Below are 115,343 nucleotides of genomic sequence, written 5' to 3'. Positions count from 1 at the left end.
AGCTAAGCGTTACTTTCGTACTTGACGCAGATGCAGAAGACATCACTCTTGCTCCATACTACCGTCAAGGTGAGAGCCGCGTAAACGTTATGTCTGACCAGTACAAGAAGTAATTTTACTTTTAATTTAGGAGTCAGCGTATTGCTGAAACCAAATTATCTGTGAAGTACATCTTAAAAAAAACGAGCCTTAGGGCTCGTTTTTTATTTTCAGCCCTAAACCACCTACTTCAGTAGATGGTTATCATCCATAGGGGCTTTGCCCGAATCTCTACCCATGCTAAATGCACTCTTGATTTTTAGCGAAGTCAAAGAGGGCAAATAACATGAGTAGATATAACTAAGCTTTCCTCGTATGTTGGAGATGTCAATATCACATCGTATGGACACCAAAGTATCGCTTTCGAATACTAAAAAATAATGTGGGTAAAGAAGTCTATCGGTGCATATAGGTTTACTGTAATCAACTTGGGTGTGCAGTAATTGAATTGAATGTACAAGTTGACCATGTACATCTGGTGGTTAAGGTGTAGCCAAAATTATCAATATCAAATTTGATGGGAGCTTTGAAAGGTAAGATAGCCTTGAAACTATTTAGCAAATTCCCATATTTAAGGAAGAACAAGCTATGGGGAAATCATTTTTGGCAAAGGGGTTATTTTGTTGATAGCGTTGGTATCAATGAAGAAATAATTCGCCGATACGTAAGGCTGCAAGAGAAACAAGAGCGTCAAGAACAGAGAGAATTGGCGTTGAACTAAACAAAGGCCCTTTGAGGGTTAACACAAAGCCTCCTTCTTCAGAAGGTGGATTTTTTACTTGGGCATATTTTAAACTGATGCTTAGTGAATGATATGTTTTGTACTCAAGGTTCTATCTGTTGTAAAATTGCAACCTGCTCACTCGGTTAGGTCGGTTATTTAGCTGAGTTTTGTTTAGTTTTTTGGTTCGAGTTGTTGCAATGCTCATCTATGTAGCAAAACCTCGATTAGTACCATTTCCTTTGCTTTAAATTTGTGTTGAAAGCCGTTATCATGCGTCTTTGCTGCCATTTGATGTTCTGTTGATCTTTAATACTTGTGTGTTATTGGTTGTTTAGCACATTAGGTTGGTCTGACTTACTTCTTCGATTGATTAGTGTGTAAATTAATGAACAATATTTCACCTCAGGTACCTCAAGATCCCATAGCGTTCACTACTGGTTATGCTATCGCTCCAACTTCTAACGAGATCGATTTAAGAGAACTTTTCTCGGCCGTCTGGGCGGGGAAGTGGCTGATAATGGCGGTGACCTTTGTTTTTGCCATCGCTTCTGTAGTGATAGCCTTGATGCTGCCTAATATCTATAAGTCAGAAGCGTTATTGGCTCCTGCGAACGTCGAGCAGCAGGGGGGAATCGGCGCACTTGCCTCTCAGTTTGGTGGTTTAGCCAGCATGGCCGGCTTAAATTTGGGAGGCGGCAGCAGTATAGATAAGACCCAGTTGGCGATCTCAGTGCTTAAGTCGAGACAGTTCACCAGTAATTTTATAAAAGACCATGACATTTTACCTCAGCTCATGGCCGCTGAATCATGGAACCAGAGCGATGATTCATTAGCCTATGATAAAAGCCTTTATGATAGTAGCAAGCAGTTGTGGGTTCGCGAGGTTGAAGCGCCTAAGCAACCTAAGCCTTCGCCGCAGGAAGCCTATAAAACCTTTTCTGAAATTATAGAGGTTCAGGTTGATAAGGATACCGGCTTAGTTCGAATTTCTATTGAGCATCTGTCCCCCACGATTGCGCAACAGTGGGTTACCTGGTTGATTGAAGATATCAATGCAGAGATGAAGAAGAGAGAAGTCTCGGAGGCAATTAAGAGCACCGAGTTTCTTGAGAAACAGATTAGTGAAACTAATGTGGCCGATATTCGCACAGTACTGTACCAATTGATTGAAGAACAGACCAAAACCATTATGTTTGCCGAAGTTCGCGACGAGTATGTTTTTAAAACTATCGACCCAGCTATTGTTGCCGAAGAGAAGTTTAAACCGAAACGCGCATTAGTATGTATTGTGGGTACCCTGTTTGGTGGCTTCCTGGCCAGCTTGTTTGTTCTCATCCGGTTTTTTCTACGTAAAGCAGATTAATGACCCCATTTATTAAAAAGGCACTAGCGAATACCTCTTGGCTGGTGTCTGAAAAAGTGATCTCCATGTCTGCTAACTTGTTGGTTAGCCTGGCGTTGGCTCGAAGCCTAGGACCAGAGGGTTTTGGTTCATTAAGCTACCTGTTAGCACTAGTCGCTTTAGTCGCACCACTGGCGGCATTAGGGCTCAATGCGATTATTACCAGGGAGCTGGTCAACGATTCGGATAACCGCGATAAAATCATAGCTAGTGCCACCATTTTTCGATTAATTGGCGCTCTAACCGGAACACTGTTTTGTATCTTGCTTGCCGTTAATGGCTGGGGTGTGTCATCCGATGTAGCCAGCCATGGCTTAATATTGCTTGCGATTGCTAACATATTTTATGCCTTCAATGTGTTAGAGTTTTGGTTCCAGGCGCAGGTTGCGGCTCGTCAGGTCGTGCGCATGAGGCTGAGTGTTATCGTTGTCTTTGCCTCATTAAAGTTGATTGCGGTTGCTATGAGTGCTGGTTTATTCACTATCGTCACCATTTTCGCCGCCGAGACCATTGTGCTTGGTATCGGTTTCATCGTTATCTATTCCTTTTATGCTTCTCCTATCCGGGTATCACGTTTTGACTTTTCCTATGGACTCGGTCTGTTAAAGCAATCTTATTGGCTTATTCTGTCCGGTGTTGCGGCGGTTATCTACTTGAAAGTCGATCAGGTGATGCTTGAAAATATGGTCGGAACAGAAGCGGTCGGGATTTACGCTGTCGCTGCAAGACTCTCTGAAGTGTGGTACTTTTTTGCCGATGCCGTTGTTATCACGCTATTTCCGGCGCTATTAGCGCTAAAAAAGAAGCAGTTATTTGACGCTTACCAGTTAAAGTTGCAGCAGATCTCCGATCTGCTGTTTGTGTTTGCACTCGTTATCGCCATTGCGGTAACTCTGGTCGCTAAGCCCGCCATTTTTATCTTGTTTGGTCAGGAGTATCTGCAATCTGTGTTTATCTTGCAGCTACATATTTGGGCTGGCTTATTTATCTTTATGCGGGCATTGGTGAGCAAGTGGCTTCTGAGTGAACACTTACTGGCTTTTTCATTGGTGAGTCATGGCCTGGGCGCCGTGATTAATGTGATCGCAAATCTTGTGCTTATACCTCTGTACGGTGGTCAGGGCGCCGCTATTGCGACCGTTTTTTCCTATTTCATCGCGTCGTATATCGCGTTCTGGATAAGCCCTAAAACGAGGGATATCGCTCGCATTATGTCCCGCTCTCTGTTACTTCCATTTACACTTGGGCACCGTTATTGGCCTAAGCAAACCAACGAGATTTCTTGAATGAAACAAGCTCTTGTAAAATTACTGCCTAAAAATGCTATTTTGGCACTCAAAAGTAAGATAGACGGTGTGGATATGATGATGATTCGCCTGTTTTCAAAAAACGGTTTTTTAGCCTCTTTCTACTATACCTTTTTCAGTCGTCAGTTTTATCGTGAACACAAGGCGGTACTGGATGGCAGGCTTGCCTATGAGCGCTCTTTAGCCTTGATAGGTCACACCTGTATATTATTACGTAGAAATATTCACCGCCTTGAGAAGGGCTTGATCATGCAGCCCAGAAGAGATGTTTTCGCCGACGGATATATTTTTGAGACGGTTGAGTGTTATAACGCTGCGATCAACAGTACTGAGTTATGTAGCGATGAAAAAAAATGGGCAACTGATGTGTTAACCCGGTATTTTGAAGTTGTGGGACATAACAGTAAAATTGATAAGGCAAGGGCTATTTTTTCTCCACGGAGTCCCGTGGGTTCAGAGACACTGAGTGTGCCCTATGCCTATAAAGAGCTGCCAGATTGTCCGGTCGATTTTGATCAGCTTTTAACACTGTTTAAGCGTAGAAGGTCTGTGCGTTGGTATCAGAACAAGCCGGTAGACATTGCGGATATTCGCAAGGCCGTCAATGCAGCGAGTCTCGCTCCGTCTGCTTGTAACAGGCAGCCATTCGAGTTTCATGTGGTTAATGACAGTGATAAAGCCACCGATATTGCCAACTGCGCCATGGGCACCGTTGGTTTTTCAGATAATTTACCTTGTATCATTGCTATCGTAGGTAACCTCAACGCCTATCCTGCTGAGCGTGATCGTCATATTATCTACATTGATGCTTCATTAGCCAGTATGCAACTGATGTTAGCTCTTGAGACTCTCGGGCTATCAACCTGCTCTATTAACTGGCCAGATGTTGAGCAACGTGAAAAAATGTTGAATACAAAGTTGAAGCTCAAATATCACGAGCGAGTCGTTATGTTGCTCGCCGTCGGGTACGCAGATAAAGACGGTGGGATCCCATTCTCTCAGAAGAAAAGTGACAGTTTGTTAGTTAAGGAAGTTAAGTAGATGATGATCGAAATTAAGGGTTCTCAATTCGTCAATAAAGGCGCCGAATTAATGGTGCATGCAGTGATCGAGCAAATCAAAGCACATTGGCCTGATGCTGAGCTTGTAATGGCGGCAAACCCGAACTCGCCTTATGTTGAACGTGCCAAATTAGGCGCTTATCAGAAGCTTTCTATTCGTAAAAATATTATTGATTTAAATTTTATCAGCTATAAATTACCAGTAAAATTCAGAACTTGGCTGAAGCATAAATGGGGAATCGTCACAGAGGCTGATATCACTCATGTTTTCGATGCGTCTGGTTTTGCTTATGGTGATCAGTGGGGCAGTTTAACGATTAAAGCGTTAGCCGGTGAGATTATTCGCTCTAAGGCTCATGGGCAAAAGTATCTCTTTTTACCTCAGGCATTGGGCCCTTTTACCCGCAGCAAAGATTTGAGTTACCTTAAAAAAGCACTGCCACAAGCCGATCTGATCTGTGCCCGTGAAGAGACCAGTTACCAACATGTTAAAGGCATTGTCGGGGATAACAGTAACTTGCACCAGTTCCCGGATTTTACCAATCTGGTCACGGGGGTTTTACCTGACTATTTTGTTAATGGTGATCAGAAAGTACTGATCATTCCTAACAGTAATATGGTGGGTAGTCGTAATAATCAATCAGCATGGAAAAGTAATTATCTTAGAGTTTTACAAGATGCCGTTGCGATGATCCGTGAACTTGGCTTACAGCCTGTTTTGCTTAACCATGAAGGTGCGGGTGACGGTGCTATCTGTGAGCAAGTTAATCAAGCTTGCGGTGGCGACTTAGAGTTAATCCGTGAAACTGATCCATTAAAAGTGAAGGGGATTATCGGTGCCAGTCATGGCGTTATCTGTTCTCGTTTCCACGGCTGCGTGAGTGCGCTCTCTCAGGGGGTCCCATGTTTAGGAACAAGCTGGAGTCATAAGTATGAGCGCTTATATGAAGAATACCTTCAGTCTGAGTGTTTAATTACGCCTGAGATCACCGCTGAGCAACTACGAGAAGCTTTCAGTACCGCTAAACAGTTAGCGAACGGAGAGCAGCAGGTTCATGCTAGAAATAAATTTAAAACTTTATCTAAACAAATGTGGGAACAAGTTCAAGAAAAATGTTAATTTCTCGAATTAACCAATTCGCCGACAAAACCAGATGGTTAGCACTGGTTTTGTTGGCATTTTGTTTTGTGTTTGCTTTTCCCCTTCCAGTGGTGGGGAATTCAGCATATTTAGCAATAGTATTATCTTTTGCTTTTTTATTGGTTTCACAGACTGCCATGAACTGTTTTACAAGCTTGATAAAAAACAAGTTTGTTATTTCTTCACTCGTTATTTTTTTGTTTCTGCTACTTTTTTCGCTATTTGTGACGACACTTCATAATCAATATGATTTTACGATTGGCAGAACATTAACGAATAATTTTTTGTCTACCTTCGGTTGTGTTGCGTTGGTTAGTTTGATCTTTACTTACGCCGGAAAGAGAAACATCATTGATTTGATGGTTCATGTTTTGTTTATTCAAACTTTCTTAATATTGATAATGCTTTTGTCCCCGGAAGTGAGAGAGTTGATTCAGTCGTTTATCCGTACTGATAGTCAGCTAGAGCGAATGGCCACTTATAATAATGTTAGGGGGTTGGGTGTATCAGGATCTGTAGCTTTTGGCTTAGCGATTACTATGGGATTTCTGGGATTTCTATTGCATTATTGGTTTGCATTTTATAATAAAAATTCTAATTCACTGTATACTTTTATTATATTCGTTTTATGTTTGCTGGCTGCTCTTTCAGCTGGTAGAACGGCAGTTTTAGGATTTGCTGTTGGGTTTGTGTTCTACCTATTTTCCATGAACTTTTCGGGTTTGTTGAGAAGTAGTTTTAAACAAGTAGTGATATTTGGGTTTATTGTTTCCAGTGTTACTGTTTATGTGCTTAATAATGAGTTTTTAATGGAAGTGGCTTTTCTATATTCTCGTTATGTTTTTCGTTTTGTATGGAATTACCTCGAAACTGGTTCGTTTGCTGTTAATTCTTTAACTGCATTAGATAACATGTATTTCATTCCGCCTTTGCAGGAGGTGCTAATTGGTTCTGGTCAATATATAAATTTCGATGGGACCCATTATATGCATACCGATGCTGGTTACATGAGGTTTATGCTGTTTTTTGGCGGGACCCCAAGTCTTCTGATCTATGTTATCTATATATTCATGAATTTTTGGGCTTATGAAAATGTAAAGTCAGTGATGCCTAGGAGTGCCTTGTTCTATAGTATGTTTATTTTTATTTCATTTGTTTTTCACTACAAGGGCGAAGTCATCTTCTTCAGCGTTGCTTTTATGAAAATATTCTATTTGGTTACATTTTACTACTTGTTATGTAATAAACTTAATACTACAAATCAAGCTGTTGAATGGAAAGGTTTTACTTTTTAGAGCCGAAGATATCTGCTCCAAACTAATTTTTTCAACATCAACATCAACATCAATATGATTATGTATTGTTTTAATTTTATTATAAAGGTTATTAATGTTTCTTATTTCTGTTTATATTCCTACGCATAATCGTTCAGCCTTACTAAGGCGTGCTGTGGATTCTGTATTACGTCAGAGTTACAAAGACGTTGAGATTATTATTGTTGATGATGGTTCTTCTGATGATACCGCTGCCACTGTACAATCTTATCTTATCGAGCATGACAATATTGTTTTTCTTCGTCACGATAAGCCCAAAGGAGCTTGCGCTGCTCGAAACTATGCCATTTCAGTGGCCAAGGGTAAGTACATTACCGGCTTAGACGATGATGATGAATTTAAGCCGGATCACTTATTGGGTTTATATAATGCGTTCGATGAAAACTATGCTTTTGTTGCGGCTTGTTTGCTGGAGGACACTGGGAGTTCGCAGATTGAAAGGTCTCTCGATTGTGGTGTCATAGAATTATCAAGTCTATTGCATTACAACAAGGTGGGTAATCAAGTGTTCACGCTGACTTCCAGAATGAGAGAGATCGGTGGGTTCGATGAAGCATTTCCTGCGTTTCAGGATTACGATACTTGGGTTCGACTCGTTGCTAAGTTCGGCCCCGGTATAAAGGTCTCACAGGCGACCTATGTATGGCACACTTCTCATGAGCAAGATAGGATCAGTAATTTCCCCACCAAACGGCTGGCTGCGTTAGGGCTTTTTACTGAAAAGCACAAGAACATGATGTCGCAGGGTCATCAAAATTCATTAGAGATCATGCGTATTCGTATGGCTGGTGAAGGTTTTTCATTTTCTAGTTTCTTTAAGCTGGTTAATAAAGGTAATTGGAAAGCAGCTACTGCTTTATATTTGAATGTGAATTTGAAAGTTGTAAAGAGACTCATTGACCGATTCAGGTTTTAACTTGTTAGCTTGAACAGTTATCACTACATAATCCAACACATTGTAATAAGTGCCGTTTTCGGGGCGATAGGCTTTTAGATGAAGATAGTTTTACTCTCAGCTGCAAATAATGTTCACACCGTAAAATGGGCTAATGGACTGGCTCGAAGTGGTGTCCATGTTCATGTGATTTCTCTTCATGCCGTTACTCAAGATTTTGACCCCAGTGTGACAGTGCACCAACTGCCTTTTAAGGCGCCTTTGGGTTACCTTTTGAATGTTCTCGCGCTCAGAAAACTGTTGAAAGAGATAGGGCCTGATCTGTTAAATGCTCATTATGCTACGGGTTATGGATTATTGTCTGTTTTAGCATGTCAGTATTGTCCTAATGTGATCTCTTTATGGGGCAGTGATGTTTACCTGTTCCCTAAGAAGTCTGGTGTACATTCATGGGTGCTGAACCAGATTCTAAGCCGAGCAAATGCTATTTTTTCAACAAGCTACTGCATGCAAAATGAGTTAAATGAGCAAAGGTTAGCAAAAGATGTACCTGTATACATCACCCCGTTTGGAGTCAACACAGACCTGTTTAAACCCTTGCCAGACATTAGACGTGAAAACGGTCAGCGTTCTAAAGTTGTCATAGGCACTGTCAAGTCTCTTAAGCATATCTATGGGATCGACGTGTTACTTCATGCCTTTGAGCGTTTAGTGAAACAGACGCCTGAGTGTGATTTTGAGCTGCAAATATACGGTGAAGGGGTAGAAGCTGATTCATTGACTGAACTTGCTGCACAACTTGGTATTAATAATCAGGTCGTTTTCGGTGGTTTTGTGCCTAATACCGAAGTGCCGCAAATATTAAACCAACTTGATCTATACGTTGCTTTGAGCCGATCTGAAAGCTTTGGTGTCGCAGTGCTTGAGGCATCCTCCTGCGAGTTGCCGGTTTTGGTTTCAAATGCCGATGGATTATGTGAGGTCGTATCAAATCGTTCTACTGGGTTGATAGTTCCTATCGATGATGTCACTTCGACCACAGCAGCATTAAAAGAGTTAGCTATGGATCCCAGTAAGAGACGCTTATATGGTCTTAAGGGGCGAAAGAATGTTGTCGAAAAATATTCTGAAACAGCCTGTATCGAAACTATGATCGCGGCTTATAAGCAGGTCATTGAGCGCTAGTCATCACTATGTGGAAACATAGCAAAAGAGTTTTTATCATAACAAATGGATTTTAAAGGAATACAGTTGGGGCACCCACTTTGAGAATATTATATTTACACCAATACTTTGCGACTCCGAGCTCAAATGCAGGGACGCGCTCATACGAAATGGCTAAACGGCTTGTTGCCAAAGGGCATGATGTCACCTTTGTGACCTCTTCTGCTTACCTTTCTACTGAGAGTGCATTTGCAGAAGGTTGGAATTTTCTTGAGCTTGAGGGGATCAAGCTACATGTCTTACACCTGCCTTATTCTAACCGTGATTCCTTCATAAAACGCATATTTAAGTTTTTACAGTTTTCATTGTTATCTACATTTAAGTCTTTAACTGTTAAAGCTGATGTTGTTCTGGCTACCAGTACACCTTTGACCATTGCTATTCCAGGTCTGGTTTATTCGAAACTTAAGCGAAAGCCTATGGTGTTTGAAGTTAGGGACCTTTGGCCGGAACTGCCGATTGCAGTGGGCGCCATAAAAAATCGCTTTGTTATCAAGTTTGCTCAATGGTTTGAAAAGTATACCTACCACAACTCAAAAAGGCTTATCGGGCTTTCGCCAGGTATGTGCGATGGGATCACGCGGCACGGAGTAGCTAAAGAACATGTATTTCTTGCCACCAATAGCTGTGACACCACACTGTTTGATGTTGATAAGTCATTGGGTGAAAGATATAAACAGGAAAAACTCCCATTTTTGAAAGGGCGTAAATTGGTGGTTTATACCGGTACCTTTGGTCTAATTAATAAGGTCGGTTATCTGGTTGAGTTGGCCTCTAAGATGCGAGAAATTGATAATAACATCTGTTTTGTTGCTATTGGTGATGGCATGGAAAAACAAGCTATTATTGAAAAAGCTAAGTTGGCAGGTGTATTTGAGAAAAATCTTTTTTTTCTCGATCCTGTACCAAAAACTGAAATCGTCTCCCTGTTGTCGGCAGCAGATCTCTCTATGTCGCTGTTTGGCGATGTAGAGCAGATGTGGCATAATTCTGCCAATAAATTATTCGATGCATTGGCTTCTTCAACCCCTATTGCAATCAATTATGGTGGTTGGCAGAAAGACTTTATTGAAGAGTATAAATGTGGTTTGATTTTAGATGCCAAAAACCATGATAACTCTGCACTAAACTTGTCTAATTTCCTTTTGAATGACACATCGTATGAAACAGCCGTGACCAATTGCCATTATCTGGCATATAACAAGTTTTCCCGGGATATTATGGCAGACAGAGTTGAAACGGCTTTGATGGAGGCGGTAAATGATTAAACGTTCACTTGATATCATATTATCTTTATTTGCGTTAATTCTACTCGCACCCGTACTGCTTATTGTCAGTAGGAAAGTGAAAAATCATTTAGGCTCCCCTGTTATTTTCAGGCAAAAGAGACCTGGCCTGAATGGTGAAATTTTTGAGATGTTAAAGTTCAGGAGCATGAAAGATGGTGTTGATGAACAGGGGAATGTGTTACCAGACTCCGAAAGGCTTACACCTTTCGGCCAGAAACTGAGGTCGACAAGTTTAGATGAGCTACCCGGTCTTTGGAGTGTACTTAAAGGCGATATGAGTCTCGTTGGTCCTCGTCCTCTTTTGGTTGAGTATCTGCCTTTATACAATGAAGAGCAGGCAAGGAGACATGATGTACGTCCAGGAATTACCGGTTGGGCGCAGATTAATGGGCGTAATGCAATCACCTGGGAAGAAAAGTTCAGACTTGATGTGTGGTATGTTGATAATCAGTCACTCTTTTTAGATATGAAGATACTCTTATTGACGGTTAAGAAAGTATTCTTCAAAGAGGGTATTTCAGCCCAGGGCCATGTTACCGTCGAAGCTTTTAAGGGAAGTAAACAAGATTGAGTAAGCTTGCAATATTTGGCGCCAGTGGTCATGGAAAAGTTATTGCTGAGATCGCAGAGTTAAATGGTTGGTCTGAGATTGTATTTTTTGATGATGCATGGCCAAGTATAACTCAACTCGAGGGCTGGCGTGTTAACGGTGATTCCGATATGCTTATCAGCTCTTTGCATGAGTTTGGTGCCTTCTTTGTTGCTATCGGTAATAATGCGATCAGACTTGATAAACATATCACTTTTGAATTAGCTGGTGGGAAAGCCATAAGCCTTATTCATCCTTCTGCCGTTGTCAGTAAATATAGTAAACTTGCATCCGGGACAGCTGTAATGGCTAATGCCGTTGTAGGGGCTTATGCCTGTGTTGGCAAGGCTGGTATAATCAACACAAATTGTACCATTGATCATGATTGTAAGCTTGAAGAAGCCGTACATATTAGCCCTGGTGCTAATCTGGCTGGTGGAGTCAAAATAGGGCGCTGTTCCTGGATTGGTATTGGAGCAAGCATCATTCAGCAGATACAAATTGACAGTAATGTCATCGTCGGTGCCGGATCTGTTGTGATTAACGATGTCATGCAAGGTTTATCTGTGGTGGGCGTTCCTGCGAAAAGTATTCATATATAATAGAGGTTTTTGTGCTTAACACTCCTTTTTCCCCTTGGCCCTCATATTCTGTTGAGGAAGCTAATATTGTCCGTGATATTTTATTGTCTAACAAAGTTAATTATTGGACCGGTCCGGAGGGACGTGCTTTTGAAACTGAATTTGCGGTTTTTGCGGGCACCGATTATGCGGTCGCTCTGAGTAATGGTACTTTAGCATTAGATATTGCCTTAAAAGCGTTAAATATCGGTGTAGAAGATGAGGTGATAACAACACCTCGTACTTTCCTTGCATCAGCTTCTTCAATTGTCACTGCAGGTGCCACGCCCGTTTTTGCTGATGTTGATCTGAATAGCCAAAATATTACTGCGCAATCTATCGAAGCTGTACTGACTCCTAAGACCAAAGCTGTCATCGTGGTTCATCTAGCTGGAATGCCCGCTGATATGGACCCTATTATGCAGCTTTCAGAGAAACATGGTTTTTATGTTATTGAAGATTGCGCACAAGCTCATGGGGCTCGCTATAAAGGCCGTTCAGTTGGAAGTATTGGACACATAGGGGCTTGGTCATTCTGTCAAGACAAAATCATGACTACTGGCGGTGAAGGTGGAATGGTCACAACAAATGACAGAGTATTATGGTCAAAGATGTGGTCTTATAAAGATCACGGTAAAAGTTTTGATGCTATCTATAACAAACAGCATCCTCCCGGATTTCGCTGGTTACATGAAAGCTTTGGAACTAATTGGCGAATGACAGAGATGCAAGCTGCTCTGGGTCGATACCAACTCAAAAAAATGCCTGAATGGACACAGAAGCGTCAGGCTAATGCGTCGGCGATTGATGAAGCTGTAAAAGATATACCACTTGTACGGATTGTAAGGGTAGATGATGATTTAGTTCATGCTGAATATAAGCATTATGTTTTTATCAATGAAGTCTTTTTAGCGCAAGGTTGGAGCCGAGATCGTATTGTGGATGCGATTAATGGATCAGGTGTTCCAGTTTTTCAGGGGAGCTGTTCTGAAGTTTATTTAGAAAAGGCGTTTGACGACACTGGCTGGCGCCCTAAAGATAGACTTAAAAATGCGGTCGAGTTAGGTGATACTAGCTTAATGTTTCTTGTTCATCCGACATTAACTTCTGAAGAGATCGACACTACATGTGCTGTGATCCGGCAAGTCTTAACAGAGGCAAGTACATTGTAGCTACTTACTCGTACATTCAGGAAATCAGTTTTGACTGCGTCGTAAGAGTTAATAAAGGAGGATGTTGGGTAAGCATTCTCCTTTTTATGTATGCAAATCTTAGTTCATTGCTTTTAGTGAATAGTAGGATTAATCCGTGCATATTGGATGGTTTATGTTAGTGTGTTTGGTATTCTTATGTGGTAGGCTTACTTGTTTTTATTATGTCTCTATGTGCCTTGCGCTATAGTCGTGCGGGCTCGTGGGTTTACTAAAGTAGTGTTATATGCTAAATCATGCAAATCTTGAACGAAATTCAGATTTTTTGAAGTTCCTATTTTCTTTGAAGCGCTCCCATAAACGTGTTGTCAGTATGCTTCTTGACTCTCTATTTCTATTGACAGCGTTTTGGTGTGCATTATTTGTTCGATTGGATGTTGTTAATATTCTCTCTCTAGGGGATTTTTGGGCTTTAGGGTTTTCGTTAATTCCTATCAGTATTTTGGGGTTTTATCGATTAGGTCTATATCGAACTGTTCTTCGCTATCTTGGTTTTCAAGCATTAGATGCTATATTTTGGGGGGTGTTTTTTTCTACTGTTTCATTAGTACTTATATCTTATTTTTTTAAAATACCTATTCCACGTACAGTTCCCGTTATATATGCTGCTTTTGCATTGATATTTGTCGGTGGCTCTAGGGCATTTATTCGCTCACTTGTTGGCACAGGCTTGAAGCGTATCGGTGAACCAGTTGTCATTTATGGTGCTGGTGTCGCGGGCCGACAATTAATGACGGCATTAGTGCAGAGTCATGAATATTATCCTTTTGCCTTTGTTGATGATGATGCGAGTTTGCATGGTACTGTTATCCAAGGTGTACATGTTCATTCACCTTCCATTATCAAAAAACTGATTCGAGAGAAAAAAGCGACTAAAGTACTCTTGGCGTTGCCGAGCGCTTCACGATCGAGAAGACAAGACATTATATTGTCTTTGGAACCGCTGGCTGTACAAATCTTAACTCTACCTTCGATGGCTGATCTAGTGAGTGGAAATAAGCTATACAGTGATATTAAAGAGGTTGAGATTGACGATCTGCTAGGTAGAGACGCAGTCGCTCCGAGAAGGGAACTTATGACTGCAAATATCACAGGCAAAGTTGTTATGGTCACTGGTGCTGGTGGTTCAATTGGGTCTGAGTTGTGTCGCCAGATATTGATACTTCAACCTAAGAAGTTAGTGCTGTTTGAAATTTCTGAATTCGGTTTATACGCAATTGAAAAACAACTTATTTCTACAGCTAAGCAATTGGACATTGATGTTAAAATCGTTCCTATGCTCGGATCTGTTCAACGTGAAAATCGCGTTCAAGCTGTGATGGAAGTGTTTAGGGTTCAGACTGTTTATCATGCTGCAGCTTATAAGCATGTCCCACTTGTTGAGCAGAATGTTGTGGAGGGAGTACGCAATAATGTATTTGGTACTCTATATACTGCAAAGGCCGCTATTGCCGCAAATGTTGAGACGTTTGTACTCATATCGACCGATAAAGCGGTTAGGCCTACAAACATTATGGGAACAACAAAGCGAATGGCTGAGTTGGTACTACAAGCTCTAGCTGATGAGTCTCATAATACTCGGTTTTGTATGGTTCGCTTTGGTAATGTTTTGGGTTCATCCGGCTCCGTAGTTCCATTATTTAAAAAGCAAATTGCCCTAGGTGGACCGGTTACAGTCACGCACCCAGAGATTACTCGTTTCTTCATGACTATTCCGGAAGCTTCACAGCTTGTGATTCAAGCTGGTGCAATGGGTAAAGGAGGGGATGTGTTTGTTCTTGATATGGGTAAGTCAGTAAAAATTGTAGATCTTGCGTCTAAAATGATCCGGTTAAGTGGTTTTGAAGTAAAGGATTCGACCCATCCAGATGGGGATATTTCAATTGAATTTACAGGTTTACGCCCTGGTGAAAAGTTATATGAGGAGCTACTGATTGGGGATGATGTGACTGGGACTGAACATGAGCGAATTATGACCGCGAATGAGCTATGTTTATCATGGGCTGATTTAGAACCTATTTTAAGCCGACTTGATATGGCCTGTCACAATTTTGACCACGAGGGTATTCGTGATTTATTGATCAATACGCCTACAGGCTTTAGCCCTACTGACGGTATATGTGATTTAGTGTGGCAAGCTAAAGCAATTTCACAGGACAAGACAAGTAAGGTAGTTAACCTCGTCTCTTAACACTTTTGCTTGATGGAATTTCTACTTTTCACTAGTTCAAAATATATGGGTACCGCTATTATCACTGTTTGATTTGTCGCATTTCTAACTCTTACCCTTTGTTTTCTTTGCTGTTCACTTTTAATGAGTAAGTGGATGATATTGAATGTTGTTAAAATCACGGTTTATAACAAGGGTTCAAGACTTTTTAGGTTGCTAGTGTTACCTTTTGTAGATTATTTTTTGGGAAGCTTTAAACAATGAAAATTGCTATTGCAGGGACTGGTTATGTGGGCCTGTCTAACGCCGTATTATTGTCGCAGCATAATGAGGTTGTGGCTGTGGATATCATTGAAGAAAAGGTCGCGTTAATCAATGATGGAAAATCGCCAATTGCTGATAAAGAGATCGAACATTACTTGGCGACTAAATCATTAAACCTGATGGCTACTTGTGATAAGCAATTTGCCTATAAAGATGCTGATTATGTGATTGTTGCTACGCCAACGGATTATGACCCTGTAACGAACTATTTTAATACCAATTCTGTCGAAGCGGTTATTCAGGATGTGTTAGCAATAAGCCCGGCAACAGTTATCATTATTAAGTCTACTGTACCAGTTGGATTTACCGAATCGGTTCGTGAAAAATTTAAGTGCGATAATGTTATTTTTTCTCCTGAGTTTTTACGTGAAGGCAAGGCGTTATACGATAACCTTCATCCGTCCCGTATTATTGTTGGTGAGCGCTCTGAGCGTGCCACTGTGTTTGCTAAGCTGTTATCAGAGGCGGCCCTTAAGGAGGATATTCCTCTGTTATTTACGGATTCGACAGAAGCTGAAGCGGTTAAACTGTTTTCAAATACTTATCTTGCAATGCGTGTCGCCTATTTTAATGAGTTGGATTCCTACGCCGAAGCTCATGGTTTAAATGCACGGCAGATTATCGAAGGTGTTGGCCTGGATCCTCGCATAGGTAGTCACTACAATAACCCGTCATTTGGTTATGGTGGATATTGTTTGCCGAAAGATACTAAGCAATTAAGAGCCAATTATGCCGATGTACCTAATTGTTTGATAGGGGCTATTGTTGATGCTAATACTACCCGCAAAGACTTTATAGCAGAGTCAATATTAAAGCGAAACCCAACGACAGTGGGCATTTATCGTTTAATTATGAAGAGTGGTTCAGATAACTTTAGAGCGTCGTCGATTCAAGGAATTATGAAGCGTATAAAGGCTAAAGGTATCGAGGTCGTTGTTTATGAGCCAGTGCTTGACGATGAAGAATTTTTTCATTCTAGGGTTGTTAAAGACTTGGCTGAATTTAAACGTATGTCGGATGTAATTGTGTCAAATCGCATGGTTGAAGAGATACTCGATGTTGCTGATAAAGTTTATACTCGAGATCTGTTTGGAAATGATATGTAGCTGATTTGGTTGACTAAGATTTGCTGTTAGTTAATAAGAAAGCCCAATAAGATTGGGCTTTCTTATCTTAAGGATTAAGATGAAAGTTGTTATTCCTGTTGCAGGTCTCGGGACCCGTATGCTTCCCGCGACAAAAGCTATTCCTAAAGAGATGTTACCGCTTGTTGATAAGCCGCTTATTCAATATATCGTCAATGAATGTGTTGCGGCAGGTGTCAAAGAGATTGTGCTTGTTACTCATGCTAGTAAGAATGCCATTGAAAACCATTTTGATACGTCTTACGAGCTTGAATCTACGCTAGAGAAGCGTGTAAAGCGTCAGTTACTCGACGAAGTGCAATCTATTTGTCCGAAAGATGTGACCATCATGCATGTGCGTCAAGGGGAAGCAAAAGGTCTTGGTCATGCCGTGCTCTGTGCAAAACCTTGTATTGGTAATAATCCGTTCGCAGTGGTGTTACCCGATGTGATTTTAGATGAGTACACCGCTAACCAAAAGACTGAAAATTTGGCAGCGATGATCAAACATTATAAGGTGACTCAAACGAGCCAGATTATGGTAGCACCAGTGGCTCTAGATGAAGTAAACAAGTATGGGATTGCTGATTGTGGCGGAGTGGATATCGCACCTGGTGAATCAACAGTAATTAAGGCGATGGTCGAAAAGCCTATGATTGATGAAGCTCCATCTAACTTAGCGGTTGTAGGTCGTTACGTTTTGTCTGAAAAAATCTGGGATTTACTCGCTAGAACACCAGCTGGAGCAGGGGATGAAATTCAGCTTACCGATGCAATCGATATGTTGATTGAGTCTGATACGGTTGAAGCATTTAACATGACGGGTAAGTCCCATGACTGCGGTGACAAACTAGGCTATATGGCGGCATTTGTTGAATATGGCCTTCGTAATGAAAAGCTGGGTAATGAGTTTCGTAAACAGTTACAAGCGCTGTTAAGTTGAGATGTACCGCTTAAAGCTATAAATGTTCACTTTATTCGACAATGTGAGCATTTTTCGTTTTAGGTGCTGTTGAGGGGGGGGGTTAAACAAGGCGATGAATGTGAAAGGTATCGTATTAGCTGGAGGAACTGGAACACGCTTGTATCCAATCACTAAAGGTGTATCTAAACAGTTGCTGCCTGTGTATGACAAGCCGATGATCTATTACTCTATCTCGGTACTTATGCTTGCGGCGATTCGCGATATTCTTGTTATTACAACACCTGAAGAGCAACATCTATTTCAGCGTTTGTTAGGGGATGGTAGTGACTTTGGTGTCACGCTATCTTATGAAATACAGCCAAAACCTGAAGGGATAGCCCAAGCATTCATTATTGCTGAAGAGTTCATAGGCGATGGCTGTGTTTGTTTAGTGCTTGGTGACAATGTGTTTTATGGCCAAGGGTTCAGTGAGACATTAAAACGCACAGTGTCTGGGGTGAAGGATAAAGATGCAAAGGGGGCGACCCTCTTTGCCTATCAGGTGGATCAAGCCGAGCGTTTTGGTGTGGTGGAGTTTGACTCTGCGTTTAACGTACTGTCAATTGAAGAGAAGCCTATAATCCCGAAGTCTAGCTGGGCGGTTACCGGACTCTATTTTTATGATAGTCGAGTGATCGATATTGCTAAAAGTTTGACTCCTTCAAAGCGTGGCGAGCTAGAAATTACCGAAATTAATCAAGCCTATTTGGAGTGTGGTCAGTTACGCGTTGAAGTACTGGGTCGTGGTTTTGCCTGGCTAGATACAGGGACGTTCGACAGCCTGCAACAGGCATCCTCATTTGTGCAAACCATACAAACAGTGCAAGGTTTAAAAGTCGCGTGTTTAGAAGAGATCGCTTGGCGCAATGGCTGGTTAAGTGATGATGATATCAAACGTCTCGCTGCCCCGATGCTTAATAATAGCTATGGTCATTATTTGATGTCTTTGATAAGTAGTAAATGAGGGATTGGTTGTGAGTTACTTGTCATGTAGTAATTCTGCTAAACCCAAACCCAAACCCAAACCCAAACCCAAACCCAAACCCAAACCCAAACCCAAACCCAAACCCAAACCCAAACCCAAACCTTAATTTCGATTACTTCATATCTCTTTTTGGTATAAAAAAACGTGTATCTATAACTTCTAAATTTAGTTACTGCTGGTATTATCCATCTAACATCAATTGCGATTATTCGCTTTAGCATCAAGATTGAACTGAATGCTATTGCGGGTTAGCAATATTAGTTATTAGAAGCTTGATAACACTGGAATTATACGGAAGTCGATATGTCTACAGTTCACACTCACTTGAAACAACTCGAAGCTGAATCGATTCAAATCATGCGTGAGGTTGCCGCAGAGTTTGATAATCCTGTGATGCTTTATTCTGTCGGCAAAGACTCTTCTGTATTGCTGCATTTGGCTCGAAAAGCCTTCTATCCTGGCAAGATCCCGTTTCCATTAATGCATGTTGATACCAATTGGAAATTTAAAGAGATGATCGCGTTTCGCGATCAGATGGCCAAGAAATACGGCTTTGATCTCATTGTTCATAAAAACCCACGCGGTCTGGAGATGAACATCTCTCCCTTTACCCATGGTAGCGCTAAACACACAGATATTATGAAGACAGAAGGGCTCAAGCAAGCGCTTGATATGCATGGTTTTGATGCTGCTTTTGGTGGTGCGCGCCGTGATGAAGAGAAGTCTCGTGCTAAAGAGCGTGTTTACTCCTTCCGTGATAGTAAGCATCGCTGGGACCCGAAGAATCAGCGTCCTGAATTATGGAACATCTATAACGGTAAAGTGGATAAAGGGGAGAGCATTCGCGTGTTCCCGCTATCGAACTGGACTGAACTTGATATTTGGCAATATATCTACCTTGAAGGTATTGAGATCCCCTCACTGTACTTGGCCGAGCCTCGCCCTGTCGTTAAGCGCGACGGTACGTTAATCATGGTTGATGATGAGCGTATGGAGCTAGCGCCTGGAGAGGAGGTCGAGCACAAGATGGTGCGCTTTAGAACCTTAGGCTGTTACCCGTTAACGGGAGCGGTAGAGTCGCAAGCGACAACATTACCCGAGATTATTCAGGAGATGCTGTTGTGTACAACGTCTGAACGTCAGGGGCGAGTGATTGATAACGACTCCTCTGGCTCGATGGAAAAGAAAAAGATGGAAGGTTACTTTTAATCCGTCATTCCATTGAATACTAAGACGTAAGTACGCTGCTAAATATACAGAATAAGAGAAACACCATGACTACTGAAAACACGTTATTGCAAACTGATATCGAGTCTTATCTTAAACTCCATGAAAACAAAGATATGTTGCGTATCTTGACCTGTGGCAGTGTGGATGACGGTAAATCGACCCTCATTGGCCGTCTTCTGTTTGATAGTAAGATGATTTTTGAAGATCAGATGGCGGCGATAGAGAAAGACTCTAAGCGATTTAATACCACTGATGAAGCGTTTGATTTGGCGCTGCTGGTGGATGGTTTGCAGTCTGAGCGAGAGCAGGGGATCACCATTGATGTGGCTTATCGCTATTTTGCGACTGAGCAACGTAAATTTATTATTGCCGATACTCCTGGCCACGAACAATATACCCGTAACATGGCAACGGGGGCGTCGACGTCTGATTTAGCCATTATTCTTATCGATGCGCGCCACGGTGTGCAGGTACAAACGCGTCGTCATAGTTATATCTGCTCACAGCTGGGCATTAAGCATGTGATCATCGCTATCAATAAGATGGATGCGGTGGATTACGATCAAGGCGTGTACCAGAGCATTAAGAAAGATTATCGTGAGTTTGCCAAAGATTTAGCCTTTACCGACGTGCGCTTTGTGCCAATCTCTGCGCTTAAGGGCGATAACGTGGTAAATGAAAGTACCCACATGACTTGGTATCCGGGTTCAACCCTGCTTAAGCTACTAAATACTGTGTCAGTTGAGCACGATAAAAGCGAGTCATTCCGGTTTCAGGTGCAGTATGTCAATCGTCCTAATCTCGATTTTAGAGGCTTTTGCGGCACGGTTGCGTCGGGCGAAATTCGTGTAGGCGATACGATTGCCGCCTTGCCATCAGGCAAAGAGAGCCGCATCAAGGCTATCGTCACGTTCGATGGTGAGCTGGAAAAAGCAGTGGCAGGGCAAGCGGTAACCTTAACCTTAACCGATGAAATAGATATCAGCCGCGGTGACATGTTGGTACGCCCTCACGACAAGCCAAACTCTAGCGCACATTTTGAAGCTGATGTGGTGTGGATGACTGAAGAGCCGCTATGCGTGGATCGTGAATATGCCATTAAGCATGGCAGTAAAGCTGTGTATGGTTATGCCGATGCGATCAACTATAAAGTCGATATTAATCACTTAACCCAGCACTCAGCTCAGCAGTTAGCACTTAACGAGATGGGTAACTGTCACTTCTCGGTGACCGAGCCACTGCAGTTTGATCCTTATGACAACAACCGAGATACGGGTGCGTTTATTATCATCGATAGATTAACCAATGTGACCGTTGGTGCGGGAATGATCCGTAAAGCGATTGATGCTGGCAAAGGCAAGAAGCGTGAGATCTCCGAGTTTGAGCTGGAGATGAATGCCTTAGTCCGTAAGCATTTTCCTCATTGGGGCGTAAAAGATATTTCGAAAGCCTAACCGAGGTTATGTGACCGAATGCTAAGACCATTTTTTTATGGATGGCTTAGCATAGGTACAATAATTTTATTCCAGAGCGGCGTCGCTCCAATTTAGTATCAGGTGTCAGTATCAGGTTTTTATGTCATTAAATGCATATCTCACCATTGCTATATTTGTCGCGACTATCGTGGGCTTAGTCCGGTTTCAAAACCGGCCCTCGCTGGTGTTTGGCGTGACGCTACTGGTGCTGGTTGGTTTTAACTTGGTCACCAAAGAGCAGCTGCTGTCGAGCATGTCAAACCCAGGCTTAGTGACGTTGGTGCTGCTGATCTTGTGCTCTTTTGCCCTAGAGAAAACTCGCTTGCTGCGCGTAATTGCCTCAAAGGTGATAGTCAGTGGTTATCAGACCACTTGGCTTCGGCTTTTCGGAATGACCGCATTGAGTTCTGCACTACTTAATAATACCGCGGTGGTGGCGACTTTACTTTCGCCTATCCGTAATAATCCTCACCATGTTGCCAGTAAGCTGTTATTGCCGCTTTCCTATGCGGCAATATTGGGCGGCACGTTAACACTAGTAGGCACCTCGACCAACCTCATCGTCAACAGTATGTATATTGATGCTTCGGGTCACTCGTTATCGTTTTTCTCCTTTACTGCTATTGGTGCCATGTTGGTATTGGGTTGTGGCTTGGTACTCAGGCTAGTATCTGGTTTTTTGCCCAATATCGCCCATGAAGAAAGTTGCTCCAAAGGCTATTTTATTGATGCTAAGGTGGTTGAAGGCTCAGAGTTAATTGGTCGCTCGGTAGAGGACAATGGCCTTAGGCATCTGGAATCACTGTTTCTGGTGGAGGTGGTGCGTAACGGTCGATTGATCAGTCCGGTCACACCAACAGAGGTGTTGGAGCTGGGTGACAGGCTTATTTTTAGTGGTGATATCACCAAGGTGATGCAACTCAGTCAGTTTTCAGGGCTGGAGATGTTTGCGGAAAAAAATGGTCTGCTGGACTCAAACCTCACCGAAGTAGTGGTCAAGCAAGAAAGTGTGCTGGTGGGCAAGACCATGAAAAAGGCTGGATTTAGAGCCTTGTTTGATGCAGCAGCGGTGGCGATTCGCCGAGATGGTGAAGAGATTTCGGGCAAGCTGGGTGAGGTTCACATTAAAGCCGGTGACTTTTTAGTGTTAGCGGTAGGCAAGGACTTCCTTACTCGCCACAACATTAGCAAGAACTTTATTGTGATCAGTGGTGTTGAGCCTGAGACTCGCATCAATGGCAAAAAGGCATGGATCTCAATTGGTGGTTTTGTGCTGACATTAGCATTGGCTGCAGCAGGTGTGATTGAAATGCTGCAAGGGATGTTATTGCTGCTCGGTGTGTTAATTTTCAGCCAGTGCTTGAATGTGAATGAGGTGATTCGCCGTTTCCCTGTCGACATCTGGCTAATCGTCGCATCGGCTATTTTATTGTCTCATGCCTTGGTTAATAGCGGCGTGGCGCAGTTTGTGGCCATTTGGGTCGAAGGCGTGGCTGATAAAGAGCACCTTATGCTGGCGTTATTTTTGGTCTACGTTGCGACTTGGCTGATGACCGAATTGATCACCAATAATGCCGCAGCAGCGCTAATGTTTCCGATTGCCTATAGCATTGCCCTAGGTTTTGGGGTCGATTTTTTACCTTTTGTGATGACAGTTGCCTTCGCCGCCAGTGGTAGTTTTATTAGTCCCTATGGTTATCAGACCAACTTGATGGTTTACAATGCTGGTCGTTATCGACTCATTGATTTTGTAAAAGCCGGTGTGCCTGTGAGCCTAGCCTATGGTGCGATTGTACTCACTACTGTGCCACTGTTTTTCCCGTTTTAGTCATGGGTTTGCTAAGTCTTAACTCACTGCCTAGTAGTAAAAATTGATTTTTAAGGAAAGCCGATGTCCCCCTATAAGACAGTCGATGTAAATGTGAAATCCAGCGATGTCCAGTGGCATCAGGCCAGCGTGTCTCATGATGAGCGTACGCAGGCCAATGGTCATAAAGGTGCCGTGCTTTGGTTTACCGGTCTGAGTGGGTCGGGAAAGTCGACTATCGCCAATGCGGTTGATCGTCTGCTGCATGACAAAGGCTGTAAGACCTATGTGCTCGACGGTGACAATGTGCGTCACGGCCTTAATGGCGACTTAGGTTTTTCCGACGAGGACAGGGTTGAGAATATTCGCCGTATCGGTGAAGTGGCTAAGTTATTTGTCGATGCAGGCTTGTTGGTTTCAACCGCCTTTATCTCGCCTTTTAGTGCCGATCGTAAAATGGTGCGAGACCTGCTGGGCGCGGGGCAGTTTATCGAGATCTTCATCGATACGCCGCTTGATGTCTGTGAGCAGCGCGATCCGAAGGGACTCTACAAAAAGGCCCGAGCAGGGGAGATTAAACACTTTACCGGCATAGACTCAGTCTACGAGGCGCCCGGTTTGCCTGAGGTGCATGTCAACACCGCCGAGCAGTCGGTGCAGCAGTGTGCCAAGCAGGTAGTGGATTATCTAGCCGAGCAGGGGCTGCTGAGCGCGGTTTAACTGAGAAGGTTTAAAAAACTGAAAAAATACTGGCGCGTCTCCTAATTAATAGGTTGGCGCCAGTGTATGGAGGAGGTGGCTCACGGGGAAAGCCTCAATGCCTGTACGCTAATGAGGCTTAAAAACTTCTCTCCCACAGGGCATAGAGGGTCGCGTCCCAATCGTCATCGCCTGCTCGTACAAACTCACGATAACTCACTGTGCCGCCAAGTTTTAGCGTGCCCTTTAGCCAAGGCCTATGGTAGCTGGTATCAAGTTGGTATACCCGCTCATATTCACCTGGGGAGACGGGGTTGCCGCCAGCCTCATTGCCGGTATCGATACCATCGGTGTTGAGTCTAAGCCAGCGCAATTTATTGGTGATACTGTGACCGTCTCCCAACTGAGTGATCCCGCCAATCACTAAGGTTACAGAGTCATTGTCATAGGTGCTGCCGAGGCTTTTGCCATGGTAACGGTAGCCGCTTTTATAAAAACCATGTTCATATAGGCAGTTGTAGACATTGGAGTCAATGCCGCAGGCGACCTTGGTATCGGAATATTCAACAAAGAAGCGAGTGTTAATTTCGCTAATCATAAAATCTACCCCCCCCATGTTGGCGGAGTTGATCAACTTGTTTTTGCCGTGGTGGTAGTCTTCATGAATTCGCTCATAGTAGATACCATAGGGGATGCCAAAGGCGGTATCTGACCAGCGAAAATCATAGCCTGCGAGCATGTTTTCTTGGCCGTTTTCAATTTCGCCTTCCGATTGTCCGCCATTAAACAAGCCATCCCACCAGTCACCTAGACTATTGCCATATCCTTCGCCGCCCCATTGCATGGTCCAGGAGAAGCCTACCTCTAGTTGAGAGATGGGTCTGAGTGTGCCTCGGGCACCCCAATGTTTGGTATCGGGCACATAACGGTCACTCTCCATTTCACTGAAACTGGTGGTAAAGGTCCAAGGGCCTATCCAGTTGAGCCAGGGGGTCTCGAAGGCGGCGCTGTTATTGCGACTAAAAGTGATACCTGGCATCGGGCGAGCGTTAGTCGTTTGTATTAGGCCTGAATCCCAGCCTGGCCCCCAATACTTTTGTTGAGCTCCAGCGCTAACAATCCAGTTGCCTAGCATTACGGCAGCAAAGCTGTTGTCCAGTCGAGCGCTTTTTCCATCTATTGGATCTTCATGGTAACTGGCAGAGAGTCGGCCGCTAAACCATTCTTTAGTGACCTCTACATCAACCGTGGCTTGTGCCTTATCTCGGTAGTCATGACCAAAACCCAAAAAACGCGCGGTATCGGTTGCGGCGCTCAGGGTAAAGCTGGTATCCAAGCCTTGATGATCTTTGGCATAAGCGCTTATCACCCTGTCGTAGGCAGCCGTCTGAGCGGAAGTAAACTTAGGGCGTTCTGCACTATCGAGATCTTGTTTGATACCAGCCCACATCAAGGGATAGGTCGTCACAGGTTGCTTGATAATCCCTGTGTCGGCAAGCAGTTGAATGTCTGCTCGAAGTGGTAAGTCGGTTGGCTCGACCCACCAAGCTGCTTGAGCAGAGCTTGTGCAGAGTAGAATTATTCCTGCTAATAAATGTTTTTTCATGATATTCCCTTCAATGGTTTCTGGCGCATATTCTAGAGATTTTGACTGAGATAACAAGGCTGATACCGCTTTGGAATTAATAATCGGAACCTATTTATATGGGATTGATATATTGGTTATCAGTTTGTTTTTGTAGTGTTTTATTTTCTGGTGCGCAAGGGTTTGACATATGTTCTGGCTAGTTGGTTTTTGAGAAACGGCTCAGTTAAGTTTGGTCCTGTAGGGAAAAAATTAGATAGAAACGGTATTGGTAAGGCGCTTGAATACGAATGCAATGTTGGCACTAATGCTTTTCATGACAAACACCCTGACTTAGTATCTTTTATTGTTGTGACGCCTTAGTTTCTTTTACTAAAACTATGACCAAATAGTTATTAATAACTGATGTTCATCAATGGCATACTTTGCGGGAGATAGTCTTGTGCTAAAGATAAAAATCAGAAGAGAGATAGATGAGTTTGAATCATACATTTAAGCAAGAGTGGTTGGCTGAAATTGTCGAGATTGCCAAAGAGGCAGGCGATGTGATCATGCATGTATATGAGTCTGCAGATTTTGGTATTGAAGCTAAATCCGATGACAGCCCTGTCACTGCTGCGGACATTGCTAGTCACGAAGCCATTGTGGCTAAGTTAGCGCAATTAACCCCTGATATTCCGGTTATGTCTGAAGAAGCTGCTGATATCGCTTGGGATGAACGTCGACATTGGCAACAATATTGGTTGATTGATCCGCTTGATGGCACTAAAGAGTTTATCAAGCGTAACGGTGAGTTCACCGTCAATATCGCCTTTATCGATAATGGTAGAGCGGTCGCTGGAGTAGTTTACGCTCCTGTATTGGATAAGTGCTACTACGGTGCGTTAGATATAGGCGCATGGTTAGCCACCGCGCATCAGGTTTATGACTTAAATACGCAAGCGGTTAGTGTTCCGATTGAGCCTAGAGTCGTGGGAAGTCGTTCCCATGTGAGCCCAGGTTTAGAGAAATATTTAGTGGAGCTTGGCGCACATAGCATGACCAGTATTGGTAGCTCGCTGAAGTTTTGTTTATTGGCCGAAGGCGAGGCTGAGATCTACCCGCGTTTAGGCTTAACCAGTGAATGGGATACGGCAGCTGCCCAAGCTGTGTTAGAAAGTGCTGGCGGCTTAGTCATTAATTATGAAACGGGCCTGCCACTTGACTACAATCAGAAAGAAAATATTTTAAATCCTTATTTTATTGCTACGGCTAAACATTGGCCAAGTAAACAATAACATGATAACCGCGCTGGAGTTGAGTATGTTGAGAATGGGTGTTGACCTTGGTGGGACCAAGATTGAATTAGTGGCGCTTAATGAAGATGGTGAAGAGCTGTTTCGTAAACGCATTCCGACACCACGTGAATATCAGGCGACCCTCGACGCCATTACGGCTTTAGTCACCGAAGCAGAATCCACATTGGGACAAAAGGGCACTGTGGGCGTCGGTATCCCTGGCGTTATCTCGCCTTTTTCTGGTCTAGTGAAAAACGCCAATTCGACTTGGATAAACGGTCACCCATTGGACGTGGACTTAGGTCATCGACTCAATCGTGAGGTGCGAGTGGCTAACGATGCAAACTGTTTTGCGATCTCAGAAGCTGTGGACGGTGCGGCAGCGGGTAAGGGCATGGTGTTTGGCGTCATTATAGGTACTGGATGCGGTGCCGGTTTGGCGATAAACGGTAAGCTTCATGGTGGCAGTAACGGTATCGGAGGCGAATGGGGACACAACCCATTACCTTGGATGACCGCGGACGAATTTAACTCGACTCAGTGTTTTTGTGGTAACCAAGACTGTATTGAAACCTTCATTTCAGGTACCGGCTTTGTACGTGATTACAAAGCGGCTGGTGGCGATGCGCAAAGTGGTATCGAGATCGCTGAGCGGATGACGCAGGGCGAACCACTGGCAACGGCAGCTTTTAATCGCTATATCGACAGGTTAGCGCGATCTTTGGCCCATGTGATTAACGTATTAGATCCCGATGTAATTGTGTTAGGTGGTGGTGTGTCTAATATTGAGGCTATCTATCCGCTATTACCGAATGTCTTACCTAAGTATGTGTTGGGTGGCGAGTGTCATACCCCAGTGGTACAAAATAGGTATGGAGGATCATCTGGGGTTCGCGGCGCAGCTTGGCTTTGGTCATGAGGTCGTCATTGTTACGCTAGAATATCACATCCTCAGACCAACGATTAGTGCTTGGTATTGGCTTTGCGCCTAGGTTAAACTTGCTGCTCTTTTTAGTATTCAACTGAATTTTGGGGCAAGGATAGCCATGTTTTGGTTAAAAAAAATCGTTTCACAATTTCTTATGCCGATCCCGTTATCGGTGCTGCTGCTACTTATTGCCATTATTATCCTTAGACGTCGTAAGTTGGTTAAGTCGCTTATTTTTAGCTCGTTTATGATATTGCTGATATTGAGCAGTCAGTGGGGCAGTTATATGCTTACCTTTCCACTCGAATCTGAATACCCAACCAATAACACTCCTATACCTGAGCAATGTGTGGTGATGGTGTTAGGTAGTGGTCATGATTCTACCGTCTCTGGCTTGGCGACCCAGCAGCTTTCAGCTGTCGCATTGGCGCGGTTAACAGAAGGGATCCGTCAGATGAGTTTGGGGAATGACTGTCAATTAGTTGTAAGCGGTTGGGGCGGCGAAGATGTGACGTCTCAAGCTGAGGTCATGGCAAAGGCTGCGATTACGTTAGGTGTCGATGCCAGTCGTATTATTCAATTCCCGTTGGCTAAAGATACCATAGAAGAGGCTCAATATTTAAAGTGGGAAATAGGTGATAGACCATTTCGCTTAGTCACGTCTGCTACCCATATGCCGCGGGCGATGATGATATTTAAGCATATGGGGATGCATCCTCAGAGTGCACCAACCGATTTTATTGCTCGTAGTGGTTATTGGTGGCGGCTTGATGCAAGCAATATGTTAGCATCGCAACGTTCAATTCATGAGTATGTTGGCCAACTATGGTTCAAAGTAAAATATGGTTCAAAGTAAAATATGGCTTAAAGTGAGATTTGGTTTAAGTTGAATTTGCTTTTGTTGCAAAATGCCCCGCTGGCAAGTGCTTATAACGTGTTTAAATCATTTGGACTCGAGTTAAAATTTGGGACTTATCGCAGAGAGAGTTAACCTTGCAAGAATCGATCATTATCCGCGCTGTATCTAAACGCAATGGCTGGACCTTTACCCTTATCGGCGTGGTGGCCTTGCTTTGCGCGGTTACGCTGTTTATCTCATCTAAGGCCTTAATCGGTCCCGGTATGGTGAGCTTGATCTTTGGCATTATCTTTACCGTACTTGGGATCGCGAAACTTATTCAGCCTGAAGTTAGTGTCGAGCTGCGAGCGCAAGGGCTGGTTTATCATCACCATCGCGGCACTATCTATCTTGAATGGGATAATATTTTGCGTATGGATATGCCGCGAAGTATTCAAGGTTTTGATCATCATGAGTTGCCTTATATTGGCGTGAGGCTTAAACAGTTGTCATTACTCATCGATGATATTCCGCCCAGACTAGCGACGGGGTTATTGACAGAACAAAGGCCGCTACTGATGTCATCATTGACATTAGACGGTGAGCTTGCCGATTTGGAGCGTTATCTTAACTCTGAATTTTCGCCGGTGATCTTAGACGGTAAGGCATACAGTGGCGTGCAGGCGATGTTTTCCCGTCGCTGTGAGCAATTAAATGCACAATTGGGTTACCACGTTTATATTCCGGTGGATTGTTTGGATAGAGCGCCCAGAGAGTTTTTGACTTTAATTCGGGAATATAAGCAGCGCGCTTTAGTCGCAAAATAATCGTAACGAGTATCGCGCGTATAGGCTTACCATCCTTATTTCAGGTTAGCTAATTACAGCTCTATTATCATCTTTCAGTTCTAGCTGCTCATCTGAATAGTGGTGTTCATTAGATAGTAGGGCGATATCTTCTTTGACTCGCATGCCAATGAATTGTCCACCTTCGAATATTTCCATTGAGTTGCAGGCTATTTCACCTTCGACAGTCCCAGTACCAGTAATATTGAGCTTTTCGCATTTCAACTTCCCTTTAAAAACACCCGATACTTTTAATTCTTTACATTGAAGTTCGCCGTCGATATAACCATCAACTTCAATGGTCAGTTTGTCACTTGCACTGACTTTGCCGTAGAGTTCTCCGCCGATCAATGCTTCTCCCGCAAAGTGGGTTTCACCTGATAATTTAGTGCCTTGAGCAATGAAAGTAAGTCCTGCACTGTTGCGCTTTTTTCCAAACATAATCATCAACTGTTTTTGCGAATTTCAGCTGATCTTACCCTTAAAATTAGTGCAACAAAACCACTAATATTTGGCGCTATGCTGTCATATTTTTGGCATTGTTATCGCTTTGATTAAGGACCGATTTTTATCGATTGATTCGGACAAGGGGACACACAAGCACCGCAGCCAGTGCAGAGTTCGAGAGAGATATGGGGTTTAGGTGCTTCGCCTATGGCAGCGGTAAAATTGATTGCTCTAGGATCGCAATTATCTTTGCAGGTTTGGCACCAGATCCCACTGTTTGCCAGACATGTATCGTTAATGACAGCTTTTATCTGCCACGGCGTTTCATTGGTGTCGCCAAACAGCGGCTCAGGACAAACTTCAACACATTTTTTGCAAAAAGTGCACTCATCTTGGGCAAAATTAACTTCTGGAAATCCGCCGTCTCCTTTGACTAAAATATGAGTTTCGCAAATTTGAATACACTTATCACATCGAGTACAGATATCGGTAAATTCGATATCGGATTTACTCCAAGGTGGGCGTATTACATTACTTTTTCGGCGACTAAATAGATTACGGCGACTTTGGTTTATCGTGTTACTCATAGGCCCACTTGGTTTAATTATTGAGTGTAAATGATGATTGAATAGCTTTAACTATTGAGCTGATTTCTTTCTTCAAAAAGCGTATTAGTTGAGCGCAAATGCGCTCAACGTCAATCAGTGGTGTGACTAGTCTTTGTAGCCATTAGGATTGCTTGATTGCCAGTGCCAACTGCTATTGGCCATATCTTCAATGGTATGAGTAGCTTGCCAATTTAGCTCAGTTTGTGCTTTGTCTGGATTAGCATAGCAGGCGGCGATATCGCCAGGACGACGTGGTGCTACTTGGTATTTGATGCTGTGTCCACAAGCCTTTTCAAAGGCTTTTACCATATCTAGCACACTGCAACCTTGTCCCGTTCCAAGATTATAAGTGACTAGTCCTGAGCCAGTATTGAGCTTTTCTAAAGCCTTCAAATGGCCCTTGGCGAGATCGACCACATGGATATAATCGCGTACCCCTGTACCGTCATGGGTATCATAGTCGTTGCCAAATACGCTTAATGCATCACGTTTTCCGACAGCGACTTGGGCAATGAATGGCATCAGGTTGTTGGGGATATCGTTAGGATCTTCACCTATCAAGCCGCTTTCGTGGGCTCCCACTGGATTAAAATAACGCAGTCTAGCGATATTCCAAGTCGGATCTGAGTTATGCAGATCACTTAAAATATGTTCTACCATCAATTTAGATTGACCATAGGGATTGGTTGCACCTGTTGGAAAATCTTCAGTTATTGGCAATGTTGCAGGATCGCCATATACAGTTGCAGATGAACTAAACACGAGGTTTTTAACATCAAACTCCGCCATCACTTGGCATAAAATCAGGGTGCCAGTGACATTATTTTCATAGTAACGCAGAGGTTGTGCGACCGACTCGCCAACGGCTTTGAGTCCTGCAAAATGGATAACCGACTCAATAACATGATCGGTAAAGACTTTTTGTAAAAATGCCTTATTAAGTACATCCCCCTGATAGAAGGTGACTTTCTTTTGAGTAATCGCTTCAACTCGTGCAAGTGCTTTAACACTTGAGTTCGACAAATTATCAATAATGATAACCTCTTGGTTATCATTAAGTAACTCAACAACGGTGTGACTGCCGATATATCCTGCACCACCGGTAACTAAAATGGCCATTAACTGTTTTCCTGTTGTAAATCTCTCACCAGTTCTATTAGGTATTGCTTAAATTCAGTGCCAACCTCATTATGGCGCAACGCATGTTCGACACAAGCTTGCATATAGCCTTGTTTGTTGCCGCAATCATGGCTTTTACCCTTCATGTAGTATGCATTGACGGGTAATTTGTCCATAAGCATCGCAATGGCATCGGTTAACTGGATCTCATCACCAGCGCCAGCGGGCGTTTTCGATAGTAACGGCCAAATTTCCCGAGGAAGAATATAGCGACCCACAACCGCTAAGTTTGATGGTGCTTCATCTATCGCCGGTTTTTCTACCAGTGCACTGATAGCTTCAGATTGACCGGGTTTGAGCTTGTGACCATCAACATCGGCAATACCATATTGATTGACACTGTGATGAGGCACTCCTTCAACCATTATTTGGCCGATCTCGGTTTCGTCGAATAACCTAACCATGTCTGCGAGGTTATCACATTGCAAATTACAGCTCGCTTCATCGACGATAACATCGGGAAGCAGAACAGCAAATGGCTCATCTCCAACCACTTTTTGAGCGCATAAAATAGCATGACCCAATCCTTTAGCTTGAGATTGACGAACACTAATCACGGTTACATCGGCTGGGCAGATGGCTTGCACTTCAGCTAAAAGTTGCCTTTTCACGCGGCGCTCAAGTTGAGCCTCGAGCTCGAAGCTAGAGTCGAAATGGTTTTCGATGGAGTTTTTACTGGCGTGAGTGACGAGCACTATCTCTTTGATACCTGCTGCTATCGCCTCGTTGACCACATATTGGATAAGTGGTTTATCGACCACAGGTAACATCTCTTTTGGGATGGCTTTGGTCGCGGGGAGCATTCGGGTACCAAGGCCCGCAACTGGGATCACGGCTTTACGCACTTTATGCTGTTTCATCCTATTCCTAGTGTGGATGCGAAGTAGTCCTATTCTAATAAAAAACCTTTGAAAAGCCATTTTAAACTAAACAAAAGTGGTCATTTCGGGCAAGTTTTTCCTGAATGCATTTATTTAGTTACACGAGTTAGCCTTTTGAAACTACACAGTTTAATTTTTTGTCATGTAAGGGTGTAAATTTTGTGTTACATAATTGGTGTGGTTGGGGGGCAACTATAAAGTGTGATCCTGTTAACAAATTGCGCTGTTTAGTCAAATATGGAGAGAGAAGCAGTCAATGGTGTTGTAATGATCATGAGTAAACAAACGACGTACGAGGCAAGGTTACCTGATAGCAATGGTTATATTGCATATCCCGATAATGAACATGAAGTTTGGCAAGCCCTGTATGACAGACAGAAAGGCAATCTTCCTCAATATGCCTGTGATGCATATCTTAAAGGGTTAGATAATTTAGCCATGCCGAAGGATCGCATTCCTCAGCTTGGTGAGATCGATAAGGTGTTGCGTGAGACTACAGGTTGGAAAACCGCCGCAGTGCCAGCGTTAATCTCTTTTGAGAAATTTTTCCAATTGCTTGCTAATCAAGAGTTTCCCGTAGCGACCTTTATTCGTAGTAAGGAGGAGTTTGATTATCTGCAAGAGCCTGATATTTTTCATGAGATCTTTGGCCATTGCCCATTATTAACCAATGAATCCTTTGCCCGATTTTCTCACCAATACGGCAAATTAGGGTTAGCCGCGTCAAAAGAGGAGCGGGTGTTTTTGGCGAGACTCTATTGGTTTACGGTCGAGTTTGGTCTTATTCGCTGCAGTGAAAACCAACTCAAAATTTATGGTGGTGGGATCTTGAGCTCTCCGGGTGAAACGCTTTATGCCATGAGCGATAAACCACTGGTTAAACCGTTTGATTTGGTCGATATGTTACGCACACCTTATCGGATAGATATCATGCAGCCTGTTTATTATACAATAGATTCAATCGACTACCTCGATGAAGTGGTCAAGATGGACATAATGGCTGCAGTGAATAAGGCACGCCAGCTTGGTTTATATCCAGCTATGTTTGAGCCAAAAACGAAGGCTTGCTAAATTAATAGAATCAAAAAGGAAGGACTAAGTATGACTCAATTAGCTCAAATGAAATGTGAAGCTTGCCAGGCTGATGCGCCTAAAGTGACCGATGCCGAATTGGCTGAACTGATAAGAATGATCCCCGATTGGGGCGTCGAGGTTCGTGATGGCATTATGCAACTAGAGCGCGTTTATAAGTTTAAAAACTTTAAATTGGCAATGGCGTTTACCAATAAGTTGGCCGATCTTGCTGAGGAAGAGTTCCATCATCCAGGCATTTTGACTGAATGGGGCAAAGTGACGGTGACTTGGTGGTCTCATTCGATAAAGGGACTTCATCGTAACGATTTCATTATGGCGGCCAAGACCGACCAGTTACTCGATTGATATAGAATCTAATATAAATCAGCGCTATAAGATATTTGTAGCGCTGTATTTTCTGTTTAAACCTCGCTCAACTGTAAACAACTCTTGCCACAATTAAGATTAGGCTCTAACGTATAGGCGTTTTATCGGCGCCGTCTTATGGATTCAGTTTATTGAGTTCCATAGGGTCGCAATGGATATTCCCAATAATAACGCAGTTTAAAATAAAAAAGGGACGATAAGAGTATGCGCTTAGAAGTAAGTTGCATCGACCGTGTGGGTCTAGCAAAAGATATTTTGGTGATTCTCGAAGGTTACGGTATTAACCTGCTGGCTATCGATGCCAGTAATCAGGGTTTTCTCTATTTACAATTTGCTGAGGTGAATTTCGATTTGCTCAGCGAGTTATTGCCACTCATTCGTAAAGTTGAAGGCGTTAATGATGTTAGAACTGTGTCATTCATGCCGTCTGAACAAGAACATTATGCACTAAAGACCTTGCTTAAAACTTTACCCGATTCGGTGTTTTCTATTGATGTGAAGGGACGTATTCGCATCATTAACGAATCAGCCATTATGACGCTAGGCATGGGTGAACATGAGGTTGTCGATGAGCCGCTCAATCATTGGGTGCAAGGGTTTAATTTTTCCCGTTGGTTAAGTGAGTCTTTGGTGCTCGCTCAGGCAACGCGAGTCAGTATTGGTCAAAGCGAATATCTGGCTGAAATGCTGCCTATCTACCTTCCCGATGAAAATGATAAAAGTATTCTGGCGGGTGCCGTTGTTTCGCTAAAATCCCCAGCCAGAGTGGGTAAACAGTTCAATGCACTGCAAAATCAGACTACGGGTTTTGAGAGCGTGCTCGCCGTGAGCGATAAGATGAAAGAAGTGCTGGTTCAGGCTAGGCGAATGGCTCAGCTTGACGCGCCGTTATTGATAACGGGTGAAACGGGTACAGGCAAAGAGCTGATGGCACGAGCATGCCATGATGCCAGTATGCGCCGCGAACATCCTTTTATTGCCATTAACTGTGCGGCGATGCCTGACAGCGCCGCCGAAGAAGAGTTGTTTGGCTATGTCAGTGGTGGCGAAGTGGTTAAGCGTGGTTTCTTTGAAGAAGCCAAAGGTGGCACCGTCTTTTTAGATGAAATTGCCGAAATGTCGAAAGCGGCTCAGGTCAAATTATTGCGTTTATTGCAAGATGGCACCTTTAGGCGTATAGGCGGTGATGTCGAAGTGCGTTCGGATGTGCGTATTATTTGTTCGACGCAAAAGAACCTTGCTGAACTCTGTCAAACCGGTGAATTTCGCGAAGATCTTTATTATCGTATCCATGTGCTCAGCTTTCATATGCCCAGTCTGCGAGACCGAAAAGTCGATGTGCTCCCCTTGACCGAAATGTTTTTAGAACACTACAGTCAACAGCTTTCTATTCCGATCCGTCGGATCTCTGCGCCTTGTCGTGAACATCTGCTCGGCTATGCTTGGCCTGGAAACGTTCGCCAGTTAAAAAATGCGATTTTTAGAGCGGTTTCTATGTGGGATGGCTCGGCAGAATTGACCGTAGACCAACTAAAATTACCCTCTTATGCTGAAGGATTCGGTTATTTTGATCATCAGTTTGAAGGCAGTTTAGATCAAGCGATGAAACAGTTTGAGGCCAGCTTATTACGCCGTTTGTATCCTGCTTATCCGAGTACTCGTCAGTTAGCTAAAAAGTTGGGGGTTTCCCATACGGCAATCGCGAATAAGCTCAGAGACTATAAGATAAGTAAACAAAAAGGGATGTAAAACCTTATTGCCAGTTGGGTGTGGTTTTCCCTCTGGAAGCGGGCAGGTAAGGCGCTAACTTGAATGGGTTTTACTCGCTGTAATGATTTGTTTACGAAAAGAGATAACACCAGAGGTAGTGTGATTTAGGTCACGCTATTTCTATCTTTGTACGCATAGGGTATTTCTATGCCAAAGTAATATTTGGGCGTACGGCAGCGACATTGCCTAGCGCTAGAGAATAAGAATTCGATAGGAGTAGGTATGAAGTTAGCAAGTTATAATAATGGCCGTCGTGATGGCCAGCTAATGCTTGTGAGTAAAGATTTGACCAAAGCGGTTGCGATACCAGCAATTGCACACACTATGCAACAGTTGATTGATGCATGGGACCTGCTCCAGCCACAACTACAAGAGCTCTATGAGGCATTAAACGCAGGGCAGTTAGATAACTGTGTCGACTTCGATGAAGCTAAATGTTTGTCACCATTGCCACGTGCCTATCAGTGGGCTGATGGCAGCGCCTATGTGAATCACGTCGAACTCGTTCGTAAGGCACGCGGTGCCGAAATGCCGGAGACCTTCTGGACCGATCCGCTAGTATATCAAGGTGGATCAGATAGCTTTATTGCACCTAAAGCCGATATCGAACTGGCCAGTGAAGCATGGGGTATCGATTTTGAGTCAGAAGTCGCCGTGATCACCGATGACGTGCCGATGGGTGTCGATACGGCATCGGCGGCCAAGCATATTAAACTGTTGATGCTAGTCAATGATGTATCGCTAAGAAACTTAATTCCAGGAGAATTGGCAAAAGGGTTTGGCTTTTTCCAAGCTAAACCATCGAGCAGTTTCTCTCCTGTGGCGGTGACGCCCGATGAATTAGGTGATAAATGGCAAGATGCTAAGGTACATTTGCCTTTGATCACCCATTTAAATGGCAAACTATTTGGTCGCCCTAATTGTGGCGTTGATATGACGTTTAACTTTAGCCAGTTGATCTCACATTTTGCGATGACTCGTCCTCTTGGTGCGGGTGCAATTATTGGTTCTGGTACTATTTCTAACTACGACCGCAGCGCGGGTTCAAGCTGCTTAGCAGAGACCCGTATGCTAGAAACCATTGCTGATGGCAAGCCTTCTACGGAGTTTATGCGTTTTGGTGACCGTGTTCGCATCGAGATGCTTGACGAGAATGAACAATCAATTTTTGGTTCAATCGACCAACAGGTTGTTGAATATAAAGCGTAAGCATCAGGTTTTGTGATAATTCGGGGCACCTTTGGTTTGCCCCGTTTTTGTAAGGAGCGGAGATGAAGTTATTGGGTTATTGGCGTTCAAGCGCTGCATATCGTGTTCGTATTGCCCTTAATTTGAAAGGCTTGGACGCTGAGTTGCAATCAGTACATTTAGTTAAAGATGGTGGTGAGCAACATTCAGCTCAATACGCAGCACTGAATCCACAAGAGTTGGTACCCACCTTAATAGAAGGCGATGATGAGTTTGTATTATCTCAATCTTTAGCCATTATCGAATATTTAGATGAGATATATCCTCAGCATCAAATGTTACCAGCAGAGCCGAAAGATAGGGCGTTAGTGCGAGCGATGGCATTATCGGTGGCTTGCGAAATTCACCCTCTAAATAATCTACGAGTGCTGCAATATCTCAGTGGGCCTTTAGGGTTAGGTGAAGAGGCTAAAACCGCTTGGTATCAACATTGGATCCATCAAGGTTTCACCGCATTAGAAAAGCAGCTCGTTGAACATTCGGGCACCTACTGTTTTGGCGATAACGTCACTTTGGCCGATCTGTGTTTGATCCCACAAATCTACAATGCCAATCGCTTCAAGGTCGATTTAACGGTTTATCCTAATATTTGCCGTATTTGGGATAATTGCCATCAGCTAGATGCTTTTGTTAAGGCGGCTCCCGAGAATCAGGACGATGCAAGTTAATTGATGTGGTTAATGGTTCGTTAGCGATTGGCCATCAAAAAGTCGACAAACGCCCTGTCAGCTAATCCGACGGGGCGCTCTTTGTTCCAAGCGATATGAAGATCCAGATATACCGCAGGAGAGAAGGGAAGTGCGCGTATGCTATCACGCTTTTCTATCACCATTTCGAGTACGCTAGTGATTGCATAACCTTGGGAAACAACCTGTTTAATTAAATTAATTAAATTGGTTTCAAATGCAATGTTCACCTCAAGGCCTAAGGCTTTTGCTTGGGACAACATCCACTCTCGATGAAAATAACCAGTTTTAAACATCACTAACTCATGCTCAAAAAATTGTGCCAGTGTCACGCATGGCTGCTCTGCGAGGGGATGGTCTTCACCCACGGCCACCACCATCTGCTCGCGAAGTAGCAAGTGACTGTCAAAGTTTGCTTGTAAGTCTTGACTAGTAATAATCGCAATATCCACCTCTTCATTTTGCAACATCCGCAGACTATCGCGAGTCCCCCCTTCAAATAATGATAGTTTTAAGTCAGGGTAGTGGTGGCGAAAAGCCATAAGTCGTGATGGCAGATAGTAGGAACCTAGCATGCCTGGCACTGCGATACGTACTTCTCCCTTGGTTAAGTTGGCCATGGATTTTATATGGGCTTCGGCTTGTTTGAGCTGTTTGATGATGAGGGTCGCGTGTTGATGCAAAGCATCGCCTTCTGCGGTCAGTGTTAAGCGGCTACCATCTTGACCGCGATAATGTCGGTTGCGATTGATAAGGGTGACCCCTAAGTCGGTTTCTAAACGCTTAATGCTTTGACTTAATGCGGGTTGCGCGATATTGAGCTGCTTAGCCGCTAGGGTAAAGCTGCCTTTAGTGGCTAAGGCATCGAAATGTTTAAGCTGCTTTATATCCATAACACCGTCACTTATTTAACCCGCATTGATGCCACATCGCGTGGCCATACTGATTGATATGATTGTCCTGATTAACCCGTGAGTTAACGATAACCCCTAATCGCCGATTTATCCATAATAAAAAAGTATGGACGTGATAGTAATAATCTATTTTTGTTATGTTTAGGCCGATGCTAGCCTATGGTTATTGGTCGGGTATATAAGTGTGTGACAGATGAGTAACCAGCAACTACAGACGCGTTTAATATGGGGACTTTCGTTGGCCTCAATCGTTGTTTATATCAATCTCTATCTCGTGCAGGGGATGCTGCCACTTGTTGCCTCAAGTTTCGATGTGCTCCCTGCTCACGCCACCTTGCTGTTGTCAGTAACCAGTTTTTCGATGGCGTTTTCATTACTCTTCTATGCCACATTATCTGACAAGATTGGCCGCAGAAAACCCTTGCTGTGGAGCCTTGCACTGCTAGTCATTGTTGATTTGGTGCTTATTTTTGTTAACGATTTCAGTGCACTTATTGCGGTTCGTTTGTTTCAAGGAGCGTTACTCGCCTCAGTTCCAGCCATCGCGATGGCGTATTTTAAGGATATGTTGGATCAATCAGTATTGCTTAAAGCGGGAGCCATCTATATTGGTGCTAATAGCTTAGGCGGTATCGCAGGCAGACTGTTAGGTGGATTAATGACCCAGTATCTTGACTGGCAACAATCTATGTTATTGCTCTGTGCAATTACGGCTGTTTTGGTGCTGGTTGCTGTTCGCTTGCTGCCTAATCGCGACAAAGTTCGCTCTGAGCGAGGCGACATCGCGCTGCGTCTTGAACGTCATGATCTTAAAGGGTTCTGGCTGCACTTGAGTGATAAGACCATGATTAAGCTCTATTTGCTCGGTGCTTTAGCATTTATGGTGATGGTTAATCAGTTCAGTTACATTCAGCTTCATTTGATGCAAGCGCCTTTTAATTGGGGACGTTTTCAAGTGACCTTGATTTTTCTGTGTTACTTAAGTGGTACCTATGCGTCTTTTTGCTCGGCTAAGTGGGTCAACAGACTTGGGCGTCAGCCACTATTTGTGATCTCGAGTTTAATGATGTGTATCGGTAGTCTCGTTACCTTATTTGATACGAGCATGACTATCATCATAGGCTTTTTGTTATCAAGTTTTGGCTTCTTTACCTTTCATAGTGTTTGTAATGCTTGGGTTGCTCAGCGCGCGCAACACCATAGAGCGAAAGCCACGGCCTTATATCTATGCAGTTACTATCTTGGTGCTGCAGTTGGTGGGCCATACTTGTTACCCTTCTGGCAGCAATGGGGCTGGAATGGCGTTGTGCTAGGCAGTTTATTAGCGCTGTCAGGTGTGGTCGTGCTGGTGGCGTTAATGGCACGCGCTAAACGACGCATGCCAGAATCGGCTATTGAGTTTATTGGATAAACGTTTTTCGGTTTAAGCCAAACTTCTGCATCTTGTCATATAAGGTTTTTCTGGGCAGTTCGAGTTGCTCCATGGTGAGCTTGATACTGCCTTTATTCACGCTTAGGGCTTCCTCTATCAGTAAGCGTTCAAAAAATTCCACTCGTTGCTGCAGTGACATATTAGTATTAAGTTGGTTGTTTTGACCCATTGATGTGGCAAAGGCGGCGTCGGCGCCAAGCAGGACATAACGTTCGGCTAGGTTTCTTAACTCTCTAACGTTACCAGGCCAATCATGAGATACAAGCTGAGCAGTATGCTCGGTACTTAATGGGATCAATGCCTTGTGATAACGGGCTGAAGCCACACGAGCGAAATGCAAAAAGAGTAGGCCAATATCTTCGCGTCGTTCTCGTAGTGCTGGAATTGGCACAGTAACGAGATTTAGGCGATAGAGTAGGTCTTGGCGGAACTCACCAGTATCACACAGTGATTTTAGGTCGACCTTAGTGGCGGCAATAATGCGGATATCGAGTTCAATACTTTTATTGGAGCCTAAACGCTCCACTTTTCTGTCTTCTAACACGCGCAGTAATTTCACCTGAAGCGACATGGGGGTGCTCTCAATCTCATCGAGAAATAGCGTGCCGCCATTCGCATATTCAAATTTACCTATACGAGTTTTGTCGGCACCGGTAAACGCCCCTGATTCTGCACCAAAAAGTTCGCTTTCGATAATGGTCTCAGGGATCGCACCGCAGTTAATGGCCACAAAATTGGCTTCACTTCGAGGGCTGTGATCATGAAGATAGCGAGCTACCAGTTCTTTACCTGTACCGGTTTCGCCCTCAATCAAAACATCCGCAGGCATATCGATCACTTGATGTATGATATGCCGCATCTGCTTTATGCCAGCACTGTGGCCCAATATGCGTGGCCCAGGTGTGCTTTGTGATTCAAGTTCACGCTTAAGGCTGCGGTTTTCTAGAGTGAGACTACGTTTTTCTAACGCGCGTTTAGCAATATCGAGCATATGTTCGTTATTGAATGGCTTTTCAATAAAGTCATAGGCACCTTGTTTAAGCGCTTGAACCGCCATGGCGATATCACCATGGCCCGTTAATAATATGACGGGGATATCTTTGTCTTGGGATTGTAAGATGCGCATTAGCTTTAAGCCGTCGATATCGGGCATGTTAACATCGGATATTATGATCCCTGGCCAGTTTTCTGGCAGTCCATTGGTTAGCAATCTGGGATCTGTTATTGATATCGCACAATAAGACTCCAACTCAAACAGCTGCACCAGCGCGGAGCCAATTAAGGGTTCATCATCGACAATAATAATGTCGCAGTGGCTATTTTCTAGATTTAGCATTAATTGTTTTCCGATGCATGAATAGGTAAAGATATATTAAAAATAGCGCCGCCTTCTGAACGATTGGCAACGGTTATTTGCCCCTGCATCGCTTCGACAATCCGTCTTGATATTGATAGGCCAAGGCCAAGCCCTTGTCGTGAACTGGTAAAATAGGGGTCGAAAATTTTCTTCATCTGACTCTCTTCAATCCCTGTACCTGTATCTTCAATCGTAATGTGTAAGCGTTCATTTTGCGTCACACCAATGATCAGCTTTTTAGGTGAACTTTGGTGCATCGCTACGATAGCATTGCTCATCAAGTTAATGAGTACTTGCTGCAGGCGAATGGAGTCACACCATATCTGTGCCTTAGTGTCTGCATTATGCAGTACAAGTTCAACACCTTGCTTATCGACTTCGGGCTGTATGATAGTGAGTGCATCGGTAATGCATGTTGCAATACTGATGGCTTTATCATTTCCGCGGCTTTTACGGGTGAAGCTTTTAAATTGTGACACGATAGCCGCAAGTCGATCGGTTAACTCGATGATGGTCATAATATTGCTTGAGACATCATCCCATTTGCCTCGAGAAAGTAAGGTTTGGGTATTTTGTGCATAACTGCGAATGGCAGCCAGCGGCTGATTTATTTCATGATTAATACTGGCTGATAAGCTGCCTATGACGGTGAGTTTTGCCGCTTGGATCAGTTCATCTTGAGTTTCTTTTAGTTGTCTATTACTGGTTTCAAGTGCTTGTGTGCGTTCTTGTACTCTTTGTTCCAACTGCTCATGAGCTTGACGCAGTTTTAAGGTGTTTTTGCGTCGCTCAACGGCATAGAGTAAGGCAACGGCAAATAGTAAATAGATAGCGCCATAAAGCATTAGCAGCGGTGGCAGTGCATTATAGGTTGGAGTCATAGGGGCCAAAATATGTACTTTCCATCCAGCATCAGCCATTGCGGCTTTGCTGTCCATGTAGTCGATAGTAGCCGCAGTGTCTGTACTGATTTGATAAATTTGGAACTTTTCGTTTAGCGTTTCGTCATAGGGCGGTTTTATTGCTAAAGGTGAGACAACGCGATTTGCATATCGTCTAGATTCTTGAATACTGATTCTTTTTTCTTCGGTTATCGGTGTGAGTGATCTGAGTCGCCAGCTGGTGCTACTCGAGAGAAAAATAATGTTATCAGGATCCGTTATGGCAAATTCATAATTGCTGGCTCTCGCCATACCTGTACTTTGCTGCTCGATTTCGGAAACATCGACTTTGACGACAATCACTCCAAGTACTTTGGCATCTGCTTGGCTGGCTTCAATGGGGTAGCTATTGGCATAGATGGGATATGAAAAATAGTATCCGCGTTTATTGGAGCTTGTTCCTACAGCGAAATAACGACCGAGTTCGCCCTTTATTGCCTGTTTAAAGTACGGGCGAAAGGCAAAGTTCTGGCCGATAAATGAGTAGCTTTGATGCCAGTTACTTGCTGCAATGGCTTTGCCATCGGCGTTAATTAAGTAGATATCAAGGGATTCGGTAATGCTTTGGATCTCTTGTAAATATTGGTTAAGCGGTTTGATGGTTTCGGGATCATCTTGCCTGAGCAATGCGTTGGCAAGTAGAGGATTAGTCGATAACACATGGGGAATGCTTTGGTAACGAGACAGGGAACCCGACAGGAAGCTAACCAATTCCTTTATCTGGGCTCGCGATTGTTGCTTGGTGTCATGATAACCGTTTTCTAAGTGAAACCAATAAGCTATACGTAAAACGACAAACAATCCTAAGGTAATGAGTAATGTGACACTGAGGTATTTTTTTGCTTTTATGTTTATTGACATTAAATACATGTCCAAATGAGAAATAGCGAGTCTGAAACAGACCACCGAAGTGGTAGCTTGTTTCAGACTCACTCAATTGTTACTCAAAATCAAGCGATTTAGTATCCATTTAACTTATCGATGTATTCTGGCAAAAACAGAGATATCTGTGGAATGTAAGTGATGAGTACCAAGAAAAACAGCAGCAACAATAACCACGGCAAACATGATTGGATCACCCAACCCATACTGCGTCCTGTTATCCCCGCTGTGACAAAGAGGTTCAAACCCACCGGGGGCGTAAGCATCCCGATTTCCATGTTAACTACCATGATGATCCCCAAATGAATAGGGTCAATACCTAGTTGTGTTGCGATAGGGAATAATATGGGTGCCATAATCAGTAAAATAGCTGAAGGCTCCATAAAATTACCTGCAGCAAGCAGGAGCAAATTGACTATGATCAGGAATCCCCACACGGGAAGGCCCATACCAACAATCGTTTCTGCAATGATATGAGGAATACGCTCAGTGGTCAGTACATGAGCAAATAGCATCGCATTGGCGATGATAAACAGCAGCATAATACTGACTTTTGCGCCATCCCTAACGACATGGCGGATCTCTTTATCAGTCGGCGTTTTTACGAATGCCAGTAGCATATAGCCAATATTTCTTATGCTCGCGCTCAATATTGGCTCTTGATCTTTACGCCATGCTACGTCTTTTAGCGGGCCAATATCTCGATAACCAAATACTGCGATGAAATAGGCGTAGACACAGGCAACGGCTGCGGCTTCTGTTGGGCTTGCTACACCACCGTAAATCGATCCTAACACGATGAAGATAAGCGCCAGACCACCCATAGCTTTAGCGCTAGAGATGGCGAGGACTTTTACACCAGGAAAGGGGCGAGACGGGAGTTTCTTAATGCGTGCAACAATGTAAATAGCCAGCATTAACAAAAGCCCCATCATTAAACCTGGAATAAGCCCTGCCATAAACATTCTGGCAGCCGAGACTTCCGTTGCAGCAGCGTAGACTAACATCACAATAGAAGGGGGAATTAAGATCCCTAATGTGCCAGATGTTGTTATTACGCCCGCAGCAAACTTCTCCGGATATCCTGCGCGTACCATTCCCACGATAACAATGGAACCGATGGCTGCTACTGTGGCAGGGGATGAGCCCGATACCGCTGCAAATAGCATACAAGCCATGACAGAGGCCATAGCAAGCCCACCACGAATATGGCCTACGCTGTCCATGGCAAAGTCGATGATCCGTCTTGCTACGCCGCCTGTCGATAAGAAGGCTGACGACAGAATGAAGAAGGGGATCGCTAATAAGGTGTAATGTTCCGATGTCGACTCATACAGCTTTAGCGCGATAGAAGCTAGCGAGTCATCCGAATAGAGTAGGATGGTCAACATGCTTGAAAAGCCAAGCGCGATAGCAATTGGCATGCCGATGAGCATGCAGAGGAAAAGGCTAATAAATAGTGTCGCAATGGTCATTATTTATCTCCCTTAATGTCAGATGAATTCTGATCAGCTTCTTGATCGATAAGATGCATACTTTCCTTGGCTTCATCTGCAAATTTAAACCCATCGGTTTGATTACGAATAATGGCTATCGCTAGCTCGATAAATCGCCATGTTAGTAATGAAAATCCAATAATAAGAATGCTTTGTGACATCCAAAGTGGTACGGCGGGTTCTTCAACGTCTATACGGAAATATTCCCATGTACTATCGGGGTCTAGCTGGCTAAATAAAAAGTGAGGAAAGTCGATATCTTCCATCGGTACGCCCACTTGATACATTTTGGCCAAGTAATCCCAGCTGCCCAGCAAAAACATGGCGCAATAGATTAGGCAGATCACGACCGCGATCAGTGAGGTGATTTTACGGTTCTTTTTATTTAGTTTACTGACGAAGGCATCGACGCCAATATGTGCGCCAACTTTTACGCCATAGGACATGCCAAAAAGAACAAACCACCCACATAGGGTAAGTGTTAATTCTTGAATCCACAAAAAACCAGTATTGAAGAAGAAGCGAGCAATAACTTCTGCAAATACCAATACCGTCATTATGGTAATTAAGGCATTTAACATGCCTTCTTCAAAATATGAAAATAAACGAGATATCATCTCTTATGCTCCTTAACTAGGAAAGAGGCCAGCAGCTGGTGGCTCAGCCTCAATGCTTTCCTATTAATTTAGCGAATAGTTCTTATTTGTTAGAAGCAACGGCGGCATCAATAAGATCTTTACCAATTTTGTCTTCAAACTGTGCCCAAACAGGTTTCATCGCACTCACCCAAGCTGCACGTTGCTCAGGGGTTAAGTAAGTGATTTCTGAGCGATTAGAATCAATAATCGCTTGTTTGTCTTTATCCACTTTAGCCGCTGCAATATCGTTACCGTAGGCAACCGCTTCATCCAAAGCTGCTTTGATCACTTTACGCTTATCACCTGGTAGCGATTTCCAGAAGGTGTTTGAAGTGACCACCATGTAATCTAGAACACCGTGATTACTTTCAGTAATATGGCTTTGTACTTCATAAAACTTCTTCGAATAGATGTTAGACCAAGTGTTCTCTTGACCGTCGATAGCGCGCGTTTGCAGTAAGGTGAAAACTTCTGAAAAAGGCTTTTTAACGGGAATAGCATCAACTGCTTGGAATTGTGCCGCTAAGACATCTGATGCCATGATGCGGAATTTTTTCCCGTTAGCATCAGTGGGTAAAACTAATGGGCTACTAGCAGAAAACTGTTTCATACCGTTATGCAGATAACCTAGCCCAACAATACCTTTACGCTTCATGGAATTAAGTAGATTTTGACCCGACTCACTCTGTTGGAAGCGATTTACTGCATCCATATCTTTAAATAGAAAAGGAAGATCGAAAATCTGTAGTTTTTTGGTGTAACGTTCAAACTTTGACAGGGAAGGTGCGACAAACTGTACATCATTGAGCAGTAGTGCCGACAACTCGTTGTTGTCACCAAACAGCTGTGAATTGGGGAACACGTTGACTTGGTATTCGCCAGGCAGACGTTGCTCTACTAGCTCTTTAAATTTTAGGGCCATTTGGCCTTTTGGGGTATTTTCGGCCACCACATGTGAGAACTTAATCTCGACGGGCTCTGCGAAAACAGAAAAGCTCGCACTGAATAGTGTTGCCAGTGCGGTAAATTTTAACATTTTTTTTAGTGAATTTAGGTCAGTACAGGTGTTGAGTAAAGTCATTTTATTATCCTTTATATTGTTAATCCTTCGGGCTTTTTAATGCCAAGGAAGGTTAGCTAACTGATTAACTCACTAGAAGTATAGGCAAGGAACAGGCCATGAATGTTATATTTATGTAAAAAACTAAAAATCAAGCAGTTGTGATTTTGTGGCAGGTTTATCGTTGATTGGTCTGGGGCAAATACCGCCAGTTTACTTTGATGAAATGGGTGGGTAGCCACCCATTAACATTGGTTTTGTGACGCATGTCAATTTAGGTGTTGAGGGTTTTGTTGGTGGCGTCTCAAATTAAAGTGGCGAGAATGCGACAAGTGTTGTGAATGAACCCGCTAGCAAAGCAATTCAGACATCGAATACCGCTAACATGCCACCGGTTAGTGTCGCCAAGAAATTACCCGCACAGCAGATGCTGACTAATATGCCCATCACTTGTCCTTGTTGGGGACTGATGTTGATAAGCCGTCGAAGGCGAGGAGGGTAAAAATCCATTGTAAATGGCTATTACCGTGCCTGGTGATAAAGGTGATAAGTAAAATGGGTTGAGCTATAAATGGAAAGCTTAATGGAGAAACGATAAATATAGCGACTCTTATCAGGCTTTCATTTGCGTGAGAGAGCGATCACATCTTTATATTGATTGATATTACCCATTCGCAGATTGTTATCATTGACGCGGTCAATGGTGCCGTCGCCCAATGTATCTTGATAGAGGTGTATTCAAATAACCTCTGATGAGATGAAGCGGATAACATTGATCAAGTCTTTATACTAATGGGTATTACATAACTAGGCAGGGGATTTAGGCTGAAGGTTCGAATCCATAATGACTCAAGACTATTTTAATGGTTCAATGCGCTTAAGTATGGCTTCTGAAGGGAGTAACTCTAAATGGCCATGAGCATCAAAATACCAACCAGTAATAAAGCCTTTTTGACGCATGGCGACAAGATTCTGCATCACCTCTTTAGCTTCAATTAGCGCTTGCTCTTCGTTGCACTCGTGCGTGAGCTTTAGATAGGCAGCAATGCTTGCGAGCGACGCTGATTGAGTTACATCGGTCATAAATCACCACCGTTAATTATAGAGGGATTGATTCAGTACTCATTGAAGAATAGTAGAGCTGATGGGATCTGCAAAGACAAAGCGCTAGCAATTTGCACATCTGATAGGCTGCTTATTTATAAAATTTGAGATAATGCGATGATGAAGAAATATGGTGGTCGATACTGGGCTCGAACCAGTGACCCCCTCCTTGTAAGGGAGGTGCTCTCCCAGCTGAGCTAATCGACCTGGGATGGTGAGTAATTTATCAATATCTTACTAGGAAGATATGGTGGTCGATACTGGGCTCGAACCAGTGACCCCCTCCTTGTAAGGGAGGTGCTCTCCCAGCTGAGCTAATCGACCTGGGATAAATACTACGCTAACTATGTGATAACAATGGTGGTCGATACTGGGCTCGAACCAGTGACCCCCTCCTTGTAAGGGAGGTGCTCTCCCAGCTGAGCTAATCGACCTGGGACATTATTATATTCGATACTCTCTCATTAGATGAGATGGTGGTCGATACTGGGCTCGAACCAGTGACCCCCTCCTTGTAAGGGAGGTGCTCTCCCAGCTGAGCTAATCGACCTGGGAATATCTCACAACATTAATTGGAACTATCTACTATTTCAACATAACGCTGAAATATGGTGGTCGATACTGGGCTCGAACCAGTGACCCCCTCCTTGTAAGGGAGGTGCTCTCCCAGCTGAGCTAATCGACCTGGGATATTTCAAATTGTAACGCCATACATAATATGGTGGTCGATACTGGGCTCGAACCAGTGACCCCCTCCTTGTAAGGGAGGTGCTCTCCCAGCTGAGCTAATCGACCTCGCTGTGTGGGGCCGTATTATAGGGGGGAACGATCTACTGTCAACGCTTTTTTCTATAAAATATTGAGTCCGGTTCAAATTTGTGCGGTTTGGCTTAATGTTAAACAAAACAGCGTTAAGTAAGCCATAGGATTGACTAAAAATTATCTCAACCTTTATATTGTTTAAAGTATTTGTGTCAAAATATCACTAAACAACTGTTGAATTAAGTCGGTACTAAGTCTCGAATCGCGTGTATTGAGGGACGTATATCGACGTTAAATACAGATAAAATGCGCGAGAATGTTTCGGTAAGGTCAAGTCGTTGCTTGTTCATGGCTTATATACAGAGATAGTGACGACGCATATATAGATAATCATGGAGAGTATTTTCTCTTATGCTGTTTGGCTGTTAGAATAGCCGCCACATTTAATAGTTCAGTCTACAATTTAGACTTTCGAAAATAGGTTTGTGTCCACTATGACGACTAAGACGCGTTTCGCTCCAAGTCCTACCGGTTTTTTACACGTAGGTGGTGCTCGTACAGCACTATATTCATGGCTATATGCCCGAGCTAATCAAGGTGAGTTTGTTTTACGTATTGAAGATACCGATCTTGAGCGTTCTACACCCGAAGCATGTGAGGCGATTTTAGATGGCATGGAGTGGCTAGGGCTGACGTGGGATGAAGGTCCATATTATCAAACTAAGCGTTTTGACCGTTACAATGAGATTATTGCTCAGATGTTGGAGCAGGGTACTGCTTATAAGTGTTACTGCAGCCGTGAGCGTATTGAATTAATGCGCGAAGAACAGGCAGCTAAAGGCGAACAGCAGAAATATGATGGTTGCTGCCGTGATAAAGCGCCCCGCGATACTGACGAGCCGTTTGTTATTCGGTTTAAAAACCCAACAGAGGGCAGTGTGGTATTTGATGACCACGTACGTGGTCGCATCGAGATCTCAAATGAACTGCTGGATGATTTGATCATTGCGCGTACCGATGGCACGCCAACCTATAACTTTTGTGTCGTAGTTGATGATTGGGATATGGGGATCACCTGTGTTGTTCGTGGTGAAGACCATATCAATAATACGCCTCGTCAAATTAACATATTAAAAGCACTTGGTGCGCCGATCCCTGAATATGCGCACGTTGCCATGATCTTAGGCGATGATGGCGCCAAGCTATCTAAACGCCATGGCGCAGTGGGTGTTATGCAATATCGTGATGATGGTTATCTACCTGAAGCATTACTTAACTACTTAGTGCGTCTCGGTTGGTCACATGGCGACCAAGAGGTGTTTTCGATAGATGAGATGAAGCAGCTCTTTAAGTTAGATGATATCAATAAGGCCGCTTCTGCATTTAATACCGACAAGCTAATTTGGCTAAATCAGCATTATATGAAGGAGCTTGCCCCTGAATATGTTGCTAAGCATCTTGAATGGCATATGGCGGATCAACAGATCGATACGACTAATGGCCCAGCATTAGCTGAGGTGGTTACCGCATTAGCTGAGCGTGCTAAAACTCTTAAGGAGTTAGCTGCTTCTAGTCGTTACTTCTATGAAGACTTTGCCGATTTTGATGAAACTGCGGCTAAGAAGCATTTACGTGGTGTTGCATTAGAGCCGCTTCAATTGGTTCAGCAAAAATTAGCTGCGTTACCAGAGTGGACATTGGAAGGCATTCATCAAGCGATTGAAGATACGGCGGCTGAATTAGAAGTTGGTATGGGTAAAGTCGGCATGCCACTTCGTGTAGCGGTTACCGGTGCAGGTATGTCACCAGCTGTCGATTTAACCTTATTCCTTGTTGGTAAGGTTCGTTGTGAACAAAGAATCTCCAAAGCGATTGAATTTGTAGCAAATAGAATAAATTCCTAAAAAACGAGTTGACACTTTTGGGTGTGCTGCATAGAATGCGCCTCGCAGTTGAGACACAGCGTAGCAAATGCTTGCCGTACACTCAAAAGCAACAAGTTAGGTAAGGGGCCTTAGCTCAGCTGGGAGAGCGCAACACTGGCAGTGTTGAGGTCAGCGGTTCGATCCCGCTAGGCTCCACCATCTAATTTGTTTAAGCGTTGAAGCGATAGCCTACTGGCTTTAACGAGTATTCACTCGGTACAGAGTATAAGGTACCAACAGTGTCCCATTCGTCTAGAGGCCTAGGACACCGCCCTTTCACGGCGGTAACAGGGGTTCGAATCCCCTATGGGATACCACTTTCTTGAGTGGTTGACTGTAAAGTTAACGATTCGATAGCGTTGAAGCGATAGCCTACTGGCTTTAACGAGTATTCACTCGATACAGAGTATAACGTATCAACAGTGTCCCATTCGTCTAGAGGCCTAGGACACCGCCCTTTCACGGCGGTAACAGGGGTTCGAATCCCCTATGGGATACCACTTTTTTGAGTGGTTGACTGACTAAGTTGACGATTCGATAGCGTTGAAGCGATAGCCTACTGGCTTTAACGAGTATTCACTCGATACAGAGTATAACGTATCAACAGTGTCCCATTCGTCTAGAGGCCTAGGACACCGCCCTTTCACGGCGGTAACAGGGGTTCGAATCCCCTATGGGATACCACTTATTTGAGTGGTTGACTGATAAAGTTGACGATTCGATAGCGTTAAAGCGATAGCCTACTGGCTTTAACGAGTATTCACTCGATACAGAGTATAACGTATCAACAGTGTCCCATTCGTCTAGAGGCCTAGGACACCGCCCTTTCACGGCGGTAACAGGGGTTCGAATCCCCTATGGGATACCACTTATTTGAGTGGTTGACTGATAAAGTTGACGATTCGATAGCGTTAAAGCGATAGCCTACTGGCTTTAACGAGTATTCACTCGATACAGAGTATAACGTATCAACAGTGTCCCATTCGTCTAGAGGCCTAGGACACCGCCCTTTCACGGCGGTAACAGGGGTTCGAATCCCCTATGGGATACCACTTTTTTGAGTGGTTGACTGGTTAAGTTGACGATTCGATAGCGTTAAAGCGATAGCCTACTGGCTTTAACGAGTATTCACTCGATACAGAGTATAACGTATCAACAGTGTCCCATTCGTCTAGAGGCCTAGGACACCGCCCTTTCACGGCGGTAACAGGGGTTCGAATCCCCTATGGGATACCACTTTTTTGAGTGGTTGACTGACTAAGTTGACGATTCGATAGCGTTGAAGCGATAGCCTACTGGCTTTAACGAGTATTCACTCGATACAGAGTATAACGTATCAACAGTGTCCCATTCGTCTAGAGGCCTAGGACACCGCCCTTTCACGGCGGTAACAGGGGTTCGAATCCCCTATGGGATACCACATTTTAATTTTGTGTTATCTACTTTGTGTTATACGCAGAGTTACATAAGATTGGGGCCTTAGCTCAGCTGGGAGAGCGCAACACTGGCAGTGTTGAGGTCAGCGGTTCGATCCCGCTAGGCTCCACCAAATAAGCGTTTAGTTACGCGGAAAAAACCACCCAATAGGGTGGTTTTTTTTCATCTGTCATTTACCTTATCGTTCCTTAGATCTACACAGCTGCAATGGCACGAATTTGATTGGCACCTTGATGCCTCAAAATGAGGCCGTCAAATGCCTAGAGAGCAGGATCCTATCCAATTGCTTGTGTCTCGCCTATTTTCGCCAAACTAATCTGCTTTCGCCGAGCGGGGCATTATGTGCCACACTTCAGGAAAATCGTTAACCTGATGAATTAGGCAATTATGTTGATTTTCATATCTAGAGATCTCGATGTTTTCCAATCAGAATTCGACCTGTCTGAGGTTTCAAGTGAATTAGCACGAGACTTTGAGAATTTAGTGTTAGCTGATATCACACAGTGCAAGATTAATGATGTTGAGTATCTTCGTTGGGTAATGGTTGCGGTCGAAGATGAGAATCCTATTGGTTATTGTTATTTCAGACATCATATCAAAAAATCAGTCACTTACATCGGTCAAATCTATGTTGATAAAGAAGCAAGGGGGAAGGCCATTGCACGTAAGCTATTGAATATGAGTCTTGATTTTAGTTTTAGCCTTTTACCGAACCAAGTTGAGATCCACTTTACGACAAAGGAGCTTAACTCAAGTAAGTTAGTTGATTTGTTCTTTTATCGTGCGATGAAACAGAAGCGAAATGATAAATTTTTTGATATCAAAGCTACGGCCTTTTCATCCAAGCTTGAACTCGTTACATAATTCCTTTCTTAGATCACCTTCGGCAAAGCTTTCCTATTGAGACTACACTGACACACTAATAGTTAAGCCGATGATTTGTGCTTTTCGCAACAGAGTGAGTCAGACAATGAAGACAATTCTTTTAATACTGTTATCAGCCGTTTCATTATTTTCATCAAATGGTTATACAGCTGGCAAAACGCCTTTATCTTCCCATGGCATTGACTATCCACAAGGTTGGCAGACCTGGTCAAGCATCGCTGTGTCCCATAGAACCGACAATAATACGGTAAGGGCTATTTTGGGCAATGACGTGGCTATTAAGGCCGCTCGTAGCGGTGAACATTCTCCCTGGCCTGACGGTGCCATTCTGGCCAAGGTGGTGTGGAAAGCGGGTGAATTAGCTCACTGGCCTAAGGCAATAGGGCCTAAAGACTTTGTCCATGCCGAGTTTATGTTCAAGGATTCGGTTAAGTATGCCGACACTTATGGCTGGGGCTGGGCGCGTTGGGTTGGCGCCGAGCAGACGCCATTTGAGGGAGGGATGCAGGTGTGTGTCAGTTGTCATACCCCAGTGAAAGACAATGACTGGGTATTCACCGAGCCGGGATGGTTCCCGACAAACTAGCTTAATAGGTTAGGGCGGGTAGCAATGCCTAAGGATCAGGTCCTTAGGCATTGAGTTTTAGACAGCGAAGAACCTAGTCTACGCCCAGGAAACCACCGGTTTGATGAGCCCAAAGCTGTGCGTATATACCACCTTGGGCAATCAGTTCTTGATGGGAACCTTGCTCGACGATTTTACCTTGATCTAACACGATCAACCTATCCATGGCGGCAATGGTCGACAGACGGTGGGCAATGGCGATCACCGTTTTACCTTCCATCAGCTGATAGAGACTCTCCTGAATCGCGGCCTCAATCTCGGAGTCGAGCGCGGAGGTGGCTTCATCTAAGAGTAAAATGGGCGCGTTTTTCAGTAGTACCCTAGCGATGGCTATGCGTTGACGCTGCCCACCAGAAAGTTTTACACCGCGCTCACCGACTTGGGCATCCAAGCCATGGTTACCCTCAGGATCGCTCAGGCTCTGAATAAAATCATAGGCTTGAGCTTGTTTGATGGCATTGTCCAGGTCTTCATCTGTGGCGTCAGGTCTTCCATAACGTATATTATCGCGAATAGAACGATGCAGCAGAGAGGTGTCTTGGGTCACCATACCGATACAAGAGCGAAGCGAGTCCTGAGTTACCGTTCTGATATCTTGACCATCGATAGCAACTGATCCTTTTTCAACATCGTAAAATCGCATTAGCAAGTTAACTAAAGTTGATTTCCCCGCACCAGAGCGACCAACAAGGCCGACTTTTTCGCCAGCTTTGATATTCAGATTAAGCGCTTCAATAACGCCCGTGTCTTCACCGTAATGAAAGCTAACCTCATCGAAGTCAATTTTACCTTCACTAACCTCTAACGTGGTTGCATTTTCGCTATCTTGAATCGTGGTTGGTTTTGATAGGGTATTCATGCCGTCTGCCACTGTACCAATATTCTCAAACAGGGAACTAATTTCCCACATGATCCATTGTGACATGCCATTTAACCGCAGCGATAAACTCACCGCAACGGCGATGGCACCTATGGTGATGGCGCTGTCACGCCATAGCCAAATAGACACTGCTGCAATGGTAAATGCCAGTAGATAGTTAATGACCTGTACGCTGACGTTGATCCCCGTTACCAGCCGCATTTGGCGATAAACGGTATCGAGAAAACCTGACATGCTATCTTTGGCGTATTGTGCTTCTTTTTGAGTGTGGGAAAACAGTTTCACCGTAGCAATGTTGGTGTAACTATCGACGATACGCCCTGTCATAGATGAACGAGCATCTGCTTGCTCTGTAGACACCTTTTTTAGTTTGGGTAAGAAATAGATCTGTAATCCAGCGTACAAGCCAAGCCAGATTAGCATTGGGAGCATTAATCTATAATCGGCATCGGCGATTATCACTAACATCGACAAGAAATAAACAAGAATATAAACCAATACATCGAGCAGTTTTGTCACTGTTTCGCGCACAGCGAGCGAGGTTTGCATCACTTTTGTCGCTATACGTCCAGCAAAATCATTTTGATAGAAAGAGATACTTTGTTTGAGTAGATAGCGATGTGCCAGCCAACGAATCGACATAGGATAGTTGCCCAATAGCCCTTGGTACACAACTAAGGCGTGCAATAGTACTAGTGCGGGGATAACGACTAATACCAGTATAGCCATTGTTAGTAGCTTTCCACCTTGTTCTGCAAACAGGGTTTCGGGGGTATGGTTAGCCAGTAGATCGACGAGATCTCCCATAAAAGCAAATAGAGAGACCTCTAATATTGCCAGTGCCGCAGTTAAAATTGACATGATCACCAAGGGAATTTCGAAACCTTTAGTGTAATGTCGACAAAAAGCGTAGACCCCTTTAGGTGGCTGTATTGGTTCGTCATCAGGTAATGCATTAACCCATGATTCAAATAGCTTAAACATCTATATCCTTGTAGATAGCGAATTGGTGATATTTTTTATAAGGATCACATATTACCAGAAGCTTTATGATTAATGTCTATTAAGCATTACCTAAAGCTGAAATTTCAAAGTGAAGAGCATAGTTTAACTAGGGGCGAACTCGTTAACCAAGCATCAAAACTGCTAAAGCTCGCCTGTTAGGCGTATTTTTTACCTTCCTACTTCGATGTTGAATGACCTGACAAGGGAACAAGCATTCCATCATCCATTCGCTTTGAATGTGTTGTCAAAAACACGCGAAGTAGATCACTTTCTGATACTGATTGGTGTAATCATGCCATGATAATTTGATAGTGATGCCAGTCTCTGGTTGAGTTCCGTTTTCCGCTAGTATCATTTGGCCGCTTGGATTAGAGTTGGTGCTAGTTGACAGATCATACCTTGGAGCCTCAACCCTTAATGAATTGCGACAATCGATCCACCACAGAGAGTTTTCGCCGCGCTCGGTTATCGCGAGACCCGCGTTTCGATGGTCTTTTTTTTGTCGGGGTTTTATCTACCGGGATCTATTGCAGACCCATTTGTCCTGCGGTGGCAGCGAAAGAGGCCAATGTGCGGTACTTCGATTCCGCTTTGGCTGCCGCAAATGAAGGATTGAGGCCTTGTTTGCGCTGCCGTCCTGATAGCGCGCCTCAATCCAATCCTTGGATAGGAACTCAAACCACCATGAATCGCGCGGTTACATTAATTAATAACGGCATCTTGTCTGGCCCTGAGGCGATATCAATTGCAGCGCTTGCCGATAAGTTAGGGATCAGCAGTCGCTATCTACGTGCATTGTTTCATCAACATATCGGCGCATCACCGAAACAATATGCGTTGTATCAGCAGCTAATGTTTGCTAAGCAGCTACTGCACCAAACTGCGATGCCCATTACGGATGTGGCTTTTGCTGCAGGTTTTAACAGCGTTCGGCGTTTCAATGAGGTATTTCTGCAACAGTTACAACTTACACCAAGCGCCATACGTAAAAGTCATCATTCATCAGAGACATTACCCGCTGATTCGACGAGTCTTAATTTGCGGCTATTTTATCGTCCCCCTTTTAATTGGCGGCATCAATGTGAGTTTTACCGACGTCGGGCTGTTAATGGGATGGAGTGGATTGGTGAAGATCACTATGGTCGCAGCTTTCAATTAAATGGGGTTACAGGATACTTTGAAGCAACTCATTGTGAAGATTCTTGTAGTTTTAACGTCAAGATTGTGATGAGTTCTGCAAGTGCTCTTACTCATCTTCATGCGGTTGTGACCAATATTCGTCGGATGCTTGATTTAGATGCCGATCTGAATGAAGTTGAGAGTAGGCTCGCAGATCTTAATGACTATCTGCCTGAAATTGACGGTGGTATTCGCATCCCCGGGGTGTGGTCATTATTTGAGGCGGCGTGCAGGGCGGTGCTAGGTCAACAGGTTAGCGTGGCGCAGTCGGTTACATTATTGCAGGCATTAGTTGAGCATTATGGTGAGATCGTGATGATTGAGGCGCGTCAGGTAAGATTATTTCCGACCGCAGAATCAATCGCTTTGGCATCGCTTGATTGTCTCAATATGCCCGGCGCAAGGAAGAACGCATTAAGGGCGCTCGCCTTGTTTATCAGTCATCATCCCCATGCATCAGTTGATGATTGGTTGTCAATTAAGGGGATCGGTCCGTGGACTGTAGATTATGTGCGCCTAAGGGGGTTGAGTTTGCCCAATATCTTCTTAGCAAGTGATCTGGTTGTTAAAAACCAGCTACTTGCGAATTTGTCTGCAGCTGTAAATGCTAAGTATCCGGATGAAAGCGCCACTAAAAATGAAAAACAACAATATTACTTAGCCCAATGTGAACATATTTACACTCAAATTTCACCTTGGGGGAGTTATTTAACGTTTCAATTATGGAGTCAACAATGAGCTTAGCCTGTATCAACAACTATCGTGCAATGTCGAAAACCGATGGCGATGCTCACGTTATGCCTATAGTAGAACAAACCTTAACGACAGACATTGGCAATATTGTCATCGCTGCGAATCGATTTGGTCTTTCTCATTTACTCTTTAAGCCGACTAAAGCTGACAGCTGGGTATCAAGAAATATCCCCTTAATTGATGCAGTCGATGCGGATAAGCAGTTAGCTCAAACGCACTTACAGCAAGCCAAGATAGAGATAGAGCAATACCTCTTAGGTCAACTTACTCATTTCACTGTGCCCTTGGCTCCTGTCGGTACCGCGTTTCAGCATCAGGTTTGGAAAGCCCTGTTAGGCCTGCCGTATGGTAAATCTTGTAGCTATAGTGATATTGCGAATTTGATTGATAACCCAAAAGCAGTGAGGGCGGTAGGTAGTGCCAATGGGGCTAACCAAATAGCGATTATTATTCCCTGTCATCGAGTCGTAGGTAAGAGCGGTACCTTAACTGGTTACGCCTATGGACTTGAAATAAAACAGCGTTTACTTATGTTAGAAGCTGAGCAGGCCTAACTGGTAAATAGTAAGCTTTTGGAACGCTTTTCTAGTACAATATTGGGCTATATAAAATTTTGGCATCCTGTTTTAGTTATGACCTCAGAAAACCTTTCCACCACTAGCACTATAAGTCAGAACGATTTTAGTCAGCTTAACCTCAGCGAGGCATTACAATCTCGTCTTGTCCAGCTTGGATATACTCAGCCAACACCTGTTCAGCAACAAGCCATTCCAGTGGTGTTAGCCGGTGGTGATCTACTTGCAGGAGCCAATACGGGATCGGGCAAAACGGCAGCATTTGCTTTACCCTTATTACAAAAGTTAGCTGGCCAACGTGCTAGCGGTGGTAATTATGTTAGCGCATTAGTGTTAGTGCCAACGCGAGAGTTAGCGCAGCAAGTCGCTGATAGTTTTGTTAGTTATGGCGCAACATTAACGCCCAAGGCTAAGGTGTTGGCGGTATACGGTGGTGTTTCGGTTAATACTCAGATGTTAGCGCTTCGCGGTGGGGTCGACGTGCTAGTGGCTACACCCGGACGATTATTAGATTTGCTCTCAAGCAATGCGTTAAAGCTCAGTAAACTACAAACCTTAGTATTAGATGAAGCTGATCGTATGCTTAATCTTGGTTTTACCGAAGAGCTTAATCAAATCTTGGGATTATTACCTAGGAATAAACAAACCTTACTCTTCTCCGCTACGTTTCCTGAAGAGGTATGTGAATTAACAGCGGCGTTATTACATAAGCCTGTTGAGATCCTCTTACAAAACGATGAGCAACAAACCATTACTCAGCGTGTGTTTACCGTTAATCGAGAGCGTAAAACGGCATTACTTGCTGAGTTGATTAAACAAAATGCTTGGCAGCAAGTACTCGTTTTTGCCAGTGCCAAAAATAGCTGTAATCGAGTGGCTCAAAAATTAGCTAAACAAGGGATCACAGCAGAAGTATTTCACAGTGATAAAGCCCAAGGGACGAGAACACGTCTACTTGATGGGTTTAAGCGCGGTGAAATAACGGTGCTCATTGCAACCGATATAGCTGCTCGTGGTATTGATATCGACAAATTACCTGTTGTAATCAACTATGAACTACCACGAAGCCCGGCAGATCACATGCATCGAATAGGGCGAAGTGGTCGAGCTGGTGCCGCTGGTGAGGCAATATCTTTGATCAGTCATGAAGATTATCACCACTTTAGTGTCATTGAGAAGAAGAACAAGTTTCGCTTGGAGCGAGAGCAGTATCCTGGATTCGAAGCTGATGACGAGGCGCCTGAAGACTGCCTGTCTCGGATGGAAAAACCTATGGCTAAACCTGAAGGTTCGGGAAAGAAAAAACGCAAGAAGTTACCTAAGATCAATGAACAACTATGGGGCAATAAGTCATAGTTTCATTCGTTTTCTCTGTTAAATTAGTATTAGAAGGAAGGGTTATGCAGCACCTTTTTTGGTTGGTAGAAGGACGAGTGGCAGGGCGATGTGGCCCCAACAAGGAAAGTTGGGATATTGCCGAATTAAAGCAAGGCGGGATCGGTGCGGTATTGTCTGTTAATCGTGGGGATATGTGTGAGCCGCAAGCATTCGCTAATCATGGTATTCGTTATGCCTGTATTCCATTTTCGAGCAATGTTCCTCCTCAGGAAGGCGACGTTGAGATATGTGCAGAGCAGTTACCCAAAGCACTTGAATTCATTAAGCAGTGTGAAGCGGACGATATCGCTGTGATGGTACATTGCCGCTCAGGTAAAGATAGAACGGGTTTATTAATGGCTTATTATTTGATGAGCAATGGAGCCGCGCCACTGCATGCGGTGAGCCAGGTTCGGGCGATTCGCGATATTGCATTTAGTGCAGAAGGATGGGATCAGTTCGCGTTTGACGTGTTATACGCTTTACAAGATTGAATTGTATAGCCTATGTTAGTCCATAGGCTATTAATCACCCTAGATTAACATGAGGTTATCAGCGGCTAATGTTTAACAAGTTCTTGCCAACTATGATGGTTGTTTTTTGTTTTCTCACCATAGCGGGATGCTCATCTACGGTTCCTGTTTCAAGCAAAGTACCGAGTTATAAAGTTACTCCTCCCACTGACACCTCTCTTTATCAATATCTACAACCTTCTTTAGTCCAGCATCCTAATAAAACGGGCGTGTTGCCGTTAGGAACGGGTGTCGATGCTTTTATAGCTCGCTTGGCTGTCGTAAAAGCGGCTAGCCGAAGTATTGACCTGCAATATTACATCTATCATAACGACGAAACAGGTAGGATTTTACTGTGGGAGCTCATTGATGCCGCCGATAGAGGTGTGCGAGTTAGGATGCTGCTCGATGATTTAACGACTAAAAATCTCGATGAGGGATTAATAGTATTAGCTAGCCATCCAAATATTGAGATCCGCTTATTTAACCCGTCATATGACAGGGCTTTTCGTGGTTTAGAGATGTTGACTGGTTTTTCTAGGCTAAACCGCCGGATGCACAATAAGTCTCTTACCGTGGATAACCTAATAACTATCGTCGGTGGACGGAATATAGGAGATGAGTATTTCTCTAAAAATGAAGATGTTGATTTCGGTGACTTCGATCTGCTTACCATAGGTGCTGCAGTCGATAAGGTATCAGATCAGTTTGATCTTTATTGGAATGCGTCGATGGTTTATGAGATTGAGAGTTTAGTCGAGCCGATAACACCATCGAGGTTAGCTAATGCAGAAATAAACATTGCGCAGCAAAAAGCAAACTTCAAAGATGATGAATATCTTCATCGTTTAGAGTCTAGTGCTTTGTTAAGCGAGATCCACAAATCGCATGTTGAATGGTTTTGGGGCGATGCAGAGGTGGTATATGACCCCCCAGAGAAAGCGACATCGGAAGACCGTCAGCATTGGCTAATGTCAGATCTTACTCACTTTCTTTCTCAAGCTAAACAGCAGGTGCTGTTAGTTTCCCCCTATTTTGTACCAACTCAAAAAGGAACAGAGGCATTGATTTCGGCTGTTCAGTCTGGGGTGAAAGTAACTGTTGTCACCAACAGTCTCGCTGCGACCGATGTGTTGGCTGTTCATGCAGGTTATCAGAAATACCGCCGACAACTAGTTGAAAATGGGGTCACTATCTATGAAATGAAGGTGGATGTTAATAATCGTCCATCGGCTTGGAAGGGGAGTTCTAGGTCGAGTCTTCATGCAAAAACATTTGTGTTAGATTCGCAAGCGGTGTTTGTCGGCTCGTTTAATTTTGATCCGCGTTCGGCGTGGATTAATACGGAACTTGGCCTAATTTTCGATAACCCAGCATTTGCCTCATCCATGTTAACTGATATAGAACTGATATTGCTGGATAACAGCTATCGACTAGCTATAGAAGATGGTGAGCTTATTTGGTTTGATCGGTATCAGTCAAAGACCTATTATGCAGAGCCTCAAGCGAGTTTTTGGCGGAAATTCATGGCAGATTTTATTGGCCTATTTCCCATTGAGTCTCAGTTGTAGTTGGTAAATTATCCTAGGTTGAACATCGTCAATATTGGACTGATGTGCTAGGGTTAATCTTATAAGACGAGGCCTAAATTAATGTTGGTAAGATTATGAAAAGTAAGGCAAGTCAATCTCAGGGATTATTGTTGTTTAGACTATCACAGAGTCAATTATTTGCGTTGGGGACACTAAAAATAAGAGAGCTTGTGCCCTATACGACATTAAGTGCTATCCCTAAGTCACATCATACTATCATTGGGGCGGCGACCGTTCGCGGTCACACTATACCTATTATCGATATGGCAGCAGCTGTTGGATACGCACCTATCACGCAAGAAGAAAGAGCGAATGCTTATATTATTATTACCGATTGTCAGCGAATGGTGATGGGATTTTTAGTTCGTTCAATTGATAAAATTATCGAGTGTAATTGGCGAGATATTGAATCACCCCCCAATAATTTGGGCAAGAATGCCTACTTAACTGGCGTGACTAGAGTCGATGATAAACTAGTGCAACTACTCGATGTTGAGTTATTGCTGTCAAAGGTCTTTCCTGCTAGTCCTGAAACCACTCGTGCGATTTTGACTGATGTGCAACGTGAGATCTTAAAACCGCTGAATATATTGTTGGTTGATGATTCATTGGTTGCTCGAAAACAACTCTCTGATGCGTTAGATAGTATCAATATTCCTTACTTAGTGACCTCCGATGGCCGTGAAGCACTATCAATCATGGAACATGCCTATAAAGAGGGAAGACCGGTTGATCTGCTTGTTAGTGACATTGAGATGCCTGGCCTCGATGGTTATGAGTTAGCATTTGAAGTGAAAAATACGCCTTCACTTGCTAATGCCTATATCATTTTACATACCTCACTTTCTAGTGAGATAAGTGTTAGTCAGGCTCACCAAGTAGGAGCTAATGAGGCGTTAACTAAATTCGATGCCCATGAATTGATCGAAGCAATGTTGAGAGGCGCGGAAAGTCATAAGCAGCTTAAACATTAGCGTCTTGTTATGGTTATGATGCTAATGAGTAATATCACATGCTAAATTGACCAGATCGCTAGACAAGGCCCTTGTGTTTCTATAAAACTTCAAGATGAAGGAAGTTTAACCTTGGAGCACTGGTAACATGACAATATTTGTAGTGACCAGTTAATTGCCAAATCATGTGACGTTATGCTTGCTCATAATAAAAGCAGCGCCAGAGATGGTGAGATAATAATTTAACTCAGAAAAATGTGTGACGTTAAAGGGTAAATTTTAACAATAACAATTATAGGTCAATCAATGAATCAAAGCCGTTCTTTATTTGCCAAATTGGCAGATGGCAGTCTTGTGCTGCAAATTATCTTGGGGATTATAGCTGGGATATTACTTGCGACATTTTTTCCATCGTCAGCTAAAAGTGTTGCATTTCTTGGGGATCTTTTTGTTGGTGCCCTTAAGGCGATAGCGCCTATTTTAGTGTTTATTTTGGTTGCTGCATCGATTGCTAATCAAAAGAAGAACGCGAAAACTAATATGCGTCCCATCGTTTTATTATATTTATTTGGCACTTTCGCTGCGGCAATAACGGCTGTCACTATGAGTTTTATGTTTCCGACAACATTGGCTTTGGTCTCGGCTGCAGAAGGTGCTGCACCACCAGAAGGGATTGCTGAAGTTATCAATACATTACTGTTTAAGATTGTCGATAATCCCGTACATGCACTAATGACGGGGAATTACATCGGTATTTTAGCATGGGGTGTGGGTTTAGGTATTGTGCTTCATCAAGGAAGCGAGACCACAAAAAACGTATTTGCAGATATAAGCCATGGTGTATCACAAATGGTGCGTTTTGTTATTCGTTTGGCACCCATTGGTATATTTGGTTTAGTGGCTAATACGTTTGCAGAAACTGGCTTTGAAGCTATTGCTGGTTATGCCCATCTGCTTGCAGTGCTGTTAGGAACGATGTTGATTATTGCTTTAGTTGTTAATCCATTGATTGTTTGGTTTAAAATTCGACGTAATCCTTATCCGTTAGTCTTTACTTGTTTACGAGAAAGTGGTGTGACTGCATTCTTTACTCGTTCGAGTGCAGCTAATATTCCAGTTAATATGGCGTTGTGTGAAAAACTTAAATTGCATGAAGACACATACTCAGTTTCTATTCCGCTAGGTGCAACCATCAATATGGGCGGCGCAGCGATCACGATTACCGTGCTCACTCTAGCTGCGGCCCATACGCTCGGTGTTCAGGTTGATATATTAACTGCAATTTTACTCAGTGTGGTTGCTGCGGTATCAGCATGTGGAGCCTCCGGTGTCGCTGGTGGTTCGCTCTTGTTGATCCCGTTGGCCTGTAGCTTATTTGGGATCAGTCATGAGGATGCCATGCAGGTTGTCGCTGTTGGTTTTATCATTGGGGTTATACAAGACTCAGCGGAAACTGCATTAAATAGTTCAACTGACGTTCTGTTTACTGCATCGGCCTGTGAAGCAGCAGAAAGAGCTGAAAACAGTTAATGTGATATTGCACTCATAAAAAAAGGAGCCTTTGGCTCCTTTTTTTATGAGTGCAAGTCGAGGTTATAAGTAATTCGTTAATGTTTGAGAAGTGTGTGGTAGGTTAATTGTATTAAAGATCACTAAACCAATGCATTAAAAGTGATTTAGATCGCGTTTTTATTTCGCTTGTGCGATACAATTTCGCATGTAGAGTAAAAAAACTATTTGTAATTGATTGGTTTAGGGTTTGTTTTATTTACAATGGTGCAACATTTGTGGTCGGTGGAGGGTAGATAAATATGGAAACAAAGCTTCGAGTAATGTTAGATAAGGCCATCGCAAATGGTTCGCAGTCATTGCTTCAAGTGATAGAAATGTCAGTCGTCGAAAAGCGTAAACGCCTAAGTTGGCAGGAGCGAGACATGGATACACGGGAAATTATTGGTCAGTGGATAGATGAACGTCCATCTTTAGGTGATAAAATTACGCTTTACCGTCAAGGTGAGAAACTGTTTTTAGAAACTTGGTATACCGATGGGTGCCATAGTTTAGATGAAATGCAGGGGACTGTTGTTGAAAATGGCCTAAAACTAGAAGATTTGGGTGGCAATCTATTTGGTGAGTATTTCCTGCTGTGTGAAGATAATAGTCTTCATTTCTGCAATAGTGCTGAATGTTTTTATACAGCCAAACGTGCAGCGGCATGAGTGCGTGATGTAACGTTTTAGTGAGTTAAATTGTCTTACTGAATAAGTGAGCTATTTATTTTAGCCATAACTTTAGACAAGTTCTCTGTCGTCATGGCTAATCTATTATGTAAATCTGCTTTTGTCGACGAAGTGCTAAGCAGCTCTAGTACTAGAAGGGATGCTTGCTATAAAATTCAACTATTTTATGGCTAAATGGGTGATTTATTTTTAGATGTTCAGCATGTAAACATAAGCGATTCGATGCTGCTATGATATTTTCATCTCCGTAAAAATCATCCCCTAATATAGTGTGGCCTATGGCCTTCATGTGCAGGCGCAGTTGGTGAGTTCTTCCTGTTATCGGTTTTAGTTTAACTAAGGTTGCTGTTGCTCTGCGTTCAAGCACCTCAAAATAGGTCGTTGCACTCTTTCCATCATCGGCAATTAACTGCAGGGGTGGTTGGCTGATATCGGCTTTCATCGCGAGATCAATTTTTCCACTATCGTCAGTAATAATTCCTTGTACTAACGCGACATAGTATTTCTCGGTAACTCGATTTTGAAATTGAGTCTTGATATTTGATTCTGCTTTTTTATTTAATGCAAAAACCATAATCCCTGAGGTCGAACAATCGAGTCTGTGGACTAAAATAGCCTCGGGGTAGCGTTGTAACAGCCTGTTGATAGCGGAGTCGAAGGTGTTCTCAGCTCGTCCCGGATTGGACAGCAACCCAGAAGGCTTGTTAATTACTATGATGTCTCTGTCTTGATAGCGAATGTCGAGCCAAGGGATCGAGGGGGGCTGATATGTAAAAATTTTCATGTATTCTCCTTCGTCGCGATCGTATCAAATATTGACCTCGATGCACATGCTCTATTCGTTGTTAAATAGCTAAATCGTGTTAAGTCGTTGTGCGCGGCTAGCGATGAATGAACTCACCTGGTAGTTTTATTTACTTATTCTTTACCTCTAGGGCATCATCTGGTTTTAATATAGTTATGACGTTGGTGAGTTAACAGATATTTAGAAGTGTAGCCATGGGTAAGCTGTGTATTTGCGGCCGCTTGTTGCAGTTAGTAAAAAATAGATGTGGTGCAGCATATCAAGCCATTCTATAACCGTTATACTACTGCGTTGTTGGCGATCGCATTATTTAGGTGAATGATTTTATCGGATACAGCTACTGGCATTATTTTCCAGTATCAATTACCTGTATTAGTTATCTGTATTTGTTACCTGTATTAGTTATCGGTTAATTCAATATTTTATTCTTGCTCATTTGATTGTGAGCATCGTATTCGAACAGTTTAGGAGTCATTATGACAACTGCGTCAGTTTATTCTATTGGCAAACCCGGCCAAAAGTGGGGCGATGATGAGAAAGCTAAATGGCGTCTCGCTCAAGTCATCAAGCGCTCTTATCAGGCTGAGGTGGTGGTCAAAATTGATGCGCTTCGCGACATATTCAATGTCACAGAATATGGTGTGTTAGATTATGAAGAAGGGCGTTATCCCTTGTATGCCGTTAAAAATCGTAGTTGGAACACGGCATTACCCACAGTGTTAATCACTGGTGGCGTCCATGGTTATGAAACCAGCGGTGTGCAAGGCGCGATTCGTTTCTTAGAAAAGGCCGCGTCGGTTTATAGTGACAAGCTCAATCTTATCGTCGCTCCTTGTGTGAGTCCTTGGGGATATGAAACTATCAATCGTTGGAATCCAATGGCGATTGACCCTAATCGCTCATTTTACGACGACAGTCCGGCGCAAGAGTCTGCGGCGTTAATGGCGTTAGTTGCGAGCTTAGATGTGCAGCTTATGGCGCATATCGATCTGCATGAGACAACCGATACCGATAATAGTGAGTTTCGCCCTGCCTTAGCGGCAAGAGATGCGGTCGAACATACCAACTGGAATATACCTGATGGTTTTTATCTCGTAGGAGATAGTGATAATCCTTGCGCTGAGATGCAAAAAGCGATTATTGATGCGGTAGCTAAGGTGACTCATATCGCACCCGCAGATGAACACGGAAGACTTATTGGTGTCCCAGTAACTCAGTTTGGGGTGATCAATTACCCGACCAAATCTTTGGGGCTGTGTACCGGTTTTAGCAATGCAACTTTTAATACCACTACCGAAGTCTATCCTGATAGTCCGTTAGCCGATGCTGAAAACTGCATATTAGCTCAAGTAGAAGCGGTGACTTCTGCACTCAACTATATATTGAACAAAACTAAAACAGCCCGTTAATAATCACTAAGGTGACGCTGACAAATAGCAACCCAGTGATTAAGTTGATCATTGGTGTTGCTCGTTGCATCTTTTGCTGAATTGCAGGTTTAGATAATACTAATGCGATTAAGCTGAACCAGCTCAATGACAGTAAAAACATCAGTAGAGTGATCGCTGCTTTCGTTTCTAGGTTTACTGTTGGTGAGATTAATGTTGAAAACAGCGTAATAAAAAACACCATCGCTTTAGGATTAAGCAGATTTGTCGACAAGCCTTGGATAAAGCCTTGTAACGCGGTGAGCTTGTGATGAGATGTGGTGATAATCTTTAGTTGTTTTTTGTCTCGCCAGTGAGTAACTGCTTCGTGTATCGCACCTAATCCCATCCAAGCTAAATAAGCTGCACCTATCAGTTGCACTGCGATATATAGATTCTCAGCACTTTTTATGATGAGGCTGATCCCAGTTAAGCTAAGTAGGGTGTGTAAGGTGATCGCAACCGCTAAGCCTAATGCAGCGGCTAATGCTGTTTTGCGCTGGGTTTGAGTGGCCAGTTTCACCACCAACGCAAAATCTGGGCCTGGGCTTGCCAACGCGACGGTATGGATCACGGCGAGTGAAAGTAGCAGTTGATACTCTAATGTCATTCAATGGTGCTCTTAAGTTATTGGATACAGATGTAAGCATGCCTTGGTTAGTCTCTATTGACTTGTAAATTATCGCGCAGTTAATCTCCGTTATGAAGGGATTGTTGCGCACCATAAGATGCGACGCCAATATGGCAGTCTAGGTGTACATGCTTTTCGAATGTAAAAGACTTAAAACAGGCTGGGTTTAGCTCCATCGCTTTTAAGATGAGAGGGTGCCAGTATTCTATGATTTCAACTGATGATAATAAAATGTGCCGATTCGAGGAATTAATACTGAGTTTAGCCTAGGGGCTTTTGTGATGACGAATAAATAATTGCAACCTAAATAGTACAAATCATTCCAAAGTTGATGTTTGGATCGTGAATTCTGCTGTTAATTAGCCCATAATGGAACCGCTAAATTTCTGCTGACAGATAACATAATTGGAGTCGGACTTGTGAAAGGACAGATCATACGTGAGATGAAGGTGCAATCGGTTATTGAGGTTGATTATGAGGTGCAAAGACGTATTGCCTTTATTAAAGCAAAACTCAAAGAAGCGCGAGCCACCAGTTTAGTGCTTGGTATCAGCGGTGGTGTGGATTCCTCCTTAGCAGGCCGTTTGTGCCAATTGGCGGTGAATGAGCTTAATTCTGAAGGTGAGTTTGAGGGAAGTTATCAGTTTATCGCGGTAAGGTTGCCGTTTAAGGTACAAAAAGATGAGGACGAAGCGCAGTTGGCTTGTCAGTTCATCCAGCCGAGTAAGTTGGTGACCGTGAATATAGGTGAAGGTGTTGACGGGATTCATCATCAGACCTTAGCCGGATTAGAGAGCGCTGGTGTGATCTCTCACCCTCATAGCAATGTCGAGTTTGTTAAAGGCAATGTAAAAGCTAGAATGAGAATGATTGCCCAGTACGAGATCGCAGGTTTGACCGGAGGTCTAGTCGTCGGTACAGACCATAGTGCCGAGAACATCACAGGTTTTTATACTAAATGGGGCGATGGCGCTTGTGATTTGGCCCCCTTGTTTGGCCTCAGTAAACGTCAAGTTCGTCAGCTGGCAGCGGCACTAGGTGCGCCAAGCATTTTGGTCAATAAGGCGCCAACAGCGGATTTAGAGTGTGACAATCCTCAGCTTGAGGATGAAGTAGCCTTGGGGCTAACCTACGATCAGATAGATGATTTTCTTGAAGGGAAAGCTGTCGATGCTAAGGTCGAAGCGCGTTTAATCGCTATCTATAATGCGACTAAGCATAAGCGCAACCCAATACCGACTATCTATGATTAATTGTTATCAGTAAACAAAGCGATCTATCCAGCATATTGTAAACCTGCTGATTCAAGGCGATGATCTTGAGTCACTTTCGATATGACGATAACGTTTATAAATGGCGCCCTAGGCGCCTTTTTAATGGGCTTCTAACGCGCAGCGTAGTGCATCGATAGTGCTATTAGGGCATTGTCGATAGTCGAGATAAGGTAGTAGACAGATTTGTTGGTTGACTTGGTTTATCAATCGAAATGATTGAGGCTCCGTTAAGACATCAAGTGATAAAGCTTGGGCACTTTGTTGACCGCAGACGATATGGATTTTGCCATTTGGACAAAGCGTGGTTTTTCCAAAGTGAATCGATTCATCTTGTTGCAGTAGCTTTGGAAGGTAACTCCGCCAGTCACTCGTTGGGCAGACGATTTTCGCCATGATGACAAATATTTTTCGCCAATGATTACCATTGAGTGTGATCAACTCTTCAATATTTAAGTTGGATGATGCTTGCCAATTTGTAGGTAGACGTGGGGGATTGGGTAGATAAAAACAGATATCCGCATTTTTGGGGCCAATTTGTGCAAGTTTTTTCATCATTATTTGGGTGACGTTTTATGGTTTAGCTAGAGTTTAGTGGCCAAAAGCGTGTATGTTAATGAGTAATCTTATTTTGCAGAAATCAATGATACTTAGTCGATGAAAACACTGCTTATTTCTTCAAGTAAACATCTGATATTGGCAATTACCTATGGTGCACTAGGGATTATTGTCGCGTTACTCTATGGCGCTATTTGGTTTCTTAATGCGCGGCCAGATCTATCGATCTGGCATACGACGCAGTTGAGTTCTCAATATCATCATGATATGCATTTAACTGATTTTAAACAGTATATAGCATTAGAGGATAAACTGTCCGCTGAAATTGAGTCTAAGGTGTTTAGCCAAACTCAAGGCGTAACTAACCAGCCGCTTAACCGTTATGTGCGTGGTAGTTACTCGGATCCGCAAAAGTGGTCGTTTGACTGGAATCGAAGTTTTGAATGGCAGTCTCCTCAGGCTGAATTTGGATTGTTATTGATCCATGGCATGTCTGACGCGCCTTATTCCATGTCTCATTTTGCTCAACATTTCAAGCAAAAGGCGCATGTGTTAGGTTTGCGTTTACCCGGTCATGGCACTTTACCCTCTGGACTTGTTGATGTTACTTGGCAAGAGATGGCTGAAGTCGTCGCGTTAGCCACCGAACATATGCAAAAACAGCTCGGGGGAAAACCGCTTTACGTTATCGCTTTTTCAACTGGGGCGGCATTAGCGCTTAATCACGAGTTAGAAGCCTTGAGTCAGAATAGAGGTACATCTTACGCTGGGCTAATTTTTGTATCGCCAGCAATAGGGTTAACACCTGTGGCGGCTGGTGCGAAATGGCAAGATAAATTAGGTCAATTTTTGGGTTTAGATAAACTGAGTTGGAATGCGATTCAAACTGAGTACGATCCCTTTAAATACAACTCTTTTGCTGTCAACGCTGGAGATGTTGTCTATCAACTAGCAGAGCAAAATCAGTCTCTTTTTGATAAGCTTTCACAAACCCAAGTGGCTAAGCTTGCAGATGTGTTAACTTTTCAATCGGTAGCGGATAGCACCGTATCAACCCCCGATGTGATTATTGATCTGTATCAGCGGCTAGCGGTTAAAAATAATCAGTTAGTGCTTTTTGATATTAATCGTCTGGATGTCAATATGGCATTGATAGTCGATGATCCTATGGATGCTCTAAAACCGTTAATTGTGCCTGAACTTATGCAATATGAGCTGACGCTTGTACAAAATCAGCAGCAAATAAATGCACAAACGACAGCAATCTCTCGGGAAGTTGAGGCTGTGCGATATAGAGTGAATCAAACGCCACTGCATGAACCACTTTCTTTAGCATGGCCTAAAGAGGTTTACTCTCTATCTCATGTAGCACTGCCTTTTCCTGCATCCGATGAGCTATATGGGCCTAACAAAGGGGAACCTAATTACAGAGTTCATATTGGGGCTTCAGCCATTCGTGGTGAGCGCGGCGTATTTGGCGTACCTGCAGCTGAAATCTTACGCCAAAAATGGAATCCCTTTTTTCCCTACATGATTAAGCGAATAGAAAATTATATTGAGGCAGAGCAATCTAGTAAATAATTAAAAAAACAACATGTTAATTAATGCGGTTTAGCTAAATACCATTAATTGACATCACTTTCTCAGCATGACAGCTAAAATTTGCCAATTATTCAGCTAACAGAGAACTGATCACTTTATTTCTGCCACTTTCTTTGGCTTCATAGAGGTTTAGATCTGCCATTTTAAACCAGTGATCTATGTTATTGAATTCACCGGCATTACTAATTACCGCTCCGATACTGACGGTAAGCGTAGCTCTTTCGGTCGAATTCATCTCAATCTCAGTATCGGCAATGAGTTGTCTAAATTGGTTAAGGTGAATTTCTACTTGCAGAACGTTACACTGGGGTAAGATTATCAAAAACTCTTCACCACCATATCGAGAGATAATATCTGTATCTCGCTTGAAGAACTGTTTCATTAATTTGGCCAGTGTGATTAATGCCTTATCACCCGCTTGATGGCCATAGGTGTCATTAATTCGTTTAAAGTGGTCAATATCGACGATACAAAATGCCAATGCAGAGCAGTTACGCTTACACATATCGTGTAGCGTTGGAAAGTGCGTTTCTGTATAGCGTCTATTATAGAGGCCTGTGAGTTCATCCATTTCACTTAACGCTTGTAATTGGATATTGGCTTTTTCTAATTCTACGGTTCGTAACGCTACTTTTTCTTCCAGTTCAAGTTGGTAACTCAGTAGTTCCAATTTACTCTTTTGAATACTGCGAGATAGTGTGCAGATTTCTTTGGGCGTTGTGTCATTGAGCAGCAGTTTTTCACTTCCATTCATATCCCCACTGCTGAACTTCGTTGCTATCACCTCAAGTGGAGTGGTTAATCTGCCACTGATCACTTGGATGAGTAATATTGTGGTAATAAATGAAAAAAGTAATACTGTAAATGTCATTAAGTATTGCTGTTCTACTTGGGCTAATAACGGAGAGAAGGGAACCACGACGTACAGAGACCAACCATTATTTAGTATGTATTTAGAATAAGCATACTCAGGACTCTCGCTATCTAAATGATTAAAATTGATCATTTTCAACTTGGTTTTATAGTTGAGTCCACTCATAGAGAATTGTAGCGGTTTTAATGGCTGCATTTTGAGAGATTCAGATGCGTAGATTATTAAATTATTCTCATCGACTAAGATAATTGAGCGAGTCTCATAGCCCCTATCTCGATGATCAATTTGTGCAAATTTGGTCAAGTTTAGTGAACCCTCTAGTATGCCAACGGGTTTGATTTGATTTGTCGCCTGATAAAGTGGTGCACTGATAGCCACTATTGGATCATTTCCAAATCCCCGCCCAAGAAATGCAGGAGAGATAAAAGTAAGCTGATTGAAAAATGCTTCTTGGAAGTAGTGTCTGTTCATAACACTTAGGGTTTTGTTATTACCATCTGACCGGTTTAAACGATCAATGGGACTTGCGGCTGTTATGAGTCCTTGGTCATCAGTAATAAGCATTGAGATAAAGTTAGGGTAACTTTGATGTAGTTTTGATAGTAGCCCTTGCCATTGACTTTGGTCTGAGCCAAAGCTGAGCCATCGAGCAGCATTATCTATGGTGCGGTAATGGTCATCAATAAATGCCTGAGTTGCTTTACCTAGATGATTAGCTGAATCTTCAAGGCTATGTTTTACCGCTAACTGCTGTTGATCGAGAGAATGATTATTAAAAATAAGGGCTGAGACTAGCAAGACCAAAGTTAGGATCTGGATGAAAGTGTAGGTCAACTGTTGGTTAAAGCTTTTACGTTTTTGATTGGTTATCTTATCTTTTATATGAAATTGAACAGGGAGCAGTGTGACAAGGATTGACGCTAATACAGTATAGAATAGACCGTTAATGCCCTGTTTTAAAATAATAAAAGTAAAATAATGGTCTGGTAATTCTGACAGTAGGTTTAAGTAAATATAAAATAGTGGGATGCCGACAACGCTCCAGTACACAATATCTGCATAAAGTGAATAGAACTCTTTGCGGCGAGCATAACCCAACCAAAGTGCTTCGAGAGGAAATAATAAGAACGTATGCCAACTGTCCCATGCGATATAGAGACCTGTTGTACATAAAAGTGCGGTTAGTAGGGCGTACCAAGGGCCAATAAAGATGGCGACAATAACAAAGAACATGTTACCAATGACCAACTGCTGGTTGCCAAACAGTTGAATCGGGACGAGGTTTACCAGTAAACCTAAAATACCTAAAGCGAATGCGAATGCCAAATGGCGAATATTAATCAATTGCATAATCCCTTGCTGTAATTGATGTTTAAGAAGCCGAAGCCAGTGATAAGCTGATAGCTATTGAAAGTTTATGCTAATCAACAGCTAAATGCTAACCAAATGTTTCTTATCACTCTTTTGGGATTGCAGAAGTAAATTATTAAAAATAAACGTCCCTCTCAATCCTTTAGAAGAGAAGCATCTGCAGAGAATGCAGGGGTCTACTACAAAGAGTTGTGGATTAGCATCTACAACGCCCACATCATTACAAAAAGTAATCGAAAGGACACCAGATTTAATGCGGATTTTCGTCGTAGGTTTGACCAGAGTTTGACCATGTTTGAATTACCAACAATAAATCATTAGACACAAAAAAGCCTGTAACTCATTAAGAAGTACAGGCTTTTTTGATTAAGAATTTGGTCGGTATGAGAGGATTCGAACCTCCGACCCCTGACACCCCATGACAGTGCGCTACCGGGCTGCGCTACATACCGATTTTATCCATAACAGTTTAACTCTGGGGTCTGTTAGGACAGGCCGAACTTTATCAACTCAAATAGGGCTATGCAAGTGTTTCGCATGCTATCGGAGACTAATTGCTTAGTTTATAGACGTTACGTTGATCTATACCTTAGTGGTTGTAGAATCTTCGTCCTTCTCGCATCACTTGAATAAACTCTGGCGCACTGATCTTCTTGCGCAGTCTTTTACTGTAATCTTTATCATAGATGCGATATTTACCATGGCGGTCAATCACGGTGATTTCATCTTCTTGATAAATACCAAAGACTAAATTGTCACCGACATAGGTCCAACTATTGGAATTTGGCTGGAGTAAACTTTGGCCTGAACTATAGTCTTTTGCCTTGTTATTACAGTTTAAAAGTTGTGTCATCAAGGTTGGCACTATGTCGTAGTGGCTGGTTGGGTAGTTAACCTTTTTTGCATTAGCAGGCCCTGGCCAGTTGATGATTAAAGGCACATTGACATTCATTGGTGACATGTTAGTACGGGCTTCGTTGTTATCGCTAGTAAATACTTTACCGCTAACGCCAGTGATGAGTACAAAGGTCTCTTCTGGCACTTGAGTTAACAGTTGCTGCAATTGTTTATCAATAAAATTAAGCGATTGGCGATATTGATTAAATAGTACTTTCTGTGCTGGCTTTAACGTTTGCTTGGGTTTTACGGTCTCGATACCAAGAAAACCAATTGGTGTATCGTAGCTATCTGGACTTTGCAGATTTATTAATGCAAACCAAGGTTGGGCCTGCTCTGCTTGCCATGTTTTGAAGGTCTCTATGCTGCGGATATCTGCATCGGCAATACTCTCATTCACGCTTTGAGTGTGATCTTCTAAATCTTGGTAAATCGCATTGGGAACCACGCTTTCCATTTTAGGCGCAAACAATCCGAGGGCGTATCCTTGCTGTTTTAACTCTTGAGTTAATACCGGTGAGCGATAATTGAGATCACTGGCTGCAATATAGCTTCCTTGAAGGCCGTATAACAGGGAAAACAAGCCACTTTCATGTATGGTGCCACCACTGTGATGTTGACTAAATTGGTGGTTGTTTCGCGCGTATTGATAAAGAAATGGCATCGTCATTTCATCGACCATGTCAGTTCTAAAGCCATCAACAGTGACTAGCAATAGGTTGACCTTATCATTAGCGCTACATTGCAGCGGCGAAATAGGGTAGTTGAGCGTAGGTTGTGTGCGAGTATCGTTATGGTCCATTTCTCCCTTTTCAATACCATGACGTTCCATAAAGGAACGCGCTGTAGCAGGATAAGATAAGGGATAAGCGTCATCTAATCGGGTGATTTCTGTTACATCAGCCGCATCTGCCCAAATGTGGATCAGGTGGCTGCTGACAAAACAGATACCGATGAAAATCACCACCTTGTTGCCATAATTGGATTTACGAATTTTTTCGATACGTTTCCACAGAAAGTTTGCCGCTGTGAGCTCAAGAATAATAATCCCCAGAGGCGTGACAATATAAGAGGTGCCTTGGAGTAAGCTATTAAGATCAGCCCAAGCGATATCGAATACGAATGGACTCAGGTGCAGCCCATAGTCGTCATAGATGATGGTGTCATATAATAAAATACACAGGCTGAACGTTGCGGCAACCGCCGCCAATCCCCTGAGAATTTTTGAATAGGGCAAGATTAAACTGATGGGAAACAGCACAACCAAATAGACAATAAATGCTAAAAAGCTGAAGTGGCCCAAGGTACTTATCGTTAAATAGCCCCAACCGAGCCAACTCTCTGGCGCACCGACCGTCTCAATATAACGGACGCCGATAATCATAGCTAAGAAACCATTGAAAAAGGCAAACCAATGCCCCCAACTGACTAAGCGTGATACGCGATCACGACCCATCTCTTTTTTTCGCTCGATCATAGGGATCCGCTATAGGTTGAAATACAAATCTAATCTTAAATTTTTTTTAGCCGACTTTGCTAGTTTTTTACGAATAAAAACAGGATTTTTAGTCGTAAAAGTGTAGCAGAGGTTAGCCTTTTACCGATTGCGTTAACGCTTTGGCGAACTGCTCAGCCACTTGAGTGCGAGCTTCTTCTGGCACTTTACGAATAAGCAAGTCTGTGACGCAGTTACCAAGGACCATTAAACCTAAATCAGTTGGTGCTTGGTGTTTGTCTAGCACAGCAAGTAGTTCTGCAATAATTGATTCAACTTGCGTGTTTGAATATTTTGATTGGATAGCCATATTTAAAATTTTTTCACTTTAATTTGAAATAGCAGCATATAATAACGGATTTCTACCATTATCACTATCGAGGCTTATGAGTATTCACGTCGAACAAGCAATTATTCACGCTATTTCCCAAGATGGCGAAGGCCAATTGAGCTGTAGATTACGTCCACAGCCTCTTTTAAATAGCCAAGCCGTAGAAACTATGCTCGAAGAGCTGCACCAGACTTATACCACTAAAGCGGGTAAAGGGTTTGGTCATTTCGGAACTCACGGAGAAGATGGTGAAGCCAATCCAAAGTTTAAGGATGCACTAACGGAGTATCGTAGCGGTGAGTTAGGTTTCGTCGAGTTTTCAGCATTGGCTGGCAAGCTGTTGCAGGAAGAGTTAGCCAAGTATGATTTTAGTCAGGGCGGTTTCTTATTAATGTCATGTTATACCCACATGACGAGCGACTATCTATATGTATCCTTGCTCAATGCTAAGTCGTCGATGACAGTACTTGATGATATGGAACTATCGCAAAATACCCACCTAGATCTTAATAATGTGCAACTCGCCGCACGTATCGATTTAACCGAGTGGCAGGCCGATCCCGATTCACTTAAATATATCTCGTTTATTCGCGGGAGAGCGGGTCGTAAAGTGGCCGACTTTTTCCTCGATTTTATGGGATGTGTAGAGGGAGTAAATACCAAGGCACAAAACAAACAGCTGATGAATGCGGTTGAGGATTTTGTTGCCAGTAGCGAACTGACTAAAGATGAACGTCAGCAGTGTCGTGAAAAGGTATTTGAATATTGCGCTGAGCGTTGTGATACCGGGGCTGATATTCAGCTAAAAGATCTGGCCGATGAACTAGCCGATTCAGGTATGGACTCTTTTTATGATTTCGCTCAAGGGGGAGAGTATGAGCTTGAAGATGAATTCCCAGGTGACAAGCCTACCTTACGTCAGTTGAAGAAGTTTTCGGGAACGGGCGGTGGGGTGACCTTAAGTTTCGATGGTCAGCATCTTGGTGAGCGGGTGATTTATGATCCTATTTCGGACTCCATCTTAATCAAAGGGGTTCCTGCCAACTTAAAAGACCAATTAGATCGTCGTCTTAAAGGTGGTCAGTAGTCAAGCTGCTCACTCGAATAGACCCGATATAATGAAGACGCCTATTTATGGGCGTTTTTTTATTGTAATTAAATTGACTACCTCGGTTGTCATCGCTTGCTAAAATGTCGAAGATGATGTGAAATCATCTGTTGATAGCTATTATGTCCGTTGGCCGTTTGCTGATGGGACGAAACAGGGCAGACTGTATTTCTGCCTAGGAGATTAAATGCAACTTTTTGTTAGAGATTTAACCGTTATCGATTTTTCATACTTGTGCCCGATCAGAGGCATGGTAGGGGAAAGCTGGATCGTCGATGTACTACTCGATGGTGGTTTAGACGATCAAAATATGGTACTCGATTTTGCTAAGGTTAAACGTACCATTAAAAATACTATTGATGATGTTGCCGATCATCGATTATTGATCCCGACCGCATGTTCAGAGGTGAGGTGGCAACAACAGGGCGATCGTGTCTGGATGGATTTTAACAGTCTTCAAGGCGATATACATTTGGCGTGTCCTGCTCAAGCATTTGCCTTGATCCCTACTGAAATTATCGATTTTGAAAGCGTAAATGCCTTCTTGCAAAAAGCCTTGAAAGAGGTGCTGCCTGATAATGTAAATGGTATTGCCTTAACGCTGCGCAATGAGATACATGAGACACCTTTTTATCATTACTCTCATGGGCTTAAGAAACATGATGGTAATTGTCAGCGGATCGCCCACGGGCATCGAAGCCCAATAAATGTGTTTGAAAATGGTGTATCAGCACCGCAATGGGATGAATATTGGAGCCGTCGTTGGAAAGATATTTATTTGGGTTCTGAAGATGATCTTGTTGAGGTCGATGAACTCGAACTGTCACCGCAGACCACGGTGACAGATGAAACCCACTACGGATTTCATTATGTTGCGCCCCAAGGTGACTTTCAGTTGGCAATGCCAAAAAAACGCTGTGAGATTATTCCCCACGATACCACGGTCGAACTACTTGCTGAGTTTATTGCCAACACCTTAGTGAGCGAGGTACCAGGCTCTACATTTAAGGTCATTGCCTATGAAGGAGTGGGCAAAGGGGCGATTTCGGTTAAAGGTTAGTGTCTGAATAAACCGTTAAATATAAAATCAATTTGGAGATATTTTGAACTATTTTGCTGTATTAGTTAGTGCACTCTCTATAGGCGTAAGTGCTATAGGGGTAAGTGGAACAGCCGTTGCACAAGTGACCTTGCAGGGCAAGATGGAGCAGGGCGCGTTAATTCGTGCACAGACCACGCCAGGAACGGAAGTTTACCTTAACGGAGATGCGATAAAAGTGACTCCACAAGGTCACTTTGCTTTTGGTTTTGAACGCGATGGCGCACTTCACCAAGAGTTAAAGTTAATCTATCCCGATGGCCTGACCCAAATTAAGCCACTGACGATCAAAGCAAAAGAGTACAAGATTGACAAACTCACTGGGATCGCAAAAAAGATCATGAAACCCGACCCCAAGGCGCAGGCTAGAGCGGCCAAAGACAGTAAGCAGGTCAAGGATGCTAGGAGTCAATTCACAGCGAGTGAAGCGTTTACCCAAGCGTTTATCTGGCCATTAACGGGACGCATCTCTGGGGTCTACGGTAGTCAACGTGTTTATAATGGTAAGCCAGGTAACCCGCATTATGGCGTTGATGTTGCGGCTAAAACGGGCACAGTTGTTGTGGCGCCAGCAGATGGGGTGATCAGTCTCTCTGTGCCTGATATGTTTTACTCTGGCGGGACAATTGTTCTCGATCATGGCTATGGGGTGAGTTCGAGCTTTTTGCACTTAAGTAAGCTGTATGTCAAGCAAGGTGACGAGATCAAGCAAGGTCAACCCATTGCCGAAGTTGGTGCCACGGGTAGGGTGACTGGCCCCCATTTAGATTGGCGTGTTAACTGGTATCAAATGCGACTCGACCCTGTCACTATCGTCCCTTCAATGGCGAGTGTGTTAGGTAAATAACGCGATTTACCCATCTTTTTAAGCGACCATAGAGGTCGCTTTTTTATTTTCTAGCTTAGGTTTTTAACGTGTTTTTGGTGATCCCATGACGGCTGTTTGACGTATAGCAGGTATTGCTTCAATAAGAGAAATACCGTGATAGAACAGCAGATAGACAAGCCTACGAATGAGATACAAGCACAAGAAGCTGCCCGGGAAATGGCGGTATTTCCTTTGCCGTTATTTATTTTACCCGATGGTATTCAGCGATTACGTATTTTTGAGCCGTGTTATCTTTCAATGGTGGCCGAAGCTGGCGACCGAGGTGGTTTTGTCATCGCTCGTTATGACAGCAACCTGGCGTTCAATGTGCCTAAATGGGGCACGAGAGTTGAAATTATCGACTTCCATTCTGGTGAAGGTGGAATTTTAGTGGTTGATGTTAAGGGGCTCAATTTAGTTAACCTTCAAAACATGCGTTATCGAGACGACAGATTACTTTTGGCCGACAGTTATTATCGCCCGTTTTGGTCAGTCGCTACCGTAGAGCCTGGTTTATCTGACATGGGACGTTTGCTGAAAAAACTGTTTGAGCAAAATGTCGCTTTGGCAAACCTTTATCCAAACCCAAAATTTGATCATCTTGATTGGGTCTGTGCTCGCTTTTTAGAAATATTACCTTTATCTTTGAATGAAAAGGAGAAGTTCATTGAGCCTTCGATGTTTGATTCGCTAAAGGTGTTTCTCCATACATTTATTTTCGGAAACGAAAATATAAATTGATCCTTTTGCTTCTGACTTGCGTAATGGTTTCTATACTTCAGCAATGGTTGGTTTGAGATGCAGCAAATAGTGAGCAAAAGCTACCCAAAGAGGGAGAGCAAGATTATCGCCAATAATATCGAGACTCAGGTGCCAGCCGAATTGTCTCATTGGCTAACCTTGGTTGCAGAGCAAAGAGACAAGCAGGCGTTTACTGAGCTGTTTGAGTTTTTTGCACCTAAAATTAAGCGTTTTGGTATTAAGCAGTTAGGAAGTGATGCTCAAGCTAACGAATTAGTGCAAGAAACCATGACCAATGTGTGGCGTAAAGCCCATCTGTATAACATAGATAAGGGCGCTGCAACGACTTGGGTCTATACGGTGATGCGTAACGCCTCTTTCGATATTCTTCGTCGAATAAAAGCCAAAAATGAACAAAATCTTGGTGATGACATCTGGCCTATCGATATGGCTCAAGATGAATTGCAAGGTGAAGAAGATAATTTTGGTGATCATCTGATGGAAAAACAGATGTTAGATTACGTCAATTCGCTGCCAGAAGCGCAGCAGGCGGTAGTCAAAGGGGTTTATTATCAAGAGCTTTCGCAAGAGCAACTGGCTCAGCAGTTAGGTGTGCCGATAGGCACAATAAAATCGAGATTAAGATTAGCGCTGGCCAAGCTTAAGTTGCAAATGGGGGAAGACTATCATGATTAAGCATCATCCAACATCAAGTGTATTAACGAATTTTGTTGCAGGCGAACTTCCTGCATCAGTCGCCGTGATTGTCGCGAGCCATGTCGAGCTGTGTGAGCAGTGCCGTGCAGAGGTTCAATTACTGACCGAACAGGCTGCGCAGAAGGCTTTTGATGATACCTTTATGGGTGAAGCACTACCTGGACTTCAAAGCGATACCCCAATAGAAGACGATACGTTTTTCAAGGCGTTTGATTTTGATTCAGCGACAGTTAGTCATATTACCGGCATCGATGCTGCAAATATGATAGATGCGATTACTGAGCAGCCAGCCCAGGTTAATTCAGCCTTAGCGCATACCGTAAACGAAATTGAGGTCTCAGGTACGCGGATCAAGTTGCCACGAGCGCTCAAATCGATAGCGCTGAGAGAATGGCAGGGACTAGGTAAACTGTCTCGCGCTCGTTTGGCGTTAGAAGATGAGGAACTGAGAGCGAGTTTACTTCACATCGACAAGGGTGGCAGCGTGCCATGTCATACCCACAAGGGCTTTGAGATCACCTTATTATTGCAAGGCAGCTTTGAAGATGAGATGGGCACATATCGCGCGGGTGACTTTATGTGGCTTGATGGAGAGCATACCCATCAGCCAGTGACTAAAGAGGGCTGTGTTTGCCTAACGGTATCGAGTGATGCGATTCACTTTACTCAAGGTATGAGCCAACTATTAAATCCAATTGGCCGTTTTATCTACTAGTATTTAGCAATTGATCACCTTTATTGATTGATAGTATTAAGCGGGGGCGGATGATGAAGAAAAAACTTAAGATTGGCATTAGTGCTTGTGTCATGGGCGAACCCGTTCGCTATGATAGAGGCCATAAAAAGTCGAATTTTTGTGTGGATCAGCTAAGTGAATTTGCCGAATTCAAACCTGTATGCCCCGAAATGGCGATAGGGTTACCCGTCCCTCGCCCAACGATAAGACAGATCATTCGTGACAATATAATCACCGTTTCTCGACCCGATGGAACCGGAGATGTGACCGAAAAGCTAAAGAGTTTTGGTGAGCAAGCGGCTAAATCATACGGTGACTTATCAGGGTTTGTATTTTGCGCAAAAAGTCCAAGTTGCGGCATGGAGCGTGTCAAAGTGTATCATCACCATGGCAAAGGCTCTGAATCGACTGGCATTGGTGTTTTTGCTGAACAAGTGATGAAGGGAAATCCACTTTTGCCTTGTGAAGAAAATGGTCGCTTAAATGATCCCGTTATTCGTGAAAACTTTATTACGCGAATATTTACCTATCAAAAATGGTTAGACCTTAAAGCTGAAGGTATCACTAAACATAAGTTGATCACTTTTCATAGCACGCACAAGTATTTAGTGATGAGTCATCATGTTGAAAGTTACCGTGCTTTGGGAAAATTATTGGCCAGAGCCGATATGCCGTTAGAAGAGATGGCCGATCAATACATTAGTGGTTTGATGGAAGCGCTGAAAAACAAAGCGTCTCGACGCAGTCATACCAATACCTTGCAACATCTTCAGGGATACTTTAAGCGTCAACTTGATGAAGCCAAACGTAAAGAGCTGACCGACGAAATAGCCGCCTATCATCAAGGCTTATCGCCACTGTTAGTGCCTTTGACCTTGATTAAGCATTACTTGATTGAATACCCAAACGCCTATTTGGAGGATCAAGTGTACCTTAATCCTCATCCCAAAGAGTTAAGGTTGAGGTACGGATATTGAGTTGTATTTATTGGATCCGTCGTGATGTAAGAGTCCATGATAATCCCGCCTTGGTTGAGGCTATTGCCCAAGGCGTTAAAACCGCAGTTTTCATCTCAACGCCATCGCAGTGGCAACAACATGATTTAGCCCCTATCAAGGCGGATTTGATCAGGAGACATTTGCGGTTGTTGGCCAAACAACTCGATGCCTTAGGTATCGAGTTTGTGCATTTACAGGCGTCAGATTTTGCAGACCAGCAACAGGTTTTGCTTAGTTTTTGCCAAGCCCATAATATCAATACCGTTTTTGCCAATACCGAGCCAGAGCTTGATGAAGTCGAACGTGATAATCATATTGCTCGTCGCAACATCGAACTGAAACTATTTCAGTGCGATAGCATTTTACCGCCAGGCACTGTGCTGAATCAGCAAGGGACAATGTTCAAGGTTTTTACCCCTTTTAAAAAAGCGTGGCTAAAACGGGTTCAGGAGGTTGGCATTGCATGTGTTCCAACGCCTGGCGTTGTCATTGACCACCATACTGCAGAGCGTTTCGAGCGAGTTCAAGAGGTTGACCAAATTGATGACATTATTTTCGATTATCCGCTAGTAGACTCATCTGCATGGCCTGAAAGTGACCGAGTCATGGAGCTTGTTATCCCTAAATTTTGGCAACAAAAGTTACTTGATTATGCCAATACTCGTGATATCCCGAGTATCAAGGGCACATCAGGTTTGTCTCCCTATTTGGCGATAGGAGCCATAAGCCCTCGTTGGCTTGCGGTTCAACTTATTCAAGCGCAACCCGAGGTGATTTATGATCAGGCTCATGGTGCGTTTTCTTGGTTAAATGAGCTAATTTGGCGAGATTTTTATAAGCATTTGCTGTTTCACTACCCCAATTTAATTAAAGGCGAAAGTTTTCAGGTTAAATATCAATTGGCGCAGTGGCGGGGCAGTGACGAAGACTTTAAAGCATGGTGTGAAGGTCGAACCGGTTATCCTATTGTCGATGCCGCGATGAAACAGCTGTTGCACACAGGCTGGATGCATAATCGATTACGTATGATTGTGGCCAGCTTTCTGACCAAACATCTGCTTGTCGATTGGCGCAAGGGGGAGCGCTTCTTTATGCAGCATCTTATTGATGGTGATTTCAGTGCTAATAATGGGGGTTGGCAATGGGCCGCGAGTACAGGATGTGATGCACAGCCCTATTTTCGAATATTTAATCCGATAACTCAGAGCCAAAAATTTGATCCTCAAGGCGTTTTCATTCGTAAGTATTTACCAGAGCTTGAAAACGTGCCGGATAAACAGATTCATTTTCCCCATGATTATTTTAATAAACATGGTATTGAAACTGATTACTGCAAGCCAATAGTCGACCATAAGGCTGCACGTTTGAGGGCGTTAGATTTTTATCAATCGTATTAGGGTTTATCGATTATGGCGCAAGCATTGTGGTTACAAAATTTTATCGCCGTATACAGTGAGTTATCGACCGATAATTTGATGTCGCTGGAGAAGATATACCATCCAGATATTGAGTTTGTCGATCCCATACATCGAGTTCATGGGATAGCGGCACTGCTTGACTACTTTTCACATCTTTATCAGCAGCTTCTCAGCTGCGACTTTGTGATAGATCATATCTTGGAAGCTGAGCGTGAAGCCGCCGTTTATTGGACCATGACATTTCGCCACAAGCAGCTCAATGGCGGAGCTCCTATCTCAGTACAGGGGCATTCTCGCTTACATTCCAAGGATAATAAGGTGGTTTATCACCGAGACTATCTTGATGTTGGTGCCATGCTATATGAACACATCCCTGTGTTGGGTAGCATCGTTAGCGCAATTAAACGTCGAGCGGCCAAGTGATGAATACTAAAATGAATATCATGATCACCGGAGCCACATCGGGCATTGGTCAAGCGCTTGCTCTCGCCTACGCCAAAGCGGGCCATAATGTTATTGCCTGTGGCCGTAGTCAGCAAAAACTTGATGCATTAGCAGAGCGTCAAGGCAACATTTTAACCTTATGTTTTGATTTAACTCAGTTTGATTCCTACCCGCCGCTGCCTAACAGTATGGGTAAACTCGATCTGCTTATTTTGAATGCGGGGGACTGCGAATACATCGATGATGCCATTAATTTTGATGCAAAACTCTTCGAAAGAGTAATTAATATCAACTTAATTTCAATAGGTTATGCTCTTGATGCTTGGCTTAAATCGGTGCAGTGCGGTGGTCGACTGGTGTTAATTAGTTCGAGTGCGCAGTTATTGGCCTTACCAAGAGCGGAGGCTTACGGCGCTTCAAAGGCGGCATTGAGTTATTTAGCCCAGACGCTATCAATCGATCTGGCTAAGGATGGTATAGAGGTAAGTTGTGTGCATCCGGGTTTTGTCGATACACCGTTAACGTCACGCAATACCTTTGCCATGCCGATGATTGTCTCGTCTGAGCAAGCGGCGCAGAAGATTATTCAAGGGATCGCTAAGGGAAAGCGCGATATTAGCTTTCCAGGGGTCTTTATATTTTTGATGAAATGTTTAAGTTGGCTGCCATTTTCTTTGTGGCGCCGCTTAGCGATAAGGATGAACTAGGCATGAAGCGGATAGCTGTAATTGGGTCGGGTATTTCTGGATTAACCTGCGCTTATCTTCTAGACAAGCAGTATGACGTTACCGTGTTTGAGAAAAATAACTATGTCGGTGGTCACACCGCTACAGTCGATATTACTCATCAAAACCAAACCTATGCCATTGATACTGGCTTTATTGTATTTAACGATAGAACCTACCCTCATTTTAATCGCCTACTGGATATGTTGGGCATTGTTGGGCAACCAACGGAGATGAGCTTTAGTGTCCATAATCGACAAACTGGATTTGAATATAATGGTCACGGGATAAACTCGCTATTTGCTCAACGCAGAAATATTTTTCGGCCGCAGTTTTGGGGGCTGATCCAGCAGATCCTTAAATTCAATAAGCTATGTAAACAAGCATTTCATGAAAAAAATATCATTGCAGGTCATACACTTGGTGATTTTTTGGAGGAGCATGGTTTCTCTGAGTTTTTCTGTCAGCATTACATTCTCCCTATGGGCGCAGCGATTTGGTCGACGAGTCTTGCCGAAATGCGCCAATTTGAGCTGAAGTTTTTTATTCAGTTCTTTTATAACCACGGTTTGCTCAATATTAGCGATCGTCCTCAGTGGCAAGTTGTCCCTGGGGGATCAAGAGTGTATGTCGATGCTATCTTGTCACAGTTGTCAAAACCGATATTGACTGAGTCTAACATTGACTCTGTCATTCGAACTGATGAGGGCGTCGTAGTTAAGCTCGCCAATGGAGATGGGTTAGTCTTTGACGAGGTGATATTTGCTTGTCATTCAGACCAAGCGTTAGCGCTACTTGGCGATGCAACTGAAAATGAAAAAGCAGTGTTAGGTGGTATTCCATACAGCCGCAATGAGGTAGTGCTGCACACCGATATTAGCTTATTGCCTAAACGTCCTCTAGCGTGGGCAAGTTGGAATTATATGTTGGATGATAATTTTAGTCGTCCCTCTTGCGTCACCTACAATATGAACATACTCCAAGGGATAAAAAGTGACACGACTTTCTGCGTTACCTTGAATCAAAGTGATGAGATAGCGCCAGAGAAAGTGTTACGTAGCTTTGTCTATCATCACCCGGTCTTAAACGATGCCAGTGTAGCGGCGCAGAAACAGCGCTCATTGATCTGCGGTCAAAGAGGAACCCATTTTGTTGGTGCTTATTGGTATAATGGATTCCATGAGGATGGGGTGCGTAGCGCACTCGATGTCACTAATCGATTTGGGCTCACTCTATGAGCCATCCTCCCATTCAAGCATCTAATGCTATAGAAAAAAGTGGTATCTATCACGGACAAGTTCGCCATCGTCGTTTTGGCGCAATTCCCCATGCCTTTCGTTATCAGATGTATATGATGGGTCTCGATCTCGATGAATTGCCTGTACTGCTTAGCCGCAGCCGATTATTTGGTCACAGTTGGTTTAACCCTATTCGTTTTAATGAAAAAGATTACTTAAAAAATGAACCTGGCAGCCTCAAGCAGCGTATTGGTGAGAAAGTCAGGCAATTAGGTGGTGATTGGCAGCAATCTGGACGTGTACTCATGCTGGCTCAATGTCGGTGCTTGGGGATTTATTTCAGTCCGATTAACTTCTACTTCTGCTATGACCAACAGCAAGAGTGCAAGTATATGTTAGCCGAGGTGAGTAATACCCCTTGGCAACAACGTCACTATTATCTGTTGCGTTTGGATGGCGAATTGACGGTTAAGAAGGCGTTTCATGTATCGCCATTTATGGAGATGGATATGACCTACCATTGGCGTATCACGCCACCGTCTAACAAGGCCATGGTGCATATTGAGAACCATAAAACGGAAAAAGTATTTGATGCGACCTTAGCTTTATCTAAACGCGCATTAAGTGCAAAAGGGTTACTAAAAACATTATTCGCCACTCCCGCAATGACCATCAAAATGGTCGCGGGGATTTATTGGCAAGCATTGAAGTTATATTTGAAACGGGTGCCTTTTGTCCCGCACCCTGAATCGGATTCAAAAATATAAAAAGACAGTATTGTCTAATTAGCGAGGTTAAAATGGAACAGCTTGTAAAACAAAATCAGACGCTTAGCCCTCGTGAACATTCGCTAATCCATGGTGCGAATAGCAAATATCGCACCTTGATTATCAAGTTATTATCCCAGCTTAATGATGCCTGTATTGAGCTTATCGAAGGCGACAATCACAGTGTGCTGGGTGATAGAAACGCCACCCTTTGTGGACAAATAGTGATACATGATGCGAGCTTTTTTAAAGATGTTATTCAGGGCGGGAGCATAGGTGCGGCAGAAGCGTTTCTCGATGGCAAATGGACCAGTCCGAATTTAACCGCATTGATTCAAGTCATGGCCAGAAACCAGTCTAAACTCGATGCAATAGAGAGCAAGATGGCATGGTTGTCAAAAATTAAAAACGTCTTCTTAAGACGTAAAAACATCAATACTGAGCAAGGTTCAAAACGTAATATCTTGGCTCATTATGATATCGGCAATGATCTGTATGAACGCTTTCTCGACTCCAGCATGCTTTATTCCTGCGCGGTTTATAGCGATGCTGCGACTAATCTAAGTGATGCCCAGCAAAACAAGATGCGCACGATCTGTGAAAAACTCGAACTTAAAAGTACTGATAATGTCGTTGAGATAGGTACTGGCTGGGGCGGATTGGCTGTCTATATGGCACAAAATTATGGTTGCCACGTGACCACTACCACGATTTCAGATGCGCAGTATGCGTTTGCCAAATCGCGCATAGAGCAAGCTGGCTTGAGCGACAAAATTACCCTGCTTAAAAAGGATTATCGTTTACTCGAGGGTCAATACGACAAGCTGGTATCGATTGAGATGATAGAGGCTGTTGGCCATGAGTATCTCAGTACTTTCTTTAAAACTTGTTCGGGATTGCTTAAGGCTGATGGAAAGATGCTGATTCAAGCGATCACCATTGCCGATGCGCGTTATGAGAAGTATCGCAAGAGCGTCGATTTTATTCAGAAATATATCTTTCCTGGAGGCTGCTTACCCTCTGTTGCGGTAATGAGTACACATTTAAGTGAGCAAACCGATATGGTCATCAGCGATATCGATGATATCGGGTTGCATTACGCTAGAACCTTACATGATTGGCGACAAGCCTTTGAAAAGCGTTGGCCTGAGTTGGTTAAACTTGGCTACAGCGAAGAGTTTAAGCGCCTGTGGTTATTTTATTTTTGTTACTGTGAAGGGGCATTTAAAGAGCGGGTGATCAGTACTCATCATATCGTGGCTAGAAAGCCCCGCTTTATGGGACAGGCTGATGAAACTATTTTGGATTATTAATCTATTGCTATTTCAGCTGTGCTGGTTTTCTGCGGCATTATTGCCTCAGTATGCTGCAATAATCATGGCTGGATTAATCGCAATTCACTTTGGATTATCGCCTACTCGTAAACAAGATATGAAGGTATTGCTCTTGGTGCCAATCGGGATCGCCGTCGATAAGCTACAGCTTGAGGTGGGCGGTTTCGAGAGTGTTAATCAAGGCTTTCCGGTTTGGTTGCTGCTGTTGTGGTGCATTTTCATTATCAGTTTGAATCATAGCTTAAAGTGGCTCACTGAGCGCAGTTTGCTTGTCGCATCGTTATTCGGTGCTGTCGGTGGCGCAAGTAGTTATTGGGCTGGTATTCAATTTGGTAGCTTAAAGGCTGTTTGGTCTGATATTTGGCTAGTGTTATCGCTGATGCTGGTGTGGTCATTGTTGATGCCTATTTTTGTCATTTGTCATCGACAGTTGCAGCTTTCTAACCCAATAAGATGAGGTGTGACATGTACCGATGGCTAATTGTGTTGCTTTTCAGCGCCAATGCTTATGCTTCACCTTTGAATCAATTGCAAAAGGTCGGTGCTGGTGAGATGAACTACCTGTTTTGGACCTTATATCGCGCCGAGCTGTTTGCCAGTGATATTCCTTTTGATGTAACCGAGATGAAGCCTAAAGCGCTTAGAATTGAGTATTACAAAGAGATCGACAAACAAGCGCTTATCGATGCGACTGGTGAGCAGTGGCAGCAGCTTGGTTATGATGCCGCTGAGATTGAGCTGTGGTTAACACCGCTTGCAAAAATTTGGCCCGATGTCGCTCCTGGGGACGTATTAACTCTGTTAGTGACCCAAGACAGTGTGAGTCATTTCTACTTTGATGATGAGTTGATCGGTGTTATTGACGATCCACGTTTCGGTAATGCTTTCTTGTCTATATGGCTTTCGGAAAACACCTCTGAGCCAAGGCTTAGAAAACAATTGTTAGGGTTAACCCAATGAGAAAATTTACCTTTATCCTATTGTTCTTCTTACTCGGCGGATGTGGTTCAGCGAGTTTAGATGACTACGGTAACACCACCCCAGAACTTAAGTTAGAGCAGTTTTTTGATGGCAAGTTAAAGGCTTATGGCATCGTGCTAGATAGGTCTGGCAAGTTACTGCGCCGTTTTGATGTTGACCTTATTGCGAGCTGGGATGGCGACAAAGGTGAAATTAAAGAATGGTTTTTGTTTGATGACGGTGAAAAGTCGACTCGAATTTGGCGACTCAATAAAGTTGCTGACAATCAATATCAGGGGCAAGCGGACGATGTTATTGGCATTGCCACAGGCAACACCAAAGGCTCAGCGTTATTTTGGCAATATGATTTGGACATAGTTGTCGATGGCGACACCTATCGAGTCACCCTAGATGATTGGATGTTTCTCCTCGATGAAAAACGCCTGTTTAATAAAACAGAAATGACTAAGTTTGGTTTCAAGGTCGGTGAAGTCATTCTCTATATCGAGAAGATTGAGGACTAATGATGTTCGTTTTATCTGTCATCGGTCATCGCTAACCCTGTTTAAAATAACGCTATCATTCGCGGCTTAGGTTATTTAGCTTCCGAGGCAATGACCTCCTTGATGCCGTGAGAATGTACTTTTATGCAGAGGTTATCGCGTTTAAAGGCGATCGTGGGGTTGGCTAGACGTTCATGTTCTCCCTTGGGAGAACTCTGCTTGATTTTTATTGCTGTATCTCCCGCAATAATGGGCCTAAGCTGTGGAGCGACAGACACAAGCGCCTGCTGCAGTTGCTCACAGGTTTGCGCTTCGCTAGGCAATACGAGTTCAATATGCTCCCATCCTTCAACTGGGTAAGGCTTGTCACTGGGATAGGGCAGTTCGACGCACTCAATGAGCATCTCGCCTAATTGCATTGGTGTATCTAATTCAATAATTAGAATAGGGCGGCCATTGATCATGTTGTTAGAGATAATGGTGCCTTGCTTGGCAAAATAGTCGGATAAGTTATCAGCCGCAGCAACCGAGTTGACTCTCAGGGCGACATGATCACAATTGAGCTTGAGCGTGTCGAGATTGAGCGTAGCCATGAAGTCTAAGATCTGTTTGCTAAATGCTGGCCAAGAATGTTCAAGTTGTTTGCCTGTCAGTTGATTCGATGGCTCTTGATTCGATGTGATAGTGCAATTGGCCATGTTGGTTACTCGTGAGCGTATTAATGAATTATTGATGGTTATAATGTATTTAGGTTGAAGCGGTTAGGGCCATATCTCAATAGGTGTCCCCATATCAACGGCGCGCCAAAGCTCATCGATTTCATTATTTTTAAGGGCAATGCAGCCATCGGTCCAATTAAACTCTTGTGCTTCATCTGGGGTGAGCGAGGAGTTAGGGTTTTGGCCGTGGATCATTATTTGCCCTCCAGGATCGATGCCAAGGGCCTCGGCTCTTAACCTATCTTCCTCATTGGGGTAGGAGATATGAATTGCGCGGTAGTATGCGCTATCCGACTTTTTATAGTCGAGAATGTAACGTCCTTCGGGAGTGCGTTGATCTCCCTCTTGTTGTTTATGGCCTGTAGGCCTATCACCCATGGCAATTTTATAGCGGCGGAGAACTTTACCTTTGCGCATTAACATCATGCTGGCGTTTGATTTATCTACAACCACAAGATCAACCTTGCCAATATCACTATGACTGCTACTTTGGGGAGAGTGTTGCACGTTGGAAGCGGCCCACGTGAGGCTTGTGCTTAAAAGTAAAATTATCAGCAGGAGTGGTTTAAATAATATCTGCATCATCATATCTAGCTAAAATAAAGTGTTACTTGGATATTCATCATACCTTAATTTTAGATTAAGCTGGATCGGTTTATTAGATTCTCTATTATGGTACCAATCAGTATAAGCAGCCTAAACACGCTAACTCTTCATAAGGATTATACTTTTCGATGGATGCGAACGACGATACATTGAGATTAAAACTGCGACAGGTCATTTTTGGTACAGAGACTAAGGCGGGCCGCTATTTCGATTTAGCCCTGATAGTCTGTATTGTGCTCAGCGTTTCCTTGGTGTTTCTCGATACTATAGACAGTGTGCATAGCCAGTATGGCGACTTGATCCGCATTGTTGAGTGGTTTTTTACTGGGATATTTACCCTTGAGTACCTACTCAGGTTGTACTGTTCTGCACAACCCGTGAAATATGCGCGCAGTTTTTATGGCGTAGTCGATCTGCTCTCCATCTTACCTAGCTATTTGGCGTTGGTGTTCCCTGGCGCGAGCTTTACCTTAGTGATCAGAGTATTACGCTTGTTTCGTATTTTTAGGGTATTAAAACTGCTGCGTTATCTTAGTGAGGGTAATATTTTATTGCGCGCTATGATGCAGTCCAGTCGCAAGGTATTTCTGTTTTTCTTTTCAGTGAGCCTTATCGTGATGGTATTGAGTGCCGTTATGTATGTCGTTGAAGGGCCTGAACATGGTTTTACTTCAATGCCAAAGTCTATTTACTGGACCATTGTGACAATTACGACCGTCGGCTATGGAGATATCACGCCGCAAACCACATTGGGACAAGCGATAGCAGCGCTGACCATGTTAATTGGTTACTCCATTATTGCCATCCCAACAGGTATTTTAACCGCTGAGATATCACAAGAAATTGTGCGCAAGAAAGACCTAAGACGTTGCAGCAACTGTTTAAAAATGGGGCATGAGGTCGAAGCTCTCTATTGTGATAAGTGTGGCGGCGAACTTGAGAAGGACTTGTAGTCAGACAGTGTTATTTCCCTCAATCGCGTAAGGACCAAGATGACCAAAGCTAAGTTTGTCGAAGGCTCCATCATGCGCCATATTCTGGTGATGAGCTCTACGGCTGCCATTGGCATATCCGCGCTGTTTGTCGTTGATCTTATCGACATATTTTTCTTAAGCATGTTAGGTGAGCAGGAACTCGCTGCAGCAGTTGGCTATGCCGGTACCATTTCATTTTTTACTACATCAATCGGCATTGGTTTATCTATCGCTTTAGGCGCGTTGGTTTCACGGGCGATAGGGGCGAAACAGTTTGAACTCGCTAAGCGGTTATTGCTCAATAGTGCGGTTGTTACCCTGTTGGTTGCAGTCCTTGTCGCTATTATTGTGACCATCTTTATTCCCGAATTGTTGGCCCTTGTTGGAGCCACTGGTCATACGGCCGATCTTGCTGCGGATTATCTTTATATCTTGGTGCCCTCGATGCCGCTCATCTGCTTAGCCATGGCGTTGGGCGCTGCACTACGTGCGGTGGGTGATGCAAAACTGTCGATGGTCTCAACCCTTATTGGTGGTGGCGTCAATTTAGTGTTTGACCCTATTTTTATTTTTTTGCTGGCCATGGGGATCGAAGGTGCAGCATTAGCTTCGGTGTTGGCGCGTATTGCCGTATTAATCGTTGCTGCCAGAGGCGTATTCATTAAGCATAACTTGATCGGACGATTCGACCTGTCATGGCTTAAAGAAGATATTCGACCTATTTTTGCCATTGCAGGTCCCGCCATGGTGACCAATATTGCCACGCCGATTGGTAATGCCGTCGTAACCCGAGCCATTGCCGATTTTGGTGATAGTTATGTTGCGGCATGGGCGGTACTAGGGCGCTTAACTCCCGTCGCCTTTGGGATGATATTTGCATTATCGGGTGCGGTTGGGCCTATCGTTGGACAAAACTTTGGTGCACGTGAATTTGAGCGGGTAAAAGAGATCTTGATGAAAGCACTGCTCTTTTGCGGGATCTATGTGGTATCGCTTTCGCTACTGCTGTTTCTATTACAAGAGCAGATCGTTGTTGTGTTTGGCATGCAAGGGGATGGCGCAGAGTTGATTCGCTTCTTCTGTAGTTATATTGCCGTATTTTTTGTGTTTTCTGGGGCTCTGTTTGTCGCTAATGCCTCATTTAATAACTTAGGTAAAGCCAAGTATTCAACCTTGTTTAATGTGGGTAAGGCCACATTGGGTACGATTCCTTTTGTTTACTATGGTGCTCAGTGGGGCGGTGTTCAAGGGGTATTGATTGGCCAAGTCATGGGGTCAATTGTTTTCGGTATTCTTGGGGTGTGGACTGCCTTTCATTTGGTGGATAAAGTGCAGAGTACTAGGCTTTTTACCAGTTACGAAAAAGATGAATTTGACGATTTAAATGAGGAGCTTAGCGTCTCTAGCTCTAACCCTTTGTCATCATCTTGTGCACAAATGGCGCAACTCAGCGAAGAGCAAGATTGTGAGGAAAGTACTAGAGCCACCGAATTGGTTGTTGGCCAGCGACAAGACTGAGTGACGAGATTGAGTACTCGTAATCTGTAGAGCAAAGCGATGTAGATTTAATTGCGTGTTGGGCGCGTTGTCGGATGAGCTTTCTCTTCGCGGCGCCCATCGGCATTTGATCTGGTTAGTCGATATTGTAATAGCTTTAGGTATTTGACCCGTTTACTTAAATTCGATTAAGCGTCGCTTTTGTCATTTGTGCCGTCTGTGGCAGGGGGTTCTATAGCGACATCAGTATCAACAGCCGGTTGCTCTTTGGCTAATTCATTGGCTTTTGCTGCCATCTCAGCTTGCTCGCGAGCAAGTTCTTTAGCGCGATCACCTTTAGAGACATACTTTTTGACACTGGGTGGAGTGTGCTTATTTAGACGTGCTTTAGCTCGCTTGGCCGTCTTTTTGATGATTTTCTGTTTTCTGTTCATACGCTCCACCTAAGTGTTTAGTTAACTCAAAATAGGGCCTAGCTTCGAGATAGCGTAAACCGGAGGCGGATTTTAACTTAATCTTAGGCAGGCGGCTATAGGCAAATATTTTAATCGTGAGGATTTATGACATATTCCATTGATGGTGAGATCACCTTTTTCCAGCGCTTCGAGGCCGATATTCTCACTGGCGCTAAAAATATCACCTTAAGAGATCAATCTGAGTCTCATTTCACTGCTGGGCAACGTCTACATGTAGCGACATTTGAGGATCATCGCTGGTTTTGCGACGTCCTGGTTGAGCGGGTTGAAAAGCTCGCTTTTAGCGATTTGAATGATGTTCACGCTCAGCAAGAAAATATGACGCTATCAGAGCTTAAAAAAGTGATCATCGACATCTATGGTGCGATTGATACCCTCTACCTTATCGGTTTTTCAGTTATTAAGTCATCAGAGTAAGCTATCTGCTCGATAGCCCTTTTTGCAGAGTTACTAACATAAGTGGCTAGCATGAGATTGTGGCGTTAATTTGTGGAGGGGAATGAGCGGTAACTCGCTATACCGCTATTCAAAACAGGGCTAATCGGAAAAAGCTATCTTAGTGATAGATAAGCTTCATTGGCATAAAGCGATGTTAAGCAACTATAACTAATAGACCTTATAGGAAACCAAGCCTGTTATTAACCAGGAAGGAGATAGCAAGATGTCTGACAGTAAATGCCCAATGCATCACGGCGCAGGAAGCGGCACAACCAATAAAGATTGGTGGCCAAATCAACTCAGAGTCGATCTTTTACATCAACACTCTGCTAAATCAAATCCGATGGATAAAGACTTCAATTATGCAGCGGCATTCAGGAGTCTGAATTTAGAAGAAGTAAAGCAAGATTTACGTCAACTGATGACAGATTCTCAAACCTGGTGGCCTGCCGATTTCGGTCACTATGGTCCATTGTTTATTCGTATGGCGTGGCACAGTGCGGGAACCTATAGAACTGGCGATGGACGTGGTGGTGCAGGCTCAGGGCAACAACGGTTTGCGCCGTTAAATAGTTGGCCCGACAATGGCAACCTCGATAAGGCGCGCAGACTTATCTGGCCTGTTAAGCAGAAATATGGTCAGAAAATCTCTTGGGCCGACTTAATGATTTTAACCGGCAACGTGGCGCTTGAATCAATGGGATTCAAAACCTTTGGTTTTGCTGGTGGTCGAGAGGATGTTTGGGAACCAGAAAATGATGTCTATTGGGGCGCTGAAAACAGTTGGCTCGAAGGTGATAAACGCTACTCAGGTGATCGCGAGCTTGAAAACCCTCTCGCCGCGGTGCAGATGGGACTTATCTACGTCAACCCTGAAGGGCCCGATGGCAAACCCGATCCATTAGCGGCGGCCGCAGATATTCGAGAAACCTTCGCGAGAATGGCGATGAATGATGAAGAAACCGTGGCGCTTATCGCAGGGGGACACACTTTTGGTAAGACCCATGGTGCAGGTGATGCCGCATTAGTGGGAGCCGATCCTGAAGCGGCCGATATTGAAGCACAGGGTTTTGGCTGGAAAAGCAGTTATGGCAGTGGTAAGGGCAGCGATGCTATTACCAGTGGACTCGAAGTGACGTGGACGCAAACGCCCACGCAGTGGAGTCACTATTTCTTCGAGAACTTGTTTGGTTACGAATGGGAGTTAACCAAGAGCCCCGCTGGTGCTCATCAGTGGCAGCCAACCAATGGTGCCGGTCAAGGGGAGATCCCTGATGCCTTTGATGCGAGTAAGCGTAAGGTTCCGACGATGCTAACGACCGATTTAGCGCTTCGAGAAGATCCTGCTTATGAGAAGATCTCGAGGCGTTTTCTTGAGGACCCCGAATACTTTGCCGATACATTCGCTCGTGCTTGGTTTAAATTAACCCATCGCGATATGGGGCCTAAAGCGCGTTACCTTGGGCCTGAAGTGCCCGATGAAGATCTCATTTGGCAAGATCCTCTGCCTAAAGCTAATTATGAGATTATCGATGCGGAAGATGTATCAAGCTTAAAATCTAAGATCGCCGAGTCTGGCTTAACAGTATCTGAGTTGGTATCCACCGCTTGGGCCTCTGCATCTACCTTTAGAGGCTCCGACAAGCGAGGTGGTGCCAATGGTGCAAGAATAAGGTTGAGCCCTCAAAATAGTTGGCCGGTGAATCAGCCTGATCAGCTTGTTAAAGTGCTTCAGCATTATGCTGACATTCAGCAAGCATTTAATCAGGCGCAGAGCGGTAATAAACAAGTGTCATTGGCTGATCTTATTGTATTGGGGGGTGGTGTCGGTGTTGAAATCGCGGCAAAAAATGCCGGTGTTGAGATAAGCGTACCCTTTACACCAGGGCGTGTTGATGCCAGCGAAGCGCAAACCGATAGTGAGTCATTTGATGTACTAGAGCCCTATGCCGATGGCTTTAGAAACTTTGTTAAAGCGAAATACAGTGTGCCAGCTGAAGCTTTGCTGCTTGATAGAGCCCAGTTGTTAACGCTGACCGCTCCAGAGATGACAGTATTGATTGGTGGTATGCGCGTACTTGGTACCAATGTTGGCGACTCGAGACATGGTGTGTTTACCGATAACACGGGCGTGCTCACTAATGATTTCTTCATTAATTTGTTGAGCATGGACACTCAATGGCAATCGACATCAGATGCCCAAGATCTGTTTGAAGGTATCGATCGCGCTAGCGGCAAGCTTAAATGGACTGCGACACGTGCTGATCTTGTGTTTGGTTCCAATTCTGTTCTCCGGGCCTTGGCTGAAGTTTATGGCAGCTTAGATGCTAAAGATAAATTCATTCATGATTTTGTTGCCGCATGGCATAAGGTGATGGAGCTCGATCGCTTTGATGTTAACTAGTCGAAAATAGCACGATAGAAATGACAGATGTGGTGCTAGCTTAGCTTGTGCCACATCTGTTTCTTATTAGAGCCACTTCTTGTTGTAGTTACTTTTTGTAGTTAGTGCCTGCTTTTAATCGTTGTATTACCGCGCATTTTTCAGGAAATTCTCGTATCCTTTCTAGAATCAAGCTTGATAGAATGCAGATATTAGTCACTACTCGCAAAGACGTTTTTATGACGAAATGCTCTACTGCTGATACCAATATGCAAGAATATGTGATTTTACTTCATGGCCTAGCCCGCAGTGAACGTTCTTTACGTAAGTTGGCATTAGCACTCGAAAAGCGGGGCTATCGCTGTATCAATCATTCCTATCCATCAACTAAACACGATATAGCGACACTTGCCGACGTCGCAGTGGCTGAGGCGTTATCTTTATGTGGCGATGCGCGGAAAATTAATTTCGTTACTCATTCAATGGGCGGGATTTTAGTGCGGCAATATTTGAGTCAACATCATATAGACAATTTAGGGCGAGTCGTGATGTTAGGTCCTCCAAATCAAGGCAGCGAGGTTGTTGATACATTGCATAATGTGCCTGGATTTAGGTTTATTAATGGCCCTGCAGGAATGCAACTTGGGACCGAAGCGATGAGTGTTCCTAACCGCCTCGGAGACGTTAATTTTGAACTCGGTGTTATTGCGGGGACCCGCAGTATCAATATACTCTTGTCTACCATGTTACCTAAGCCTAATGATGGTAAAGTATCGGTAGAACGGACTAAATTAGCGGGAATGAAGGATCATATCGCACTGCCAGTAACTCATCCTTTGATGATGAATAACGCTAAAGTCATTGAACAAACCGTACATTTTTTGGTGCATGGGGTATTTAATCACTAACTGACTGGAGAGGTGCCGACAATATTCAGGAGGCGAATTTTTTGATATCGTCTTTTGAAGCCCCATCATTACATTCACCACGGATCTCACCTCGGCCAACTTCGACAATTCGGCTCAGTTCGATATAGCCCTCACGACAATACCCTGTCATATTGATGGTTTTATCTAGTCCTAGCTCAATCTGCTGTGTCCACTGGGATAAATTGTTGCTAGCGCGCTTCTTTCTTTCTAACTTTCTCACACGCGCCATATGAGGTTGTTCAAGCGTCGGTAAATGGGCGTACTTCACCTTGTAGGTAAACAGCTTGATACCATCGCCTTTAATCGAGGTTTGAAATCTGTCTTCTACTTTAATTGTAAAGTCATCGACGTCGGGTTTACTCCCCGCACACGCAGTGGTGAGGTTGGCAAGTAGAAAGAGTAAAACAACATTTTTTATTGGCATGATTTTATAGTCATTCGATGCAGTTTCTTGGTGTGATTGGGTTAGCATAAGTGAGGATAACGTAATTGGCTGGCTATATCATCAATAGATCACACCTTTATACAGACAGGCGCTTAAATTAGGGCTATTAGATTGAGCACTATGTATGAGCATCTTGAATTCATCAATAAGTCGCTCGCTTATTAAATGTAATTGCTGCGAGGTTAACAAACGGACTGTTTGCCGCTCGTATAGGACAGGCAATTTGACATAAATCACGTTAAGTCGTGTTGGTGTTAATTAGTTGTTGTTATTTGGTTGGGGGTTGGCAAACTAAAATGAGTGTGGAATGTGCAATTCTTAGGAGAGAGAATGTCGGCAATAATGAAGCTTTTGACCTCGCTGCTAGGTAGCTTTAGGGATCTGCTCCCCATTATTTTTGTCGTCGGATTTTTTGAAATTGTCGTCTTGCAACAAGCGCCCGCTGATCTTGCCTCTATTCTAATCGGTTTATTGTTTATTGTTTTTGGTTTAACTTTCTTTGTATTTGGCTTAGAGATGGGTTTGTTTCCTATTGGCGAGTCATTAGCACAAGCATTAGCACGAAAGGGCAGTGTTTTTTGGTTGGTGGTGTTTTCGTTTTCATTAGGCTTTGGTACTACACTCGCTGAACCCGCATTAACCGCGGTCGCGAATGAGGCCGCTGAGGTGGCTGCTCGTTCTGGTGCCATCGTTAATTCAACTGAGGCGATGGATAGCTATGCTATGGGGTTGAGATTAACTGTGGCGATATCGGTTGGTTTGGCTATTTTGCTTGGGGTGATCAGAATACTTAAAGGCTGGCCGATTCACTATTTGATCATCGGTGGTTATGTGTTAGTGATGATCCTCACCAGTTTTGCTCCCGACAATATCATCGGTATTGCATATGACTCTGGCGGGGTAACCACATCGACGATCACAGTGCCCTTAGTCACCGCATTAGGTGTCGGTCTGGCAACTGTTATTAAGGGGCGTAATCCGATGCTCGATGGTTTTGGATTAATTGCTTTTGCGAGTTTAACGCCAATGATCTTCGTACTACTTTATGGCATGGCGGTGCTCTAATGAATATGGTCAGTGATATCTTTAACACTTTATTGCTCACTGCCCGTGACGTTGTGCCTATAGCCGTTATTTTGTTTGGTTTTCAGCTTGGGGTGTTAAGGCGTCCCATAGTTCATTGGCAGAAAGTGCTACTCGGGTTTATTTATGTGATTTTGGGGTTGACTTTTTTTCTCGTTGGATTGGAATTAGCACTGTTTCCAATCGGTGAGGACATGGCGAACCAACTGACCTCACCAAGTTTCTTACACCCCGATGGCGACATGTCGCCTTTTGTTTGGCAAGACTATTTGTGGGTTTATATCTTTGCGGCAGCGATAGGTTTTAGTACGACCATCGCGGAGCCTTCGCTCATTGCCGTTGCCATTAAGGCCAATGAAGTTTCAGGGGGAACCATAGGTATACAGGGATTAAGGATCTCTGTCGCGATAGGGGTTGCTGTGGGTATAGCACTGGGTTGCTTTCGCATTGTGGTTGGCGATCCCATTCACTATTACATTATGGCGGGTTATGTGTTGGTGGTGATACAAACTTTTTATGCCCCAAAGATGATTGTGCCCTTAGCTTATGATTCAGGGGGGGTAACGACATCAACCGTCACCGTCCCTTTAGTGGCGGCGCTTGGCTTAGGTTTAGCCACCAATGTCGATGGCCGCGATCCCTTAATTGATGGCTTTGGTTTGATTGCTTTTGCCAGTTTATTTCCCATGATCACTGTGATGGGTTATGCCCAGTTAGTTGAATTTATGATTAAGCGAAAATCCGCTAAGGAGCGATAACATGCGCTTTAAACTTATTGTCGCGTTTGTCGACGAAACCTGCACCGATGTCGTGCTTGATGCTGCAAGAGAGGCTGGTGCCACTGGCGCGACGGTAATTAATCATGCTCGAGGTGAAGGTTTAGAGAAAAAGAAAACCTTTATGGGGCTCGGACTCGATATTCAACGTGATGTCATTTTATGGTTGGTTGAGGAGCATATGAGCCGGACAATTTTAGAAACTATCTGCAAGGTGGGTGAGTTTGAAACCAATCCCGGACAAGGGATTGCGATTCAGATTGATGTGGAAGATGCGGTCGGTATCGCTCATCAAGTCGAAATACTCAGCAAAGAGATTGAGGATCAAATATGAAACCATCGACGCCAATAAAAAATAGCGATGTGATGACCGATGATTACGCCATGATCGATGGGCTGCATACTGTATCTGAAGCAATTCAATTAGCGGTGTCTCATGATGTCAGTATGTTATTGGTTAATAAGCGTCATGAACATGACGAATATGGCATGGTACTCATGAGTGATATCGCGCGTAAGGTGCTTGCTAAAGACAAATCTCCCCAGCGAGTAAATGTTTATGAGATCATGATTAAGCCCGTGCTGTCGGTTCATGCCGATATGGATATTCGTTATACCGCAAGATTATTTGAGCGTTTTGGCATTAATAAGGCGCCAGTGATAGAGGCGGGCAAAATTTTAGGCGTGGTAACTTATCACGATATCGTATTGAAAGGGATGATGCCAAAGCTCTGATTAAAAGCTCTGAAGAGATATAAATAGCAACAGGATGTAAGTATGCGCGTTAATAGCCTTTATTAACGCGCATTTTGTTAGTTAGGCGAAGCGCTGGTTTAGGTAGTTAATGATATCTGATGACTCATACATCCACTGAACTTGGCCATTATCTTCGATACGTAGGCAAGGCACCATGGCTTTACCGCCTTGTTCGACGAGGGTTTGTTGATGTTCTGCTTTTTTTGCATCAACGGTCGCGATGTTTAATCCTTGACGACGAATCGCGCGGCGTACTTTGACGCAAAACGGGCAGGCTGGGTATTGATATAGTTGAATTTGGCGAGTTTGTTCATCGATCTTAACCTGTTCGGTGATCGGACGTTGGCGTTTTTTGGGAGCGAAAATAAAATTAAAAAACAGGATGATGCGGCCTAATACCCAACGAACAATAAACATTAACAACTTCCTCATATGGTTTAGTGGGCGTGATTTTAACTTAAGCGTGACTAGGATCAAAGTTTTGATTTTAACTTGCGGCAGATAAACGCTAGAAATAATGCAAGCGTCGTGTGGGTATATGTTGACGGATTATAAGTCATACCCATCAGTACAAGTCAGCGAGTGCTGGTGGATAACTAAAGGCGAGCAAGATAGAGTAGGAGCGAGGCTTAGCTCGCTCCTACTGATACTAATCTGCACTAAGGGTCAATAGTGCTTGGCTTGCGCTGGTATTGAGATCCGCTTGGCTATCGAGGACAAATATTCTTCCTGGTTCAATCTTAGCTTGCTCAATAAGATAATGTTTTACGGTGACAGCCCGCTGCTGAGCAAGTGTACCTAGTGCCGATTCGCCAATATCTTGGTGCGACAATAGTGAGTTATATAAGGTCATGTGCCAACGTGTTAACAGATCGTCTTCAGATAATTTTTGCTCTTGGCGTGTTTCAATCTGCTGTTTTATCTCATCGGCGGGTAGACCAAGTTCTGTCTCGTAAAGACGTTTTAGCGCATCAGATAATACGCCTGATGTTGGGTAAGTACTTGGGCTGAGTCCTGCTGGGAGGGCTGCTATATCCAGGTTGGCCGTTTGTGCTAACTTTTGCTGTAACTGCGCACTCATTAAGGCTTGGCTATCTTCAGTGAGGTTGACGGCTCCTTTTGCGCTAAGGCGCAGTTTTGGTCTGTCTTTTAGGCCTTTTGCCAGTTTATCGAGTAAGGATTGACTATCCTTATTGAGCGCCGCTGAGCCTACATTAAAGGCGACTTTGTCTAATTCATCATCTGATCCCAGCAGCCCAGCTAACAAACTAAATGGTGCTGTCACGGCTTTCGTTATCACATTGGTAAATGCGGTCATGACGATGCTGCCAAAGCTGAAGCTTGGTTCATTAAGATCGCCAGATACTTGTAAGCCGAGATCAATAACGCCATTCCTGTCTTGTAATAATGCGATGGCCAAGGTTACCGGCAGGGAGGTGGCTAAACTGCTTTCACTTCTTTTTCCTAGTTGTAGCTGATCGACAACGAGGTGGTTATCTCCTACGAGTTGATTGTTCTCAAGTTGATAGTTAAGGTCTAAAGACATTAAGCCTTTGTCGATGTAGTAACCGGCATAGGTGCCCGAGTAGGGGTTAACCGACGTTAACTCAACATGTTTAAAGCTAAGATCTAAATCTAAGTAAGGTTGCTCAAGTAAAGGATTTATTTCTCCTTTGAGCGTGACCGGAGCATATCTGTCTATTTTACCTTTAATGTCGACACCGGCGGCCTTTTTACTGCTCGATGACAAGTTTGAGATGCTACCTGACAGCTGCTCAATACTTGCGGCAAAGTTAGGCGTTAATGATTTATCGGCGAAGAATGTTGAACCGCCATTGATAATCACATTGTTTATCGATAGTGCCATTGGTGATGGCGTTTCATCTATGCTTCGCTGCGCTTTTTCTGCTGGCGTAGCTTCGGCCTGAGGCTCAAGATCTTTGACTAAGCCTTGAAAGTTAGTGCTTCTATCTTCGGCAATTAACACACGTCCGAAGGGCTTAGTTAGGGTCACTTGATCGATAACCAATGCATTAGTTTGTTTATCAAACTCCATTTGGTTAATGTCAAGGCTATGCCATTTTAATAGGGGTTGTTGCTGTAAGTTGTCCCTTATCGATAGCTCATCGATTTGAACGGCTGCGTTTACACGCATCTGTGCCTCAGCATCTGCGACGAGTTCGCCTTGGGTGCTTAACAATCCCTGCTCAAGATCGATGTTAAGGTAAGGGGTGAGAAAGTTCTGGAACTGGTTTAGCGCCAATTTAGTCAGGGTAAATTGTGCTTGTATTTTCTGGCTCTTAGCATCGATTTGGCCACGGGTGGCGAGTTGACCTTGTTGATTAAGACTAAGCGCTAACTCAAAGTCGATCGGTGCACTTAGCGCTGCATCAATACTACCTGTAGTGAGTTTAATATCGCCAATATTCCACTGGTTTTCATCGTTTAATAATTGTTCTTTAAGTGCGAGTTGATATCCACTTATCTCAATTGCATTTAATCTTGCGCTCCATTGTGGCTCTAAACTAGTCGATGTATTTGTGCTTGTTAGTTCACTTTGATGGTTAGCAGTTAACTTATCGTCATTTGCTGTTGTAGGGACTGCTTGAGCCGTCTCTACCGCTGTGACCGTTTCTGAAGCGATAAGTGCAGGTTCGGTAGGCTGCGTCGCGGCGGCACCTGCTGATGATTGCATCGATTTAGGAGTGAATAATCTAACTAAATTAAGCCCCTCGTTGTCTACGCGCGCATTGAGTAATAAGTTTTGCGAGCTTAACGCATCGATGGTTACCTGTTTATTCGTTAGGTCGAAGTTGATGTTATGAAGCGCAATCGCATCCAGCGTCATTATTTCTCGCTGCTGATGGTTAATTGCTATTTGTTTCAAGGTAAGTTCACCGCTGTTAGTTTTGGCAATAAGCTGTTCGTTGTCTATTGCTAAGCGGTAGTCGGTTGAAAAGTCGAGATAACCTTGATCTAACGAAATAGTAAAGTCTTGTGCTACTAGGCTCCAAAACTGGGGTAATACGATATCGGACAATGTAATATCGCCTCGCACATCTAACGGAGACAGTTGTACTTGCCCTTTTAGCGCTATCATTCCACCATTCTTACCGTGAAACTCAATATCGTAATGGTTGATCCTTTGTGGGTCCTCTTTGCCATTAACGGCCAGTGGGTTGAGTGAGTCAAACGCATTAACATGGAGGTTGACTTTATGGTAACTAACTTGGCTTTGGGTGACGTCATCAGCCAGTTCTAGCGCTGCATCAACTATGGCAAGTTTTGTCACCATAATATGAGGAATGGCTTGACTGGCTTGACTGGTTTGTTCAGTTTCTTGTGATTGTGTGTCAGTGGCGTTAGCGTTTAAGGTCTCTATGATGTCAGAAAAATTGAACCTTAATGGCTCATTACTTACAACTCTTCGCACATTGGCATAAGGCGAAGCGAGGGTGACATCGGTAAAGCTAAATCCCCAGTCAAATAGAGAGTGCCAAAACTGGTATTGAAAAGCTAATTGTTCAAAACCGACGAAAGCGCTGTTGTCCTTCTCGGCTATGCTAAAACCGTCAATTTTAACCGCTAATGTAAATGGGTTAATGCTCACGTCTTTTAAGGCTACAGGTCTATTTAACAGTGAAGACAACTGTTTTGGCGTTTGTTGAACAATAAGGTAAGGAGTCAGTAGACCGAGTAACAAGGTCCATGTTAAATACAGAGATAAGGTGATGCCTATATATCGTTGATATTTAGGTAGTCGTTTGTATTTTTGTCCTAGACGAGCAAACAATGAAGGGACGGAAGACATAATGACCTTTTAGTTAGATGTATACAGTAAACGGTGATATAGCGTTGCTTATTGGTGGTAGAAAAGATATCACCAGCACAATCGTTAAACCAGTCGCTATAATTTTAGTAGTATTGTTGCCAATATTGAATGGTTAAATTGCAGAACGCCTATAATAGATGAGAAAAATTGACTGATATGACAGTATTTTATTTAGATGGACAAGCTTTTGAGTCTAAATCTCAAGAAACGGTATTAGATGCGCTGATCCGTCATGGCCAACGTCTCAATTACTCATGTAAAAAAGGGGTCTGTAAGACGTGCTTAGTACAGCAGGTTAAAGGTGATATCGTTGTTGGTTCACAAAGAGGACTAACTTTAGCACTAAAAAAGCGTAATTATATTTGTGCTTGTCAATGTCGGCCATCTGAGGACCTCACACTTAGGTCAATTTTACCTCAAGACCTCTTTATTGGTGCAACAATTCAACAGAAAACGGTGTTAAGTGATTCTATTGTTGGCATTGGTTTAAAACTTGATGAAGCGATACGTCATCAACCTGGACAATATATTAATCTCAGACGTTTCGATGGATTAACTCGAAGTTACTCGCCAACTAATATTTCAGGCGCCTCGTTACTCGAGTTACATGTGAGGCGAAAATACAATGGTCAATTCAGTGATTGGTTATATCATTACGCCAGTATTGGAGAACAGTTGCTGGTGCAAGGTCCCCTAGGCAGTCGTCATTATAAGTCAGATTTTACTGCAGATAAGCTAATTATTATCGCTTTTGGAAGTGGCTTAGGCGTTGCCCATGGGATAATTAATCAAGCTTTGGCAGAGGGACATCAAGGGGAGATTTTCCTTTATGTGGGAGTGCAAAATGAAGCTGATCTGTACCTGCATTCTCAGTTGTTGAAGATGATGCTTGAGTACAGTCAATTCTCTTATCAAGCCTGTATTACAGGTAATGCCAATCCGAGAAAACTTGGGCGGCGTATTATGTTAGGCGATCCATTTAGCGAAGCGATTAACGTACATCAGTTTGATCGTCAGCAGCAGCTCTTTATATGCGGAGAGCCTACAGCGGTAAATCAGAGTAGAGAGAGGGCGTTCCTCAATGGCTATCCGATAGAGCGAGTGCATGCACTCTCTTTCGAATACAAAGATTTACGCGCTAGAGCTCGAGAGTAAAATGCAAATCTCTTTCGCTCAATGATAATAATATTGATTTGGGAAATTCCACTGTATTTTTTGATTCATTATGTTAATCTTATTTAAATCATAAGGATGTGTAACTTTTTGTTTTGTTTCAGAGCGAAACACCCAATTTCAAGGATGGAATATGCTGATCAGAATTGCAATAGAAGATGATTTATCTGCGTTGGCGATATTGTTCGATAAATATCGACAGAACTTAGGTCAGGCTGCGTCAATAGAAGATAGCCATGAGTTTATGCGCTCTCGCTTGAGCGAGAATGATTCGGTTATCTTTGTTGCAATCGTTGACGAACAAGTGATCGGTTTTATTCAACTTTACCCCTCCTTTTCTTCTCGTTTTTTAAAGCCCCTTTGGTATTTTGATGATCTCTATGTAGCCGAACCTTATCGCCATAATGGGATTGGCCGTTGCTTAGTTGATAAAGCTAAAGAACTGGCCGACGAAACCAATGCATTAGCCGTACGTCGAGAACATTTTGAGCAGGATGGTTGGTTATTGATGGAATCGATCGGAACTCAATTGACCGAGTTTAGCGGTAAGAAAGTTGTTAACTCATAAATTGGAAGCGTAAATCTTCGTTGTGGTAAGATACCGCGTTTTCGGTATCAGAGCTCGATTGGAGATATAAGTTGAACAAAAGCGTTATCACTAACTTACTCGCCGCAGTGATTATGGTCTGCGGTTATCTATTTGCCTTACCTATTGTATTAAGTATTGGTCTGTTCGCGCTTTCTGGTGCGATCACCAATTGGCTTGCTATTCATATGCTGTTTGAGAAAGTGCCAGGGCTTTATGGTAGCGGTGTGATTCCGGCACGCTTTGAAGAGTTTAAAGCCGCTATCGCACACTTGATGATGGAACAATTTTTTACTGAAGAGAATATCGATAAATTCCTGTCGCAAAAAGGTAAGGGCGCCACTCATATCAATTTGCAGCCCGTTATTGAAAATGTTGATATGACACCAGCATTCAATGCTCTCGTGACGACCGTAGAACAATCCTCTTTGGGAGGGATGTTGGCTATGTTTGGTGGCGCAGAAGCGATAACACCACTTAAAGAGCCGTTTATTGAAAAGATGAAAAGCTCTCTCATTGAGATCTCTCAGAGTGACGCCTTTTATGATTTGATTAAACAAGAAATAGAGCAGCCCGATGTCATGGCAGATCTAAGAGCACAAGTTCAATCGATTGTTCATCAACGTCTCGAAGAACTTACGCCGCAATTGGTCAAAGAGATAGTGCAAGAGATGATTAAAAAACATCTTGGGTGGTTGGTTGTATGGGGGGGCGTATTTGGTGGTTTAATTGGCCTATTGGCTGCATTAATCGCATAATGAAAAGGGAGCTGAGTTCCCTTTTCGATTTAATCGCGTTTGCATCAAATAAGCGATGGTTTTCTTTTTTATGGTCCAGTGCCGTATAAGTGTATTTAACCTGTTGATAATGAATAAAATATTAGTCGTTTGCTATTAGCTTAGTTTGAGTGATGCAGTGTTAACAAAAGGATTGTTCGATGAATAAACACCTAACGATTAATTACCTTGAGATCCCTGTTTTGGATATGGCTAAAACTAAGGTGTTTTTCACCCAAGTGTTTGGCTGGGATTTTGTCGATTATGGTGATAGCTACAGCTGTTTTGTCAACGCTGGTATTACGGGCGGCTTTTATCTGAGTGAGCAGTATTTTGACCTCGATAAAGGTGCGCCTTTGATTGTTATCTATTCAGAGCAATTAGAGCAAACCATGGCTGAAGTAGAGCAAGCAGGAGGCCAGATAGTGAAAGCTATATTTACTTTCCCTGGTGGCCGTCGTTTTCATTTTAAGGATCCAAATGGCAATGAACTTGCTGTTTGGTCAGAATAATATGCCCCATTGTATCATTGAATACTCAGCACCATTAGCTGCGCAAATAGATATAGATGAACTGGTTCAGTTGGTGCACCAAGGCGCGTTGGTATCTCAATTGTTCGAGCCTTCAGCGGTGAAATCCCGCAGTTATGCTAGTCACAGTAGCCAAGTTGGCTTGTTGGCTGATGGTAGCTTTATTCATATCACGTTTAAAATCATGCCTGGACGCACCGACGAGCAGAAAAAACATCTAACTCAGATGGTTTACCGTCAGATTAGCGAACTTACATCAGATGTAAGTAGTCTTACGATGGAAGTGCTTGAGTTAGATAGTGCACATTATTTTAAGCGGCTCAGTCAATAAGGCTAGATTCAGCGCGGCATTATTAGGCTGCAGTGGAATAAATTCTATGTACTCACATCTATCGTTGGCTTGGGTAAAAGCATCTACTGAATATGCTACTTAAGGAGATCGCGTGTTATATCTCAGAGCCGATTGATCGCCATAAAAAAGAGACCGAAAGGTCTCTTTTTTATTGAGCGAAATTATTATGCTAATAAGCGCTTTCGTGTACCGATTGAACCGCACGTCCAGATGGGTCAATGATCCCCTGTAGGCTTTCATCCCATGCCAATGCTTCTGGTGTCGAGCAGGCTACCGATTTGCCGCCAGGTACGGTTTCCGCAGCTGATGGTAACGGGAAGTGCGCCTCAAAGAAGCAGCGATAGAAGTAAGCTTCTTTCGTTTCTGGCGTGTTGTACGGAAACCTAAACTTGGCATTAGCCAACTGCAGGTCGTCAACTTCTTGCGCGGCATGGTCTTTAAGTCCGTCGATCCAAGAGTAGCCTACGCCATCACTAAATTGCTCTTTCTGACGCCAAGCCACCTCTTTAGGTAACTTATGCTCAAATGCTGTACGCAAAATATGTTTCTCGATACGGCCATCCTTCGACATTTTAGCTTCAGGGTTGATACGCATTGCCGTGTCGATAAACTCTTTATCGAGAAACGGTACTCGAGCCTCGAGTCCCCAAGCCGCCATGGCCTTGTTAGCGCGTAAACAATCAAAAAGATGCAGCTTATCGAGTTTACGCACGAGCTCTTCGTGGAAGGCTTGTGCGTTTGGTGCTTTATGGAAGTAAAGATAACCGCCAAACAGCTCATCGGCACCTTCGCCAGATAGCACCATCTTAATCCCCATGGCTTTAATTTTTCGCGCCATTAGGTACATTGGTGTTGCAGCTCTGATGGTGGTGACATCATAAGTTTCAAGGTGATAAATCACATCTTTAATCGCATCCAAGCCATCTTGGAAGGTGAAAGTGATCTCATGATGAATAGTACCGATAGCATCGGCCACTTTTTGGGCTGCAGCAAGATCCGGCGCGCCTTCAAGGCCTACCGCAAACGAATGCAGTTGTGGCCACCACGCATCACTGGCGCCATCATCTTCTATACGACGCTTAGCATAGGTTTGAGTGATAGCTGAGATAACCGATGAGTCTAGTCCACCAGATAACAGTACGCCGTAGGGAACATCAGACATGAGTTGGCGTTTTACTGCAGCTTCAAGTGCTTCACGTAGCTCATCGACGCTGGCTTCATTATCTTGAACGGCACTAAAATCTTGCCAGTCGCGTTGATAATATTGCTGATATCCTTCGGCTGTTACGTAGTGACCAGGTTTAAATTCTTCCACGGTTTTGCACACAGGCATCAATGCTTTCATCTCTGAGGCGATGTAGAAGTTACCTTTGCTGTCGTGGCCTGTATACAAAGGAATAATCCCCATATGATCGCGACCAATAAGATAGCTATCTTTCGTTTTGTCATAGAGGACAAAGGCGAAAATACCGTTAAGTTTATCGAGAAAGTCGATGCCATACTCTTGGTATAGGGCCAAAATCACTTCACAATCTGAGTTAGTTTGGTAGCTGTATTTGTCGCCCAGTTCGGCTTTAAGTTCTTTATGGTTATAGATCTCGCCGTTTACAGCCAAAATCAGGGTTTCATCGGTTGATAACAGTGGCTGCGCGCCATGTTCGATGTCAACAATGGCTAAACGTTCATGGGCAAGAATGGCTTTGTCACTGCTGTATATACCTGACCAATCAGGCCCGCGGTGGCGGAGTAACTTTGACATTTCAAGAGCTACTTGACGCAGTGGTGTGGCGTCAGACTGGATATCTAAAATCGCGAATATTGAACACATAACTAAAGCTCCCAAAAACTAACTAAATCTCAATTGCTAGTTACTTTGACAGCATTTTCTGCATTTGCCAAATCTAATTTTTGATAAAACACTTAAAAAATGAATTTTAATTGTGGTTTTGTCTGCTATTTTGGGTTTTTAAGTTTTGTTAATGTAATTATCGGTTGAATAAAGTGTGGAATTCATAATTTAACCTAGTTTATAAGCCTAAGATTTTGATAATCGTAAATGATGGGGCTGATTTTACCGAAATTGAGGATAAGTAATTGTTTGGCTGTTTTATATACAAAAGGCTTCACTAGGAAGCCTTTTATACTAATTGGTATTATATAGAACGGAGTAATGATAAAAGTTTTAAGGTTGAACCGTTTTGGCTGGGCGTAAATGGTGAAATTCAGTTCCCTGATAATACCCTGGCCAATCATCACTATTGGCAAGTGTTTGCGCCGCTTGATAGTAAACGCCCATATCCTGCAGGGCGCCAGATAGATCCCAATCTGCGCGATATTCATCACAGACATTGTGATAACAGCCCTTCATTTTTTGTTTCATATCAGCCTTATATTTGGCCGACGCCTCATCAACTGGCTTATTGCCACCGCCAGCAAACACTGCTGGAACTCCATATTTGGCGAAGCTAAAATGATCTGAACGGAAAAAACCGCCAGATTCAGGGTGGTTTTCTCTCACAGTTACCCGTTGTTGTGAACTCGCAGCGTTAGTCAGGTATGTTTCTAGCTCCGATTTACCTTTGCCTACGATGATGTAATCACTCGTGCGACCATAAATATTGGTACTGTCAAAATTAAAAACGGCAACCGTTTTTTCGAGCGGATAGATAGGGTTTTCGGCGTAGTAGCGCGAGCCTAATAGACCTTGCTCTTCACCTGTAGTTGCCACAAATGTGATAGAACGCTTTAAGGGCGAACCATTTTTGGCTTGAGCCGCAAATTGACGGGCAATTTCTATAATACCTGCAGTGCCCGATGCATTATCTAGGGCGCCATTATATATTTGATCGCCAGTCTTATTGGGATCTGTCCCTAGGTGATCCCAGTGAGCGGTGAATAGCAGATGTTCATCGCTCGCTTCGTCGCCGGGTAGTGTCGCGACCACATTATAGCTATTCGCATATTCAGCTTTATTCGAAAAAGCGATATCGGCGGTTGTCTCTAAGGCGACGTTAAGTGGACTGCTCGCTGCGCGATCGCTTAAGGTGGCCAGTGACAGTCCAGCTTTATCAAAAAGTTCGCTCGCTTTTTCCTTGGAAATCCAACCTTCAACCTGCACGCGGCTATCTTGACTTGCTTTATCTACAACTAAGTCTTGTTGCGGTCCTGTCCAACTGTTTTCGACTACAGACCAAGGGTAAGCGGCAGGCTCTGTATCATGAATAATGATTGCGCCTAGAGCACCTTGACGGCTAGCTTCTTCAAATTTGTAGGTCCAACGGCCATAGTAGGTCATGGTTTTACCATTAAACTTGCCAGAATTTGGCAAAGCGAAACCAGGGTCATTAACTAAAATGACCGCAATTTTGCCAACCATATCTATGCCTTGGTAGTCGTTCCAGTCATATTCTGGTGCATTTATGCCGTAGCCGACAAACACCAGTGGGGCATTGGTAATATTGATCTGTCGATTGTCATGACGACTGCCTAATACGATATCTTTGCGGTAGTTAAACGTCATTCCTCCTAGGCTGATCTGTTGATCTTCGCTGGCGGTGTAGCTCACCATAGGAACGGCTTGCAGGTAACTGCCACCATTAGCGCCTTCGAGCCCTGCAGCCGCAAATGCTTTGCTTAGATAATCGAGTGTTAATGTCTCGCCCTGAGTGGTCGGTGCTCGGCCTTCAAATTTATCTGATGATAGGTTTTGAATATCTTGCCGAAATCTCGGTTCATTAAATTCAATTACGCTATCGACTGATTGTGATTGAGTCTGTGCTGGATGTTGGCTGCAGGCGCTCACTAGAGTAAGCGCACATGCGGACAAGAGTAATCGCATGGAATGTCCTATTTTGATTCTGATTTATTGTTCTTATCAATCGCTATTTTTAGCTATCCATTCGATGGATAAGGTTTATACCAATCAAAATAGTGATATGAGTGCTCATTTACTCACAAGGGAACAACCATTCCATTATCTGTTCGACTTGAGCTTGTTTGTTATTTGCGGCTGTTTGCCATAAACAAGCTGAGTCACTCACTCTGTGATGTTGATTGGTGTTTTTTAATGCAAACTTATGATTTTTTAGCGGGGGGTATGATGAATAAGGTGGCAAACTTTAGCAAGTAAGCCACCTTATTAAATTGTTACGCTTTGTTGCGGTATGTTAACTAATTGATGCGCTTAGACGATGTCGATGTCGCCTGCACAATTAAAGATATGATTTGGTCTGAAGGGTTCTTTTTCAATATCATGTAATTGACTCACACCACTGGTAACCAAAATGGTTTCAAGACCAGCTTGGAAGCCAGCTAAAATATCGGTGCGCATATTGTCGCCAATGATCACGGTGTTTTCAGAGTGACCATTAATGTGGTTCAGTGCACTGCGAATAATCCAAGAGCTAGGCTTGCCGACATAAAAAGGCATACGACCACTAATGCGTTCGATTGGGGCACATAATGCGCCACAAGCAGGGCTGTGTGCTGGGCCATGGGTATCTGGGTTGGTCGCAATAAATCGCGCACCATTAGCGACGAATTGTGCAGCCTTATGGATCATGTCCCAATTATAAGAGCGAGTTTCACCGATGATAACGAAATCAGGATTGATATCGGTAATCGTAAAGCCTGCATTATAAAGTTCATGGGTGAGGGCACCTTCACCAATGACGAAGGCCTTGTTACCAGTTTGATGCTTGAGAAAATCAGCTGTCGCCATTGCAGAGGTGTAGAAACACTCTTCAGGCACTTTGATCCCCGCTGCTCCAAGTCTATTTTGCAGATCTTTACCCGTTTGTACTGGATAGTTAGTAAGAATAACAAGCGGGTTGCCTTGCTCAAGAATACGATGGATAAATTTATCACTTCCTGGGATCAATTTATTGTCATGGAGTAGTACACCATCAATATCACAAATCACATTTTTCATATTTTGTCTCTTAATTGCGAACATAAAATTAACAGTTTCCATCTAAAACCAATTGTGTTTTAAAAACAACGTAATTTAATGAATTATTTAGGACATAGCGCAAATATTTACACATTTGTATGACAAAAAGAAAAAAAGAGACCTAGAGGTCTCTTTTTATTAGTGAAACGTGGTATTTAGTCTACCGCATATCCCATAATATCGAGCGGATTATTGTCTAAATAGGCAACGCCATCTCTCATTTTTAAACGCTCTTGGCTAAACCATTTAACGACTAATGGATAGATAGCATGTTCTTGTTCATTCACCCGTTCAGCGAGAATTATCGCATCATCTTCAGGGTAAATGGGAACTTTGGCTTGCAGTATAACGGGTCCCGCATCCAGCTCGGGTGTCACAAAGTGCACGCTGGCACCGTGCTCACTGTCACCAGCGTCGATAGCACGCTGATGAGTGTGTAATCCGGTGTATTTGGGCAGTAAAGAGGGATGAATATTGATCATTCGCCCCTCAAATTGCTGAACAAACTCATCGGTTAATATCCGCATAAAGCCTGCTAGCACGATAAGATCGGGTTGATACTTATCGATGGCGGCTTTAAGTCGAACATCGTATTCAGCACGGCTTTCACCTTGGTGCGCTATCACGCAACTGGTATCTATCTCACTGTGATGAGCACGAACAAGCCCATAGGCATCAGGTTTATTACTAATCACCCCAACGACTTCAGCTTGTAAATTGTCGTCACAACTATCGATAATAGCCTGCAAATTACTGCCATTACCTGAGATTAAAACTAATACGCGACAGCACTTTGGCATTATAAAATCTCCACTTGCTCTTCGTCGCCATTGCGGCTAGCAATGTCACCGATAAGCCAAGCGTTTTCGCCTTCAGCCTTAAGTAGTGCTAATGCACTTTCAACTTGGTCCTGAGGTAGAGCAATAATCATCCCTACGCCACAGTTAAAGGTTCGGTACATCTCAAATTCAGCGATGTTGCCGTTTTCCATTAACCAGTTGAAGACGGTTGGCCATTGCCAAGAATCACCTTTCACTACTGCTTTTGCAGTATCAGGAAGTACACGCGGAATATTTTCCCAGAATCCACCACCAGTAATGTGTGCCATGGCGTGGATATCATTTTGTTCAAGCAGCTTAAGCAGCGGCTTAACATAGATTTTGGTTGGTTCGAGTAAATGGTCGATCAGTGGTTTGCCTTCAAGGTCCTGCTGCGGATCGGCGTTGCTTACCTCTAATACCTTGCGAATTAGCGAGTAACCATTTGAGTGTGGACCACTAGAACCAAGGGCGATCAGCGCGTCGCCAGCGACCACTTTAGAACCATCTAGCACGTCTTCTTTTTCAACGACACCGACACAGAAGCCAGCAAGATCGTAATCTTCGCCTTCATACATGCCAGGCATCTCAGCAGTTTCACCACCGATCAGTGCACAACCTGATTGAGCACAACCTTCGGCAATACCGTTGACTACTGACGTTGCCGTTGCAACGTCAAGTTTGCCCGTAGCGTAGTAGTCGAGGAAAAATAGTGGCTCTGCACCGGCAACGATTAGATCGTTAACGCACATGGCAACTAAATCAACACCAACACTGTCGTGTTTTTTGTAATCGATGGCCAGTCTAAGCTTGGTACCGACACCATCGGTGCCAGAAACAAGAACTGGATGTTTGTACTTAGTTGGCAGCTCACAAAGGGCACCAAAACCACCAAGGTTACCCATGACTTCTGGGCGGTGGGTACGTTTTACTGCAGATTTGATATTGTCTACAAGGGCATTGCCTGCGTCGATATCAACACCTGCGTCTTTATAGCTTAGCTGGGTAGGAGTGCTCACGGAGGATCCTCTCGGGTACATCGTTATTGGATTTTTATGCGGCGCTATTCTATCAGCTTGTGGACAGCCTCGAAAGTGATGATTTTGAATATTCAAACGGACTTAGGTCACGATTTGCCGTGTCTGTAAAACTTTATGTTTTCCATTGTGGACAAATCTACTAAAATCGGTGCAATTTGCTGGAAAAAACATAAAACATAGCATCAGGAGAAAACGATGAAAGTGGTCGAAGTTAAGCACCCTCTAGTACGTCATAAAATTGGATTAATGCGTGAAGGAGATATCAGTACTAAACGTTTTCGTGAGCTAGCGGCTGAAGTCGGTAGTCTACTTACCTATGAGGCGACTGCTGATTTTGAAACTGAAAAAGTCACCATTGAAGGTTGGAATGGTCCAGTTGAAGTCGAACAAATCAAGGGTAAAAAAGTGACTGTGGTGCCGATCCTACGCGCAGGCCTTGGTATGATGGATGGTGTGTTAGAGCATGTACCCAGTGCGCGTATCTCTGTAGTCGGTATCTATCGTGATGAAGAAACCTTAGAGCCTGTTCCCTATTTTGAGAAGCTTGCAAGTAATATGCATGAGCGTATCGCACTGGTTGTTGATCCTATGTTAGCGACTGGCGGCTCAATGATCTCAACTATTGATCTGTTAAAAGAACGTGGTTGTACTGCGATTAAAGCCCTTGTGTTGGTTGCTGCGCCAGAAGGGGTTGCTGCGCTTGAAAAAGCCCATCCTGACATCGAGCTATATACGGCATCAATTGATAAGTGTTTAAACGAGCAAGGCTATATTCTGCCAGGCCTTGGTGATGCTGGCGATAAAATATTTGGTACTAAGTAATTAGAGACTAAGTGGTTAGTTTTAAATTAATCATATATCGAAATAGGAAAGGGAGCCGATGGCTCCCTTTTTTGTGACGATTGGTTTTCTATAGCTTCGCTCTCTATAAAACCATGGCCGCTATCCAACCAAATACCAATAACGGAATGTTGTAATGGATAAAGGTTGGGATAACACTGTCTCTAATATGGTCGTGTTGGCCATCGGCATTAAGACCCGCTGTAGGACCAAGGGTTGAATCTGACGCTGGCGAACCCGCATCACCTAATGCTGCTGCCGTGCCGACTAGCGCAATCGTTGCAGGCACAGAGAAGCCAAAGTTAATCGCTAATGGAACATAGATAGTGGCGATAATTGGAATGGTTGAGAACGATGATCCGATCCCCATAGTGATAAGCAAGCCCACGAGTAACATCAAGAATGCAGCCAATGCTTTGTTATCACCGATAAGATCGGATAATGATGCAACTAAACTTCCTACATCTCCCGTCTCTTTTACTACGGCTGCAAACCCGGCTGCTGATATCATGATAAAGCCAATATTGGCCATCATGCGTACCCCTTGGTTAAAG

Annotated in this window: 107 protein-coding genes, 16 tRNA genes and 1 pseudogene (2 of these 124 cut by a window edge); 85 read left to right on the top strand and 39 right to left on the bottom strand. The window is 43.5% G+C overall.

Annotated features, from left to right (window positions below; genetic code table 11):
- The 21 genes and pseudogenes from K0I62_RS12765 to cysC form a co-directional block, all read left to right on the top strand.
- Positions 1-113, top strand: partial view of a hypothetical protein gene (locus K0I62_RS12765; protein WP_220068484.1) — the end only. Its footprint begins 1,312 nt before the window's first position; 113 of the gene's 1,425 nt are visible here — the last part of the coding sequence; its start codon lies beyond the left edge, outside the window; its stop codon occupies positions 111-113.
- Positions 114-325: 212 nt separating this feature from the next.
- Positions 326-760: pseudogene (gene tnpA / locus K0I62_RS12760) on the top strand (IS200/IS605 family transposase).
- A gap of 388 nt (positions 761-1,148) precedes the next feature.
- Entirely contained in the window at positions 1,149-2,126 is a 978-nt protein-coding gene (locus K0I62_RS12755) for a Wzz/FepE/Etk N-terminal domain-containing protein (RefSeq protein ID WP_220068483.1), read from the top strand.
- Positions 2,126-3,451 carry a flippase gene (locus K0I62_RS12750; RefSeq protein ID WP_220068482.1) on the top strand — a complete coding sequence of 442 codons (1,326 nt, stop codon included), beginning with the start codon at positions 2,126-2,128 and terminating at the stop codon, positions 3,449-3,451. Before K0I62_RS12755 ends, K0I62_RS12750 begins: the two co-directional genes overlap by 1 nt.
- Entirely contained in the window at positions 3,452-4,513 is a 1,062-nt protein-coding gene (locus K0I62_RS12745; protein WP_258404996.1) for a nitroreductase family protein, read from the top strand. It abuts the gene before it with no gap.
- Complete coding sequence (locus K0I62_RS12740; RefSeq protein WP_220068481.1) at positions 4,514-5,653, top strand: polysaccharide pyruvyl transferase family protein; 1,140 nt, start codon at positions 4,514-4,516, stop codon at positions 5,651-5,653.
- On the top strand, positions 5,647-6,969 hold the full coding sequence (locus K0I62_RS12735; protein WP_220068480.1) for a hypothetical protein: 1,323 nt from the start codon (positions 5,647-5,649) through the stop codon (positions 6,967-6,969). Before K0I62_RS12740 ends, K0I62_RS12735 begins: the two co-directional genes overlap by 7 nt.
- Before the next feature lie 94 nt (positions 6,970-7,063).
- Positions 7,064-7,924 (top strand): glycosyltransferase, encoded by an 861-nt coding sequence (locus tag K0I62_RS12730; protein WP_220068479.1) that lies wholly within the window; start codon positions 7,064-7,066, stop codon positions 7,922-7,924.
- A 78-nt stretch (positions 7,925-8,002) separates the two neighbouring features.
- Positions 8,003-9,088, top strand: coding sequence for a glycosyltransferase (locus K0I62_RS12725; RefSeq protein ID WP_220068478.1), 1,086 nt, complete (start codon positions 8,003-8,005; stop codon positions 9,086-9,088).
- 80 nt (positions 9,089-9,168) lie between these two features.
- Positions 9,169-10,395 (top strand): glycosyltransferase family 4 protein, encoded by a 1,227-nt coding sequence (locus K0I62_RS12720; protein ID WP_220068477.1) that lies wholly within the window; start codon positions 9,169-9,171, stop codon positions 10,393-10,395.
- Positions 10,388-10,987, top strand: a complete 600-nt coding sequence (locus K0I62_RS12715) for a sugar transferase (RefSeq protein ID WP_220068476.1) — start codon at positions 10,388-10,390, stop codon at positions 10,985-10,987. The genes K0I62_RS12720 and K0I62_RS12715 overlap by 8 nt, the downstream gene beginning before the upstream one ends.
- A complete protein-coding gene (locus K0I62_RS12710; RefSeq protein WP_220068475.1) occupies positions 10,984-11,607 on the top strand; it encodes an acetyltransferase in 624 nt (207 codons plus the stop codon). The genes K0I62_RS12715 and K0I62_RS12710 overlap by 4 nt, the downstream gene beginning before the upstream one ends.
- A gap of 11 nt (positions 11,608-11,618) precedes the next feature.
- On the top strand, positions 11,619-12,797 hold the full coding sequence (locus K0I62_RS12705; RefSeq protein ID WP_220068474.1) for a DegT/DnrJ/EryC1/StrS family aminotransferase: 1,179 nt from the start codon (positions 11,619-11,621) through the stop codon (positions 12,795-12,797).
- Between the two features lie 265 nt (positions 12,798-13,062).
- Positions 13,063-15,027 carry a polysaccharide biosynthesis protein gene (locus tag K0I62_RS12700; protein ID WP_220068473.1) on the top strand — a complete coding sequence of 655 codons (1,965 nt, stop codon included), beginning with the start codon at positions 13,063-13,065 and terminating at the stop codon, positions 15,025-15,027.
- A gap of 239 nt (positions 15,028-15,266) precedes the next feature.
- Entirely contained in the window at positions 15,267-16,436 is a 1,170-nt protein-coding gene (locus tag K0I62_RS12695) for a nucleotide sugar dehydrogenase (RefSeq protein ID WP_220068472.1), read from the top strand.
- A 79-nt stretch (positions 16,437-16,515) separates the two neighbouring features.
- Complete coding sequence (galU, locus tag K0I62_RS12690; RefSeq protein WP_220068471.1) at positions 16,516-17,397, top strand: UTP--glucose-1-phosphate uridylyltransferase GalU; 882 nt, start codon at positions 16,516-16,518, stop codon at positions 17,395-17,397.
- Positions 17,398-17,497: 100 nt separating this feature from the next.
- Complete coding sequence (gene rfbA, locus K0I62_RS12685) at positions 17,498-18,382, top strand: glucose-1-phosphate thymidylyltransferase RfbA (RefSeq protein ID WP_220068470.1); 885 nt, start codon at positions 17,498-17,500, stop codon at positions 18,380-18,382.
- A gap of 324 nt (positions 18,383-18,706) precedes the next feature.
- Positions 18,707-19,612 carry a sulfate adenylyltransferase subunit CysD gene (gene cysD / locus K0I62_RS12680; RefSeq protein ID WP_220068469.1) on the top strand — a complete coding sequence of 302 codons (906 nt, stop codon included), beginning with the start codon at positions 18,707-18,709 and terminating at the stop codon, positions 19,610-19,612.
- A 65-nt stretch (positions 19,613-19,677) separates the two neighbouring features.
- Complete coding sequence (cysN, locus tag K0I62_RS12675) at positions 19,678-21,087, top strand: sulfate adenylyltransferase subunit CysN (RefSeq protein ID WP_220068468.1); 1,410 nt, start codon at positions 19,678-19,680, stop codon at positions 21,085-21,087.
- Between the two features lie 121 nt (positions 21,088-21,208).
- Positions 21,209-22,936 (top strand): SLC13 family permease, encoded by a 1,728-nt coding sequence (locus K0I62_RS12670; protein ID WP_220068467.1) that lies wholly within the window; start codon positions 21,209-21,211, stop codon positions 22,934-22,936.
- A 63-nt stretch (positions 22,937-22,999) separates the two neighbouring features.
- Positions 23,000-23,635 carry an adenylyl-sulfate kinase gene (gene cysC / locus K0I62_RS12665; protein ID WP_220068466.1) on the top strand — a complete coding sequence of 212 codons (636 nt, stop codon included), beginning with the start codon at positions 23,000-23,002 and terminating at the stop codon, positions 23,633-23,635.
- 118 nt (positions 23,636-23,753) lie between these two features.
- On the opposite strand, the gene K0I62_RS12660 is transcribed toward cysC, so the two are convergent.
- The gene (locus K0I62_RS12660; protein ID WP_220068465.1) at positions 23,754-25,220 is read right to left on the bottom strand and encodes a capsule assembly Wzi family protein; all 1,467 of its coding nucleotides are present in this window, start codon (positions 25,218-25,220) and stop codon (positions 23,754-23,756) included.
- Positions 25,221-25,672: 452 nt separating this feature from the next.
- On the opposite strand from K0I62_RS12660, the gene cysQ reads away from it, so the two are divergent.
- From cysQ to K0I62_RS12640, 4 genes are all read left to right on the top strand, one after another.
- Complete coding sequence (gene cysQ / locus K0I62_RS12655; protein ID WP_220068464.1) at positions 25,673-26,476, top strand: 3'(2'),5'-bisphosphate nucleotidase CysQ; 804 nt, start codon at positions 25,673-25,675, stop codon at positions 26,474-26,476.
- A gap of 25 nt (positions 26,477-26,501) precedes the next feature.
- Positions 26,502-27,395, top strand: a complete 894-nt coding sequence (gene mak / locus K0I62_RS12650) for a fructokinase (RefSeq protein WP_220068463.1) — start codon at positions 26,502-26,504, stop codon at positions 27,393-27,395.
- A gap of 127 nt (positions 27,396-27,522) precedes the next feature.
- On the top strand, positions 27,523-28,260 hold the full coding sequence (locus K0I62_RS12645) for a YdcF family protein (RefSeq protein ID WP_220068462.1): 738 nt from the start codon (positions 27,523-27,525) through the stop codon (positions 28,258-28,260).
- Between the two features lie 137 nt (positions 28,261-28,397).
- A complete protein-coding gene (locus tag K0I62_RS12640) occupies positions 28,398-29,069 on the top strand; it encodes a DUF2982 domain-containing protein (protein WP_220068461.1) in 672 nt (223 codons plus the stop codon).
- A 45-nt stretch (positions 29,070-29,114) separates the two neighbouring features.
- On the opposite strand, the gene K0I62_RS12635 is transcribed toward K0I62_RS12640, so the two are convergent.
- The 4 genes from K0I62_RS12635 to galU (K0I62_RS12620) all read right to left on the bottom strand — a co-directional run bounded on the left by K0I62_RS12635 (position 29,115) and on the right by galU (K0I62_RS12620) (position 32,181).
- Positions 29,115-29,528 carry a bactofilin family protein gene (locus tag K0I62_RS12635; protein WP_220068460.1) on the bottom strand — a complete coding sequence of 138 codons (414 nt, stop codon included), beginning with the start codon at positions 29,526-29,528 and terminating at the stop codon, positions 29,115-29,117.
- 113 nt (positions 29,529-29,641) lie between these two features.
- Positions 29,642-30,121: a ferredoxin-type protein NapF gene (gene napF / locus K0I62_RS12630; RefSeq protein WP_220068459.1), complete on the bottom strand. Its 480-nt coding sequence runs from the start codon at positions 30,119-30,121 to the stop codon at positions 29,642-29,644.
- Positions 30,122-30,247: 126 nt separating this feature from the next.
- A complete protein-coding gene (gene galE / locus K0I62_RS12625) occupies positions 30,248-31,261 on the bottom strand; it encodes a UDP-glucose 4-epimerase GalE (protein WP_220068458.1) in 1,014 nt (337 codons plus the stop codon).
- Positions 31,261-32,181: a UTP--glucose-1-phosphate uridylyltransferase GalU gene (gene galU, locus K0I62_RS12620; protein WP_220068457.1), complete on the bottom strand. Its 921-nt coding sequence runs from the start codon at positions 32,179-32,181 to the stop codon at positions 31,261-31,263. The genes galE and galU (K0I62_RS12620) overlap by 1 nt, the downstream gene beginning before the upstream one ends.
- 294 nt (positions 32,182-32,475) lie before the next feature.
- Between galU (K0I62_RS12620) and phhA the strand changes: the two genes are divergently transcribed.
- The 5 genes from phhA (at position 32,476) to maiA (ending at position 37,349) form a co-directional block, all read left to right on the top strand.
- The gene (gene phhA / locus K0I62_RS12615; protein ID WP_220068456.1) at positions 32,476-33,273 is read left to right on the top strand and encodes a phenylalanine 4-monooxygenase; all 798 of its coding nucleotides are present in this window, start codon (positions 32,476-32,478) and stop codon (positions 33,271-33,273) included.
- 30 nt (positions 33,274-33,303) lie between these two features.
- Entirely contained in the window at positions 33,304-33,642 is a 339-nt protein-coding gene (locus K0I62_RS12610; protein WP_220068455.1) for a 4a-hydroxytetrahydrobiopterin dehydratase, read from the top strand.
- Between the two features lie 225 nt (positions 33,643-33,867).
- Positions 33,868-35,412: a transcriptional regulator TyrR gene (gene tyrR, locus K0I62_RS12605; protein ID WP_220068454.1), complete on the top strand. Its 1,545-nt coding sequence runs from the start codon at positions 33,868-33,870 to the stop codon at positions 35,410-35,412.
- A 243-nt stretch (positions 35,413-35,655) separates the two neighbouring features.
- The gene (locus K0I62_RS12600) at positions 35,656-36,642 is read left to right on the top strand and encodes a fumarylacetoacetate hydrolase family protein (RefSeq protein WP_220068453.1); all 987 of its coding nucleotides are present in this window, start codon (positions 35,656-35,658) and stop codon (positions 36,640-36,642) included.
- Positions 36,643-36,704: 62 nt separating this feature from the next.
- Positions 36,705-37,349: a maleylacetoacetate isomerase gene (gene maiA, locus K0I62_RS12595; RefSeq protein WP_220068452.1), complete on the top strand. Its 645-nt coding sequence runs from the start codon at positions 36,705-36,707 to the stop codon at positions 37,347-37,349.
- Positions 37,350-37,369: 20 nt separating this feature from the next.
- Here maiA and K0I62_RS12590 read toward each other — a convergent pair whose 3' ends face one another.
- On the bottom strand, positions 37,370-38,260 hold the full coding sequence (locus tag K0I62_RS12590; protein WP_220068451.1) for a LysR family transcriptional regulator: 891 nt from the start codon (positions 38,258-38,260) through the stop codon (positions 37,370-37,372).
- A 214-nt stretch (positions 38,261-38,474) separates the two neighbouring features.
- Between K0I62_RS12590 and K0I62_RS12585 the strand changes: the two genes are divergently transcribed.
- A complete protein-coding gene (locus K0I62_RS12585; protein ID WP_220068450.1) occupies positions 38,475-39,692 on the top strand; it encodes an MFS transporter in 1,218 nt (405 codons plus the stop codon).
- Here the strand turns inward: K0I62_RS12585 and K0I62_RS12580 are convergent.
- The 13 genes from K0I62_RS12580 to K0I62_RS12520 form a co-directional block, all read right to left on the bottom strand.
- Entirely contained in the window at positions 39,682-41,049 is a 1,368-nt protein-coding gene (locus K0I62_RS12580; protein WP_220068449.1) for a sigma-54-dependent transcriptional regulator, read from the bottom strand. The two genes, K0I62_RS12585 and K0I62_RS12580, sit on opposite strands and share 11 nt — an antisense overlap.
- Positions 41,049-42,881, bottom strand: a complete 1,833-nt coding sequence (locus K0I62_RS12575) for an ATP-binding protein (RefSeq protein ID WP_434086851.1) — start codon at positions 42,879-42,881, stop codon at positions 41,049-41,051. The genes K0I62_RS12580 and K0I62_RS12575 overlap by 1 nt, the downstream gene beginning before the upstream one ends.
- A gap of 89 nt (positions 42,882-42,970) precedes the next feature.
- The gene (locus K0I62_RS12570) at positions 42,971-44,368 is read right to left on the bottom strand and encodes a TRAP transporter large permease (protein ID WP_220068447.1); all 1,398 of its coding nucleotides are present in this window, start codon (positions 44,366-44,368) and stop codon (positions 42,971-42,973) included.
- Positions 44,368-45,006: a TRAP transporter small permease gene (locus K0I62_RS12565; RefSeq protein ID WP_220068446.1), complete on the bottom strand. Its 639-nt coding sequence runs from the start codon at positions 45,004-45,006 to the stop codon at positions 44,368-44,370. Before K0I62_RS12565 ends, K0I62_RS12570 begins: the two co-directional genes overlap by 1 nt.
- An 82-nt stretch (positions 45,007-45,088) precedes the next feature.
- Positions 45,089-46,108, bottom strand: a complete 1,020-nt coding sequence (locus tag K0I62_RS12560; RefSeq protein WP_286670316.1) for a TRAP transporter substrate-binding protein — start codon at positions 46,106-46,108, stop codon at positions 45,089-45,091.
- Positions 46,109-46,450: 342 nt separating this feature from the next.
- The gene (locus K0I62_RS12555; RefSeq protein ID WP_220068445.1) at positions 46,451-46,597 is read right to left on the bottom strand and encodes a hypothetical protein; all 147 of its coding nucleotides are present in this window, start codon (positions 46,595-46,597) and stop codon (positions 46,451-46,453) included.
- 345 nt (positions 46,598-46,942) lie between these two features.
- On the bottom strand, positions 46,943-47,170 hold the full coding sequence (locus K0I62_RS12550) for a hypothetical protein (protein ID WP_220068444.1): 228 nt from the start codon (positions 47,168-47,170) through the stop codon (positions 46,943-46,945).
- Between the two features lie 152 nt (positions 47,171-47,322).
- Positions 47,323-47,398: transfer RNA gene (locus tag K0I62_RS12545), tRNA-Val, on the bottom strand.
- A 41-nt stretch (positions 47,399-47,439) separates the two neighbouring features.
- A tRNA-Val gene (locus tag K0I62_RS12540) sits at positions 47,440-47,515 on the bottom strand.
- A gap of 34 nt (positions 47,516-47,549) precedes the next feature.
- Positions 47,550-47,625, bottom strand: a tRNA-Val gene (locus tag K0I62_RS12535).
- A gap of 40 nt (positions 47,626-47,665) precedes the next feature.
- Positions 47,666-47,741, bottom strand: a tRNA-Val gene (locus tag K0I62_RS12530).
- A 59-nt stretch (positions 47,742-47,800) separates the two neighbouring features.
- Positions 47,801-47,876 (bottom strand) — tRNA-Val (locus tag K0I62_RS12525).
- 34 nt (positions 47,877-47,910) lie between these two features.
- Positions 47,911-47,986, bottom strand: a tRNA-Val gene (locus K0I62_RS12520).
- Positions 47,987-48,447: 461 nt separating this feature from the next.
- Here K0I62_RS12520 and gltX point away from each other — a divergent pair.
- The 12 genes from gltX (at position 48,448) to K0I62_RS12460 (ending at position 52,786) form a co-directional block, all read left to right on the top strand.
- On the top strand, positions 48,448-49,857 hold the full coding sequence (gltX, locus tag K0I62_RS12515; RefSeq protein ID WP_220068443.1) for a glutamate--tRNA ligase: 1,410 nt from the start codon (positions 48,448-48,450) through the stop codon (positions 49,855-49,857).
- 104 nt (positions 49,858-49,961) lie between these two features.
- A tRNA-Ala gene (locus K0I62_RS12510) sits at positions 49,962-50,037 on the top strand.
- 82 nt (positions 50,038-50,119) lie between these two features.
- Positions 50,120-50,195 (top strand) — tRNA-Glu (locus K0I62_RS12505).
- A 107-nt stretch (positions 50,196-50,302) separates the two neighbouring features.
- Positions 50,303-50,378: transfer RNA gene (locus K0I62_RS12500), tRNA-Glu, on the top strand.
- Positions 50,379-50,486: 108 nt separating this feature from the next.
- Positions 50,487-50,562 (top strand) — tRNA-Glu (locus tag K0I62_RS12495).
- A gap of 108 nt (positions 50,563-50,670) precedes the next feature.
- Positions 50,671-50,746 (top strand) — tRNA-Glu (locus tag K0I62_RS12490).
- 108 nt (positions 50,747-50,854) lie between these two features.
- Positions 50,855-50,930 (top strand) — tRNA-Glu (locus K0I62_RS12485).
- Positions 50,931-51,038: 108 nt separating this feature from the next.
- Positions 51,039-51,114: transfer RNA gene (locus tag K0I62_RS12480), tRNA-Glu, on the top strand.
- A 108-nt stretch (positions 51,115-51,222) separates the two neighbouring features.
- Positions 51,223-51,298: transfer RNA gene (locus K0I62_RS12475), tRNA-Glu, on the top strand.
- Between the two features lie 53 nt (positions 51,299-51,351).
- Positions 51,352-51,427 (top strand) — tRNA-Ala (locus K0I62_RS12470).
- Positions 51,428-51,702: 275 nt separating this feature from the next.
- Positions 51,703-52,179, top strand: coding sequence for a GNAT family N-acetyltransferase (locus K0I62_RS12465; protein ID WP_220068442.1), 477 nt, complete (start codon positions 51,703-51,705; stop codon positions 52,177-52,179).
- 106 nt (positions 52,180-52,285) lie between these two features.
- Entirely contained in the window at positions 52,286-52,786 is a 501-nt protein-coding gene (locus K0I62_RS12460) for a cytochrome P460 family protein (RefSeq protein WP_220068441.1), read from the top strand.
- Positions 52,787-52,859: 73 nt separating this feature from the next.
- On the opposite strand, the gene K0I62_RS12455 is transcribed toward K0I62_RS12460, so the two are convergent.
- Positions 52,860-54,689, bottom strand: coding sequence for an ABC transporter ATP-binding protein (locus K0I62_RS12455; protein ID WP_220068440.1), 1,830 nt, complete (start codon positions 54,687-54,689; stop codon positions 52,860-52,862).
- A gap of 438 nt (positions 54,690-55,127) precedes the next feature.
- Here K0I62_RS12455 and K0I62_RS12450 point away from each other — a divergent pair, with 438 nt between their 5' ends.
- From K0I62_RS12450 to K0I62_RS12415, 8 genes are all read left to right on the top strand, one after another.
- Positions 55,128-56,627 (top strand): DNA-3-methyladenine glycosylase 2 family protein, encoded by a 1,500-nt coding sequence (locus tag K0I62_RS12450; RefSeq protein ID WP_220068439.1) that lies wholly within the window; start codon positions 55,128-55,130, stop codon positions 56,625-56,627.
- Positions 56,624-57,196, top strand: a complete 573-nt coding sequence (locus K0I62_RS12445) for a methylated-DNA--[protein]-cysteine S-methyltransferase (protein WP_258404995.1) — start codon at positions 56,624-56,626, stop codon at positions 57,194-57,196. Before K0I62_RS12450 ends, K0I62_RS12445 begins: the two co-directional genes overlap by 4 nt.
- Before the next feature lie 78 nt (positions 57,197-57,274).
- The gene (locus K0I62_RS12440) at positions 57,275-58,573 is read left to right on the top strand and encodes a DEAD/DEAH box helicase (protein ID WP_220068438.1); all 1,299 of its coding nucleotides are present in this window, start codon (positions 57,275-57,277) and stop codon (positions 58,571-58,573) included.
- 44 nt (positions 58,574-58,617) lie between these two features.
- Complete coding sequence (locus K0I62_RS12435) at positions 58,618-59,088, top strand: phosphatase domain-containing protein (RefSeq protein ID WP_220068437.1); 471 nt, start codon at positions 58,618-58,620, stop codon at positions 59,086-59,088.
- 68 nt (positions 59,089-59,156) lie between these two features.
- Positions 59,157-60,677, top strand: a complete 1,521-nt coding sequence (locus tag K0I62_RS12430; RefSeq protein ID WP_220068436.1) for a phospholipase D family protein — start codon at positions 59,157-59,159, stop codon at positions 60,675-60,677.
- A gap of 95 nt (positions 60,678-60,772) precedes the next feature.
- Positions 60,773-61,672 carry a chemotaxis protein CheV gene (locus K0I62_RS12425; protein WP_220068435.1) on the top strand — a complete coding sequence of 300 codons (900 nt, stop codon included), beginning with the start codon at positions 60,773-60,775 and terminating at the stop codon, positions 61,670-61,672.
- Positions 61,673-61,957: 285 nt separating this feature from the next.
- Positions 61,958-63,181, top strand: coding sequence for a serine/threonine transporter SstT (gene sstT, locus K0I62_RS12420; protein ID WP_220068434.1), 1,224 nt, complete (start codon positions 61,958-61,960; stop codon positions 63,179-63,181).
- A gap of 281 nt (positions 63,182-63,462) precedes the next feature.
- On the top strand, positions 63,463-63,870 hold the full coding sequence (locus tag K0I62_RS12415) for a hypothetical protein (protein WP_220068433.1): 408 nt from the start codon (positions 63,463-63,465) through the stop codon (positions 63,868-63,870).
- Between the two features lie 151 nt (positions 63,871-64,021).
- Here K0I62_RS12415 and K0I62_RS12410 read toward each other — a convergent pair whose 3' ends face one another.
- Positions 64,022-64,675 carry an RluA family pseudouridine synthase gene (locus K0I62_RS12410; protein ID WP_220068432.1) on the bottom strand — a complete coding sequence of 218 codons (654 nt, stop codon included), beginning with the start codon at positions 64,673-64,675 and terminating at the stop codon, positions 64,022-64,024.
- Positions 64,676-65,172: 497 nt separating this feature from the next.
- On the opposite strand from K0I62_RS12410, the gene K0I62_RS12405 reads away from it, so the two are divergent.
- Entirely contained in the window at positions 65,173-66,105 is a 933-nt protein-coding gene (locus K0I62_RS12405) for a M14 family metallopeptidase (protein ID WP_220068431.1), read from the top strand.
- On the opposite strand, the gene K0I62_RS12400 is transcribed toward K0I62_RS12405, so the two are convergent.
- Entirely contained in the window at positions 66,089-66,733 is a 645-nt protein-coding gene (locus tag K0I62_RS12400) for a LysE family translocator (protein WP_220068430.1), read from the bottom strand. The genes K0I62_RS12405 and K0I62_RS12400 overlap by 17 nt on opposite strands.
- Positions 66,734-67,173: 440 nt before the next feature.
- Between K0I62_RS12400 and nadE the strand changes: the two genes are divergently transcribed.
- On the top strand, positions 67,174-68,007 hold the full coding sequence (gene nadE / locus K0I62_RS12395; RefSeq protein WP_220068429.1) for an NAD(+) synthase: 834 nt from the start codon (positions 67,174-67,176) through the stop codon (positions 68,005-68,007).
- A gap of 120 nt (positions 68,008-68,127) precedes the next feature.
- Here nadE and K0I62_RS12390 read toward each other — a convergent pair whose 3' ends face one another.
- Positions 68,128-68,583 carry a DUF6942 family protein gene (locus K0I62_RS12390; protein WP_258404994.1) on the bottom strand — a complete coding sequence of 152 codons (456 nt, stop codon included), beginning with the start codon at positions 68,581-68,583 and terminating at the stop codon, positions 68,128-68,130.
- A gap of 99 nt (positions 68,584-68,682) precedes the next feature.
- Here K0I62_RS12390 and K0I62_RS12385 point away from each other — a divergent pair, with 99 nt between their 5' ends.
- Positions 68,683-70,164, top strand: coding sequence for an alpha/beta hydrolase (locus K0I62_RS12385; protein ID WP_220068428.1), 1,482 nt, complete (start codon positions 68,683-68,685; stop codon positions 70,162-70,164).
- Between the two features lie 88 nt (positions 70,165-70,252).
- On the opposite strand, the gene K0I62_RS12380 is transcribed toward K0I62_RS12385, so the two are convergent.
- The 4 genes from K0I62_RS12380 to K0I62_RS12365 form a co-directional block, all read right to left on the bottom strand.
- Complete coding sequence (locus tag K0I62_RS12380; protein ID WP_220068427.1) at positions 70,253-72,409, bottom strand: sensor domain-containing diguanylate cyclase; 2,157 nt, start codon at positions 72,407-72,409, stop codon at positions 70,253-70,255.
- 396 nt (positions 72,410-72,805) lie between these two features.
- Positions 72,806-72,882, bottom strand: a tRNA-Pro gene (locus K0I62_RS12375).
- Between the two features lie 137 nt (positions 72,883-73,019).
- Complete coding sequence (locus K0I62_RS12370; RefSeq protein WP_220068426.1) at positions 73,020-74,804, bottom strand: DUF3413 domain-containing protein; 1,785 nt, start codon at positions 74,802-74,804, stop codon at positions 73,020-73,022.
- Between the two features lie 112 nt (positions 74,805-74,916).
- Positions 74,917-75,132 carry a YejL family protein gene (locus K0I62_RS12365; RefSeq protein WP_220068425.1) on the bottom strand — a complete coding sequence of 72 codons (216 nt, stop codon included), beginning with the start codon at positions 75,130-75,132 and terminating at the stop codon, positions 74,917-74,919.
- A 76-nt stretch (positions 75,133-75,208) separates the two neighbouring features.
- Here K0I62_RS12365 and yejK point away from each other — a divergent pair, with 76 nt between their 5' ends.
- The 16 genes from yejK (at position 75,209) to K0I62_RS12285 (ending at position 88,830) form a co-directional block, all read left to right on the top strand.
- Positions 75,209-76,240: a nucleoid-associated protein YejK gene (gene yejK, locus K0I62_RS12360; protein ID WP_220068424.1), complete on the top strand. Its 1,032-nt coding sequence runs from the start codon at positions 75,209-75,211 to the stop codon at positions 76,238-76,240.
- 208 nt (positions 76,241-76,448) lie between these two features.
- Positions 76,449-77,321: a 6-carboxytetrahydropterin synthase gene (locus tag K0I62_RS12355; protein WP_220068423.1), complete on the top strand. Its 873-nt coding sequence runs from the start codon at positions 76,449-76,451 to the stop codon at positions 77,319-77,321.
- Positions 77,322-77,400: 79 nt separating this feature from the next.
- Positions 77,401-78,207: a M23 family metallopeptidase gene (locus tag K0I62_RS12350; RefSeq protein ID WP_258405151.1), complete on the top strand. Its 807-nt coding sequence runs from the start codon at positions 77,401-77,403 to the stop codon at positions 78,205-78,207.
- A 135-nt stretch (positions 78,208-78,342) separates the two neighbouring features.
- Entirely contained in the window at positions 78,343-78,969 is a 627-nt protein-coding gene (locus tag K0I62_RS12345; RefSeq protein WP_220068422.1) for an LON peptidase substrate-binding domain-containing protein, read from the top strand.
- A 57-nt stretch (positions 78,970-79,026) separates the two neighbouring features.
- On the top strand, positions 79,027-79,665 hold the full coding sequence (locus K0I62_RS12340; protein ID WP_220068421.1) for a sigma-70 family RNA polymerase sigma factor: 639 nt from the start codon (positions 79,027-79,029) through the stop codon (positions 79,663-79,665).
- Positions 79,658-80,401, top strand: a complete 744-nt coding sequence (locus K0I62_RS12335; RefSeq protein ID WP_220068420.1) for a ChrR family anti-sigma-E factor — start codon at positions 79,658-79,660, stop codon at positions 80,399-80,401. Before K0I62_RS12340 ends, K0I62_RS12335 begins: the two co-directional genes overlap by 8 nt.
- Before the next feature lie 50 nt (positions 80,402-80,451).
- Positions 80,452-81,399: a YbgA family protein gene (locus tag K0I62_RS12330; RefSeq protein WP_220068419.1), complete on the top strand. Its 948-nt coding sequence runs from the start codon at positions 80,452-80,454 to the stop codon at positions 81,397-81,399.
- The gene (gene phrB / locus K0I62_RS12325; RefSeq protein WP_220068418.1) at positions 81,396-82,817 is read left to right on the top strand and encodes a deoxyribodipyrimidine photo-lyase; all 1,422 of its coding nucleotides are present in this window, start codon (positions 81,396-81,398) and stop codon (positions 82,815-82,817) included. Before K0I62_RS12330 ends, phrB begins: the two co-directional genes overlap by 4 nt.
- A 12-nt stretch (positions 82,818-82,829) precedes the next feature.
- Positions 82,830-83,261, top strand: a complete 432-nt coding sequence (locus K0I62_RS12320; protein ID WP_220068417.1) for a nuclear transport factor 2 family protein — start codon at positions 82,830-82,832, stop codon at positions 83,259-83,261.
- An 11-nt stretch (positions 83,262-83,272) separates the two neighbouring features.
- Entirely contained in the window at positions 83,273-83,989 is a 717-nt protein-coding gene (locus K0I62_RS12315; RefSeq protein WP_220068416.1) for an SDR family NAD(P)-dependent oxidoreductase, read from the top strand.
- Between the two features lie 2 nt (positions 83,990-83,991).
- Complete coding sequence (locus K0I62_RS12310) at positions 83,992-85,245, top strand: NAD(P)/FAD-dependent oxidoreductase (RefSeq protein WP_220068415.1); 1,254 nt, start codon at positions 83,992-83,994, stop codon at positions 85,243-85,245.
- Positions 85,242-86,012: a DUF1365 domain-containing protein gene (locus tag K0I62_RS12305; RefSeq protein ID WP_220068414.1), complete on the top strand. Its 771-nt coding sequence runs from the start codon at positions 85,242-85,244 to the stop codon at positions 86,010-86,012. The genes K0I62_RS12310 and K0I62_RS12305 overlap by 4 nt, the downstream gene beginning before the upstream one ends.
- Before the next feature lie 32 nt (positions 86,013-86,044).
- Positions 86,045-87,325 (top strand): SAM-dependent methyltransferase, encoded by a 1,281-nt coding sequence (locus tag K0I62_RS12300; protein ID WP_220068413.1) that lies wholly within the window; start codon positions 86,045-86,047, stop codon positions 87,323-87,325.
- A complete protein-coding gene (locus K0I62_RS12295) occupies positions 87,303-87,803 on the top strand; it encodes a DUF2878 domain-containing protein (protein WP_220068412.1) in 501 nt (166 codons plus the stop codon). The genes K0I62_RS12300 and K0I62_RS12295 overlap by 23 nt, the downstream gene beginning before the upstream one ends.
- A gap of 8 nt (positions 87,804-87,811) precedes the next feature.
- Positions 87,812-88,306 (top strand): chalcone isomerase family protein, encoded by a 495-nt coding sequence (locus K0I62_RS12290; protein WP_220068411.1) that lies wholly within the window; start codon positions 87,812-87,814, stop codon positions 88,304-88,306.
- Positions 88,303-88,830 carry a DUF3833 domain-containing protein gene (locus tag K0I62_RS12285; RefSeq protein ID WP_220068410.1) on the top strand — a complete coding sequence of 176 codons (528 nt, stop codon included), beginning with the start codon at positions 88,303-88,305 and terminating at the stop codon, positions 88,828-88,830. The genes K0I62_RS12290 and K0I62_RS12285 overlap by 4 nt, the downstream gene beginning before the upstream one ends.
- Positions 88,831-88,901: 71 nt before the next feature.
- Here the strand turns inward: K0I62_RS12285 and K0I62_RS12280 are convergent, their stop codons facing one another.
- Complete coding sequence (locus K0I62_RS12280) at positions 88,902-89,507, bottom strand: VOC family protein (protein WP_220068409.1); 606 nt, start codon at positions 89,505-89,507, stop codon at positions 88,902-88,904.
- Between the two features lie 63 nt (positions 89,508-89,570).
- Complete coding sequence (locus K0I62_RS12275; RefSeq protein ID WP_434086850.1) at positions 89,571-90,113, bottom strand: L,D-transpeptidase family protein; 543 nt, start codon at positions 90,111-90,113, stop codon at positions 89,571-89,573.
- Between the two features lie 149 nt (positions 90,114-90,262).
- On the opposite strand from K0I62_RS12275, the gene K0I62_RS12270 reads away from it, so the two are divergent.
- Both K0I62_RS12270 and K0I62_RS12265 read left to right on the top strand, forming a co-directional pair.
- Complete coding sequence (locus K0I62_RS12270) at positions 90,263-91,087, top strand: ion transporter (RefSeq protein WP_220068407.1); 825 nt, start codon at positions 90,263-90,265, stop codon at positions 91,085-91,087.
- Between the two features lie 39 nt (positions 91,088-91,126).
- Positions 91,127-92,626, top strand: coding sequence for an MATE family efflux transporter (locus K0I62_RS12265; RefSeq protein ID WP_220068406.1), 1,500 nt, complete (start codon positions 91,127-91,129; stop codon positions 92,624-92,626).
- Between the two features lie 167 nt (positions 92,627-92,793).
- Here the strand turns inward: K0I62_RS12265 and K0I62_RS12260 are convergent, their stop codons facing one another.
- The gene (locus K0I62_RS12260) at positions 92,794-93,039 is read right to left on the bottom strand and encodes a DUF2986 domain-containing protein (RefSeq protein ID WP_220068405.1); all 246 of its coding nucleotides are present in this window, start codon (positions 93,037-93,039) and stop codon (positions 92,794-92,796) included.
- A 126-nt stretch (positions 93,040-93,165) separates the two neighbouring features.
- Between K0I62_RS12260 and yqfB the strand changes: the two genes are divergently transcribed.
- From yqfB to K0I62_RS12245, 3 genes are all read left to right on the top strand, one after another.
- Complete coding sequence (gene yqfB / locus K0I62_RS12255; protein WP_220068404.1) at positions 93,166-93,498, top strand: N(4)-acetylcytidine aminohydrolase; 333 nt, start codon at positions 93,166-93,168, stop codon at positions 93,496-93,498.
- Positions 93,499-93,742: 244 nt separating this feature from the next.
- On the top strand, positions 93,743-95,923 hold the full coding sequence (gene katG, locus K0I62_RS12250; RefSeq protein WP_220068403.1) for a catalase/peroxidase HPI: 2,181 nt from the start codon (positions 93,743-93,745) through the stop codon (positions 95,921-95,923).
- 218 nt (positions 95,924-96,141) lie between these two features.
- Positions 96,142-96,810 carry an esterase/lipase family protein gene (locus tag K0I62_RS12245; RefSeq protein WP_220068402.1) on the top strand — a complete coding sequence of 223 codons (669 nt, stop codon included), beginning with the start codon at positions 96,142-96,144 and terminating at the stop codon, positions 96,808-96,810.
- A gap of 25 nt (positions 96,811-96,835) precedes the next feature.
- Here the strand turns inward: K0I62_RS12245 and K0I62_RS12240 are convergent, their stop codons facing one another.
- A complete protein-coding gene (locus tag K0I62_RS12240; protein ID WP_220068401.1) occupies positions 96,836-97,255 on the bottom strand; it encodes a hypothetical protein in 420 nt (139 codons plus the stop codon).
- 351 nt (positions 97,256-97,606) lie between these two features.
- Here K0I62_RS12240 and K0I62_RS12235 point away from each other — a divergent pair, with 351 nt between their 5' ends.
- Genes K0I62_RS12235 through K0I62_RS12220 form a run of 4 tightly spaced genes read left to right on the top strand, consistent with a single transcriptional unit; the run spans position 97,607 to position 99,870 of the window.
- Positions 97,607-98,341 (top strand): DUF1538 domain-containing protein, encoded by a 735-nt coding sequence (locus tag K0I62_RS12235; protein WP_220068400.1) that lies wholly within the window; start codon positions 97,607-97,609, stop codon positions 98,339-98,341.
- The gene (locus K0I62_RS12230) at positions 98,341-99,117 is read left to right on the top strand and encodes a DUF1538 domain-containing protein (protein WP_220068399.1); all 777 of its coding nucleotides are present in this window, start codon (positions 98,341-98,343) and stop codon (positions 99,115-99,117) included. The genes K0I62_RS12235 and K0I62_RS12230 overlap by 1 nt, the downstream gene beginning before the upstream one ends.
- Before the next feature lies 1 nt (position 99,118).
- A complete protein-coding gene (locus K0I62_RS12225) occupies positions 99,119-99,469 on the top strand; it encodes a P-II family nitrogen regulator (RefSeq protein ID WP_220061297.1) in 351 nt (116 codons plus the stop codon).
- Complete coding sequence (locus tag K0I62_RS12220; RefSeq protein ID WP_220068398.1) at positions 99,466-99,870, top strand: CBS domain-containing protein; 405 nt, start codon at positions 99,466-99,468, stop codon at positions 99,868-99,870. Before K0I62_RS12225 ends, K0I62_RS12220 begins: the two co-directional genes overlap by 4 nt.
- A gap of 81 nt (positions 99,871-99,951) precedes the next feature.
- Here K0I62_RS12220 and K0I62_RS12215 read toward each other — a convergent pair whose 3' ends face one another.
- Both K0I62_RS12215 and K0I62_RS12210 read right to left on the bottom strand, forming a co-directional pair.
- Complete coding sequence (locus tag K0I62_RS12215) at positions 99,952-100,308, bottom strand: glutathione S-transferase N-terminal domain-containing protein (RefSeq protein ID WP_220068397.1); 357 nt, start codon at positions 100,306-100,308, stop codon at positions 99,952-99,954.
- Positions 100,309-100,540: 232 nt separating this feature from the next.
- The gene (locus tag K0I62_RS12210; RefSeq protein WP_220068396.1) at positions 100,541-103,702 is read right to left on the bottom strand and encodes a DUF748 domain-containing protein; all 3,162 of its coding nucleotides are present in this window, start codon (positions 103,700-103,702) and stop codon (positions 100,541-100,543) included.
- 177 nt (positions 103,703-103,879) lie between these two features.
- Between K0I62_RS12210 and K0I62_RS12205 the strand changes: the two genes are divergently transcribed.
- The 5 genes from K0I62_RS12205 (at position 103,880) to K0I62_RS12185 (ending at position 107,119) form a co-directional block, all read left to right on the top strand.
- A complete protein-coding gene (locus K0I62_RS12205) occupies positions 103,880-104,878 on the top strand; it encodes a 2Fe-2S iron-sulfur cluster-binding protein (protein ID WP_220068395.1) in 999 nt (332 codons plus the stop codon).
- Between the two features lie 151 nt (positions 104,879-105,029).
- Positions 105,030-105,464 (top strand): GNAT family N-acetyltransferase, encoded by a 435-nt coding sequence (locus K0I62_RS12200; RefSeq protein ID WP_220068394.1) that lies wholly within the window; start codon positions 105,030-105,032, stop codon positions 105,462-105,464.
- Positions 105,465-105,535: 71 nt separating this feature from the next.
- Complete coding sequence (locus K0I62_RS12195) at positions 105,536-106,240, top strand: DUF445 domain-containing protein (protein ID WP_220068393.1); 705 nt, start codon at positions 105,536-105,538, stop codon at positions 106,238-106,240.
- Between the two features lie 179 nt (positions 106,241-106,419).
- A complete protein-coding gene (locus K0I62_RS12190; RefSeq protein ID WP_220068392.1) occupies positions 106,420-106,770 on the top strand; it encodes a VOC family protein in 351 nt (116 codons plus the stop codon).
- Positions 106,739-107,119 carry a 5-carboxymethyl-2-hydroxymuconate Delta-isomerase gene (locus K0I62_RS12185; protein ID WP_258404993.1) on the top strand — a complete coding sequence of 127 codons (381 nt, stop codon included), beginning with the start codon at positions 106,739-106,741 and terminating at the stop codon, positions 107,117-107,119. The genes K0I62_RS12190 and K0I62_RS12185 overlap by 32 nt, the downstream gene beginning before the upstream one ends.
- A 190-nt stretch (positions 107,120-107,309) precedes the next feature.
- On the opposite strand, the gene asnB is transcribed toward K0I62_RS12185, so the two are convergent.
- The 5 genes from asnB to purM form a co-directional block, all read right to left on the bottom strand.
- Positions 107,310-108,968 carry an asparagine synthase B gene (gene asnB / locus K0I62_RS12180; RefSeq protein ID WP_220068391.1) on the bottom strand — a complete coding sequence of 553 codons (1,659 nt, stop codon included), beginning with the start codon at positions 108,966-108,968 and terminating at the stop codon, positions 107,310-107,312.
- A 354-nt stretch (positions 108,969-109,322) separates the two neighbouring features.
- The gene (locus K0I62_RS12175; RefSeq protein WP_220068390.1) at positions 109,323-110,978 is read right to left on the bottom strand and encodes a M28 family metallopeptidase; all 1,656 of its coding nucleotides are present in this window, start codon (positions 110,976-110,978) and stop codon (positions 109,323-109,325) included.
- A gap of 345 nt (positions 110,979-111,323) precedes the next feature.
- A complete protein-coding gene (locus K0I62_RS12170; RefSeq protein ID WP_220068389.1) occupies positions 111,324-112,070 on the bottom strand; it encodes an HAD-IIA family hydrolase in 747 nt (248 codons plus the stop codon).
- Between the two features lie 176 nt (positions 112,071-112,246).
- Complete coding sequence (gene purN, locus K0I62_RS12165; protein ID WP_220068388.1) at positions 112,247-112,891, bottom strand: phosphoribosylglycinamide formyltransferase; 645 nt, start codon at positions 112,889-112,891, stop codon at positions 112,247-112,249.
- Positions 112,891-113,928, bottom strand: a complete 1,038-nt coding sequence (gene purM / locus K0I62_RS12160) for a phosphoribosylformylglycinamidine cyclo-ligase (RefSeq protein ID WP_220068387.1) — start codon at positions 113,926-113,928, stop codon at positions 112,891-112,893. The genes purN and purM overlap by 1 nt, the downstream gene beginning before the upstream one ends.
- A gap of 216 nt (positions 113,929-114,144) precedes the next feature.
- On the opposite strand from purM, the gene upp reads away from it, so the two are divergent.
- Positions 114,145-114,771, top strand: coding sequence for a uracil phosphoribosyltransferase (gene upp, locus K0I62_RS12155; RefSeq protein ID WP_220061284.1), 627 nt, complete (start codon positions 114,145-114,147; stop codon positions 114,769-114,771).
- 103 nt (positions 114,772-114,874) lie between these two features.
- Here the strand turns inward: upp and K0I62_RS12150 are convergent, their stop codons facing one another.
- Positions 114,875-115,343, bottom strand: the final stretch of a protein-coding gene (locus tag K0I62_RS12150) for a Na+/H+ antiporter family protein (protein ID WP_220068386.1). Its footprint extends 851 nt past the window's final position; only the last 469 of its 1,320 coding nucleotides appear in the window; its start codon lies beyond the right edge, outside the window; the stop codon is at positions 114,875-114,877.

The sequence above is a fragment of the Shewanella psychrotolerans genome (assembly GCF_019457595.1).
GTDB classification, from domain to species: Bacteria; Pseudomonadota; Gammaproteobacteria; order Enterobacterales; family Shewanellaceae; genus Shewanella; species Shewanella psychrotolerans.
The sequence above is the reverse complement of the archived record's forward strand: the minus strand, read 5'-3'. Positions and strand labels throughout refer to the sequence as shown.

Coding starts and splice junctions, on each gene's coding strand:
- K0I62_RS12755 (WP_220068483.1), top strand. CDS start 1,149: ATGAACAATATTTCACCTCAGGTACCTCAAGATCCCATAGCGTTCACT.
- K0I62_RS12750 (WP_220068482.1), top strand. CDS start 2,126: ATGACCCCATTTATTAAAAAGGCACTAGCGAATACCTCTTGGCTGGTG.
- K0I62_RS12745 (WP_258404996.1), top strand. CDS start 3,452: ATGAAACAAGCTCTTGTAAAATTACTGCCTAAAAATGCTATTTTGGCA.
- K0I62_RS12740 (WP_220068481.1), top strand. CDS start 4,514: ATGATGATCGAAATTAAGGGTTCTCAATTCGTCAATAAAGGCGCCGAA.
- K0I62_RS12735 (WP_220068480.1), top strand. CDS start 5,647: ATGTTAATTTCTCGAATTAACCAATTCGCCGACAAAACCAGATGGTTA.
- K0I62_RS12730 (WP_220068479.1), top strand. CDS start 7,064: ATGTTTCTTATTTCTGTTTATATTCCTACGCATAATCGTTCAGCCTTA.
- K0I62_RS12725 (WP_220068478.1), top strand. CDS start 8,003: ATGAAGATAGTTTTACTCTCAGCTGCAAATAATGTTCACACCGTAAAA.
- K0I62_RS12715 (WP_220068476.1), top strand. CDS start 10,388: ATGATTAAACGTTCACTTGATATCATATTATCTTTATTTGCGTTAATT.
- K0I62_RS12700 (WP_220068473.1), top strand. CDS start 13,063: ATGCTAAATCATGCAAATCTTGAACGAAATTCAGATTTTTTGAAGTTC.
- K0I62_RS12695 (WP_220068472.1), top strand. CDS start 15,267: ATGAAAATTGCTATTGCAGGGACTGGTTATGTGGGCCTGTCTAACGCC.
- galU (WP_220068471.1), top strand. CDS start 16,516: ATGAAAGTTGTTATTCCTGTTGCAGGTCTCGGGACCCGTATGCTTCCC.
- cysD (WP_220068469.1), top strand. CDS start 18,707: ATGTCTACAGTTCACACTCACTTGAAACAACTCGAAGCTGAATCGATT.
- cysN (WP_220068468.1), top strand. CDS start 19,678: ATGACTACTGAAAACACGTTATTGCAAACTGATATCGAGTCTTATCTT.
- K0I62_RS12670 (WP_220068467.1), top strand. CDS start 21,209: ATGTCATTAAATGCATATCTCACCATTGCTATATTTGTCGCGACTATC.
- cysC (WP_220068466.1), top strand. CDS start 23,000: ATGTCCCCCTATAAGACAGTCGATGTAAATGTGAAATCCAGCGATGTC.
- K0I62_RS12660 (WP_220068465.1), bottom strand. CDS start 25,220: ATGAAAAAACATTTATTAGCAGGAATAATTCTACTCTGCACAAGCTCT.
- cysQ (WP_220068464.1), top strand. CDS start 25,673: ATGAGTTTGAATCATACATTTAAGCAAGAGTGGTTGGCTGAAATTGTC.
- mak (WP_220068463.1), top strand. CDS start 26,502: ATGTTGAGAATGGGTGTTGACCTTGGTGGGACCAAGATTGAATTAGTG.
- K0I62_RS12645 (WP_220068462.1), top strand. CDS start 27,523: ATGTTTTGGTTAAAAAAAATCGTTTCACAATTTCTTATGCCGATCCCG.
- K0I62_RS12635 (WP_220068460.1), bottom strand. CDS start 29,528: ATGTTTGGAAAAAAGCGCAACAGTGCAGGACTTACTTTCATTGCTCAA.
- napF (WP_220068459.1), bottom strand. CDS start 30,121: ATGAGTAACACGATAAACCAAAGTCGCCGTAATCTATTTAGTCGCCGA.
- galE (WP_220068458.1), bottom strand. CDS start 31,261: ATGGCCATTTTAGTTACCGGTGGTGCAGGATATATCGGCAGTCACACC.
- galU (WP_220068457.1), bottom strand. CDS start 32,181: ATGAAACAGCATAAAGTGCGTAAAGCCGTGATCCCAGTTGCGGGCCTT.
- phhA (WP_220068456.1), top strand. CDS start 32,476: ATGAGTAAACAAACGACGTACGAGGCAAGGTTACCTGATAGCAATGGT.
- K0I62_RS12610 (WP_220068455.1), top strand. CDS start 33,304: ATGACTCAATTAGCTCAAATGAAATGTGAAGCTTGCCAGGCTGATGCG.
- tyrR (WP_220068454.1), top strand. CDS start 33,868: ATGCGCTTAGAAGTAAGTTGCATCGACCGTGTGGGTCTAGCAAAAGAT.
- K0I62_RS12600 (WP_220068453.1), top strand. CDS start 35,656: ATGAAGTTAGCAAGTTATAATAATGGCCGTCGTGATGGCCAGCTAATG.
- maiA (WP_220068452.1), top strand. CDS start 36,705: ATGAAGTTATTGGGTTATTGGCGTTCAAGCGCTGCATATCGTGTTCGT.
- K0I62_RS12590 (WP_220068451.1), bottom strand. CDS start 38,260: ATGGATATAAAGCAGCTTAAACATTTCGATGCCTTAGCCACTAAAGGC.
- K0I62_RS12585 (WP_220068450.1), top strand. CDS start 38,475: ATGAGTAACCAGCAACTACAGACGCGTTTAATATGGGGACTTTCGTTG.
- K0I62_RS12580 (WP_220068449.1), bottom strand. CDS start 41,049: ATGCTAAATCTAGAAAATAGCCACTGCGACATTATTATTGTCGATGAT.
- K0I62_RS12575 (WP_434086851.1), bottom strand. CDS start 42,881: ATGTATTTAATGTCAATAAACATAAAAGCAAAAAAATACCTCAGTGTC.
- K0I62_RS12570 (WP_220068447.1), bottom strand. CDS start 44,368: ATGACCATTGCGACACTATTTATTAGCCTTTTCCTCTGCATGCTCATC.
- K0I62_RS12565 (WP_220068446.1), bottom strand. CDS start 45,006: ATGATATCTCGTTTATTTTCATATTTTGAAGAAGGCATGTTAAATGCC.
- K0I62_RS12560 (WP_286670316.1), bottom strand. CDS start 46,108: ATGACTTTACTCAACACCTGTACTGACCTAAATTCACTAAAAAAAATG.
- K0I62_RS12555 (WP_220068445.1), bottom strand. CDS start 46,597: ATGGATTTTTACCCTCCTCGCCTTCGACGGCTTATCAACATCAGTCCC.
- K0I62_RS12550 (WP_220068444.1), bottom strand. CDS start 47,170: ATGACCGATGTAACTCAATCAGCGTCGCTCGCAAGCATTGCTGCCTAT.
- gltX (WP_220068443.1), top strand. CDS start 48,448: ATGACGACTAAGACGCGTTTCGCTCCAAGTCCTACCGGTTTTTTACAC.
- K0I62_RS12465 (WP_220068442.1), top strand. CDS start 51,703: ATGTTGATTTTCATATCTAGAGATCTCGATGTTTTCCAATCAGAATTC.
- K0I62_RS12460 (WP_220068441.1), top strand. CDS start 52,286: ATGAAGACAATTCTTTTAATACTGTTATCAGCCGTTTCATTATTTTCA.
- K0I62_RS12455 (WP_220068440.1), bottom strand. CDS start 54,689: ATGTTTAAGCTATTTGAATCATGGGTTAATGCATTACCTGATGACGAA.
- K0I62_RS12450 (WP_220068439.1), top strand. CDS start 55,128: ATGAATTGCGACAATCGATCCACCACAGAGAGTTTTCGCCGCGCTCGG.
- K0I62_RS12445 (WP_258404995.1), top strand. CDS start 56,624: ATGAGCTTAGCCTGTATCAACAACTATCGTGCAATGTCGAAAACCGAT.
- K0I62_RS12440 (WP_220068438.1), top strand. CDS start 57,275: ATGACCTCAGAAAACCTTTCCACCACTAGCACTATAAGTCAGAACGAT.
- K0I62_RS12435 (WP_220068437.1), top strand. CDS start 58,618: ATGCAGCACCTTTTTTGGTTGGTAGAAGGACGAGTGGCAGGGCGATGT.
- K0I62_RS12430 (WP_220068436.1), top strand. CDS start 59,157: ATGTTTAACAAGTTCTTGCCAACTATGATGGTTGTTTTTTGTTTTCTC.
- K0I62_RS12425 (WP_220068435.1), top strand. CDS start 60,773: ATGAAAAGTAAGGCAAGTCAATCTCAGGGATTATTGTTGTTTAGACTA.
- sstT (WP_220068434.1), top strand. CDS start 61,958: ATGAATCAAAGCCGTTCTTTATTTGCCAAATTGGCAGATGGCAGTCTT.
- K0I62_RS12415 (WP_220068433.1), top strand. CDS start 63,463: ATGGAAACAAAGCTTCGAGTAATGTTAGATAAGGCCATCGCAAATGGT.
- K0I62_RS12410 (WP_220068432.1), bottom strand. CDS start 64,675: ATGAAAATTTTTACATATCAGCCCCCCTCGATCCCTTGGCTCGACATT.
- K0I62_RS12405 (WP_220068431.1), top strand. CDS start 65,173: ATGACAACTGCGTCAGTTTATTCTATTGGCAAACCCGGCCAAAAGTGG.
- K0I62_RS12400 (WP_220068430.1), bottom strand. CDS start 66,733: ATGACATTAGAGTATCAACTGCTACTTTCACTCGCCGTGATCCATACC.
- K0I62_RS12390 (WP_258404994.1), bottom strand. CDS start 68,583: ATGATGAAAAAACTTGCACAAATTGGCCCCAAAAATGCGGATATCTGT.
- K0I62_RS12385 (WP_220068428.1), top strand. CDS start 68,683: ATGAAAACACTGCTTATTTCTTCAAGTAAACATCTGATATTGGCAATT.
- K0I62_RS12380 (WP_220068427.1), bottom strand. CDS start 72,409: ATGCAATTGATTAATATTCGCCATTTGGCATTCGCATTCGCTTTAGGT.
- K0I62_RS12370 (WP_220068426.1), bottom strand. CDS start 74,804: ATGATCGAGCGAAAAAAAGAGATGGGTCGTGATCGCGTATCACGCTTA.
- K0I62_RS12365 (WP_220068425.1), bottom strand. CDS start 75,132: ATGGCTATCCAATCAAAATATTCAAACACGCAAGTTGAATCAATTATT.
- yejK (WP_220068424.1), top strand. CDS start 75,209: ATGAGTATTCACGTCGAACAAGCAATTATTCACGCTATTTCCCAAGAT.
- K0I62_RS12355 (WP_220068423.1), top strand. CDS start 76,449: ATGCAACTTTTTGTTAGAGATTTAACCGTTATCGATTTTTCATACTTG.
- K0I62_RS12340 (WP_220068421.1), top strand. CDS start 79,027: ATGCAGCAAATAGTGAGCAAAAGCTACCCAAAGAGGGAGAGCAAGATT.
- K0I62_RS12335 (WP_220068420.1), top strand. CDS start 79,658: ATGATTAAGCATCATCCAACATCAAGTGTATTAACGAATTTTGTTGCA.
- K0I62_RS12330 (WP_220068419.1), top strand. CDS start 80,452: ATGATGAAGAAAAAACTTAAGATTGGCATTAGTGCTTGTGTCATGGGC.
- K0I62_RS12320 (WP_220068417.1), top strand. CDS start 82,830: ATGGCGCAAGCATTGTGGTTACAAAATTTTATCGCCGTATACAGTGAG.
- K0I62_RS12315 (WP_220068416.1), top strand. CDS start 83,273: ATGAATATCATGATCACCGGAGCCACATCGGGCATTGGTCAAGCGCTT.
- K0I62_RS12310 (WP_220068415.1), top strand. CDS start 83,992: ATGAAGCGGATAGCTGTAATTGGGTCGGGTATTTCTGGATTAACCTGC.
- K0I62_RS12305 (WP_220068414.1), top strand. CDS start 85,242: ATGAGCCATCCTCCCATTCAAGCATCTAATGCTATAGAAAAAAGTGGT.
- K0I62_RS12300 (WP_220068413.1), top strand. CDS start 86,045: ATGGAACAGCTTGTAAAACAAAATCAGACGCTTAGCCCTCGTGAACAT.
- K0I62_RS12295 (WP_220068412.1), top strand. CDS start 87,303: ATGAAACTATTTTGGATTATTAATCTATTGCTATTTCAGCTGTGCTGG.
- K0I62_RS12290 (WP_220068411.1), top strand. CDS start 87,812: ATGTACCGATGGCTAATTGTGTTGCTTTTCAGCGCCAATGCTTATGCT.
- K0I62_RS12285 (WP_220068410.1), top strand. CDS start 88,303: ATGAGAAAATTTACCTTTATCCTATTGTTCTTCTTACTCGGCGGATGT.
- K0I62_RS12280 (WP_220068409.1), bottom strand. CDS start 89,507: ATGGCCAATTGCACTATCACATCGAATCAAGAGCCATCGAATCAACTG.
- K0I62_RS12275 (WP_434086850.1), bottom strand. CDS start 90,113: ATGATGCAGATATTATTTAAACCACTCCTGCTGATAATTTTACTTTTA.
- K0I62_RS12270 (WP_220068407.1), top strand. CDS start 90,263: ATGGATGCGAACGACGATACATTGAGATTAAAACTGCGACAGGTCATT.
- K0I62_RS12265 (WP_220068406.1), top strand. CDS start 91,127: ATGACCAAAGCTAAGTTTGTCGAAGGCTCCATCATGCGCCATATTCTG.
- K0I62_RS12260 (WP_220068405.1), bottom strand. CDS start 93,039: ATGAACAGAAAACAGAAAATCATCAAAAAGACGGCCAAGCGAGCTAAA.
- yqfB (WP_220068404.1), top strand. CDS start 93,166: ATGACATATTCCATTGATGGTGAGATCACCTTTTTCCAGCGCTTCGAG.
- katG (WP_220068403.1), top strand. CDS start 93,743: ATGTCTGACAGTAAATGCCCAATGCATCACGGCGCAGGAAGCGGCACA.
- K0I62_RS12245 (WP_220068402.1), top strand. CDS start 96,142: ATGACGAAATGCTCTACTGCTGATACCAATATGCAAGAATATGTGATT.
- K0I62_RS12240 (WP_220068401.1), bottom strand. CDS start 97,255: ATGCCAATAAAAAATGTTGTTTTACTCTTTCTACTTGCCAACCTCACC.
- K0I62_RS12235 (WP_220068400.1), top strand. CDS start 97,607: ATGTCGGCAATAATGAAGCTTTTGACCTCGCTGCTAGGTAGCTTTAGG.
- K0I62_RS12230 (WP_220068399.1), top strand. CDS start 98,341: ATGAATATGGTCAGTGATATCTTTAACACTTTATTGCTCACTGCCCGT.
- K0I62_RS12225 (WP_220061297.1), top strand. CDS start 99,119: ATGCGCTTTAAACTTATTGTCGCGTTTGTCGACGAAACCTGCACCGAT.
- K0I62_RS12220 (WP_220068398.1), top strand. CDS start 99,466: ATGAAACCATCGACGCCAATAAAAAATAGCGATGTGATGACCGATGAT.
- K0I62_RS12215 (WP_220068397.1), bottom strand. CDS start 100,308: ATGTTTATTGTTCGTTGGGTATTAGGCCGCATCATCCTGTTTTTTAAT.
- K0I62_RS12210 (WP_220068396.1), bottom strand. CDS start 103,702: ATGTCTTCCGTCCCTTCATTGTTTGCTCGTCTAGGACAAAAATACAAA.
- K0I62_RS12205 (WP_220068395.1), top strand. CDS start 103,880: ATGACAGTATTTTATTTAGATGGACAAGCTTTTGAGTCTAAATCTCAA.
- K0I62_RS12200 (WP_220068394.1), top strand. CDS start 105,030: ATGCTGATCAGAATTGCAATAGAAGATGATTTATCTGCGTTGGCGATA.
- K0I62_RS12190 (WP_220068392.1), top strand. CDS start 106,420: ATGAATAAACACCTAACGATTAATTACCTTGAGATCCCTGTTTTGGAT.
- K0I62_RS12185 (WP_258404993.1), top strand. CDS start 106,739: ATGGCAATGAACTTGCTGTTTGGTCAGAATAATATGCCCCATTGTATC.
- asnB (WP_220068391.1), bottom strand. CDS start 108,968: ATGTGTTCAATATTCGCGATTTTAGATATCCAGTCTGACGCCACACCA.
- K0I62_RS12175 (WP_220068390.1), bottom strand. CDS start 110,978: ATGCGATTACTCTTGTCCGCATGTGCGCTTACTCTAGTGAGCGCCTGC.
- K0I62_RS12170 (WP_220068389.1), bottom strand. CDS start 112,070: ATGAAAAATGTGATTTGTGATATTGATGGTGTACTACTCCATGACAAT.
- purN (WP_220068388.1), bottom strand. CDS start 112,891: ATGCCAAAGTGCTGTCGCGTATTAGTTTTAATCTCAGGTAATGGCAGT.
- upp (WP_220061284.1), top strand. CDS start 114,145: ATGAAAGTGGTCGAAGTTAAGCACCCTCTAGTACGTCATAAAATTGGA.